Below are 112,656 nucleotides of genomic sequence, written 5' to 3' on the forward strand. Positions count from 1 at the left end.
ACCTCTGCGACCAGGCCACGATCGAGCTGGTCCGGCACTCGGTCGCCGAGGAGCAGTACCTCTACCCCGCGGTCCGCGAGCACGTCGCCGGCGGGGACGCCCTCGCCGACAAGGAGATCGAGGACCACTCCAAGGCCGAGCAGATCATGAAGGACCTGGAGGGCTGCCAGGCGGACGACCCGCGGTTCGACATCCTCATGACGCAGTTGATGAGCGAGATCCGGTCCCACGTGGCCGACGAGGAGCAGAACCTCTTCCCGCGGCTGGAGTCGGCCTGTTCCGCCGACGCCCTGATGGAGCTGGGTGACAAGGTCCGCAAGGCGAAGAAGACGGCGCCGACCCGTCCGCACCCGTCGGCTCCGGACACTCCCCCGGCCAACAAGATCATGGACATGGGGGCCGGACTCGTCGACCGGATGCGCGACGCGCTGACGGGGCGGGGCAAGGAGGGCTGACCTACAAGTAGGGCTGTCAGGAGATTCGCGAGGAGATCCGCGAGGAGTGTTCACCGACACGGCGGACGCCGCCCGGCTGTGCGGAGCGGGCGGCGTCCGCCGTGTCCGCCGTGTCTGCGTCCGAGCCGACGTGTCGGCCGGGCCCTGTGTGGCCGAACGCCGTGTGACCGGACCCTGTGTGGCCGGACCCTGGGTAGCCAGATGCTATGTGGCCGGACCCTGTATGGCCGAACGCCGTGTGGCCGGACCCTGTGTGGACGGACGCTGTGTCGGCGGGGCGCCGGGCGGAGGCCGGGGGCGCGGACGGGGTCGCGGGGCGCAGGTGGAGGGGCGGGGGTGCCGGACAGGCGGCGCGGGGCGTGGTCACACTTCGCCGCGCGCCGCCCGCGCCCGGTGCCGGTCGCCGGTCACAGCCAGGGGGCGACCTGGGCGCCGGGACGGGGCCGGGGGCGCGGCGCGCGGACCGCGCGGCACAGCAGCCGGAACGCCTGGAAGAGGGTGAGCGGCCACAGCGCCGCGAAGCACCAGAGCAGCGCCGGCTCCGAGGTACGGATGCCCATGACGGCGACGAACACCGACGCGACCGCCAGCAGCAGCACCGCCGCGGGCAGCCACACCCCGTGCCGTGAGTCGCCCATGTGGCGCGCGAACCGCCGGTCCTGGCGGAGGTTCGCCTCGATCTGCAGCAGCGCCAGCCGCTCCCGCGCCGACAGCCGTACCTCGTCGTGCATGTTCCACATCTCCCAGTCGTCCGCGACGGCGCCACCGCCACCGCCGGTACCCTCCCGGCTCCGGGCCACCGGGTTCCCCGGACGCCGCGGCCGATGCGACGCCGGACGCCGCGGAACGGCCGGTCCGGCCGAGGACGACGTACCGGGAAGTCCCCGCCCGCGGGCGGGCGAGGTGGGCGGGCCCGATGGCCGATGACCGATGGCCGATGACCGGGCAGCCGGTGGGCCGTGGGCCGGTGGGCGGGCAGCCGGTGACCCCGGACCGGTGGGCGGAGGGGCCCGGAGTCCGCCGGCGGCCCGGCCGGCAGGCGCGGGATCCGGCGGCGGTCCGTGGCGCCCGCGCCCTCTCCCCGGGGTGGCCGCGGTACGGATGACCTTCACTGCGGCAGGACTGATACTGAGGGGCAAGACTCCGTCCACGCGCCCCGCGGCGCGCCCAGGGGGAACCGATGACGCATCGGCCAAGTCGGCGTACGGTCGGCACCAGCACCGTCGCACCCCGTTGCGGGCCATCACGGACCGCTCCGGCGGACAACCGGCCGCCCATGGCCTGAACAGGAACGACACCGGTCAGGGACTCACCTGCTCATCCTGCTGGGAGATAGGCATGAAGATGCTGATCAACGTACCGGAGACGGTCGTGGCGGACGCGCTGCGCGGCATGGCGGCCGCGTATCCCGATCTGAACGTGGATGTGGAGAACCGGGTGATCGTCCGCCGGGACGCTCCCGTGGCCGGTCAGGTAGCGCTCGTGTCGGGCGGCGGCTCCGGGCACGAGCCGCTGCACGGCGGGTTCGTGGGGCCGGGCATGCTCGCCGCCGCCTGCCCCGGAGAGGTCTTCACCTCGCCGGTGCCGGACCAGATGGCGCGCGCCGCGGCGGCCGTGGACAGCGGCGCGGGCGTCCTGTTCGTCGTGAAGAACTACACCGGTGACGTGCTGAACTTCGACATGGCGGCCGAGCTGGCCGAGGACGAGGGCATCCAGGTCGCCAAGGTGCTCGTCGACGACGACGTGGCGGTCACCGACAGCCTCTACACGGCCGGCCGGCGGGGCACCGGCGCGACCCTCTTCGTGGAGAAGATCGCGGGCGCCGCCGCGGCCGAGGGGCGGCCCCTGGAGCAGGTGGAGGCGGTCGGCCGCCGGGTCAACGAGAACTCCCGCAGCTTCGGCGTGGCCCTCAGCCCCTGTACCACCCCGGCCAAGGGCAGCCCGACCTTCGACCTGCCCGAGGGAGAGCTGGAGTTGGGCGTCGGCATCCACGGCGAGCCGGGCCGCGAGCGGCGGCCGATGATGACCTCCGGGGAGATCGCGGACGTCGCGGTCGACGCCGTCCTGACGGACATGCCACCGCGCAGCCCCGTCCTGGTACTGGTCAACGGAATGGGCGCCACGCCGTTGCTGGAGTTGTTCGGGTTCAACGCGGAGGTGCAGCGAGTGCTGCGCGAACGCGGGGTCGCCGTGGCCCGCACGCTCGTCGGCAACTACGTCACCTCCCTGGACATGGCGGGCGCGTCCGTGACCCTGTGCCAGGCGGACGAGGAGCTGCTGCGGCTGTGGGACGCGCCGGTGAAGACCCCGGCCCTGCGCTGGGGCATGTGACCCCGGCCGGAGACGACCGATCCGGCCGCCAGGCCGACAGCCCTATCACGCGAGGAGATCCAGTGCTCGAAGCCGACTTCTTCCGCCGTTGGATGACGGCGACCGCCGCGTCCGTCGACCGCGAGGCGGACCGGCTCACCGCCCTCGACTCGGCCATCGGCGATGCCGACCACGGCAGCAATCTGCAGCGCGGGTTCCGGGCCGTGGCCGCCGCCCTCCAGGAGGAGGCGCCGGACACCCCGGGTGCCGTCCTGACACTGGCCGGACGGCAGTTGATCTCGAAGGTGGGGGGCGCGTCCGGGCCGTTGTACGGGACCCTGCTGCGCCAGGCCGGCAAGACGCTCGGCGACGCCGCCGAGGTCGACGAGAAGCAGCTCGCGGCGGCCCTGCGCGCGGGCGTGGACGGGGTGACGAGGCTCGGTGGGGCGGCCCCGGGCGACAAGACGATGATCGACGCCCTGGTGCCGGCCGTGGACGCGCTCGGGGCGGGGTTCGCCGCCGCGCGGACCGCGGCGGAGGAGGGCGCGCGGGCCACCACGCCGTTGCAGGCGCGCAAGGGCCGGGCGAGCTACCTGGGCGAGCGCAGCATCGGGCACCAGGACCCGGGGGCCACCTCGTCGGCGCTGCTGATCGCCGCGCTGGCCGACACTGCGGAGGCGGACGGTGCCTGAGGAGAAGCTGGTCGGAATCGTGCTGGTGTCGCACAGCGCCGAGGTGGCCGCCTCGGTCGCCGAGCTGGCGAAGGCCCTGGCGGGAGGGGCGGCCACGGTGCCGGTGGCCCCGGCGGGCGGCACCGAGGGCGGCGGGCTCGGCACCAGCGCCGAGCTGATCTCCGCGGCGGCGGCCTCGGTGGACCGGGGGGCCGGGGTGGCGGTCCTCACCGACCTGGGCAGCGCGGTGCTGACGGTGAAGGCGCTCCTCGCCGAGGGCGACGAACTGCCGGACGACACCCGCCTGGTGGACGCGCCCTTCCTCGAAGGGACGGTGGCGGCCGTGGTCACCGCCGCCGCCGGCGGGGACCTGGCCGCGGTTGAGGCCGCGGCGGCGGAGGCGTACGCCTACCGGAAGGTGTGACCCCGCGGACGGAGGCCCGGGGGGCGCCGGTGGCCCGCGAGCTGAGGCGTGCGAGGGCACAGACGTTCCGGGACCGGTGTTCCGGGACCGGTGTTCCGGGGGCGCGGACGGTGATGCGGTGCGATGCCCGGGGCGGCGGCGCGGACGGTGACGCGCCCTGGTGACCCGCGACGGCGGCGGCCGACGGTCCGTCGCGGGTCACCGGTCGTACGGCGCCGGCCACCGCTCCCTCGGCGCCGTACGGCTCGGGCGGTGAGCGGGTCCACGGGTAATGGTTCCGGGCGGCAGTCCGGGACGACACCGCGACCGCCCCCGGCGCAGCCGCTGATCCGGTCGGGGCCCCGGCGTTCGGGCGGCCGCCCGGCGCCGTCTCCGGGCCGTCACCGGTCCCGCCACGCGGACCGGGCCACCGGTCGCCTCCCGGCCGACCGCAGAACCCGTCGTACCGCCCCGCCGTACCGCTTTGGCGGGGTCACCTCTCCTGGAGGAACTTCCTGGCCAGCCGTTCGCCCTCGGCCACCGCCGCGTCGCGGTCCTGGATCCGGTGGAGGTGCGAGTCGCGGAAGACGATGTAGGTCACGCCGGAGGCCACCCCGCCGTCGCGCGGGTCGGGCCGGATGCCGAGGCGGCGGGCGGTGGCGTAGGACGCCTCGCCGATGATGTCGCGCGGTCCGGTGTCGCCGACGACCGCGTACTGCACCCGGCCGCGGTAGACGACGGCGGCCACGGAACCCCCGCGTACGCCGGACGCGCGGTAGTTCCAGCGGCGGCTCGGCGCCGGAACCACGATGTACGGGAGCTTCTCCGCGCTGAGGTGGCGTCCGTCGGACTGCTGGAACGCGGTGGCGGCGGCGAACACCGGGTCGGTGCGGTCGTTGCAGCGGGCGCTGGGCCGGCCGTCGCAGTCGACGTCCAGGTCGGCCTTCCAGAAGACGGCGCCGTGGGTCCCGCAGACGCGGACGGTCGCCGGGCTGTCGGCGTCGGTGCGGTACCGGCCCCGGGAGACCTGGGTGCAGTCGGCGGCCCGGGCCAGCAGGCCCGCGGCGACGACCGCGGCCTTCTCACGGGCCACGGGCCGCACGGGAGGCGGGACGAGCGCGGTGGCCGGTGCGGGCAGAGCCGCCGGAGCGACCAGGGCGGCGCCGGCCGCGGCCAGCGTCAGCGTGGGGACACGCACGATTGGCAAACCTCTCATAGGGGACAAGGAGAACAATCCAGGCCACTGTGCTGCCGGGTCGGGCACACGGGCACGGACCCGCCGCGAAGGGGCCGGATGGAGCACGCTCCTGACACCCCATGAGGGGAATTCGAGCGGGGGCCATCACCGGGGCGACAGGGGGCCGGTGATCCGGACCCGTCACGGATCGGATCCCCGGCCCCCGCGCCGGCGCGGGTTCGGCGACGACAGCGTGTCCGCGCCACCGGTCCGAACTCCCTTGCATACGTACGAAGTTCGACCGTAGGAAGGATCAGCATACGTAGCTGCGCGGCGGATCACCCAGGCGACCCCCTTGATGTGAGCACACCAGTCAGGCCATATTGGTCCGGACCTTTGCCGGATACCGAGGCCGTCCTGGAGGGCAGTGCCGTGCGACGCGTTCCGTTTGCGCTCGTGGTCGTGCTGGTCTGTGCGCCACTGCTGCTCGTCGCCTCCTGCGGCTGGGGCCGGACCGACGAAGACGAGGGCCGGATGCCGGGCGCGCCGGTCGGCGTCACCGCGGCGGCGGGCAGTGCCACCAGCGTGCACGTGATGTGGAACGCGGCGCCGGACGGTTCCGGTGTCCGCTCGTACGAGGTCTATCGCGGCACCACGAAGGTGGCCGATGTCCCGGGTGAGCAGCACATGGTGGACGTCACCAGGCTCAGGCCGTCCACTCCGTACTCCTTCACCGTGCGGGCCCGGGACACCGCGGGCCGGCTGAGTCCGCCGAGCCGGGTCGTGTCGGCGCGGACACCGGCCGTGGCACCGGCCGACCACTCGGCCCCGACCCGGCCGGCGGACGCCACCGGGCGGGCCGTGGGCAGCCGCGCCGTCCAGCTCTCCTGGGGAGCGTCCCGGGACGACCGGGGTGTGGTGTCGTACGACGTCTACCAGGCCGGAGTGAAGATCCACAGTGTCGGCGGGAACCAGACCGCCGCCGTCCTCACCGGTCTGCGCCCGGGCAGCCGGTACGTCTTCACGGTGCGGGCCCGGGACGCCGCCGACAACCTCTCCCCCGCCGGTACGCCGGTCCGCCTCACCACGCCGGGCAGCGACGACGGCCGGAACACGGCGCCCACCGGGTTCACCGCCGCCACCCACCGCACGGACGGCGCCTACTACGTCGACCTCGCCTGGGACCCGCCGAGCGTGGACGGCGTGGTCACCGAGTACCAGATCCGGCTGGACGGCTCCGCGGCCACCTCCCTCGTATGGGGCGACACACCACCGCGCGGCCGGACGCACCACTCCTTCTACGTGGGCACCACCGAGGGCGAACGGCACCGGGTGCGGCTGCGGCCCCGGCTGCCCGACGGCACCTGGGGCGGCTGGACGGCCGAGCGGACGGTGACCACGGGCGGCTGACCACCGGCCCGCCCGTGCCACGACTCCCCGGCGCCGGCCGGGGACCCGTCACCTGACCGGTCCCCTCCCGGGTGCGCGTCTGCCCCGCGCGGCGTTGGCTGCGGTTGAGGCAGCACGGACGCTTCCCGACCCCCGGCGGCGCATGGGACGTACCGCCAACCGTGCCGCCGGAGGGCCAAGTCCATGCAGAACTCGCGACTTCCGCTCCGCTCCGGTCTGACCCTGGCGGTCGCCGCCGCACTCCCTACCACGCTCGCCTGGCCGTCCGCCGCGGTCTCGGGCATCTCGGTCAGCACCATCGGCTCCACGGTCTCGGTGGTCACCAGCGCGTGCACCCGGATCAACGGCAGTTGGGGGACGGCGGCCCTGCTCACCAGCCGGCAGGCGAGCTTCACCCAGGGCAGGCAGACGGCCCTGGCCGGCACCACCGTCAGCCAGTCCGCGGCCTGGACCGGGGTGAGCCCCGGTACGTACACGGTGGTGGTGGTCTGCTCCAGCGGCGGCACCGCGGGCAGCCAGTCGGTGATCGTGTCCGCGTCGTCGGCCAGCAGCAGACCGACGATCTCGGCGACGTCCACCGCCGCGGCGGTGGCCCCGTCCCGGGGTGTGATGGGCGGCCTCGGCGGCGCCGCCCGCGACTACGGCCCGCTGACCCTGGGCGTCGGCGCGGCGCTGGTCGGCACCGGGGTCGTCGCCGCCGGCTGGGCCCTGTGCCGCCGGTCCCGGCCCTACCGGCTCTGACGACCGGCGCCCCGGACCGGCTCGACCGGCGTGACCGACCGGCTCGACCGGCGCCACGGACGGCTGGGAAGCCGGCCCCGAGCGGCCCGTCCGGGCGGCGGCCGCCGTGACGACAGCCGCCGCGACGACAGCTCTGGTGTCGGCGACCGTCGAGGCCACGGCCCTGACGACAGCCGGAGCATCGGCGGCCGCCGCAACAGCGGTCGTCACCTCGGCGGCCGGGCCGGACGGCGGCGCACGCGGTCAGTCCCCTTCCCGCCCCTCCCCCGGCAGCTCGCCGAACCCGGACAGGGCGTGGGTGAGCCACTCGGTCCAGAACGTCTCCAGGTCGATGCCCGCCCGCAGCACCAGGTGGCGCAGCCGGTCCTCGGGGGCGTCCCGGCCGGGCGGGAAGTCCCGTTCCTCGATCGCCCGGTACTCCGTCAACTGCCGCCGGTGCAGCTCCAGGTGGCGGCGCAGGTCGGCCTCCAGGCCCGCGGTGCCGACCACGGCCGCCGCGCGCAGCCGCAGCAGGAGCGGGTCCCGCTGCGGCTTGGGGTCCTGGGGTGCGGCGGTCCAGCGGGCCAGTTCGGCACGGCCCGCCGGCAGGACCTCGTAGCTCTTCTTCTGGCCGCGGGCCGGCTGCTCGGCGGGCAGCGTGCGGATGAGGCCCTCGGTCTCCAGCCGTCCCAGCTCGCGGTAGATCTGCTGGTGCGTCGCGGACCAGAAGTAGCCGATCGACTTGTCGAACCGCCGGGTCAGCTCCAGCCCCGAGGACGGCCTTTCCAGCAGGGCGGTGAGGATCGCGTGCGGGAGTGACATGGGCTCATCCTAGGGACGGACCCCGGCCGGGGTGCCGGGCGGTCCTACAGTGCCGCCGCCAGTTCGGTGCCCTGCTTGATCGCCCGCTTGGCGTCCAGTTCGGCCGCGACGTCCGCGCCGCCGATGAGGTGCGCCTGGTGCCCGGCGGCGAGCAGCGCCTCGTACAGGTCGCGGCGCGGTTCCTGGCCGGTGCAGAGCACCACCGTGTCCACCTCCAGCACCGTGCTCTCCTCGCCGACGGTGATGTGCAGGCCGGCGTCGTCGATGCGGTCGTAGCGCACGCCCGGCACCATGGTCACGCCCCGGTGCTTCAGCTCGGTGCGGTGGATCCAGCCGGTGGTCCTGCCGAGTCCGGCGCCGACCTTGGAGGTCTTGCGCTGGAGCAGGTGGACGGTGCGCGGCGGGGCCGGCCGCCGGGGCGCGGTGAGGCCGCCGGGCTCCTGGTAGTCCGTGTCGACGCCCCAGTGGCGGAAGTAGGTCCGCGGGTCCTCGTGCGCCTTGTCGCCGCTGTCGGTGAGGTATTCGGCGACGTCGAAGCCGATGCCCCCGGCGCCGAGGACGGCGACCCGGTCGCCGACGGGGGCGCCGTCACGCAGCACGTCGAGGTAGCCGAGGACGCTGGGGTGGTCGACGCCCGGGATGTCCGGGGTGCGCGGGGTGACGCCGGTGGCGACGACGACCTCGTCGTAGCCGGCCACGGTCTCGGGGGTGACCCGGGTGTCCAGGCGTACGTCGACGCCGTGCGCGTCGAGCTGGTGGCGGAAGTAGCGCAGGGTCTCGTCGAACTCCTGCTTGCCGGGGACCCTGCGGGCGACGTTGAGCTGGCCGCCGATCTCGCCCGCCGCGTCGAACAGGGTGACGCTGTGGCCGCGCTCGGCGGCGGACACGGCGCAGGCCAGGCCGGCCGGTCCGGCGCCGACGACGGCGACGCGCTTGGCGCGCCGGGTCGGGGACAGCACCAGCTCGGTCTCGTGGCAGGCGCGCGGGTTGACCAGGCAGGAGGTGATCCGGCCGCTGAAGGTGTGGTCGAGGCAGGCCTGGTTGCAGCCGATGCAGGTGTTGATGGCCTCCGGGGTGCCGGCGGCGGCCTTGGCGACGAAGTCGGGGTCGGCGAGCATCGGGCGGGCCAGGGAGACCATGTCCGCGCAGCCGTCGGCGAGCAGTTCCTCGGCGAGTTCGGGGGTGTTGATGCGGTTGGTCGTCACCAGGGGCACGGAGACCTCGCCCATGAGCTTCTTGGTGACCCAGGTGTAGGCGCCGCGCGGCACGGAGGTGGCGATGGTGGGGATGCGGGCCTCGTGCCAGCCGATGCCGGTGTTGATGATCGTGGCCCCGGCCGACTCGACGGCCTTGCCGAGGGCGATCACCTCCGCGAGCGAGGAGCCGCCCGGGACCAGGTCCAGCATGGACAGCCGGTAGACGATGATGAAGTCGTCGCCTACGGCTGCCCGGACCCGCTTGACGATCTCCACGGGGAACCGCGTCCGGTTCTCGTACGAGCCGCCCCAGCGGTCCGTGCGCCGGTTGGTCCGCTCGGCGGTGAACTCGTTGATCAGGTACCCCTCGGAGCCCATGATCTCGACCCCGTCGTAGCCGGCGGCGCGGGCGAGGCGGGCGGCGCGGGCGTAGTCGTCGATGGTCCGCTCGACGTCGGCGTCGGCCAGTTCGCGGGGTGTGAAGGGGCTGATCGGCGCCTGGAGCGGGCTCGGCGCGACCAGGTCCCGGTGGTAGGCGTAGCGGCCGAAGTGCAGGATCTGCATCGCGATCCGGCCGCCCTCGCGGTGTACGGCGTCGGTGACGACGCGGTGCCGTTCGGCCTCCGCCTCGGTGGTGAGCCTGGCCCCGCCCTCGTACGGCCGTCCCTCGTCGTTGGGGGCGATGCCGCCGGTGACGATGAGGCCCACTCCGCCGCGCGCGCGGGCCGCGTAGAACTGGGCCATCCGCTCGAAGCCGTGCTCGGCCTCCTCCAGGCCGACGTGCATCGAGCCCATGAGCACGCGGTTGGGCAGGGTGGTGAAGCCCAGGTCGAGCGGGGTCGTCAGGTGGGGGTAGCGGCTCATCGGGCCCTCCGTGCGCGGTGTCATCGCCTCTTGTTGTAGAGGAAGCCGAAGCCTTTATGCAACTAGTTGCACAACCGCCGGAGGGTGATGCCGGCCACTCGTCGCCCACTGGCACCTACTGGCGGGTACACCGCGGGCCGGGTCCGCGGACGGTGAGCACGCGGCCCGACGGACGGCGCCCCGGCCGGCTCACAGCCGGCCGGGGCGCCGTCCCGGTGACCCGCGGTCCTCAGCGGCTCTCCAGGCGCAGGTGCAGGTCCCGCTCCTGGTCGCCGGAGGCCGCGCAGGTCTCCTGCACGGTGAACATCGAGTCCAGGGTGGTGCGGAACCGGTTGACCGCCCAGTAGCCGCCCTGGACGTCCGCCTGGACGGAGGCGCCGAGCTGGACCGGCGGACAGTCCGTCCCCCGGCTCTCCGCGACGTCGTAGGTGCCGAGCCAGACCATCGGCCGGGTCTCGTCGAACTGCTGGGGATCCTCGTCCGCGCCACGGTCGGAGGCGAAACAGGACCTCAGCGCCTCGAAGACGAGGCGGGCGTCCTCCTGGGATCCGCTGATCTCCACCGTGACGGTCTCCGGATGCGACTGCTCCGTGTCTGCCATTGTCGCTCCTTTCGTGGCCGCGCTGCGATGGAACGGGGTACCCCGCCGAACCGCGTCCACCCCCAGCAAAGCACCGCCCGTCACCGCACACACCTCGATGGCCGCCGTGAACGGTGCCCCGCAGGCCGCCGCGGCCGCACGGGAGGCGCCGGCCCCGCCGGGGTGTCAGCCGCGCGCGAACCTGTACGTCCTGCTGTCCGTCAGCGCGCAGAAGCCGGGCGAGACCACGATGACGCGCAGCACGCCGGTGCGGCGGTCGTAGTCGATGCCCTCCGCCTCGAAGCCGCCCCGGCAGGAGCTGCGCAGCGGCAGCGGGCGCAGGGCGGTGACGTGGCCGGTGACGTCGGACGTACCGTTCGGGGCTGCGGACAGGTCGATCCGGAGCAGCGGCTTGGTCACGCCGAAGAGGCTGCCGTCGGGGTCGTCGGAGGAGCAGAGCAGGGTGGTGGGGGCGGAGAAGTCGCAGCCCTGGACGTCCCGGACGGCGTGGTCCAGGCGGACCGTCGAGACCTGCGGGAGGTCGGCCGAGGGGGAGGTGGACGGGTTGGCGCCCGGGGTGGGGAAGACCAGCAGCCGGTCCCTCGTGCCCCACTCGCCGGAGAGCATCCACCGGCCGTCGGGCGAGACGGCGTCCCAGGAGTTGTTCAGCGCCTCACCGGGGCCCAGCGTGTGGACGTACTCCGACCACGCGCCGCCGGGAGCCTGCACGCGGTACATCTTCGAGTTGCCGGAATCGCGCTGATAGGGCTCGATGTAGTAGCCGTCGTACGAGGCGTCGGGGTCGCCGACGTGGTTCCAGCCGCGCGCGGAGAGACCGATCGGGACGGTGCCGGTGCCGGTGTACCGGTGGGGACTGTTCGCCGGGACCTCCACGGACGCCAGCCCCTGGCTCTCGGTCAGCGGGTCGGCGCGGTCGGAACCGGTCTCCGTCCAGACCTCGTCGGCACCCGCCGGCGCGGCCGCGGCCGGGGACACGACGGCGGCGGTGGCGAGGATGACGAGTCCGGCGAGGACTGCGTGACAACGTTGCCGGGTGGACGCGGGCATGGCCGGCTCCTCGGAAGGGGGATGCGGACGCGGGACGCGCGGGCGGGACACCCGGTCGGCGGACAGTCTGGCGTGGCGCCATCGACATGTACAGACCAACGGGCACCATGGGCGTGAACTCTCACGGCCCGCGGAACACCGCCGTACGGTCTCGGCATGACCCCTCGGCGCGCGCACCGGTGCGGCGGCTCCGGCGGACACCCGCCGCCGTGTTGAGGGATGGTGGAGGTAGCGGCGAAGGCGTCGGAGAGTCGGTGTGAGCGCGGTGGGACACGCGGTGGGACAAGGGGAACCGGCACGGGGGACGACGTGCCGTGCGAACGGGCGAAGGCGGTGCATGGCATGAATGCAGCCGAGGCTCCGGTGTCGCAGAGCGGCGAGCCGGCGCGGGGCCCCGTGCGCCCGAGCGGTCTGCTCGACGTGCTGCGCGTGGCGTCCGTGGTACTGGACACCGACGGCCGGATCGTCCTGTGGAGCCCGCAGGCGGAGGAGCTGTTCGGGTACACCGCGCAGGAGGCGCTCGGCGAGTACGCCGCCCGGCTGATGGTGGACGAACGGCACGTGGAGCTGGTGGGCAGGCTCTTCGCCGACGTGATGCGCACCGGGCAGAGCTGGGCCGGCGGTTTCCCGGTCCGGCACAAGGACGGCGGCACCCGTCTGGTGGAGTTCCGCAACATGCGGCTGCTGGACGACCGGGGCGAGGTGTACGCGCTCGGGCTGGCCGCCGACCAGTCGACCGTGCGCCGGCTGGAGCAGGACGTGGCGCTGTCCGAGCGGATGGTGAAGCAGTCCCCGATCGGTTACGCCGTCCTCGACACGGAGCTGCGGTTCGCCTCCGTCAACCCGGCCCTGGAGGCGATCAACGGCGTGCCGGCCGGCGAGCACGTCGGCAGGAGGCTTCCCGAGGTGCTGCCGCTGCTGAACGCCGAGGCCCTGGAGGACGCCGCCCGGGAGGTGCTGGAGTCGGGTGTGCCGCTGATCGCCGACACGCTCGTCGGGCGCACCCCGGCCGACCCGGACGAGGACCACACCTGGTCGCACTCGATGTACCGGCTGGAGGACACCCTGGGCAACGTGCTCGGCGTGGCCGTCTCGCTCGTCGACATCACGGAGCAGCACCGGGCCTCCGTGGAGGCGGAGGCCGCGCGGCGCCGGCTCGCGATCGTCGCCGACGCCTCGGCGCGGATCGGTACGACGCTGGAGCTGGAGCGCACCGCGTGCGAGCTGGCCGAGGTCGCGGTGCCGGAGCTGGCGGACGTGGCGGCCGTGGACCTGCTGGACGCGGTGGTCGAGGGCCGGTCCAGCACGCTGGGCCCCTCGGAGTCCGCGGTGCTGCGGGCGCTGGCCCTGCGCCCGGAGGAGGGTTCGGAGGCCGTACGGGCCGCCGATCCGCCCGGCCTGATCGCCCGGTACGCCCCCGACCGGCTGGTCACCGAATGCGTGCGCACCGGCGAAGCGGTGCTGGTGCCGCAGGTCGAGGAGACGGACCTGCCGCGGATCGCCCGTTCGGCCGAGGCCGCCGCCCTGCTCGGGCAGGCGGGCCTGCACTCCTACCTCGCGGTGCCGCTGATCGCCCGCGGCCAGGTGCTGGGCGCGCTGGACCTCAAGCGCACCCGCAACCCGGCGCCCTTCGACGAGGACGACGTGCTGCTGGCGCGCGAGCTGGCGGCTCGCGCGGCGGTGCAGATCGACAACGCGCGCTGGTACCAGAACGCCCGCAACACCGCGCTCACCCTGCAGCGCAGCCTGCTGCCCGGGCATCCGCCGGTCACCACCGGCCTGGAGGTGGCCTCCCGCTACCAGCCGGCGGGCGCCACCACCGAGGTCGGCGGCGACTGGTTCGACGTCATCCCGCTGGAGGGGGACAAGACCGCGCTCGTGGTCGGTGACGTGATGGGCAGCGGGGTCAGCGCGGCCGCCACGATGGGCCGGCTGCGTACCGCGACGACCACCCTGGCCGCCCTCGACCTCGACCCGGCCCGGCTGCTGGAGCACCTGGACAAGACGACCTCGGCGCTGGACCACTCCATCGCGACCTGCGTGTACGCCGTCCACGACCCGCTCCTGCGCCAGTGCCGGATCGCCAACGCCGGGCACCTGCCGCCGGTCCGGGTACGGCCAGGCCGCCCCCCGGAACTGCTCGACCTGCCCACCGGTGTCCCCCTGGGGGTGGGCGGGGTCGAGTTCTCCACGGTCACGGTCGACTTCGAACCCGGTGACGAGCTGGTGTTCTACACCGACGGGCTGGTGGAGACGCGCAACCACTCGCTGGACGAGCGCCTGGCCTTCCTGCTCTCCCTGCTCGACGACCCCGCCCGCCCGCTGGAGGAGACCTGCGACCTCCTCCTGCGCACGCTGCACCAGCCGGACAACCACGACGACGTGGCCCTGCTCATCGCCCGGGCGCAGCCCCTGCCGCCGTCGCAGGGGCCGCGGCTCACGGCCCGCCCCCGCCGCGGCAGGCCGTCCGGCCGCGGCGCCCCGGCGCCCGGCCGGGGCGGCGGTGCCCCGCCCCCGCCCGACGGACCCTAGGGCGCCGTCCGGCTCAGGCCGGGCCGGCCATGCCGGTCGGCCCGGTCGGCCCGTGCGGCCGGACGCCGATCACCACGTGCGCGTACAGCTCGTCCGAGACGGCCAGCCGGGTCGTCAGGCCCGCCGCGGTGAACGCCGCCGCGGCGGCGCTTGCCTGGCGTTCACTGGTCTCGGTCAGCAGGCAGCCGCCGGGGGCGAGCCACCCGGACGCGCCGGCGGCCACCCGGCGCAGCACGTCGAGGCCGTCGGCCCCGCCGTCCAGCGCGGCCGCCGGCTCGTGGTCGCGGGCCTCCGCGGGGAGCAGTGCCACCTCGGCGGTGGGTACATAGGGCACGTTGGCCGTCAGCACCTCCACCCGGCCGCGCAGGGCCGGGGGCAGGGCGTCGTACAGGTCGCCCCGGTACGCCCGGCCGGCGACGGGGGCGAGGTTGCGGCCGGCGCAGCGCACCGCGACCGGGTCGATGTCGGCCGCGTGCACCTCGGCCCCGTCCAGGGCGTGGGCGAGGGCCGCGCCGAGGGCGCCGGAACCGCAGCACAGGTCCACGACGACGGTGGCGTCCGGCGCCGCGGCGAGGGCCTGGTCGACGAGGAACTCGGTACGGCGGCGGGGCACGAACACCCCGGGCTCCAGGGTGACGCGGAGGCCGTGGAACTCCGCCCAGCCGAGGACCTGTTCGAGCGGCAGACCGGCGGCGCGCCGGTCCACCATGGCGGCCGCCTCCTCGGGGGTGCGGGCGGCGGCGAGGATCAACTCGGCCTCGTCCTCGGCGAAGACGCACCCCGCGGCGCGCAGCGCGGACACGGCGGTGGAGGGAGAGAACGGTACGGGAGTGGGCATGGGAGCCGAAATGCCTTTCGGGAACGCGAAACCTGTGAGGGCGCTCCCGCGGTCACCGCTACCGGTGGACCGCGCCGTCATGGGGAGGGAGCACCCCGGCCGACACAGCGGTGATGGGTCCCACCTCCTCGCTCCTGGGCCGCGACCGTCCGCGACCGGACGGCCACCCTACCCCAAGGGGGCGGCGGGCGGCCGGGGTTGCCCGGATCGCCGGCCGGCGGGGAGGCGGTCCGGCCGGGGGCGGCGGGGGCGGTCCGGCGGGAGGGAGTGGCCGTCGGTGGCCGGTGCGCGCCGGGCGGGAAACAAGTTGTACTGTGCAACCAGAACGTCGGAGGAGGTGTGCCCCGTGAGCGCAGCACAGTCGGCCGTCGAGACGATCCAGCGCGAGATGACCGTCTTCGCCCGCCGGGCCCGGGCCTCGGCGGGCCGCATACACCCCGAGCTGTCCCTGGTGTCGTACACCCTGCTCGGTCACCTGGAGGAGCGCGGCGGCTGCCGGGCGACGGACCTGGCGGCGCACTACGCCCTGGACAAGTCCACGGTGAGCCGCCAGGTCGCGGCGCTGGAGCGGGCCGGCCTCGTCGAGCGCCGGCTGGACCCGGAGGACCACCGGGTCCAGGTCCTGCACCTGACCGCGGCCGGCCGCGAGATCCTCGCCCAGGTGACCCGCAGGCGCCGCGCCGCCTTCCGGGAGCGGCTGGCGGACTGGCCGGAGGCGGACCTGGTGCGGTTCGCCTCCTACCTGGAGCGGTACAACGCCGGCCCGGAGGGCGCCGACGCCGGCTGATGCGGCCGGGAGGCCGCCCGGGCTACGGCACCGCCACCGCGGCACGCTCCCCGGCCAGCCGCTCCGGCGCCCGGGCCTCCATGAACACCGTGTGCCGGCGCAGCCGGAACCCGAGGGACTCGTACAGCCGGATCGCACCGGTGTTGGCCGCGCTCGCGTGCAGGAACGGCGTCTCGCCGCGCTCCCGGATCCCGTGCGCGACCGCGAGGACCAGCCGGGTGGCCAGGCCCTCCCCGCGGAAGGCCGGGTCGGTGCAGACGGCGCTGATCTCGGTCCAGCCCGGCGGGTGCAGCCGCTCCCCCGCCATGGCGACCAGCGCCCCGCCGCGCCGGATGCCGAGGTAGGTGCCGAGCTCGACGGTGCGCGGCAGGAACGGCCCCGGCTGGGTACGCGCCACCAGGTCCAGCATCTCCGGCACGTCCGCCGGTCCCAGCCGGACCGCCTCCGGGTCCGGTGCCGCGGCGATGCCGGCGTCCACGAGCTGCACGCCCTCGATCCGGAAGGTGGCCTCCCAGCCCTCCGGCAGCCCGCCGCCGAAGCCGGCCAGCGGGACCGCGGCGCCGGGCCCGGCCAGGGCGGCGAGGTCCGCCCAGTCCTGGGCGTCCGGCTCCTCGGGCAGCGCCAGCCAGGGGGAGACGTCGAGGGGGTAGCGCAGCACCCGGCCGCGCCGCTCGGCGAGGTGCGCGTGCGGACCGGTCAGGGAGGCCAGGGCCGGGTTGTCGAGGACGTGCGGGACGCCGTCGGCGCCGCCCGGGGTGACGACGCTCATGCGGCCACCTCGCAACCGGTCCTGGGGACGTACGCCTGGGGCATCGGGCTTCCTCGCTTCCTCCGCGCCGTCACCGGCGCGTCTCTCGGCACATCACCACCACCGCCCCGGGCACCGGGGCCGGCACCGAACGGCAAGGAGCGGTGCCGCGCCGCTATTCCCGGCCCCGGCAGAGTTCACACGGCCGCAACGACCGGCGCGCCGACCAGGGCCGGAGCACCCGGAACGACAGCGTACGGTTGAAGCATGAACGTCACGCGAGGCTTCTCGGGCCGCCCGCGCGTCCACAATCCGGGACTGCCTCCCGGCCAGTACGACGCGCGCGGCGACTGGCCCGTCCTGTCCGCCGAGGTCACGCCGGACCTCGCGGCCACCGACTGGTCCTTCCGCATCGACGGTCTGGTCGAGCGCCCGACCACCTGGGACTGGGACGCCGCGCACGCGCTGCCGGCCTCGGAGTACGCCGGTGACATCCACTGCGTGACCGGCTGGTCGAAGTTCGGCGTACGGTTCGGCGGTGTCTCGCTGGACGCCTTCCTCAGTGTGGTCCGGCCACATGGTTCCGCCACACACGCCCTCGCCTACTCCCACACGGGGTACACCGCCGACCTGCCGCTCGCGGACCTCACCGGCGGGCGGGCCTGGATCGCCTGGGAGTACGACGGCGCGCCGCTGCCCCCCGAGCACGGCGGCCCCGCCCGGCTCCTCGTCCCCCACCTGTACTTCTGGAAGAGCGCCAAGTGGATCGCGGGCATCACGCTCCTGGACCACGACGAGCCGGGCTTCTGGGAGCGCAACGGCTACCACGCACGCGGGAATCCGTGGGAGGAGCAGCGGTACTCCGGTGACTGAGACGGTGAGCGGCACCCCGGTGACAGGGACCACGACCGGCACTCCGGTCACAGGGGCCACGCCCGGCACTTCAGTGGCAGGGGCGGCGACCGGTGCTCCGGCGGGGAGTGCGACCGGTGCTCCGGCAGGGGCGGCGCGCGGGTCGGCGGCGCCCGCGACGAGGTTCGCGGTGCCCGGGCGGATCGAGGTGAACGGGCCGGCGGCCACGGCGTGGCAGACCGCCACGCTGACGGAGGCCCGGCGCGAGACGCCGCACGCGGCCACCTTCCGGCTGGCGGTGCCCGCCTGGGGCGGTCACCTGCCGGGCCAGCACCTGATGCTGCGGCTGACCGCCGCGGACGGCTACGTGGCGCAGCGCCACTACTCGATCGCGTCCGCCCCGGACGACTCCGGGCACATCGAGCTGACGTTGGACCGGGTGCCGGACGGCGAGGTCTCGGGCTGGTTCCACACCGTGGCCCGGCCCGGGGACGCGGTCGAGGTGCGCGGCCCGCTGAGCGGCTTCTTCGCCTGGCCCGGCGACCGGCCCGCGCTGCTGCTCGGGGCCGGCTCCGGGGTCGTACCGCTGATGTCGATGGTGCGGCACCACCGGGCGCACGGGCTCGCCCTGCCGCTGCGGATGCTGGTGTCGGCGCGCAGCCCCGAGGAGCTGATCTACGCGGCCGAACTGGGTGCCGAGACGACGCCCGTGTTCACCCGCAGCGCCCCGCGCGGTGTGGCGGTGGGACGTATGACGGCCGCACATGTGGCGCCGCTCCTGGCCGAGCAGCCCGATGGTGGCTGGGAAGCCTATGTCTGCGGGTCCAACGGGTTCGCCGAGCACGCCTCCCGGCTGCTGGTCGCGGCCGGACAGCCCGTGGAGCGGATCCGGATCGAACGCTTCGGCTGATCCTCGTCGAGCGCTTCGGCTGAGCCGGGCTGATCCGGATCGAACGCCTCGGCCGAGGTCCCGGGTCGCGCGGCGGGGCAGGGCGCGCGATGGTGGGGCGCAGGGCGGGTGCCGTGCGCCCTGTGTCCCGGAACCAGCGGTTCACGGCATGCGCGAGGTGCTCCGAACGGGGTACGAGACGGACCGGGGGCACCCGTGTGCGTGAGCCGCGGGGTGGTGGACCGGTGATCCGGCCCCCGGGGCCCTCCGGCTCCGGCGGTGGCGAGGAGGTGGACATGCGGACCCGGGTGCGTGGCTGGCGCTGGCGGCGCAATCCGCTGCGGCGCCGGTCGGACGTCGTGGAGGCGTGGGCCGTGCTCATGGTCACCGTCCTGCTGACCGTGGTCGCGCCGCTGGTCGGGGCGGGCGCGGGACTGCACGCCCACGGCCGGGCCCGGGCGCTGGCCGTGGCGCAGCGCGCCGAGCGGCACGAGGTGCGGGCCGTGGTGGTCGGCGAACCCACGGGGCGGGGAACCGCGCCGGCCGGGGACCGCCGGCACCCCTACCGCGCCGAGGTGCGGTGGACCGAGCCGGGCGAGGGCGTACGCACGGCGTGGGCCCGGGTGCCGGCGGGCGCCCAGACCGGGGAGCCGGTCACGGTGTGGTTCGACTCCCGGGGCCGCGGTGTGGAACCGCCGCCGGACGACATGGTGGTGTGGCAGCACGCGGTCACCGTCGGGGTGTGCGCGGCGGCGGCCACGGCGACGGTGGTGCTCCTCGGCCGTGCGGCCGAGCGCCGGATCGCGCTGCGCCACCGGCTGGCCGAGTGGGAGCGGGCATGGGAGCGCACGGGGCCGCGCTGGACCCGGCACCGGATGTGACGCCCGGATCGCCCCGGTCCGCGAGGGCGTGCCGACAGGGAGTGCCCGGTACCGTGGGGCGCCACGGTCACCCTCGCAAAGGCGGTTGCCCATGCCCTTGTTCGATCTGCCTCTCGACGAACTTAGCACCTACCGGAGCGGGTCCACCGAGCCGGAGGACTTCGACGCCTTCTGGGACAAGACGCTGCGGCAGGCCCGCGAGCACGAACTGGACGCGCGCTTCGAACCGGTGGAGACCGGCCTGAGCACGGTCGAGGTCTACGACGTGACGTTCGCCGGGTTCGGCGGCCATCCCGTCAAGGGCTGGCTGCGGCTGCCCGCCGGAGCCGCGGAACCGCTGCCGCTGGTGGTGGAGTACGTCGGCTACGGCGGCGGTCGCGGCCTGCCGCACGAGAACCTGCTCTGGGCCTCCACGGGCCGGGCGCACTTCCAGATGGACACCCGGGGCCAGGGCAGCGCGTGGGGCGGCGGGGGCGCCACGGCGGATCCGGTCGGCGCGGCGCCCGCGTTCCCGGGGTACATGACCCGGGGCATCGACGCGCCCGAGAACTACTACTACCGCCGGGTGTTCACGGATGCCGTGCGCGCGGTCGAGGCGGCCCGCTCGCACCCGCTGGCCGACGCGGCGCGGACGGCCGTGATCGGCGGCAGCCAGGGCGGCGGCATCTCGATCGCGGTCGGCGCCCTGGTGCCCGACCTGGTGGCGGTCGCCCCGGACGTGCCGTTCCTGTGCGACTTCCCGCGCGCCATCACCCTGACGGAGCGACACCCTTACCGGGAGATCGCCCTGTTCCTGAAGACCCACCGCGATCTGGTCCGGGACGTCCGGCACACGCTGTCGTACTTCGACGGGGTGCACCTCGCCGCCCGGGGGCGGGCGCCGGCCCTGTTCTCGGCGGCGCTGGAGGACGAGACGTGCCCGCCGTCCACGGTGTTCGCGGCGTTCAACGCCTGGGCGCACGAGGACAAGGCCATCGAGGTGTACGACTTCAACGACCACGAGGGCGGCGGCCCCTTCCAGGAGGCGCGGAAGGTCCGCTGGCTGCGGTCGTACCTCTGAGGCCGCCGCGGCCGGTGCCCGGACGGGCGGACGGCCCCGGATCGCCGGACGCCCCCCGGGCCGGCTCGGAGAACGGACCACGGGGGCATCGCGGGCCCGGCTTCGCGGGCTTTCGGCCACCGCGGTCCCGGCGGCTCCCGCGGGCTCCCCGGGAACGCAGCGGCCGCGCCACCGGCCGCGCCGTACGCGGGGACGGTCCCGCACCGCCCATGATCCACGGGAGTCCGCCCGGGCGGAGGCTCCGCGGAGGGCTCCGTCCCCGGGCGGCGCGGCGCCCGCGGGCCCGGTGGGCGCCCGGGGTGTATTTCGGTCGAAACGACCGAGGACTCTTCCCCGGTGGTGTAGACCAATGCTAATCATGGTCGCACACCGAGCTTGTCCGACTACGTCTTGTCACCGACAGGAGGGCCCGGCATGGCCCGCACCACCCCGCACGACGCCCCGTCCGACGACCGGCCCCTGTACGGACGGATCGCGGCGCTGCTGCTCGACGAACTGCGCGCCGGCACCATTCCCCCTGGTGAACGGCTGCCGGGCGAGCGGCAGTTGGCCGGGCACTTCGGGGTCAGCCGGGAGACCGTCCGGCAGGCCCTGGAGGTGCTGCGCCGCAACGGTCTGGTCGCCACCGACCGGCGGGGCAGCCACGCCACGCTGCCCGGCGGGCCGGTCGAGGCACCGGACTCGCTCGCCTTCCCGGTGGGCGTCCGGTCGGCGGACCCGCGCGCGGTCGACCGGTCCACGGTGACCTGGGAGACGCCGCCGCCGGAACACGCGAAGGCCCTCGGCCTGGCCCCGCACCGGCCGACGCTGATGCACCGCTACCAGTCGGTGACGCCGGACGGCTGGTCACTGCGGACCGCGCTGACATCGTTTTCACCTGTGGTCTTGGCCGAGGTGGCCGAACTGGCCCGCTACCGGAACCGGGCCGACGGGGCCACGCCCGCGCAGTTACGGCGGGCCTACGACTGGATGCGCAGGGCCGGGCTGTCCCTGCACCACCGGGACGCCATCACCCAGGTCGGCGACGCCTCCTCGGTCCGGGTGACCCGCTGCGTGCACGACCAGTACGCGCGCCCGCTGGAGATCACGGACCTGGTGGTCAACGCCGAACGGGACGCTCTGGTCTATGAGTTCACCCTGCCCGCCGCGGGCTGACCGCCGCGGCCGGGGCGCCGGGCCGGCGGGCCGCCACCAGCCGGCCGCGCGGACTGCCGTCGGCCCGCACGCCGAACTCCGGCAGCGCGCGCAGTTCGACCGTGAACCCGGCCCGCTCCAGCTCGCCGAGCAGGGCACCGAACCGGAGGGCGCGGTAGTACATGACGAACGGCGGCCGCCACAACGCGTTGCGCACCCGCATCACCGCGTCGAAGCCGGCCAGCGCCCAGAAGGCGGGGTGCGTGGGGCGGGGCGGGGCGAACACCGGGAAAGCGAAGCGGCCACCGGGGCGCAGCACGGAGCGGACCTGGGCGCAGAGGCCGGGCAGTTCCCGGGGCAGGAAGTGCCCGAGCGCCCCGAAGGAGACGACGAGGTCGAAGGCGGCGGTGAACGGCAGGGCCCGGGCGTCGCCGCGGACCCAGGCGGTACGCGGCGCGTCGGCGGGCCGCACCCGGTGCCGGGCCACGTCGAGCATGCCGGCGCTGAAGTCGATCCCGGTGACACGGCCGGGGCACAGCTCGGTCAGCAGGCGCGTCCCGGCGCCGGTGCCGCAGCACAGGTCGAGTCCGTCCCGGAACGGGCCGAGCGGCGCGAGCGCCTTCGCGACGGCGTCCAGCACGGAGCCGGGCGTCCGGAAGGGGGTGCGGTCGAACTTCGGCGCGAGCAGGTCGTAGCCGCGCTCGACGGACGACAGGGCCTGCGCGGTGAGTTCGCGGAGCGTGGGACCGCCGGGACCGAACATGCGGTCAGCCTACGTCGGCGGCCCCGGGCGCCGTCAGCCGAACGCGCCGTGGCAGAGCCGGGCGATCTCCGGTGTGGTCACGCCGTCCGCCCGTCGGCACAGCTCGCGCATGCCGACGGGGGCGGACCGGTGGCCCGGCCCCGGACGGGGGACCCGGCGGGGCACGGCCGGCCGGTGCGCCGAGCGGCGCTCCGGACGGTGACGGTGTACCGGTGGGGCGCCCGGTGCCGCGGCCCGGGGCGGCGCCGAGCCCGCCCGGCGCCGGGCGGGCTCGGGGCTCCCGGCCGGCTCGGCCGTCCGGGCCTTGCGGCGGGGGGCCGTGCGGACCAGGGCCGTCCGTGCGGACGGCCGCCCCGGCGGGTCGTGGAGGACCTGCGGCCGCACGGCGGTGTCCGGTGCGCGGGTGGTGCCGGTGGCGGGGCGCGGGCTGACGGTGGTGCAGCCGGCGACGCTCATCAGCGCCGCCACCAGGAGCGGAAGAAGTCGGTGTGGCACCCTGCCACTGTGCCGCACCGCGTACGGTCGCAGCCCGTACCACGCGGCACCACCACTCCGACGAGCGATCCCCCGGGCCGGTCCGGACCCCGTCCCGGTCGGCGCGGTCCGGGTCGGCGCCGTACGGCGGGCGGCCGGGGCGGGCGGCGGGCGGGCGGCGCTCCGGGAGCGCGGAGCGTGCCGACGGCTTGGGGCCCGGTCGCGGGGCGGCCGGTCACGCGGGCGGGCCGAGCCGTACCGGCAGGGTCCGCACGCTGTTGCCCACGAACCCCGCGCGCGGCGCCAGTTCGCCGTCCGGTGCGGCCGGCCGCAGCGCGGGGAAGCGGGTGAACAGCCGTTCCAGGGCGACCGTCGCCTCCAGCCTGGCCAGCGGAGCGCCGAGGCAGTAGTGGGCGCCGTGGCCGAGGGACAGGTGGCGGGCGGCGCCGGGCCGGGTGGACCGCAGGACGTCGAAGCGGTCCGCGTCCGGGCCGTGCGCCGCCGGGTCGCGGCCGGCCGCGGAGTACCCGGCGAGCACGGGCGTGCCGGCGGGCACGAGCGTGCCGCCGACCGTCAGGTCCCGCACGGGGTAGCGGAACGGGAAGTAGCTGACCGGCGCGTCCCAGCGCAGCGTCTCCTCCACCACGTCCGCCCAGTCCGCCTCGCCCGCCCGCACCAGGGCGAGCTGTCCGGGGTGGGCGCACAGGGCGCGTACGGCGTTGGTGATGAGGTTGAGGGTCGTCTCGTGGCCGGCGATGACCATCAGCAGAAGGGTGCCGATCAGCTCCTGCTCGCTCAGCCGGTCGCCGTCCTCCTCCCGGGCGGCGATGAGGGCGCTGGTCAGGTCGTCGCCGGGGCGGGCGGCCTTCGCCGCGGCGATCTCGGCAAGGACGGCGACGAGTTCCCGGTTGGCGGCGACGGCGTCGGCGGGCGGGGTGTCGGTGGCCACGACCCGGCCGCCGAGGTGGTGCAGCCGGTCCCGGAACCCGGTGTCCACGCCGAGGAGTTCGCAGATCACCCCCAGTGGCAGGGGCAGCGCGAAGTGCCGGCGCAGATCGGCGACGCCGTCCCCCTCGGCGGCGGCGCGCGCCAGGCCGTCGAGCAGGGTCTCGGTCAACGCCGTCACGCGCGGCCGCAGTTCCGCCACGCGCCGGGGGGTGAAGGCGCGTGCGGCCAGGGCCCGCAGGCGCCGGTGGTCGTCGCCGTCGGCGGTGGTCATGCCCGATACGGTGGCGAACGTCAGGAGCGGCCACCCCTCGGCGATCCGCCCCTCGCGCAGAGCGGTGAAGTGGCGTGCGTCCTTGGCGACTTCGGGGTGCTGCAGGAACTCCCGGAGCGCCGCGTGCCCGAGCACGGCCATGCCCTCGACGCCGCCGGGCAGTTCGACCGGGGCGACGGCGCCCTCGGCCAGCAGCCGCGCGTTGACGGCGTGCGGGCAGCCACCGGCGGGATCGAGACGGTACGGGGGGCGGGCGGGCGAGGTCTCCACCGGTTTCTCCTGACGTTTCCCTGACAGGACGATCGATGGTAGGCCCGGCCGCGGGATTCCGAGAGGGTGCGGCGGCGCCCGGGAATACCCGGGGCGGGCCGTCCGTTGGTCACCGGCAGGAGCATGGGCACGGCCGCCCGTCGAGTGGTACCGTGCGGACAGCACTCGTGCACGCCCCTCGTGGCGCCGGTGCCGTTCTCCCTCTTCTCAGCCGATCCACCCGCCGATCTCGCGGACCTCTCCGGTCCCCGGCGCCCCGGCTTCCCGGCAGCACCTCGTGACAGGCGGACCCCGCCGTGTCCGCGGTGCCGTTCCCGCCGCCCGGAGGCGGTCGCAGACCCGCCTCCCGCTCGCGGCCCTCCCCCTCGCACGTCTTCCGTACGTCCGTGAAAGGACCTTCCATGACCACCACTCTCGAACATCCTTCCGAGACCCGGCGGGCCCCGGCCGCCGCACTCGTCTCCGGCGTCCTGGACGTCGACGCGCGCGGCACCGGGCACCTGCGGGACGCGGGCCTGCTCCCCTCCCCCACCGACCCGCGGGTCCCCCCGGCGCTGATCCGCGCCCACGGGCTGCGCGAGGGCGACCCGGTCGAGGGCGTGCGGGGCGCGCAGCGAACCCTGACCGAGGTCGCCCGCGTCGACGGCCGCGCCCCCGGCGGGCTCGGCGCCCGGCGGCACTTCCGCGACCTCACCCCGCTCCACCCGCACCGGCGGCTCCGCCTCGAACACCCGGGCTCCGGCCTGGCCGGGCGGGTCACCGACCTGCTCGCGCCGGTCGGCAAGGGCCAGCGCGGCCTCCTGGTGGCCCCGCCGAAGAGCGGCAAGACCGTGCTGCTGAGGCAGCTCGCCGCCGCCGTGGCCGGCAACCACCCCGAGTGCCGGCTGATGATCCTCCTGCTGGACGAGCGGCCCGAGGAGGTCACCGAGACGCGCCGCTCGGTGCGCGGCGAGGTGTACGCCTCCACCTTCGACCGCAGGCCCGCGGAGCACATCGCCCTCGCCGAACTCGTCGTCGAGCGGGCCAAGCGGCTGGTGGAGGCCGGCGAGGACGTCGTCCTGCTGCTGGACTCGCTGACCCGGCTGTGCCGTGCCCACAACAACACGGCCGCCGCCGGCGGCCGTACGCTCAGCGGCGGTGTGGACGCGGGCGCGCTGACCGGCCCCAAGCGGTTCTTCGGCGCCGCACGGCAGGCCGAGGAGGGCGGTTCGCTCACCATCCTGGCCACCGCGCTGGTGGACACCGGCTCGCGCGCCGACGGCTACTTCTTCGAGGAGCTGAAGAGCACGGGCAACATGGAGCTCCGCCTGGACCGGGAACCCGCCGCCCGCCGGCTCTTCCCCGCCGTCGACATCGACGCCACCGGCACCCGCCGCGAGGAACTCCTCCTCGACCCGGACGAGTTGGCGGCCGTCCGCGGGCTGCGCCGGGCCCTGCGCGCCCGGGAGTCCGGACCGGCCGCTCTGGAGACCCTGCTCGAACGGTTGCGCGCCACCCCGGACAACGCCGCGTTCCTGCGGCGGATCCGGCCCACCCTGCCGGCCGGCTGACCCCCGGCCCGGGCCGCCGGGTGCGGCATCCGGGTTGCCCGGCAACCCGAACGGCCCGGGTGGCCTGGTGCACACCGCCCCGGTTCGTAGGTTGATCGTATGGTGACCGGATTCTGTTATCGCGCGGCGGTGTCGGCCTGCTCGCTCTGTGCGGCGGGCCTGCTGGTGCTCGCCCCGGCCGCGGCCGCCGCCGGACCGCGGGGCGGGGAGCCCGCCCCGCCCCGTCCGCGGACGACGGTGCCCGGACCGTCCCTGCTCTACCGCTCCGGCACGCAGGTCCGGCCCCACCCGGGCGCGCCCGCGCTGCCCGAGGTGTCGGCGCTGTCCTGGCTGGTCGCCGACGCGGGCAGCGGCGAGGTGCTGGCCGCGGACGGGGCACACCGCGAGCTGCCGCCCGCGAGCACGCTGAAGACCCTGTTCGCGCTCACGGTGCTGCCGGTGCTGCCCAGCGGGCTCCAGCACACCGTGCGGTACGACGAACTGGCCGACGTCGGCGAGGGCAGCAGCCTGGTCGGCGTCGAGGAGGGGCACACCTACCAGGTGGCCGACCTGTGGCGCGGGGTCTTCCTCAGTTCCGGCAACGACGCCGTGCACGTGCTGGCCCGGCTCGGCGGCGGCTGGGAGGCCACGGCCGCCCACATGCAGGACAAGGCCCGCGCCCTCGGCGCCCTGGACACCCATGTGGTCTCCCCGGACGGCTACGACGCCCCCGGCCAGGTGTCCTCCGCCTACGACCTGGCGCTGTTCGGCCGGGCGGGCCTGCGCAACCCCGACTTCGCCCGGTACTGCTCCACCGCGGCGGCCAGCTTCCCCGGTGACGGCTCGTCGTACGCCATCGAGAACACCAACCGGCTGCTGACCGGCGAGGACGGCGTGGCGCCGTACCCCGGGCTCGTCGGCATCAAGAACGGCTACACCAGCAACGCCGGCAACACCCTGGTGGCCGCGGCGCGCCGGGGCGGGCGGACCCTCGTGGTGAGCGTGCTGAACCCTCAGGCCGAGGGCGGGCTGACCGTGTACGAGGAGGCCCGCGGGCTGCTCGACTGGGGCTTCGCGGCAGCCGGACAGGTGGACCCGGTCGGCTCGCTCGACGGGCTGCGCCCGCGCTCCCGGCCCGTGGCGTCCGCCGCGCCGGTCGTGGCGGCCGGGGCACCGGCGCCGGACGGCGGCTCGGGATGGTCCGGGACCGCCGTCGTCGCGGGGCTCTCCGGGCTCGGTGCGGGTGCCGTGGCGCTGGCACTGCGGGCCAAGGGCGCCCGCGCCGCCCGGGGCTGACCCACCGGCAGCCCGAGCAGCAGGCCCAGCGAGATCCAGGTGTAGGCGTTGGAGCCGAGGAACCCGCCGGGCCCGGACGGGTCGTCGAACCACAGCCACACCAGGCTGGTGCACAGCACCGCGTAGAGGACGGCCGCGGTCCGCTCCCGCCCGGCGCGCACCAGCACCGCGAAGGACGGCAGCAGCCAGACCAGGTGGTGCACCCAGGTGACCGGGCTGACCAGGCAGGCCGCCGTGCCGGTGAGCGCGAAGGCCGCCGTCCAGTCGCCGGCCGCCACCGCCCGGCGGCCGCGCCGGGCCCACACGCACAGGGTCAGCAGCACCGCCGCCGCCCACAGGGGGCGCCCCGGCTCGCCGAGGCGGGCCAGCACTCCTTGCAGCGACTGGTTCGAAACGTAGTCGAGACGGCCCACCCGGCCGGTGTCCCACAGCGCCGCGGTCCAGTAGAAGCGGGAGGCCGCCGGATCCACCCAGGCGGCCAGCGCGGTCGCGGCGGCGGCGACGGCCGTGGCGGTGGCCGCCGCCCGCCGGCGACCGGCGAGCAGCAGCAGGCCGATGAAGAGGGCGGGGGTGAGTTTCACGGCGGCGGCGAGCCCGATCCCGATGCCCGCCCGGCGGTCCCGGCCGGTGGCCAGCAGCAGGCAGTCGCCGAGGACGAGGGCGAGCAGCACCAGGTTCACCTGGCCGAAGCCGACCGTGTCCCGCAGCGGCTCGAACAGGGCCAGCAGGCACAGGCACAGCGCCCACCGGTACCAGCCGTGGCGCCGCGGGCGCGGCCCGGCCAGGACGAGCAGGACCACCGCGAGCGCGGCCAGGTTCACCAGCAGGGAGAGCGCGATCGCCGCGGTCCGGCCGAGCGGGGCCAGCGGCAGCATGGCGACGGCGGCGAACGGCGGGTACGTGAAGCCGTACGGGGTGCCGGGCACCCGGTAGTCGTAGATCCGGCCGCCGTGGTGGACCCAGGTGTGCACGGTGCCGTAGTAGACGCGCAGGTCGAAGAAGCCGCGCAGCAGCGGCACGGTCGCCGTGAACACGGTCACCGCGGCCGCCAGGAGCAGGACGACCAGCAGCCGGCCCCGGGCCGTGCGCGGCTCCGGCACCCGGAGCCGTCCGGGCCGTGCCGCCGGGCCCGTCACGCCGTCCGTCCCGGCAGGGGGGTCCGGGCCGCCTGGTGGGCCTGCCACAGGACGACCAGGGCGAGCATGCCGCCGGAGACCGCGAGTCCCAGTTGCCCGGGGTCCGCGGGGCCCCCGCCGGGCAGCACGGCGGGGGCCAGCACCGCCGCCAGGGCGGCCCCCCGGTGCCGTACCGCGGTGCTGGGCGCGGCGGCGGCGATGAGGAACAGGCCCCACAGCACGTACCAGGGCCGGATCGCCGGGCCGCAGAGCGCGACCGTGAGCAGGCTCAGCCCCAGCGCGTACACCGGCCGGGGCCGCAGCCGCAGCCAGATCAGCAGGACGGCCACGGCGGTGACCGCGAGGCCGAACAGGTGCCAGGCCGGGACGGCCAGCGGGGCCAGCGAGCTGCCGGACCGGGTCAGCAGGGCGCCGGTGGCCCGGCCGAGCAGGCTGGTCAGCGCCCAGTTCTGCGGGGAGACGGGGGTGTCCAGGGCCCGGATCCAGCCGTAGCCCGTGCCGGCCGCGGCCGTGGCGGCCACGGTGGTCGCGGCGGCGGCCGCCGCCGTGGTCAGGACGGCGGGCAGCGGTGGGCGGCCGGAGCGGACCCGCAGGGCGACGACGGCCAGCAGGCCGAGCGCGGCCGGTGCCTTGACCAGGGCGGCCAGCGTGACGAGGACGGCGCCGACGGCGGGCCGGCGGCCGGCCGCGGCCAGGCCGAGCCCCAGCAGGCCGAGCATGAGGGCGTCGTTGTGGGCGCCCGCGACCAGGTGCAGCAGCACCAGCGGGTTCAGCGCGCCGAGCCACAGCGCCGCGGCCGGGTCGGTGCCGTTGAGCCGGGCGAGCCGGGGCAGCGCCGCCGCCATCAGGGCCACGCCGAGCAGGGCGACGGCACGCATGCCGAGCAGGCCGGCCGGCACATCGCCGCGGGTCAGCGCGGACAGCCCGGCGGCCAGGGCGAGGAAGGCGGGGCCGTACGGGGCGCCGGTGTGCCGCCACATGGGGGCGACCTCCTCGGCGAGCGGGCCGCCGAGCCGGGCCGGGCCGTCGGCGTAGACGTCCAGGTGGGAGTCGACCATGGCGCCTTGCGCGAGGTAGCTGTACACGTCCCGGCTGAACAGCGGTGGGGCGAGCAGCAGCGGGGCCGCCCAGACGGCCAGTACGAGCAGCAGGGCGCGCGGGGTGGGCGGCTGGGGGCCGCGCAGCAGGCGGCCCAGGAGCGTCCAGGCCGCGGTCAGCAGGACGACGCCGAAGTACACACCGACCAGGCCGAGCGCCGCCCGTGCCGAGGCGGGCGCCAGGAGGTCCCGGACGGGCAGGGCGCCGGCGCTCTCGCCGCCGAGCGCGAGGAACGCGGTGCCCGCCAGGCCGAGGACCTGGCAGCTGCGGAGATCGACGGGGAATGCCGTGGCCAACACCGGCCCAGCGTGGCAATGCCGGGTGACCGCCGGGCGACGCGCCCCGCACCCGCGGGCGGCCCGGACGTGTCCGGCGTGTGAGCGGCGGCCCGGGCCGCGTCAGAACACCGACAGTCCGGTGAGTGTGGTGAACCGGTCCAGCGCCGCGACGCCGGCCACCGAGTTGCCGCGTTCGTCCAGGCCCGGGCTCCACACGCACAGCGTGCACCGGCCCGGTACGACCGCGATGATCCCGCCGCCGACCCCGCTCTTGCCGGGCAGGCCCACCCGGTAGGCGAAGTCGCCGGCCGCGTCGTAGGTGCCGCAGGTCAGCATGACCGCGTTGACCTGCTTGGCCTGGCTGCGGCTGAGCAGCCGGCCGCCGTCGGCGCGGATGCCGTGCCGGGCCAGGAAGCCGGTGGCCAGGGCCAGATCGGCGCAGGATGCGGCGATGGAGCACTGCCGGAAGTACTGGTCGAGCAGGGCCGGCACGTCGTTGTCGATGTTGCCGTAGGACGCCATGAAGTGGGCGAGGGCCGCGTTGCGGTCGCCGTGGGCGGTCTCGGAGGCGGCGACCTCGCGGTCGAAGTCGAGGCCGGGGTTGCCGCTCTCGGCGCGCAGGAAGGCCAGCAGCTCGCCGGCCGCGTCCCCGGTACGGGTCTGGAGCCGGTCGGTGACGACGAGGGCGCCCGCGTTGATGAAGGGGTTGCGCGGGATGCCGTTCTCGTACTCCAGCTGGACCAGGGAGTTGAACGGGTTGCCGGAGGGCTCGCGCCCCACGTGCTCCCAGAGTTCGTCGCCCTCGCGCGCCAGGTCCAGGGCCAGGGTGAACACCTTGGTGATCGACTGGGTGGAGAACGGCTGGCGCCACTCCCCCACCCCGTACACGGTGCCGTCCAGCTCGGCGACGGCCATGCCGAAGCTGCGCGGGTCGCAGGCGGCGAGGGCCGGTATGTAGTCGGCGGGGCGGCCGCGCCCGGGGGTGCGGCTGATCTCCTCGGCGATGCGCTCCAGGACCGGCAGGAAGGCGAGGGACGACGTCATTGCCATGATCGCCATTGTGCCCCCTGACCGGATCCCGAGCGCACTCGGGCGAGCGTCGCCGCAGGTCAGGAGGCCGTAACGACACCGCCCCGCGACCCGGCGGCCTCCGGGTGCGGGAAGTGGGCCGGGCGCGGGCGGGCGCGTACCGAGGCGTCCGCACCCGGCCGGTGCACCCGGGGCCGGACGGCACGCGGGAGCCGGCGAGAGCGCGAGGGCCGAACGGCCGGCGGGAGCCGGACAGCGCGCCGGACGCACGCGGGAGCCGACAGGCCCACGAGGCGCCGGACTGCACGCGGGAGCCGGACGGCAGGCGCCGGGCCGGGCCGTGTGGCGCTACGCGCAGGCCGGCAGCGGCGCGGGGGCCAGTGCCTGCACCGGCCGCACGCAGCCCACCGGCTCCCCGCCGCCGAGCAGCGGTTCGCCCGCGAACGCGGTCAGCAGCGCGGGGTCCACGCCCGCGCGCGCGAGCGCCGCCGCGGCGACCGGTACGCGGGCCCGGTTCGCCCCGTCGGCGATCTTGACGGCGATGGCGCGGCCGTCGGGCAGCGCGGCCACCTGGACGCCCTCGAAGCCGTCCTTGGCGAGCAGCCCGGGCACGGCCCGCATGAGCGCGGCGACGTCCCGGCGGGCGCCGGAGGCCATCTCGGCGTGCTCGCGCATCGCGTCGGCGACCCGGGCCTCGGGGGTGCCGGGCGGGGCCGAGACGATCCGGGAGAGGGCGCGGGCGAGGCCGTGCAGGGAGATCGCGAAGAGCGGGGCGCCGCAGCCGTCGACGCTGACCCGGGCGATGCGCCGGCCGGTCAGGTCCTCGACGATCTCGGCGACGGCCTGCTGGAGCGGGTGCGCCGGGTCGAGGTAGTCGTCCAGGGACCAGCCGTTCAGCCGTGCGGTCCACAGCATGGCGGCGTGCTTGCCGGAGCAGTTGTGGGCCAGGCGGGAGGCCGGCCGGCCCTCGCGGATCCAGGCGTCGCGGACGGCCGGGTCGAACGGCAGGTCGGGCACGTTGCGCAGGTCGTCCTCGGTGAGGCCGGCGAGTTCGAGGATGCGCCGGGTGCCGGCGAGGTGGCGCTCCTCGCCGGAGTGGCTCGCGGCGGCCAGCGACAGCAGTTCGCCGTCGAGGGGCAGCCCGGCCCGCAGCATGGCGACGGCCTGGAGGGGCTTGACGGCCGAGCGCGGGTAGAAGGCCGCGTCGATGTCGCCGAGCTGGAACCGCACGGTGCCGTCCGCACCGAGGACGACGACGGAGCCGTGGTGGACGCCCTCGACGACACCGCCGCGTACGAGGTGGGCGACGGGGGCGTGGCGGGGGTCGCGGACGACGGGGGCGTCGGCGGGGAAACTGCTGTGCATCATTGCCTGCATCATGGGGTCGGGGTCGGCCGGAACGCGGGTCGCGCGTCGGCGCCGGTGGGTGTGCGGGTCGTACGGGTTCGGGCGCCGTACGGGCTCGGGGCCGGTACGGCGACGGCGGGCGGCGGACTCGGCACGGTGGTGCGTCCGGCGCCGGCGTCGTGACCGAGGGGCGGCGGGGGCGTTCGGCCGTCAGGGCGCCGGTCCGGTCAGTCCCGGCCCGCCGGGTCTCCCGGCCGGCGGGCGGCCGCGGGCCCCGGTCACGCCCCGGCCCGGGAGGAGGCCCGCACGATGTCGGTGAGGGTCGTCTCGACCCGGTCCAGGTGGTGGTTCATGGCCTGGACCGCGTCGTGCTCGGAGCCGTCGGCCAGCGCCTCGACGATCGCCCGGTGCTCGCGGTTGGACTGCTCCCGGCGCCCGCCCAGCTCGTTGAGGAAGGCCGACTGGCGCGCCAGCGCGTCGCGGATCTCCTCGATGACCCGGCGGAAGACCGGGTTCTGGGCGGCCTCGGCCACCGCGAGGTGGAAGCGGGTGTCCATGGCGACCCAGGCGGTGGTGTCCGTCTCCCGTTCCATGCGGTCCAGGAGGTGGTTCAGGTGGTCCAGGTTCTCCGGGGTGCGGCGCAGGGCCGCGTAGCCGGCGACCGGGATCTCGATGTGGCGGCGCACCTCCAGCAGGTCGCTGGCCGCGTAGTCGCCGAAGGTGGGGTCCTCGACGGTGGCGGCCACCACGAAGGTGCCCTTGCCGGTCCGGGAGACCGTCAGGCCCATCGTCTGCAGCGCGCGCAGCGCCTCGCGGAGCACGGGTCGGGAGACTTCGAGGGTGCGGCACAGCTCGGCCTCGGAGGGCAGCTTGTCCCCGATGGCGTACCGGCCGCTCTCGATGGCGCCGCGGAGGTGGCCGAGCACCGCTTCCATGGCGCTGACGCGCCGGGGCGCCGGACCACCTGTCTGGCTGTCTGACAGGTTCACGGGAGCGATCCTGGGGGGTGCGGGGCGGGGCTGTCAAGGCGGGCGGCGCGCGAACGGCGACGGGGTGCGGCGCCCGGGGCCCGGGCGCCGCACCCCGTGGGTGGTCGGGTGAGGGCTCAGCTCGCGAGCGTGCCGGTGGCGAGCAGCCCGAACAGGAGCACGCCGACGACGATCCGGTAGATCACGAAGGCGTTGAAGGAGTGCTTGGCGACGAACTTGAGCAGCCAGGCGATGGAGGCGTAGGCGACCACGAACGACACGACGGTGCCGACGGCCAGCGGGGCGGCGCCCACGCCCGCGCCGAGCGCGTCCTTCAGCTCGTAGAGGCCGGCGCCGGTCAGGGCCGGGATGCCGAGGAAGAACGACAGCCGGGTGGCGGCGACGCGGTCCAGGTCCAGGATGAGCGCGGTGGACATGGTGGCACCGGAACGCGAGAAGCCGGGCAGGAGCAGGGCGAGGATCTGGGAGCAGCCGACCCACATCGCGTCCTTGAAGGACGTGTCGTCCTCGCCGCGCTTGTGCCGTCCCATCTGGTCCGCGGCCCACATCACGCCGGAGCCGGCGATCAGCGAGCCGGCGACCACCCACAGCGAGGCGAGCGGGCCGTCGATCAGCGGCTTGGCGGCCAGGCCCACCACCACGATGGGGACGGTCGCGGCGATGACCCACCAGGCGAACTTGTAGTCGTGGTGGTAGCGCTCCTCGCGGTCGCCCAGGCCGCGGAACCAGGCGGTGACGATCCGCCTGATGTCCTTGGAGAAGTACACGAGCACGGCGGCGATGGCGCCGACCTGGATGACGGCGGAGAAGCCGACGACGGACTTGTCGTCGACGGGGATGTCCATGAGCCCCTCGGCGATCTTGAGGTGACCGGTGGAGGACACGGGGAGGAACTCGGTCACACCCTCGACGACTCCGAGGACGACGGCCTGACCGACGGAGATGGCGCTCATGGGATCCAGTTCTGGGAGGGGTTGGTCGACATTGCTGTAGACAGTACTTGCTGTTCCCGTGGCCGGACGGCAAGAACGGCTAGCCCCAGAGCGCTCCGGCGAGGAAGACGCCGGTGAACGCCGCCGCGAGTCCCGCCACCAGGCTCCCCACGACGTTCGCGGCGGCGTAGAGGCCGGCGCCGGCCTCGGTCAGCCGCAGGGTCTCGTACGAGAAGGTCGAGTACGTGGTCAGCGCGCCGCACAGCCCGGTTCCCAGCAGCAGCCGCAGCTCGGGCCCGGCGGCCCCGGCCGCGACGGCGCCGGTCAGCAGGCCGAGGACCAGGCAGCCGACCACGTTCACCACGAAGGTGCCCCAGGGGAGGACGGAGTCGTGGCGGGCCTGCACGGCGCGGTCCGTGAGGTAGCGCAGGGGCGCGCCGACCACGGCTCCCGCGACGACCAGCAACCAGTTCACAACGACTTCTCACCTTTTGGGTCCGTCTCGTCCGGACCGGGGGCGTGTCCGCCGTACCGGACGATCTCGCAGTCCTCCAGGGTCACCAGCCCCTCGCCGATCACCTCGTCGAGCCGCGGCAGGAACGCCCGCACCCGCTCCTCGGTGTCCACGACGACCACCGCGACCGGCAGGTCCTCGCTCAGCGAGAGCAGGCGGGAGGTGTGGATGCGGGAGGAGGCGCCGAAGCCCTCGATGCCCCGGAAGACGCTGGCGCCGGCGAGTCCGGCGGCGTGCGCGCGGTGCACGATCTCGCAGTAGAGGGGCCTGTGGTGCCAGGTCTCGTTCTCGCGGACGTAGGCGGTCAGCCGCAGGCCGCGGCCGGTGGATGACGTCATCGCTGTCTCCCGGTGCAGACCCGGCGGGTGGCGGCCGAGGCCAGCCACACCGCCGCGAGGGCCGCGCACAGTGTCGCGGCCAGGTATACGGCTCCCAGGCCGGGGCGGCCGGCGCCGGTCAGGCCCCGGACGTCCACCGCGTAGGTGGAGAACGTGGTGAATCCGCCGAGGACGCCGGTGCCGAGGAACGGCCGCAGCAGCCGGTGGGCGGCCCACACCTCGGTGATCAGCACCATGAGGACGCCCATGGCCGCGCAGCCGGAGACGTTGGTCCAGAAAGTCGCCCAGGGGAAGCCGCCGGAGGGCGTGGGCAGCGCGAGCGTGAGCGCGTAGCGCGCGACGGCGCCGAGCGCGCCGCCGACGGCCACGACGGCGACCACCGGCGCCTGGGCGCGCCACTCGGTGCGGCGGCGGACCGCGGGACGGGCGCCGCGCGTCTCCGTTTCCGGGGCTGTCATGCCTGGTACGTCTCCTGTCGGGCGCTGCCCCTGCGGGTGATCACGGCCGGGACCAGGGTACCGCCGGGTCGGCGGACGGCGGGGGCGCGCAGACCGCCGTCCCCCGTCCCCGGATGCTGCCGAGCACCAGGTGGCCGCCGGTCACGCAGACGCCGGTGACCATCCGGAACCCGGACCGGCGGCGGGTGAGGTGGCGCACGGTGCGGCCCCGGTCGTCGACGGCGAGCACGCCGGTGGTGCCGCTCGGCCGGTATGGCGCGCACGGCGGCGCGGGTGGCACCGCGGCGGACGGAAGGCGGGGCGGCGGACGGTCGGCGGGGCGCGGTGCGGCAGGTCCAGCGCCGGCACCCGCGGACCGGCCAGGGCGACTCGGACGGGTCCGGCCGGCCCTTCCCGCCATATGCCGTCCGGCATGCCGGGCAGGACGGCGAAGGGTTCGGCGCGGCCGGCCCCGTCCGTCCGCGGCCGTCCGCGCACCGGCGGCCGTCGTCCGGCGGCGGACGGGCGTGCGCCGGGCGTGGGGCGCGACGGACGGGTGTGCGCCGCGCGTGGGGCGCGACCGGTCAGGATTCGAGAAGCCGTCGCGGGGCCCCCGGCCCTAGCGTGGGGGCACCGGCGGGAGCCGCCGGTCCACGCGTGGAGAAGGAGTGAGTGCCATGACCGCCGGCCTGCGGACGATCGTCTACCCGGTGAAGGACCTGGAGCGCGCCAAGGCCCTGTTCGGGGCCCTGCTGGACGTCGAGCCGTACGCGGACGAGCCGTACTACGTGGGCTACAAGGCCGCCGGCCAGGACGTCGGCCTGGACCCGAGCGGGCACGCGAAGGGCATGACCGGCCCGGTGCCGTACTGGCACGTCACGGATCTGCGGCAGCGTCTCGCGGCGCTGGTGGAGGCGGGCGCGGAACTGCTCCAGGACGCCCAGGACGTCGGCGGCGGCCGGCTGATCGCCTCCGTGAAGGACGCGGACGGGAACCTCGTCGGACTGCTCCAGGACACGGCCGTCTGACGGTCCCGGGGGCACCCGCACGACAAGTTAGTTGCACGCTCAACGAATGTCCGGATCGGTGCTACGGTGCGGGTATGGCAGTCACCACGGCCGACACCCGGCTCGAAGAACACTGGCGGGGGATCCTCGCGGTGCACGCGCGCACGATGTGCGAGATCGACCGTGTCCTGCATCCGCACGGGCTGGGTGCCAGCGACTTCGAGGTGCTGGACATCCTGGCGACGGAGCGGCCCGAGCACGGTGAGCAGTGCCGGGTGCAGAACCTCGTCGGCCGCGTCCACCTCAGCCAGAGCGCGCTGTCCCGGCTGATCGGCCGGCTGGAGAAGGACGGCCTGGTGGAGCGGTCGGTGTGCGCGGAGGACCGCCGCGGGGTGTGGGTCGCGCTCACCCCCAAGGGCCGCTCGCTGCACGCGGAGGTGCTGCCGATCCAACGCGCGGTGCTGCGCCGGATGCTGGCGGGAGAGTCCTAGAGCAGCAGTTCGGCGCCGTCCGGCAGGACTTCGGCGCCGTGCTCCGCCAGGCGTTCGCGCGCGGGTGAGGCCGGGTCGAGCAGCGGGTCGGTGTCGCCGAGGTGGGTGCAGACGCGGCGCGCGCCGGGACGGCGGGCCGGCCGGGCGGGGCCGCCGTGCCGGCCGGAGACCGCCAGGTGGCCCGCGGCGGCCGGAGGAGCACCGGACCGGACCGTGGGGCCTCTCTCGTCGGCGGCCTCGTCGGTGGTGAAGAGGGTGCTGTCCAGCAGCGCGCAGTCCGCCTCGGCGCACAGTTCGTCCAGCACAGGACTCCACGCGCCCACGCGGGGCGCGTACACCAGCACTCCCCCGCTGGCCAGGTCCTCGACGCGGTACGCCGTCGTCCAGGGGCCCGCGGTCAGGGGCGAGCGCACGGGCACGTACGCCGGGGCCTCGCCGCCCACCGGGTGGGCGGTGACGACCAGTCCGCCGGCCAGCACGAAGCCGCCGTCGGCCAGGCTGTCGGCCCACTCCCAGGGCGCGTAGCGGTCCAGCGCGGCGCGGGCGGAACCGAGCAGGGCGCGCACCGGTGGCGCGGCGTACACCTTCAGACCGGGCGCGCCGCGCAGTTCGGTCAGCCCGGACACATGGCCGGGCTCGGCGTCGGTGAGCAGCACCCCGCGCAGCGGGGTGTCCCGGGGGCCGGGCCCCGGCCACAGGGCGGGGGTGGCGGCGAGCTGCGTCCGCAGATCGGGAGAGGCGTTGAGCAGCCACCAGTCACGGCCGTTGCCCGTGAGCGCGGCGCATTCCCGGGTCCGGGCGGGCAGCTTGCCGTCGCGCGCCGCGCAGCACAGCGCGCACGCGCAGTTCCATCGCGGGAAGCCGCCCCCGGCGGCGGTGCCCAGCAGGACGACCTTCACGGCCATCGGCTCCTTCACCCTCACCCGGACGCGCCCTCCGCAGGGATCTTCCCTTGCCGACGGCCGGACTACCCGGAGCCGGGGGGCAGTTCCGGCCGTCCTTTGGCGCGCCCGCGATCACCGCGAGGCGCGCGGCGGGGAAGCCTCGGGGCCCGGGTGCGGGTCAGCGGGCCAGCAGGGTGCGCACCCCCTTGGAGGTGAGCGTGAGCGAGTGTGCGGAGCTGCCGTCGATGGCGAGGGAGATGTCGTCCTCGGGCCACTGGGCGGCGAGGGCGCCGAGCGGGATCAGGCGGTAGCGCGAGATGAAGGGCAGCAGTTCCGCCATCTCACCCTCCGTGGTGAACACCGGGACGACCGGGTCGCCTCCGGGCTGCTCCAGGAGGGGCAGGGCCACCGTCGTGGCGTCGGCGCCCTCCCCGTCCACCGCGTCGTCCGGCACCGGGACGAGTACGTCGCTGTGGGCGAGGGTGTCCAGGGCGCTCTGGTCCTCGGCGTTCACGGCCAGCGCGTCCAGCGCCTGCTGGGCCGGCGTGGGCAGGTCGTCGTGTGCGGGTGTCTCCATGGCTGGTCCCCAGGTAGCGGCTGTCTTACGGGCCCGCCCGGGCGGGCTGGTGCCCGGGCGGGCTCCCGGCACGCGTACCCGATGGGGTGGGGGGCATGCGTGGGGATCGGCGGGAGGTCCGGTGACGGTCACGGGAACGCCCCGGTCAGGACGGCCGGGGCGCCACGGGTGCCTGCGACGGGCCTGTCGGCCGCCGGGGCCGCCGTCGATCCGCGCCCGGTCGGCCCGACCCGGCCGGCCCGTTCTGCCTGTCCGGGCCCGGCCGGACCCGTCCGGTCGCCCTCATCGGTCGCACTCTTCGTGGATCGGGGTCCTCGGCTCCTCCCACAGGTGCTGGGACGGGCCGGACCTGCCGCCGGGCCGGACCATGTGGCCCGGTCGCGCGGTGCGGACCAGGTGGCCCGGTCGCGCGGTGCGGACCAGGTGGCCCGGTCGCGCGGTGCGGCGGCCGGGGTTCGCTTCCGGTTCCGGTTTGGGGCGGATTCCGGTTCCGGCTTGGCGGCGGATGCCGTCCGGCTTGGTGACGGATGCAGGTTCCGGTGCCGACTTCGGTGCCGATGCCGCCCGGACCGACCTGGTCACCTCCGCAGGGCCGCCGTACTCCGCGGCGGGCATGCGGCTCAGGGCCTCGACGACCTCGGCCGAGGCTCCCGCCCGCCGTGCGGCCGACACGAGCCGGTCCTTGGCGGCCGGATAGGTCACGCCCTCCAGCGCCTCCAGTACCTCGGAGACGCGGGCGTGTGCCGGACCCATGTCGCCTCCCTACATGTCTTACCCGTCCATGTGGTGCCCGTCCGTGCTTTCGTCCGTGGTCTCCTCGTCGAAGTCCTCGCCCTCCGCCTGGGAGGGAGTGGTGCGCGGGGGTTGTTCCGCCTCGGGGGCGTCGAACGGTTCGCCCTCGGCCTGGGATGGAGTGGTGTCGCTCATCGGGTTCCCTCTGTAGTGGTCCCGTGCCTGTTCCGAGGCTTCCGAGTACCCGTGCACCACGATGCCCACCGGCGGGCCGAAACCCTGAATCCGCACGCGCCCGCTGGGTACCTGACCAGTCCGGCGCAGCATGCGGCGCCGGCCGGAAAGCGTGACCATCTCACCGCCTGGAGGAGCCATGGCGGGTATCACCCCACCTGACCTGCAGAAAGCACTGTCCGGCGTCGAGTACCCGGCCGATTCCGAGCAGCTTCGGAAGGTAGCCGAGGGCAATCACGCGTCGAAGGAGATCACGGAGCGGATCTCCCACCTCGGGAAGAAGGAGTTCCAGAACCCCGCGGAGGTCAGCAAGGCCGTCTTCCAGAACGAGTGACGGCGACCGCCGCAGACGCGCGGCGGCCGGACGCCCCGGGCTCCGGCCGCCGTCGCATGCGTCCTCCGCTTCAACGACCGGCTCCGGCTCCGGCTCCGGTGAGGTGACATCCGTCACTGCCGACTTGGTACTAGGCGGGACGCTTAGTAGGTGGCGCATCCACGACATATGGGATTTGTCCGTCTTGCCGTCGGCGCGTCCGGTCGGTCGCGTACCGCCCGGACGACCGCACCGCGCCTTGCCGCATCGGTCGACAGAAGCGCCCTCCTGACGCGACGACAGCACATGGCAATCGTCGCGGTCGCGAAGTCGGCACGCGTCGACGAGTCTGGCAAGGCCCGGAAGCCCCTACGAAGGGAGATAGTGGGCGGGCCCTTTGCGCTCCGTGTGAGGGCGTCCTGAGAATGGGCGCTCCGCGATCACCGAGTGAGGTTGACGTATGGGCCAGCACCGCAAAACGAACCACTACCGGCGGGTTCTCATCACCGCCGTCGCCATCGGCACCGTAGGCGTGCCGTCCGTCGCCCTGGCCTGTTCCGACTGGCCGTACGGCACGCAGGACCCGGCGTCGGCCGCGGCACCGAGCGCGCCCGCGACGCAGTGGCAGGACACCCCAGGGCATCACCCCGGCAACGGGTACACCCCCGCCGCACCACAGAGCAGCGCCTCTCGCAGCGGCGATCCGCAGAGCAGCGTTCCGCAGAGCAGCGGCCCTCGGTCCGCCGTGCTCCGGACCGCCGCGCTCCGGAGCACCGCGCCGGCGCCCGCCGAACCGGCCGCTCCCCTGGTGACGGCCCACCCGGTCGCCAGGAAGAAGGCGACGGTCCAACGCGCCCGGCCGGCCATCGCGCCGGGCACCCCCGCGGCCGCCACCACGCCGACGGCGGCCACCGCACCGGCCACCACCCCGGCCGCCCCCGCCCCCACCGCGCCCTCCGCGACCCCTGCCGCGCCGAGCACCCAGGGATCCGCGACGACGGCGTCCGGGGTCACGGGGGAGATACTCCGGCTCGTCAACGCCGAGCGGGGTCAAGCCGGTTGCACGCCGCTGACACTGAACCCCACGCTGACCAAGGCGGCGCAGGACCACAGCGCGGACATGGCGGCCCATCAGAACATGTCCCACACCGGATCCGACGGATCGTCCCCGGGCGACCGCATCACGCGCGCCGGCTACACCTGGAGCAGTTACGGCGAGAACGTCGCCTACGGCTACAGCACGGCGCAGGAGGTCATGGCGGGCTGGATGGCCAGCCCGGGCCACCGGGCGAACATCCTCAACTGCGGTTTCAAGGAGATCGGCGTCGGGCTGGCGCAGCCCGGCGGCTACTGGACGCAGGACTTCGGCACGGCCCGGTGACCACCGGCGCCCGGGCGGGGCGCCGCGCTGCGCCCCGCGAACGACATGCTCAGAGCTTGGCGCCGAAGTCCTGGGTCCACCAGGGGCCGCCCGAGCCGTTGTGGACCCCCACGCCGAGGTTCTTGAACGAGCAGTTGAGGATGTTGGCCCGGTGGCCGGGGCTGTTCATCCAGGAGTCCATCACCGCCTGCGGGGTCTGCTGGCCCCGGGCGATGTTCTCGCCGTACGTGGACCAGCGGTAGCCCGCCGCGGTGATGCGCTCGCCCGGGCCGTGACCGTCCGGGTCCGTGTGGTCGAAGAAGCCCCGGGCGGCCATGTCGTCGGACAGGCCCTGCGCGGCCCGGTCCAGTTGCGCGTCCTCGCCGACGGGGCCGCACCCGGCCGCCGCCCGTTCCTTGTTCACCAGCGCGACCACCTGCGCCACCGTTCCCGTGGGTGCCGGTGCCGGCTGCACCCGCGGCGGGCGGGAGGCGCTCGGGGTGACGCGCACGGTCTGCCGGGCCTGCGGTGTGCCGCTCCTCTTCGCGGGACTCGGGCTCCGGGACGGGCTCGGCTTCTTCGAGTGCGACGGGGACGGCGAGGCGGACGCGGAGGCCGAAGGCGAGGACGAGGACGAGGGCGAAGGCGAGGAAGGGGTGGACGTCGCGACGGCGCCGGGCCGCGCGAGGTCCGCGACGGGTGCCCCCGCGGCCGGGGCGGCGGACGCCTCCCCGCCCTCCGCCCCGGAGCCGGGGCCGAGGTACCAGAGGCCGCCGCCCGCCAGGCAGGCCGCCACCACCGCGCCCCCGACGGCCCGGCGCCGGGTCCGCCGCCGTCGCCGGGCCTCGTCACGGGCGGTCGTACGACGGCGGGCGGCGCGCGGCCCGGCGTGCCGGGCCCCGGCACCCGCGCCGGGTGTGTCCGGTCCGGCGGCGTCCGCGGCCGTGCCGACGTGCCGGCCCGCGCCCGCGGCCGGGTGGGCGGTCGCGGTGTCCGGCGCGAGCGGGGCGGCCGAACCGGCCGCGGTCATGCCGGCCGCCGTGGAGCGGGTCGTCGCGAGCAGCGCCGAGGAGACCGCGACCAGCGCGAGCCCGGCCAGCAGCCCCTCCGCCGGCAGCAGACCGCTCCACAGACCGCCGCAGCGCACGCAGTCGCGGGCGTGCCGGGCTATCCGCTTGCGCCACAGGGCGGACGGCAGACCGTCCCAGGAGGCCAGCACCCCGCGCAGTTCCCCGCAGGCGGGCCGCGCGTCCAGCGCCCGCACCACCACGCGGGCCGCCTCCAGCCGCGCCTTCATCCGCTGCACCCGTACGGCGGTGTGCTGCGGCGACACCTCCAGCGCCGCGGCGACCTCGGCCCGGGACAGCTCACCGGCGCACTCCAGCCACCACAGCGACAGCACCTCCCGGTCCTCCGGCTCGAGCCAGCGCGTGGCGAGCGCGGTCTCCTGCCGCTGGCCGGACAACTGGAGCCGCACGATGGTGAGGTCGACGAAGTCGGCGCCCGGGTCCGCGACGTCGGCGGCCTCGTCCACGGCGTCCGTGACGAGCCGGCGGTCCTGCCGGTGCGCCCGCACCCGGTTCATCGCGATGGCCACGAGCCAGGAGCGGAAGCTCTCCGGGGTGCGCAGGTCACCGAGCGAGCCGAGGGCCCGGAGCATGGTGTCCTGCACGACGTCGTCGACGTCGACCGAACCGTTCAGGGCCCGCCCCACGATGTTGTACACCAGCGGGAGATAGGCGCCGACCAGGGCGTCCTGAGCCGCCGCGTCGCCCGCGCGGGCGGCGTCGACCAGTGCCGCCGTGTCCACCGAGTGCTGTGTCATCAGAGTGTCCCTGTCCTCGACTCCGAACGATCCTGTCCGTCACCTGGGAGACCGCCGCGCACGGCGCCGATAACGGTTATCGGGAAAATCGTTCGGAGGGAGGCTCACAGGAGCCGTCCGGCGGCCGCAAGGGGGAAGATCACACCCCGGCGGTCCCGGCGCCCCGGTGACCGCGCGCGGGCGGCTCGGACCGCGGCCGGGCGTTCCGGCGGCGTGGCGTGCGCCGGGCCCGTGCGGTCCGCGGCGAGGATGGCGCCACGGCGGGAGCGGACCGGAAGGCGGGTGTGCGGACATGACGGTGAACCGGGTCGGCCTGGTCGTGCACGGCGGACGTGCCGAGGCCCTGGCCGCCGCGCGGGCCGTGCGCGACTGGTGCGCCGAGCACGCGGTGGGCTGCGCGGACATCGACGTGTGGCAGGAGGGCGCCCGGCACAGCGCCCGCGACGAGGTCGACAGCGCGGGTGACCCGGACCTCATCGTCACCCTCGGCGGTGACGGCACGTTCCTGCGCGGTGCCCGGCTGGCGGCCGAGAACGACGCGCTCCTGCTCGGCGTCGACCTCGGCCGGGTCGGCTTCCTCACCGAGGTCCCCGCCACGGCGGTGCGCGAGGCGCTGGATGCCGTCCGGGAGGAGCGGATCGACGTCGAGAGCCGGATGCTGCTCACCCTGCGGGCGTCGTGCCGGCTGGAGGTGCCCGCACACATGGAGTCGCTGCTGCGGTACGGCCGCGGACCCATGCTGCCCCCGCCCCGGGTGCGCACCGAGTGTGTGGCGGGCGGCGACTGGGGGGTGGCGCTGAACGTCACCGCGCTCAACGACGTGGTCGTGGAGAAGCTGGCCAGGGACCGGCAGGTGTCCGTCGGGGTGTATCTGGCGGGCCGGCTGCTGGCCTGCTACTCGGCCGACGCGCTACTGGTGGCCACGCCGACCGGGTCCACGGCGTACAGCTTCGCCGCGGGCGGTCCGGTGGTCTCACCCCGTGCGGAGGGTCTGGTGTTCACGCCGGTGGCACCGCACATGGTGTTCAACCGTTCGGTGGTGGCCGCACCGGACGAACCCATCGCGCTGCGGGTGCTCCAGCGGTCCGGCCGGGCCGCCGTCAGCATCGACGGCCAGTTGCGCGGGGTGCTGAGCCCCGGGGACTGGATCGGGGTGTACGCCGCCCCGCGCCGGCTCAAGGCGGTCCGGCTCGGCCCGACGGACTTCTACGGGCGGCTGCGGGAACGCATGAACCTCACCGACGCACCGGCCGCGCTCGCCGACGGGGACGCCGCTCCGCTGTGGCCGGTGACCACACCGCCGCCGGACGATCTGGCCCACCTGGCGCTTCCCCCGGCACCGGACGACACCTCCCGGCCGTCGTGAGGTCCGCCCGGCGCCGTACGCGGGTCCGGCACCCCCGACGCCGGGGAATGCCCGCGACATGCGCGGACGGGTCACCCGGGCACCGCGCGATGCCCCGGATGGCCGTTCGAACCCCGGGGCGCCGCAGCGTCGGGTGTGTCCCCTGTGGTCGTATATTCCATGGTGCGTTTGAGCCGTCGGACCGGCGTGGTCCCCGATCGCACCGGAACGCGGCCGGCAGGCCCGTACCGTACCGTGGGCACGCCCCACAGGAATAAGGAGATAGCGATGTCGACAGTCGAGCTGAACACCAACTTCGGCCGGATCGTGCTGGAACTCAACGACGCCGAGGCGCCCAAGACCGTCGAGAACTTTCTGTCGTACGTACGCAGCGGCCACTACGACGGCACGATTTTCCACCGGGTGATCAACGGCTTTATGCTCCAGGGCGGCGGTTTCACCCCGGACATGGACCAGAAGCCCACCCAGGGGCCGATTCAGAATGAGGCCGACAACGGGCTGAAGAACAACAAGTACACCGTGGCCATGGCGCGGACGAGCGACCCGCACTCCGCCACGGCGCAGTTCTTCATCAACGTTTCGGACAACGCCTTCCTCAACTTCTCGGGGAAGAACCCGAACGGCTGGGGTTACGCCGTGTTCGGCCGGGTGACCGAGGGCACGGACGTCGTCGACTCCATCAAGGGTGTCAAGACGGGCAGCCGCCACGGCCACCAGGACGTCCCCACGGAGTCCGTGGTCATCGAGTCCGCCAAGGTTCTCGGCTGACGCACGCCTCGGGGGCGGCACCGGTCCACGGTGCCGCCCCCGTCGCATCGCCCGGCCGGCCCCTTCGCCGGCGCCGGGCGGCCCGCGGCCGGGCTCAGACGGCCGCCGCGGGTCCGCCCGCCCCGAGCCGCCGCAACGTGGTGCCGATCCGGTCCACCACGGCCTGCTGCCGCTCCACCAGGTAGAAGTGGGCGCCCGGGTACACGTGCAGTTCGAAGGGGCCGTCGGTCTCCTGCGACCAGGCCCGGGCCTCCTCGGGGGTCACCCGGGGGTCGGCGTCACCCGTCAGCGCGACGATGGGGCTGCGCAGCCGCGGGCCGGGCGTGCGCCGGTAGGTTCCCACCGCGTGGTAGTCGGCCCGCAGCGCGGGCAGGATCATCTCCAGCAGGTCCTCGTCCCGCAGCAGGGCGGCATCGGTGTTGCCGAGCCGCGTGACCTCCTCGATCAGTTGCGCGTCGCCCCGCTGGTGGACGTCCTCGGTGCGCATGACGGACGGGCCGCGGCGGCCGGAGAGGAAGAGGACCGCGGGCGGTCGTCCGGCGGTCTCCAGGAGCCGGGCCAGCTCGTAGCCGACCATGGCCCCCATGCTGTGCCCGAACAGGGCCAGGGGCGTGTCGTCGCACTCGTCCAGCGCATGGAACACCCCCTGGGCGAGTTCCTGGACGGAGCCCGCCGGTGTCTCGTCGAGACGGTCCTGTCGGCCGGGGTACTGCACCGCGCGCACGTCCACCGCGGGCGACAGCTCCTTGGAGAAGGGAAAGTAGAAGCTCGCGGCGCCACCCGCGTGCGGCAGGCAGAGCAGCCGCGGTGCGCCCGGCTCGGCCGCGTGGAAACCGCGCAGCCACAGCGAGCGCCCTGCGCCGGACCGGTCGGCCATGTGTCCCCCTCGTCGCTCTGCGAATCGTGCTCCCTCAGAACGTAGTTGATGACGGGCGCCCCGGCCGCACGACCCCGGTCCGCCGTCCGGCCGGGTCGGCGCTCCCTGGACAGCGGACCCGACCGCGAACTAGACTCCTGATCCAGAAATGGACAGATCGTCGACTCCGGACGCCGGTGGGTCAGCGGGGGGCGGGGAGCGTCATGGAACACGGCTCGGACGGCACGGCGAGCGGCTCGGGTGACCGGGACGGCTCGGACGGCTCGGACGAGCACCTCATCCGCGAGGCCGAGAAGATCGCCGTCGCGCTGGGCCGCATGTTCCCCGGCCTGTGCGAAGTGGTGCTGCACGACCTGCGCCACCCCGACCACGCGATCCGGGCCATCGAGAACAACCTGTCGGGCCGTCAGGTGGGCGACTCGGCGACGGAGTTGGGCCTCGCGCGGATCGCCGATCCGGAGTACCCGAGCGTCATCCAGAACTACCCCAACCGGTTCCCCGACGGCCGCCCGGCGAAGAGCACGTCCATCGGCATCAAGAACGCCGCCGGCGAGTACGTCGCGGCACTGTGCCTGAACCTCGACGTCTCCGTGCTGTCCCCGGTGACCCTCGCGCTGTCGAACCTCGTGGCCACGGACACCGAGCACCGCGGCCGGCCCCTGGAGTCCCTGCGCGACCGCACCGCGCGCGAGCTGCGGGAGACGGTCGAGGCCCGGGCCGCCGAGCGGGCCGCCACGCCCCGCTCACTGAGCCGGGAGGACAAGAAGTCCCTCGTACGGCAGTTGCAGCACGACGGCTACTTCGACTCGCGCGACGCCGCGCAGACCATCGCGGACCTGCTCGGCGTGTCCCGGGCGACGGTCTACAACTACGCCAAGTGAGGGCCGCCCGACCATGAGCACCACCGGTTCCACCGCTCCCCCGGCGCCGGCCGCCCCGGCACGACCCACACCCGAAGGACAGCCCATGGCCGCCGAACCGCCCGTGTCGTTCGCCGACGTCCGCGAAGCCGCCGCCCGTCTCCAGGGCATCGCCCACCGCACCCCCGTCCTCACCTCCCGCACCCTGAACTCCCTCGTGGGCGCCGAGGTGTTCGTCAAGGCAGAGAACTTCCAGCGGATCGGCGCCTTCAAGTTCCGCGGCGCCTACAACGCCATCGCCCAGCTCCCTCGGGAGCAACTGGCGAAGGGTGTCGCCGCCTACTCCTCCGGCAACCACGCCCAGGCCACCGCGCTGGCCGCCCGGGAACTGGGCACCAGCGCCGTGATCCTCATGCCCGAGGACGCTCCCCGCTCCAAGAGGGAGGCGACCGCCGGGTACGGCGCGGAGATCGTCACCTACGACCGGTACACCGAGGACCGCACCGCGCTCGGCGAGGCCCTGGCCGCGGACCGCGGCCTGGCCCTGATCCCGCCCTACGACCATCCGCACGTCATCGCCGGGCAGGGCACCGCCGCGCTGGAACTCCTGGAGGAGACGGGGCCGTTGGACGCGCTGCTGGTGCCCGTGGGCGGTGGCGGCCTCATCGCCGGAAGCGGCACCGCGGCCAGGGCACTGCACCCCGGCATCCGGGTCATCGGCGTCGAGCCCGAGGCGGGCGACGACACCAAGCGCTCCCTGGAGAGCGGCGCGCGCGTCAGCATCCCGGTCCCCCGCACCATCGCCGACGGGCAGGCCCTGGCGACCCCCGGCGAGATCACGTTCGGCCTCAACCAGCGCCTGGTCGACTCCATCGCGCTGGTCAGCGACGCCGAGATCGTCACCGCGATGCGGTTCGCCTTCGAACGGCTGAAGGTCGTCCTGGAACCCAGCGGCGCGACGCCCCTGGCCGCCCTGCTGGCCGGGCGGATCGGCGATCCGCCGCGGCGGATCGGCCTCATCGCCTCCGGCGGCAACATCGACGCGGACCGGTTCACCGCACTCGTCAACGGCTGATCCGGTCCGCCGCCGGCTGACGCGTCCCGCCCTCGCCCCGCCTCGCCCCGGTCCGCGCTGCGGGGCGGGCCGGACCCGCGCTCACGCCTCCCCCCAGTCCCAGGTGTCGAAGTAGCCCGCCGTGCCCGTGCGGCGGGCTTCCGTCACGGTGGTCAGCCGCGCGAAGTCCTGGGCCGGCATCAGCGGCCGCCAGGCGTCCAGCGGCAGTACGCGGGCCTCGTCGTGCTCCTCCGGGTCGAGGGTGATCCCGCGGATCTGCTCCTCGCTGAGCCGGCCCCCGTCGAAGACCACGCCCATGCTGCTGTACGGCCACTCGTCCCCGGGCAGTCCGTAGACCGCGGCCAGCAGCCGGGGCGGGCCGGAGAGGGTGATGCCGGTCTCCTCCCTGCACTCGCGCACCGCGGTCTGCCAGGGCCGCTCGCCGGGTTCCATCGTGCCGCCGGCCAGCTGCCACGGGTGCGAGGGGCTGTACGGCGCGTGCAGTTGGAGGGGCCGGTCGTGGGCGTCGGTGAAGTGGACGCAGGCGAATCCGGTCGCCTTCATCAGTTGCTCGGCGTACTGCTCGGGCGGCAGCCAGGTGCGGCTCACGGTGTCTCCTTCCGGGACGATACGGAGTCTGTCGGCGGCGGGGTCGTAGGCGATCCGCTCCCCCGGGTGCTGGAAGTGCACCGCGAGCCGGGCGCCCTTCGTGTACGCGTCGAGTCCCGCCTTGCAGTAGGCCACCGTGCCCGCCGGGAGGGCGTCGAGCCGGAACCAGTCCATCGCGTCGCACACCTCGGGCTCCGCGATCCGCGGCTCGCCCCGCCACCGGCGGACCTCGAAGAAGAAGCCGGTGCGGGAGCGCCCGCCGGGCCCCCGGTGGTGCACGGTGACGGCGGCCCGTACGTCGGCCGGCTCGACGGCGACGCCGGTCTCCTCCCGGGTCTCGCGGACCACTGCGGTGACCACGTCCTCGTGCGGTCCGTCCAGGTGGCCGGAGGGCAGGTGCCAGAGCCCGGACGCGTACACCCCGCCGGCGCGCCGGGACATCAGCACCTCGGGTCCGCGGGCGGTCTCCCTGCGCAGGATGAGGTGGACGTCCAGCGGCTCCCGGTGCCGTTCGCGGTGGGTGCGTCCGGCGGGCGGCCCGGCGGTGGTCAACTCGCGTCCCAGCCCAGCTCGGTGTAGAGCCGGCCGGCGCGGATCCCGTCGACGGCGGCCCGGGTGTAGGGAACGGTCGGTTCCGGCAGGTTCCCGGGGTGCCACCACCGCCAGGCGAGGCACTTGCCGGGCTCGCGCACCTCGGGGGCGCCCTGCCAGCGGCGCACCCGGAACACCAGTTGCATGCGCGGCGGTGCGCCGGGGCCGTCGACCACGTGCACGGCGTGCGCGTACTCGGCGTCGGCCGGGTCGATGACGAGGCCGGCCTCCTCGCGGGCCTCCCGGACGAGGCACCCGAGCGCCGGTTCCCGCTCGCAGTGCCCGGCGAGGAAGTGCCAGGTCCGCCCGGCGTACGCGGTGTCGGGGTGGCGCAGTCCGAGCAGGACCCGCCCCTCCTCGTCCTCCAGGTACAGGTGGACCCCGATGACCTGGGGCAGCGTGCCGCCGCCGGGCGGCCTCGGCGGACGGGCCGGTGCCGGACGGTGCGCTGCGGGGGTCACCTGGCCTCCTCCGGGCGCCGTGTGCCGCGCCGGCCCGGTGCGGGCGGGTCCGGTGCGGGCGGGTCCGGTGCGGGCGGGTCCGGTGCGGGCGGGTCCGGGAGGCTCACGCCACGGGCGGGCGGCGGATCACGGCGCGGGCGGGCGGCGGACGGCCCCGGCGCGGGGTCCGGGCCGGGTCCGGCACCCGGGGCGCGCGTCTTTCCGGGCTGCGGTCCGGTGCGGGTCAACGTGGTCTCCCCCTCGACGGTCGTCCGGTGCGTCGTCCGGCTCAACGAGCGGACCGCGATATCGAACACACGTGTTTCGGACGGAGTCCGACCCGCCGTGCGCAGCGGGTCCTGCGTGCCGGGGCCGCGGGAGCCCTTGCCCGGCAAGGGGACCACGCGGGCCGCGGGTGGCCGAAACGCCGCTGTCCGGCGGTCGGCGCCGGGCGAGGGGGCGCCCCGGGGCCACCAGGTGCCCACGTGACTCCGGGGACCTCGCGCGAGCGGTGGTGGGACCCGGGCGCACCCGCTGCTTCGTGGGGGTGGACGCGCCGGTCGCCGTCACCGTCCCCGCCCGGCCCGGCTCCGCGGCGCGGGCTTCTCCCGTCCGCCGGTCACCGGGAGACCCACCGTCGGCGCGGGACCGTTGCGCCGGTCCCACCCGTGGCCTACGGTGGCGCGCGTCAACCCCGTCCCGCCCCCGGGGAGTCGACCCGGCGTGCCCCCCCTCCGAGCCCCTCTCGCCACCCTTCCCGCACGTCGACGGCCGCGCCCGGGACCCCTCGGACGGCGCCGGCTCGTGGTGGCGGGCGGGCGGCGCGAGGCGACCGGCCGTACCGCTGCCGCACGCCGTGCCGCTCCCCCTTCCGATCCGGAGGGTTCAGTGGACCGCAAGACCCGACGGCGCGCCCGCCGCGCGCTGGTAACCGCCGTGCTCGCCGCCACGGCCGCGCTCGGCGCGGTGCCGCCGCACGCGACCGCCGCGGACCCGGCGGCCCGCTGCGGACCGGACCCCGCCTCGGCGCGGAGCCCGCGCGTACCGCTGCGGGTGGCCACCTACAACATCCACGCCGGCGCGGGCGAGGACAACGTGTTCGACCTGGACCGCACGGCGGCGGCGATCCGCGGGCTCGACGCCGACGTGATCGGCCTCCAGGAGGTCGACGTGCACTGGGGTGCCCGCAGCGGCTTCGCCGACGAGGCCCGGGAACTGGCCGGACGGCTGCGCATGCGGGTCTTCTTCGCCCCGATCTACGACCTCCCCGCGGACCCACCGGGCGCCGCGCGGCGGCGGTTCGGCGTCGCGGTGCTGAGCCGTTTCCCGGTGCGTGACGCGCGGAACCACGAGATCACCCGGCTGTCCACCCAGACGCCGGACCCGGTGCCCTCCCCGGCACCGGGCTTCGCGGAGGTGACGGTCAAGGTCAGGGGCACCGCCGTGCACGTGTACTCCACCCACCTGGACTACCGGGCGGACCCCTCCGTCCGGCGCGCGCAGGTCGACGACATGCTCGCGGTGCTCGCCGGGGACTGCGGCCCGAAGGTCCTCCTCGGCGACTTCAACACCGAGCCGGACGCCCCCGAACTCGCGCGGCTGTGGGGCCCGTTGCGGGACGCCGCGCCGGACGGCGGCAAGACCTACCCGGCGGCCGCGCCGGTCAGGCGGATCGACCTCGTGACCGTCTCACCGGACGTCGCCGTCACCGGCGCACACGAGTCCGCCACGACGGCCTCCGACCACCGCCCGGTGGTCGCCGACCTCCTGCTGCCCCGCGCGTGAGCGGCGGGCCGGTGCTCCCGTCCGCCGGCCCGCGCCGTGCCGGTAGGGTCGGCCGCATGGCGCTGCGTCTCTTCCAGGTGAACCTCAAGGCCCGGGACGACGCGGCGCTGGGCCGGTTCTGGGCCGAGGCGCTCGCTTGGCGCGTGCCCGGCGGCGAGCCCGGTGCGACCAGCGTCGAGCCCGTGGGACCGGCCTGGCCGGACCCCGCCGCGATCCGCCTCGATGTCGTGGCCGTCCCGGACACCGGTGCGGTGGCGGGTCGCGCGCACCTGGACCTCGCGACCGCCTCCGCGGCCCACCACGCGGAGCTGCTCGGGCGCCTGGAGCGGCTCGGCGCGACGCCGGCCGGCGCGGGGCGGGACGACTCCCGGCGGACGGCCCTTGCCGACCCGGAGGGCAACCTGTTCTGCGTCCTGGCGCCCGGGCGGGCCCACCGCGACACCGGGCCGGTCGCCGCGGTCGTCGTCGACTGCGCGGACCCGCGGGCCATGGCCCGGTTCTGGGGCGGGGCGATGGACTGGACCCCGCACGAGGTGAGCGACGACCACGCCCTGCTGCGCGCCGCCGAGGGCGCCGGCCCCTGTCTCGCCTTCGTGCGCACGCCCCACCTGCCGGGCACGCGGCACCGCGCCCATCTCGACCTGGCGCCCCTCCCGTTCACCGGTGCCGTCCAGGCGGCGGAGGCGGCCCGGGTCGAGGCGCTCGGCGCGACGCCCGCCGGCCCGGGCCGGGGCGACTTCCCGTGGCGGGTCCTGACCGACCCGGAGGGCAACGAGTTCTGCGTCCTCGGCCCGGCCTGACGCGGAGCCTGCCCCGCCGGTTCCGGCACGCCCGCCACCGCACGAGATGATCATGGTCCGCGGCAGCGGTTCCAGGACCGGCAGCCGGCTACCGGCCCGCCGTCAGGAGACGGGCGACAGCGGGCCGTTCGCCCCGCGGGCCGGCGCCCGGCGCGTCGTCGGGCGGACATGACATCCTGTGTCGCCAGGACGTCACGGAATGCCGGACGACGAGGGCGGGCGTCCGGAGGGTCGGGGTAGATCGATGAAACTCTGCTTTCTGGTGGAGGAGCAGTACCGCCACGACGGCATGCCGGTCGAGGTGATCCGTCAGCTCACGTCCTGGGGGCACCAGGTGGACGTGCTGCGGCCGGGGGGCTCGCTGCTGCGCATGACGGAGGCGTTGCAGGACGCCTCCCACGACGCCTGGGTGCTCAAGACGGTCTCCGGCGGCCCGGGGCTCACCCTGCTGGAGGCGGCCGCCGCGACCGGGACCACGACGGTCAACGACGCCCGCGCGATCCGTGGTGTACGGGACAAGGCGCTGGCCGCGGCGATCGGCCGCAGCCACGGGCTGCCGCTGCCGCCCACCTACGCGGCGGCCCGGCCCGAACTGCTGGCGGAGGTCCCGGAGTCGGAGTACCCGCTGGTGGTCAAGCCCGCCGACGGCAGTTCGGGCCGGGCCGTGCACCTGGTGACGTCACCGGACCGGCTCGCCGCGATGCTTCCCGAACTGGCGGCGGAGGGCATGCTCATCGCCCAGCCGTACGTCCCGAACTCGGGCGTCGACATCAAGGTGTACGGCGTCGGCGGCGAGCTGTACGCGACCGAGCGCCGCTCCCCGCTCCACCCCGACCAGGTGGTGCCCGAGCGGCCCGTGCCGCTGGCGGACGAGGTGGCCGCCGTCGCCGCCCGGGCCGGGGCCGTCTACGGCCTCGACCTGTTCGGCGTGGACGTGGTGCTGGGGCCGGACGGTCCCGTGGTCGTCGACGTGAACGACTTCCCCAGCTTCCGCCAGGTCCCCGACGCGGCCGCGCGGGTGGCGCGGGCCGTGCTCGGGCTGGCGGCCCGGGGGAGCCGGAGCGCCGAACCGGCCGAGCCCGCCCTGCTGGGCATGCCGGAGCAGCGGCAGTCGTCCGGGGCGGCCGTGCCACCGGCCGCGGCGGCCGGGGCAGCGCTGCGTCCCGGCCCGGCGCAGGTGCTGATCGCGGCGGGCAGGACCGTATGAGAATCGGCGTGATCACGTCCGACCCCGGTCATCCGCTGCTGGCCGCCGCCATCGCGCTGCTCGCCGACGGGCACACGGTGCGGACACTGGACCCGCGGACGGCGGAACCGCCCGGCCCCGCCGAGCCCCCGGCCGACGTGTACCTGCTCAAGGCGCGCACCCCGCGGGCGATCTCCCTCGCCCGCGCGCTGGAGCGGCGCGGCGCCCGGGTGCTGAACTCGGCCGCCGCGACCGAGCTGTGCCAGGACCGTGTGGCGATGGCGGAGTGCGCCCGGCGGGCCGGCCTGCCGTTCGCGGCCACCCGTGCCTGTCCCGCGCTCTCCCGGCTCGCCGACGGGCCGGGGCTGCGGAGTCCGGTGGTGGTCAAGAGCCGGCACAGCCGCAAGCACGATCTGGTGGCGCGCGTCGACGACGCCGGGAGACTGCGCGAACTGGCCGCCGCGCACCCGGAGGAACCCGTCGTGGTCCAGGAGTTCACCCCGAACAGCGGCTGGGACCACAAGCTGTGGGCGATCGGGGACCGGATCTTCGCGGCGCTGCGCCGGTCCGAGCTCTCGCCCGAGGGCCGCGGCCCCACACGGCCGCTGGCCCTCGACGGCCTGCCGTCCGGCTGGGCCGCGCTGGTCCGCCGGGTCGGCGAGGTCTTCGCGCTCGACGTGTACGGCGTGGACGTCATCGACCGGGGTGACGGCGTCCCGCTGATCGTGGACGTCAACGCCTTCCCCGGGGTCCGCGACCAGCCCGGCGCCCCGCAGGCCCTGGCGGCCCTCACGCTGTCGCACGCGGGCGCCTGAGACACGCACCGCACGCGCGTCCGGCGCTCCGGCGGCCTGAGGGGGGTGTGCCGACGGCACACCCCCCTGAGGTTCCGCTACCGGTCGGCGTCACGGGGTCGTCGTGCACCGGAGAAGCGCGTCGTCGTCCGTCACCCGCGGGCGGTCCCGGGGCCGGGACCGCCGAGGCCCAGTTCACGGTCGCCGAGGGGAGCGAAGAAGCGCTCCACGGCGGCGTCCGTGACCTCCGCGAGGGTCGCCGGGGACCAGCGCGGGGCGCGGTCCTTGTCGATGATCCGGGCGCGGATCCCCTCGACCAGGTCGGGGCTGCCCAGGGTCGCGCAGGAGACGCGGTACTCCTGGTCGAGGACGCGCTCCAGCGAGCCGAGGCGCCGGGCGCGGCGGATCGCCTCCAGGGTGACCTTGAGGGAGGTGGGCGACCGGCCGAGCAGGGTCTCGGCCGCCTCCTCGGCCTCGGGGTCCCCGTGGGCGAGCAGCCGCTGGACGATCTCCTCGACCGTCGCGGCGGTGTAGCAGGCGTCGATCCACGCGCGCCCCTCGGCCGGCCGGCCCGCGGGCGGCGGCTGTTCGTGGCGGGCGAGGGCGCCCCGTACCGGCATCCCGGCCAGGTCGTCGACGAGGGCACCGAGGGCCGCGGAGGGCACGTAGTGGTCGGCGAGGCCGCACAGCAGGGCGTCACCGGCGCCGATCTGCGCGCCGGTCAGCGCGAGGTGGGTGCCGAGTTCACCGGGGGCGAGGCCGAGCAGGTGGGTGCCGCCGACGTCGGGGACGAAGCCGATGCCGGTCTCGGGCATGGCGATCCGCGAGCGCTCGGTGACGATCCGGACGCCGCCGTGCGCGGAGACGCCGACCCCGCCGCCCATGACGATGCCGTCCATGACCGCGACGTACGGCTTGGGGTAGCGGGCGATCCGGGCGTTGAGGCGGTACTCGTCGCGCCAGAACGCGGCCGAGGCGGTGCCGTCGCCGTCCCGGGCGTCGTCGTGCACGGCCCGGATGTCGCCGCCCGCGCACAGGCCGCGCTCCCCCGCGCCGGTGAGGACGACGGTCTCCACGGCCGGGTCGTGCTCCCACGCGGTCAGGGCCGCGTCGATCCGGCGGACCATGTCGTGGTTCAGGGCGTTGAGCGCCCTGGGCCGGTTGAGCGTGATGCGGGCGGACCGGCCGGCGGTGTGCAGGAGGACGGGTTCCTCGGTGCCGGTCATCCGCGTGCCTCCGTGAGGGCGCGGGCCACGTTGACGCGCATGATCTCGTTGGTTCCTTCCGGGTTTCGGTGTTCCCGCGAGGGGCGGACGGTCGGTGATCGACGGTCTTCCCGGGGGCGGTGGGGAGGCGTCGGTGTGCTGCCGGGCCCGCCGGGTCAGGTCCCCGCACGGCGGTGCGGCGGGGTGAAGGCGTACAGGTCGAGGATGTCGGGCCGGGGAGCGACGCCGGGGCCGCCCGCGTGCACCCAGGTGATGACGTCCTCGGTCGCGTCCGGGTCGTTGACGAGCCCGAGCCACACCGGCCGCGCACCGGCGGCCCGGCCCGCGGCGGAGGGCTGTACGACGAGGACGTTGGCCTGGTCGCAGACGTCGAGGCACTCGGAGATCCGCACCGGCACCTCCGCCCGCAGGCGCGCGGTCTGTCCGGCGTGGTCGACCCCGGGCACCTTGGGGCTGCCGCAGCAGCAGTCCCGGCACACCACGACCCGGCACGGCGCCGGTCCGCCGCGCCGCCCGCCCCCGCCCGGTTCCTCGTCCGCGATCCGTTCGGCCATGTCGCGCCACTCCCCTCCCGGGGAGATCCGCCCCGGTGTTCCGTGAGGAGGCGACCGCGTGAGTCTCCTGGCTCCCGGGTCGCCGCCCGCCCCGCCTTCCCGCCCCGGCCGGGGGCGGTGGCCTGCCGGAACTCGCTCACCGGTCACAGTGGCGGGACCGCGCCGGATTCTCACCGGCTTCCTCGGACCGCCGTCGCCCTACGTCGCCGACCATCATGTCATCAGCGCCGGTGGGGGCCCGGGGCGCCCCCGGCCGGCCGGTGCCCTACCCCGTGCGCGGGCGCGGCGTGTTCGCCCCGCCCGCCGGCGTCCGGCGCGGTGCGCGGAGGCTCGCACGGGCGCGGATCCGGGCGATGGCCGACGCCCGCGGGGGCCGGCCGGGCGTCGGCTCCGGGGCCGAGGACCGCCTGTGTCCGGCGAGATCCGAAGAGACCCGGCGAAGCCACGGCCATCACTCGAACGGGTCAGCGGAACCCACGCGTCCGGGCCGGACCGGCCGAGTCCGGCCGCCGCTGTCACGGGCCGGGCCGTAACTCACCCGGAACGGCTAATCGCGGAGCGTGCACCCCTTGTGCGCACCGGCCCCTCCCCCATTCGGAGTTGCGGCCGTACGGGCGACATGAGTCCGTGGGAGTCGTGTCCCACCGGATCTCACCCAGGAGGAGACATGGGCACCAACCATCAGTCCGGGACGACGGAAAAGCTGAACGTCGTCTTCGCGGTCCGCGTGATCGAGGGCGGGGAGCAGGGCTTCCTGGAGCTGTACGAGCAACTGCGGAAGTCCGTCTCCGGCACCCCCGGCCACATCGTCGAGCGGCTCGGCGCACCCGCCGACGACTCCCGGCAGTGGGTGATCACCAGCGAATGGGAGTCGGCCGACGCCTTCTTCGCCTGGCAGCAGAGCGAGGAGCACCAGCAGATGGTGGCCCCGCTGCGCGAGTTCGTCGACCAGAGGCAGTCGTTGCGCTTCCGGGTCGTCAAGGAGACGAAGGGGGCGGCGTCGTGACGCGCGCCGACCTCGGTCCCGTCGCCGTGCTCGGCCTCGGTGCCATGGGCGCCGGGCTGGCCCGCCGCCTGCTCGAAGAGGGCATCGGGGTCAGGGTCTGGAACCGCACTCCGGACCGGGCCGCGCCGCTCGTCGAGGCGGGCGCCCACCTCGCCGCCCACCCCGCCGAAGCCGTCGCGGGCACGAAGGCCGTCATCTGCGCGGTGGCCGACGGCGAGGCCCTCGGCTCGGTGCTGCGCGGACCGGACGGAGTGCTGGCCGCGGGCCCGTACCCGGGTGTCCTGCTCTGCGCCAGCACCGTCGCCCCCGAGGAGGTCGTCCAGATGACCGGGGACGTCCCCCAGGTCCTGGACATGGGCATGCTCGGCAACCGCGACCACGCCCGTGACGGGGAGCTGCGCCTCTTCCTCGGCGGCGACGAGACGGCGTTCAAGGCCGCCCGCCCGCTGCTGGAGAACCTGGGCAAGGAAGTCGTCCATCTGGGCGCACTCGGCTCCGGCATGCGGATGAAGCTGCTCCTCAACCTGCTGATGGGCATCGAGGTGCAGGCGCTGGCCGAGGCGACCGAGCTGGCGGGCGCCTGCGGACTCGACCGGCAGCAGGTCCTCAAGACGATCGCGGGCACCGGATTCGCCTCGCCGGTCATGGCGTTCAAGTCCCGGCGCCTGGCCTCGGGCCGCTTCGACGAGCCGGACTTCCGGCTGCGGCTGATGGCGAAAGACCTCATGCTCGCTACCAAGCAGGCGGCGGCAGCCGGCCTGAGCCTGCCGCTGGCGACCGCCGCGGCGGAGACCCACGTCCGCGCCACCGAGCAAGGGCTGGGCGACCAGGACTGTGCCGCCGTCACCCGCGCACTGACACCGAGACCGGGAACCGATACGTGATCATCGACATCCACGGGCACCTGTCCCCGCCGGAAGCGGCCGAGCGCTTCCCCATGCCCCCGAGCCTCACCGACGTCGACGGCATGCTCGCCGCCCGCGCCGAGGCCGGCATCGACCTCACCCTCATCGGCAGTCCCGTCGGAGCGGGCGCGATGGCACGGGTACCGGGCGTCGACAACTACGCCCAGCCCCGCGACCGGCTGCGCCGCTTCCACGACTGGATGTCGGGCCTGATCCGCACGTTCCCCGACCAGTTGCGCGGCTACGTGTACGCCAACCCGTTCGGGGACGACGATCACCTGGAAGGGGTGCGCGAGACCCTGGCGGACCCCGCCTTCGTCGGCCTGATCACCACCTCCAGCGTCCACGGCGAGCTGCTCGGCTCGCCGCGCGCCGACTCCTTCTTCGCGCTGGCCGCGGAGGCGGGGGTGCCGGTCCTCGTGCACGCCCCGGCCGAACCCGTCGGCACGGAGCGGGTGGAGGGCATCGGCTTCGTCGAGCAGATCGGCCGCTTCGGCGACGTCACGATGGGCATGGCCATGATCGCGTTCGCGGGATGGCTGGACAAGTACCCCGGTCTGCGGCTGATCGGCGCGACGGGCGGCGGCGCGATGGCGCTGCTGCCCGAGCGCCTGCAGACCGCGGCGCGCCCCCGGCACTGGGCCGGGGGCGCGCCGCCTCCGGGCCGGCCCGGAGCGGCCTCCGCCGCACCCGGCCACGCTCCGCGCGCCGCCGGAGCGGAAGCGGGCAGCGCGCCGGAAGCGGGCGCGCGGGGGGCCCTGCGGCCGTCGGCCGACCCGGCCGCCGCTCTGCGGCGCATGTACGTCGACACCAGCCCGTTCAGCGCGGCGCACCTGAGCCTGAACGCGGAGGTGCTGGGGCCCGAGCGGATGCTGTTCGGCACCGACTCCCCGCCGATGGCCGCGCCGTTGGCGGACTTCGTCCGCATGATCGAGAAGCTGCCGCTCGACAAGGCGTCCCAGCAGCTCGTCCTCGGCGGCAACGCCGAAGCCCTCTTCGACCTGAGGAGCCGTCCGTGACCACCACGCAGGAGGCCGTGGCCGCGGCCGAACGGTGCACCCCGGAGTTCCGGCGCGATCCGCACGCCGTCTACGCCCGGCTCCGCGAGGAGGCACCGGTCTGCCCGATGCGGCCGCCGCACGGCAACGAGACGTACCTGATCACCCGGTACGAGGACGCGCGGGCCGCCCTGTCGGACCCGCGGTTGAGCAAGGACATGTACGGGGCCATGGACGCGTACCGGAGGATCTTCGGTGACTCGTCCGTCGCGCTGGACGACAACATGCTCAACTCCGACGCGCCCAAGCACACCCGGCTGCGCAGGCTGGTCAACTCCGCGTTCACACCGCGGCGGGTCCAGGCTCTGCGGCCGCGGATCGAGGAGGTCGTCCGGGAGCTGCTCGACGCGTGCCCGGTCCGGGAGCCCTTCGACCTGCTGCCGGCGTTCGCGTTCCCGCTGCCGATCACCGTGATCTGCGAGCTGCTCGGTGTGCCGCCGCGGGACCGGGAGCGGATGCAGCAGTTGTCCACGACCGTGGCGCAGACCGGTTTCGGCGAGGAGTTCAAGCGGGCCCAGCAGCGGGCGGAGGAGGGTCTGCACGCGTACTTCACGGAGCTGGTCGACGCCAAGCGCACACACCCGGGCGACGACCTGCTCAGCGCGCTCACCGCGGCACGGGACACCGAGGACGGCGGGCTCACGCAGAGCGAACTGGTCTCCACGGCCTTCCTGTTGATGTTCGCGGGCCACAAGACGACCGCCTACCTGATCGGCAACGCCGTCCACCATCTGCTGTCGCGGCCCGCGCAGTTGCGCGCCGTGCGGGAGGACCCGGAGCTTATCCGCGCGGCCGTCGAGGAACTGGTGCGCTACGACGGCTCGGTGGAGAGCGCGACGTTCCGCTACGCCACCGAGGACGTCGAGTACGGCGGGACCCGGATCCCCAAGGGCGCCCTGGTGCAGATCGCGCTCAGCTCGGCCAACCGCGATCCGCTGAAGTTCGACGCGCCGGACGAACTGGACGTGGCCCGGCCGGGGAACGCGCAGGACGCCCACCTGGGGTTCGGGCACGGCAGCCACTACTGCCTGGGGGCCCCGCTGGCCCGGCTGGAGACGCAGCTCGCCCTCCGGCTGCTGTTCGACCGGTTCCCGCGGATGGCCCTGGCCGGCGGCGCGGCCGCTGAACCGCGTTGGCTGGAGGTCCCGTTCCCCGCCTTCCGCGGCCTTGCGGAGCTGCCGGTCGTCCTCGACCCCGCCGGCTGAGACCGGGACGTCGGCGCGGCGCGCGTGCGGGGCGTCCGCGGGCGGCGGGCGCCCCGCACCGCACTGCCGTGCCCCGCCGCCGGGGGACGGCGGCCCGCAGGGGGCGGACGGGAAGCGAACCCGCCTGTCCTGCCGGCCGAACTCCGCGCGGCGAGGGCAACCTTGTGGGCGGGTTGTGAGTCTCCTGATCGATCACGTCGGTGATCGGAACACGAGGAGACCGTCATCAGCGCCATACACAAGACCCTGACCACCGTCGCCGTCACCGGTGCCGTCCTCGCGGGCTCCGCCGCCTGCGGGACGGTGGAGCAGCTCTCCGCCGGCCGGAAGCTCGACCGGGCCTTCGAGAAGCTCGGCGAGAAGAACACGCTCTCCTTCGAACTCGACCTGGACACCGACGCCGCGTCCCTGAAGGCACTGGACGCCGAGTCCGGGGCCGAGCCCGGGGACGCCATGCCGGACGAGGCCGCCGAGCTGCTCAGCGGGGCGAAGATCAAGGTCACCGTGGAGTCGAGGAAGCCGATCCGGGAGTCCGGCGAGAAGGACCTCGTCGGTACGGCCGTGAAGATCAGCGGGGCGGACGGCGACCTCGCCGAGTACCGGGTGATCGGCGACTACACCTACTTCCGGTCGGACCCCGACGCCCTCGACAGGATCAGCGGTGGTTCCGCGCCGGCCGTCGAGGACCTGCCGCCGCAGGCCGGGGCGCTCAAGGACGTGCTGGCGGGCAAGTGGGTGAAGTTCGGCACCAAGGAGATGGCGAAGGCCACCGGGGAGAAGCCCGCGCCGGCCCCGTCCCTCGACGCCCGGACGCAGAAGAAGCTCGTGGGGGCCCTCCGCGAGGTGATCGCCCGTGAGGTGCGCTTCAAGACGGCCGGCGGCTCGGACGGCACCGAGCACATCACCGCCACGGCACCCTTCCGCAAGCTGGTCACCGAACTGCTTGGCGAGATCCGCCCGCTGGCGAAGGACCTGCCGCCGGGCGTCGAGCTGCCGGCCGACAAGGACCTGAAGGACGCCCCGAACACCAAGGTGGCGGCGGACTTCACGCTCAGGAACGGCGAACTGTCCGCGGTGGACGTGGACCTCGCCGGGCTGGCCGGCAGCGCCGAGGTCAAGAAGCTGGGCCTGACGCTGCGGATGGGCACCGGCACCCGGCCCACCGCCCCGGCCGGCGCCACCGAACTGGACCTCGGGGACCTCGCGCAGGGCTTCTTCGGCGCCGAGCCGATGGACGGCGCCGAGTTCGGCGAGAGCGACCTCTCAGGCCTCGACGGCCCGGACGTCCCCCAGGACGAGTTCTGATCGCGCGCGGGTGAACCGGACGGCCCACCGCCCCGGCCCCGCGAGCGGGGCGGAGCCCGGGCGGGCCGCCGCGGGCCGGGCTCGGCGGCCGGCCCGGGTCAGGGCCCGGTGTCGTCCGGTGCCCCCGCCGGAGGCGGGGACGCGGCCGCGAGCGGTCGCGCACGGGCGATGAGGAGGGCCACGTCGTCACGGTCGGCGGGGTGCCTGAGCTGCCGCAGGAGCCGGTCGCAGGTCTCCTCCGTGGAGGCGTCGGGCTGGGTCAGCAGGCGGCAGAGGTCTTCCAGTCGCTCATCGATGGGATCGTTGCGGGTCTCGACCAGCCCGTCGGTGTAGAGGACGAGGCGGTCGCCGGGCCGCAGGTCGAAGGCGGTGGTCCGGAACGGGACGCCGCCGACGCCGAGCGGCGTGCCCGTGGGCAGGTCGAGGAGTCGCGGCCGGCCGCCGGCCGGCACCAGGACCGGGGGCAGGTGCCCGGCCGAGGCGACGAGCAGCCGGGCGCGGTGCGGGTCGTGGACCGCGTACACGCAGGTGGCGATGTACGGGTCCAGCCCCTGGGTGATCCGGTCGAGGTGGGTGAGGATGCGGGCCGGGTCGAGGTCGAGGTCGGCCAGGGTGGAGGTCGCGGTGCGCAGCCGGCCCATGGCGCTGGCGGCCGGGATGCCGCTGCCCATGACGTCGCCCACCGCGAGGGCGGTCCGCTCGCCGCCGAGCGGGATGACGTCGTACCAGTCGCCGCCGACCTCGTGGAACGCCTGGGCGGGCCGGTAGCGGGCGGCGATCTCCAGACCGGGCCGCCGGGGCGGGAGCTGCGGCAGCAGGCTGCGCTGGAGGGTCTCGGCGGCGCTGCGGATGCGCTGGTGCAGGATGGCGTTGTCGATGCTCAGCGCGGCGGAGGAGGCCAGTTCGCAGGCGAGGGTGAGGTCGTCCTCGTCGAACGGCAGCGGGTTGCGCGCGCGGGCCAGGCCCATGACGCCGATGACCTGTCCGCGGGCGATGAGCGGGACGGCCATGTCGGTGTGCACCCCGGCCCGGGCGAGCAGCCGGGCGGCCTCGGGTCCGGTGGCGACCCGGGAGACCTCCGCGCCGTCCAGGTGCCGGATCAGCACCGGGCGGCGGGTGCGGACGCAGTGCGACGCCGGGTGGTCGGCGTGGTAGGAGGTGAGGCGGCCCGGCGGCACGATCGCCTGGACGGCGTCGGTGGGGTAGGCCGTCTGCGCGGCCAGGGCGCGGAACAGCGCCGGTCCCTCGCCGGGGTCCGTACGGCCCGTGCGCAGGACCGAGTCCAGCAGGTCCACGGTGACCATGTCGGCCAGTTCGGGCACCACCACGTCGGCCAGTTCCCGCGCGGTGCGCTCCACCTCCAGCGTGGTGCCGATCCTGGCCGAGCCGTCGGCCACGAGGCGCAGCCGCCGCTGGGCCTGTTCGGCGCGCCGGGCGGCCCGGTAGCGGTCGGTGACGTCGACCACCACGGTGACGATGCCCAGGACCTGCCCGTTGTGGTCCTCCAGCCGGTAGGCGGACACCGCCCAGGCGTGTTCGTTGTCCGGGTCGGCGGCGGTACGGCCCACCACCTGGAGCTCCACCACGGGGTCGCCGGTCTCCAGGACCCGGCGCATCACGGCCTCCGCCTCGTCGAAGGGGCCGCCGGGCAGGACGTCGTGGAAGCCGCGGCCGGCGTGGTCGGCCTCCGGGACGCCGTGCATGGCCGCCATCGCCGGGTTGACCGTCAGGTAGCGCAGTCCGGTGTCCAGGACTGCCAGCCCGATCGGCGCCTGGGTGACCAGCCGGTTGGACAGGGCCAGCTTGCGCTCCATCTGGCGCAGCGTCTCCCGGTCCGTGGCCAGCCCCAGGGCGTAGTGGTCGCCGAGGTTGTCCGTCAGCCGCATGTTGCGGAACTCGATCATCCGGGTGCTGCCGTCCTTGTGCCGGATGGGGAACGCCCCGGCCCAGCCCCGCCCGGTCCCCATCACCTCCGCGAACAGCTCGATCACCGCCTCGTGGTGTTCCGGGTCGACCAGGAGCTGCGCCGCGTACTGCCCGACCGCCTCGCTGCGGGCGTAGCCGAACAGTTCCTCGGCCTGCGGGCTCCACATGTCGATCCGGCCGTCGGCCTCCAGCAGCACCGCGGCGACGCCCAGCAGGTCCATCAGGCCGCTGGGGCCCGCCGCGGCACCCGGCAGACGGTCCGCCCGTACCGGTCGCCGGCTCGCTCGCCCCATCGCACGCGCTCCTTCTCTCCGCCGGTCTCGTCCGCGGGGCCGCCGCGCCCGGTCGGGCCGGGCGGGACGGCCTCCCGGCAGATCAGCAGCCCATTCCACGATGGGCCACGGAGCCGGGTACGGCGAGGGCGCGGGCCCGGAAGGGCGCCACGTCCGGCGCCGGACGCCCCGCCGACGGGCCTCGGACGTGCCGCGCCGGACCGGGCGACGGGCGGCACGGCGGCCGGGAGACCCGCTCGGGGAGCCGGTGGCGCCACCCCGGGGATGCCGGGCGCCCTGCCGGGCGGCGGTACCGCCGCCCGGCGACCACTCGGGCAGCCCGCGCGGGGCACCGACAGGCCGGGCGCCGGGCCTCTCTCCACATGGACGCCCTCCCCGCCGCGGCCGAGGCGCCGGGCCGCCAGGCCGACCGCGCAGCGCGCCACGCGCCCGGCGGACGACCGCCCGGCGCGTGCCGTCAGGGGACCGTCGGCCGGTCGCCGTGCGGGGTGATGCGCGCGTGCTGTCCGCGGGCGCAGTGCACCAGCCGCTCCCCCAGCCCGAGCCCGCCGGCCGCGGTGAGGAAGTCCTGGAGCGGCGAGCGGAAGACGGTGTAGTCGTCGTAGTGCACGGGCAGGACGCGCGGGTAGTCCAGGCGGCGGGCCAGTTCGGCGCCCTGCGCGCCGTCCATGGTGACGACGAAGCCGCCCGGCAGGCGCGTCCCGCCGAGGTGCAGCACGGCCAAGTCGGCGGCGGGGAAGCGGCGGGCGATCTCGTCGAGCCCGTCGTACAGGAGGGTGTCGCCCGAGACGTACAGCCGCAGCGCCACCGCCCCGTCGCGGGCGCCGAACTCCAGCATGCTGCCCATCACCGGCGGCAGCAGCCGGCTCAGCACGGGCTGGAGGGAGTGCCGGCCGGGCAGCGCCGTGATCCGGACCTGGGAGCCGCCCTGCCGCAGGGTGCAGCTGTGCCAGGTGCGCAGGCCGCCGGCCCGGGGGAAGCCCTGCCAGGTCCGCAGGTGCCGGGCGGCGTGCGCGGTGGTCACGATCGGCACCGAGCGGTCCACGTGCCGCCGGGCCACGCGGTCCCAGTGGTCGCCGTGCAGGTGGGAGAGGACCACGCCGTCCAGCGGGGGCAGGTCGGTCACGTCCAGTCCGGGCTCGGTCAGACGGCGGCTCGTCAGCCCGTAGCCGAGGTGGGCGCGCTCCCCGCGGTGCAGGAAGTTGGGATCGGTGAGCAGGACCAGGTCGCCGTAGCGCAGGAGGACGGTCGCGGTGCCGATGAAGTGCAGGTCGAGTGTGTCGTCGGAGGGGGCCATGGCGGTCCTTGCCCGACGGGCGGGGGCCCGTCTGTCGACGGGGAACGGACCCGTCCGGAGTACCCGCCCGGCGCGGCGCGTACCCCTCCGGCCGGGCACCGCGGCGCACGGCACCGGCCGCGCGCCCCCGGCGGGCCGCCGGACGTGCCGCGCCTGGCCCGAGCGGGTGCCTTCCGGCGTGCCGGTACGGCGGGCTCCCGGCCCCGGCCGCGCGGGCCTCCTAGCCTCGGCGGCATGCTGGGGCTTCCTGCACACGTGCGTGCCTGCCTGTTCGATCTCGACGGGGTGCTCACCCGGACCGCGAAGGTGCACGCGGCCGCCTGGAAGGAGATGTTCGACGGCTACCTCCGGGAGCGCGCGGCCCGCGAGGCGGCGCGGTTCGTGCCCTTCGACGCGGTGGGCGACTACGACGAGTACGTGGACGGCCGCCCGCGCGAGGACGGGGTGCGCACGTTCCTCGCCGCCCGCGGGATCGAGCTGTCCGAGGGTTCGCCCGACGACCCGCCGGAGGCGGAGACGGTGCACGGGCTCGGCAACCGGAAGAACCTCCTGGTCCTGCGGCGGATCCGGGAGGAGGGGGTGGAGCCCTACGAGGGTTCCGTCCGGTTCGTGCACGCGGTGCGGCAGGCCGGGCTGAGCTGCGCGGTGGTGTCGTCCAGCGCGAACTGCCGGGACGTCCTGGTGGCGGCCGGCATCGAGGACCTGTTCGACGAGCGGATCGACGGCGTGGTGGCCCGCGAGCGCCGGCTGCGCGGCAAGCCCGCCCCGGACACCTTCCTGGCGGCGGCCCGCGCCCTGGGCAGGGAACCGGCCGAGGCCGCCGTCTTCGAGGACGCCCTGGCCGGCGTCGAGGCGGGCCGGGCGGGACGGTTCGGCGTGGTCGTGGGCGTCGACCGGGTGGGCCAGGCGGAGCAGTTGCGGGCGCACGGGGCGGACGTGGTGGTCGAGGACCTGGCCGAGCTGCTGGAGGACCGGTGATCACCCATCCGAGCTTCACGGTCGAGCCGTGGTGCCTGCGCGAGACCGAGCTGAACCTCGACGTCCTCGCGCAGAGCGAGTCCGTGTTCGCCCTGTCCAACGGGCACGTCGGGTGGCGCGGCAACCTGGACGAGGGCGAGCCGCACGGGCTGCCCGGCGCCTACCTCAACGGTGTCTTCGAGCGTCACCCGCTGCCGTACGCGGAGGCGGGCTACGGCTATCCCGAGTCCGGCCAGACCATGATCAACGTCACCGACGGCAAGGTCATCCGGCTGCTCGTCGACGACCACCCGTGCGATCTGCGGTACGGGCGGCTGCTGGCGCACGAGCGGGTCCTGGACTTCCGCTCCGGTGTGCTCAGCCGCACGGCGCGGTGGACCTCCCCGGGCGGCCGGACCGTCCGGATCAGCTCACGCCGGCTCGTGTCCTTCACCCAGCGCGCGGTGGCGGCGATCGTCTACGAGGTCGAGCCCGTCGACGGACCGGCCACCGTGGCCGTGCAGTCGGAGCTGATCGCCAACGAACAGCTCCCCCACTTCGAGGGCGACCCGCGGGTCGCCGCCGCGACCGAGTCCCCGCTGGTGCCCGAGGAGAACTTCGCACAGGAGACCCGGCTGCGGCTGGTGCACCGCACCGGCCGCAGCGGGCTGCGGGTGGGGGCGGCGGCCGACCACATCGTCGAGGGGCCCGAGGGCACGCGCTGGACGGCGCAGTGCGAACCCGACGTGAGCCGCCTGACGGTCACCGCGGACCTGGTGCCGGGACAGCCGCTGCGGCTCGTGAAGTTCGTGGCGTACGGCTGGTCCGGGGAACGTTCGCTGCCGGCCGTCCACGACCAGGTGGACGGGGCGGTCGCGGGCGCCGTGAGCACCGGCTGGGACGGTCTGGTCGCCGCGCAGCGGGAGTACCTGGACCGGTTCTGGGCCGGTGCGGACGTCGAGGTGGAGGGCAACGCGCAGATCCAGCAGGCCGTGCGGTTCGCCCTCTTCCACGTGCTCCAGGCGGCGGCCCGCGGCGAGAACCGGGCGATCCCGGCGAAGGGCCTGACCGGGACCGGGTACGACGGGCACTCGTTCTGGGACACCGAGTCCTACGTGCTGCCGGTGCTCACCTACACCGCGCCGGAGGCCGTCGCGTCCGCGCTGAGGTGGCGGCACCGGACGCTCCCGGCGGCCCGGGAGCGCGCGCGCCAGCTCGGGCTGTCGGGGGCGACGTTCCCCTGGCGGACCATCGACGGCGCCGAGTGCTCCGCCTACTGGCCCGCCGGGACGGCCGCCTTCCACGTCAACGCCGACATCGCCACGGCCGTCGCCCGGTACGTCGTGATGAGCGGGGACGAGGAGTTCGAGCGGCGCGAGGGGCTCGACCTGCTGGTGGAGACCGCCCGGCTGTGGCGCTCCCTCGGGCACCACGACGCGGAGGGCGTCTTCCACATCGACGGGGTCACCGGCCCGGACGAGTACAGCGCCTTCTCCCGGGACAACCTGTATACCAACCTGACGGCCCGGCGGAACCTGCTGGCCGCCGCGGACCTGGCGGTGCGCCACCCGGAACGGGCGGCGGAACTGGGGACCGACGAGGAGGAGGCCGCGGCGTGGCGGGACGCCGCGGCCAGGATGGCGGTGCCGTACAACGAGATGCTCGGCGTGCACGAGCAGTCGGCCGGATTCACCTCGCTCCAGCGCTGGGACTTCGAGGCGACCCCGCCGGAGAACTACCCGCTGCTGCTGCACTACCCGTACTTCGACCTGTACCGCAAGCAGGTGGTCAAGCAGGCCGACCTGGTGATGGCGATGCTGGAGTGCCCGGACGTCTTCACGGAGGAGCAGAAGGCCCGCAACTTCGCCTACTACGAGGCCCTCACCGTCCGCGACTCCTCCCTGTCGGCGTGCTGCCAGGCGGTGCTCGCCGCCGAGACCGGGCACCTGAGGCTGGCCTACGCCTATCTCGGCGAGGCCGCGCTGATGGACCTGGACGACCTGGAGCACAACACCCGCGACGGGCTGCACATCGCCTCCCTCGCCGGCACCTGGATCGCCCTGGTCATGGGGTTCGGGGGCCTGCGCCGGTACGTCGGCGAGGAGGGCCGGCAGGACCGGCTCTCGTTCGCGCCGCGCCTGCCGGAGGCGCTGGCCCGGGTGGCGTTCACCGTGCTGGTGCGCGGACACCGGCTGAAGGTGGACATCAGCCGGTCCCGTGCCCGCTACCGGCTCGTGGAGGGCGAACCGCTGGTGGTCCTGCACCACGGGGAGCCGGTGACGGTGACCGCCGGGGAAGCCGTGGAACGGCCCGTGCCGGCGACTCCCCCGCGCCCCGAGCCCCAGCAGCCGCCGAGCCGCCACCCGGAGGGCGTCCCCCTGGCGGACGAACCGCCGCCCGAACCCCGCGAGTAGGACGGCACCGCCGGTCCGGGGCCCCGGGGGGGGCGCGTACCGGCCGCGGGCACGGGCACTCGTGGCCCATGCCCAGGACACGGCGTTACTCGGTGGCGGCCTCCAGCGGGTGGTGGGACGAGGAGGACGGGCGTCGGCTGCCCGGCGGCGAGGTGCACGCCTGGGAGCCGGGGACGAACCAGACCGTCTGCGGCCTGTCCCTGCACCGTTCCCGGCTGGCCCGGTTCCCCGCGTTCACCTGGGCCGACATCCTGCCGGAGTCCGGTGGTGCCGCCGACGCCGTGCGCAGGGTGTGCCCCCGCTGCGACTCCGCGGCACGGCGCGGCGCCCCGGGTTCCCGGCGCCGGCAGCGGATCGACCCCCGGCCCTAGCGGATCGACCCCCGGCCCTGGGGTGCCGGACCGGCCGGCGCCCGCGCTGATCAGCACGGAGTGACCGTCTCCCGCCACCCGGGTCCGGCCGCCCGCGGGCCCGGGCGGCGGAGGTGGGAGGATGCGCCGACCGGGAGGGCCGGGGGCGGTCGGTGCACGGAAGGGGCGCGAGGGCGATGGGGACGGACTTCGGCGGGCAGTACGGCGACTACCAGCACGAGATCTATCTCAACGGGCTGTTCGGGGTGGTCCCGGACCTGCCGATGACGTACGCGGAGCTGGAGGCGCGGGCCGGGGCGGCGCTGCCGGCGTCCGTCCTGTCGTACGTGGCCGGCGGTGCGGGGGACGAGTTCACGCAGCGCGCGAACGTCTCGGCGTTCGCACGGTGGGGGCTGGTGCCGCGGATGATGGTGGGGGCCGCCCGGCGGGACATGGGTGTGGACCTGTTCGGGCTGCGGCTGCCGTCGCCGCTGTTCCTGGCGCCGGTCGGCGTGGTCGGCCTGTGCGCGCAGGACGGGCACGGCGATCTGGCGACGGCCCGCGCCGCCCGCCGGAGCGGGGTGCCGATGGTGGCCTCGACCCTGACGGTCGACCCGCTGGAGCGGGTCGCGGGCGAACTCGGGGACACACCGGGCTTCTTCCAGCTCTACACGCCCACGGACCGGGCGCTGGCCGAGAGCCTGGTGCACCGGGCGGAGAAGGCCGGTTTCCGGGGCATCGTGATCACCCTGGACACCTGGGTCACCGGATGGCGGCCCCGTGACCTCGCGACGAGCAACTTCCCCCAGCTCCGTGGCCACTGCCTGGCGAACTACACCTCCGACCCGGTCTTCCGGGCCCGGCTGGCGAAGTCCCCGGAGGAGGACCCGCGGGCCGCCGTCCTGGAGTGGGCCGGGATCTTCGGCAACCCGCTGACCTGGGACGACCTTCCCTGGCTGCGGTCGCTCACCGACCTGCCGATCATCCTGAAGGGCATCTGCCACCCGGAGGACGTCCGCCGGGCCGGGGACGGCGGCGTGGACGGGATCTACTGCTCCAACCACGGCGGGCGGCAGGCCAACGGCGGCCTCGCGGCGCTCGACGCGCTGCCCGGCGTGGTCGCGGCGGCGGACGGGCTGCCGGTGCTCTTCGATTCCGGCGTCCGCTCCGGCGCGGACGTCGTCAAGGCGCTCGCGCTGGGTGCCGCCGCCGTCGGGGTGGGCCGGCCCTACGTGTACGGGCTCGCGGTCGGCGGCGAGGACGGCGTCGTGCACGTTCTGCGGTCCCTCCTGGCCGAGGCGGACCTGATCATGGCCGTCGACGGCTACCCGGCGCTGGCCGACCTGCGTGCCGAGGGCGCGCTGCGCCGGAACTGACCCGCGGCGGCCCCGGCCGGTCCGCCGCCCTCGCTCCCTCCGCGCCGGGCTCGCGGACGGGAGCCTAGGCGGGGCTGCGGGGGTGGGCCGCCGTGGCGGAGCGGGGCGGCCAGGCGTGCGGGGAGAGGATGCCGAGCGCGTAGGCGCGGGCGACGAGGGCCGGGCGGGACGCGCCGCCCAGCAGGCGCCGCAGGCGGCTCAGGTGGTAGTCGACCGTCTGCCGCGCCAGGCCCAGTGCCTCGGCGATGTCGGCGTTGCTGTGCCCGGCGGCCAGCAGGGCGAGTATCCGCACCTGGGCGGCGGTCAGCGCGGGGTGGGGTTCGTGGCTCAGCCCGAGCCGGGTGACGACGGCCCACACGTCGGGGGACCGGTCCCGGGTGCGGCGTACGGCGCTCAGGTGGACCCACGCCCGGCGCTGGCACCGGTCGCCGTCGACGAGTACGGCGCTGGTCCCGGCGCTTCTGCGCCGGCCGGCCACGAGCTCCTCCCAGACGCGGTGGAGCGCGGTGCGTTCGGGCGTCCTGGCCAGCAGTCCGTCGGCCGGCGATCCGACGAGGTCGCGGAGCCGGACCCGCAGCACCTCGGCGGCCGCGCCGCTGGCCTCCCCGATCACCCCGTCCGCGGACAGGCGCAGGCAGGGCAGGCCGCTGTGGTCCCGCAGGGCGCGCAGGTCCTCCTCGGCCCGGCGGCGCTGGTCCAGCGCGTGGGTGTACTCGGTGATGTCGACGTAGATGCCGGCCACGCAGCGCAGCGCGCCCCAGCCGACGGGGAAGCGGTAGCCGGCCGCGTGCCCGGGGGACCCGTCCGGGCGCCGGTAGACGAGGGTGTGCCGCACGGAGCGCCCGCCGGCGAGCACCTCCTCGTCCAGCGCGAGGAACCGGTCCGCGTCCTCGGGGCCGTCGACCTCCGCCAGGTGCCGGCCGATCAGGTCGTCGCGGGTGGTTCCGTACAGGTGGGCGTAGGCGTGGTTCGCCCACACGTACCGGCCGTCGGCGTCGCGGACGAACACGGCGGCGGGGCTCAGGTCGGCGAACGAGGCGTACGCCCCCGCGCCGCCGACCTCGACGGCGACCCCGCTGCTGTGGCGGTGCCGGGCGCCGTCGTCGCGCACCGTCCAGTTGACTTCGAAGGCACGGCCCTCGAAGCGCGCCTGGTAGGGGCCGGCGCCGGGTGACGCCGACGGGCCGCCGCGGTCCGCCCGCAGGGCTTCCAGGAAGCGGCGCGCGGTGCGCTCGTCGGCGAAGGCGCCGCCGCCGCTCTCGACCACCCCCGCGCTGCCGTCGGTCTCCCACCAGGACACCGGGAGGGCGGCGAGCAGCGTCTTGAAATCGGCCTCGTCCACGGCTCAACTCCTCGAATCCGAAGCGGACATCACTTGGAGTGACTCTTCATGCGTGTCCCGTGGGCGGTCCCGGCATGCGGGGCCGTCCGGGCCGGGCCGGATGCCGTACCCCGGGCGGCGGCACACCGCCGGGACCGCGGCCGCCGGCAACGGCCCGGTCGAGTCAGGCATTTGCCTGAGACGCCGATGCTCGGCACGCCGAGGAGCGGGCAACCGGACTGCTTCGCTGGAAAGAGACCGCGCGATCGGCGGCCGGCCGGCGCACCCCGGACGCGGTCACGCGGCGCACCGTGCGAGCCGCTCGCGCGGCCCGCACGACGACCAGGACAGCCGAGAGCAGAAGGAGTTGGGTTTCCGTGGCGAAGGTGCTGTACGTGCATGCCAAGGGCGGGCCCCCGGTCGGGTACGCCCTGAGCCGGGTGGCCTCGAAGGCCGCCGTGCACCTGCTCGCACTCAGCGAACCGCCCGCGGACGTGGCGGCGCGGGCGGCGGGGCTGTGCGCCTCGGTCACCGCGCGCGGGGAGGCGGACGGGGACGATCTGGTCGAGCTGATCACGGCCCGTGCCCGCGAGGTCGGCGCGGACGCCGTCCTCACCTTCTCGGAGTACGCGGTGGTCGCGGTCGCCGAGGCCGCCCGGCGGCTCGGGCTGCGGGGCGCCGGTCCCGCCGCCGCGCTCGCCCGCGACAAACGCCTGATGCGGGCGGCCTGGCTCCGCCGGGACATTCCGCAGCCCCGGTTCCGCGCCGTCACGACGGTCGGGCAACTGGAGTCCGCGGTGGCCGAGTTGTCCTGCCCGGTGCTGCTGAAGGCGGCCTGGAGCGCCGGTTCGACCGCGCACCAGGTCATCGAGGGGCCCGCGGACGTGGCGGGGGCCTGGGCGCGGTCGCACGCGGTGATGACGGAGTCGGCGCTGCTCGGCTACGCGGAGCTCCATGTCGCGGACGCCGGTCAGGACTTCATCGTGGAGGAGATCGTCAGCGGCTGCGCCGAGGAGTGGTTCGAGGGGTCCGGCTGGGGTGACTACGTCAGCGTCGAGGGCGTGGTCGTGGACGGTGTCTTCCGGCCGGTCTGCCTGAGCGGCCGGATGCCGACGGTGGCGCCGTTCACGGAGCGCGCCGGGATCACGCCGGCCGCGGTGGGCGGCGGGGCGCAGGCCAGGATCGTGGAACTGGCCCGGCGGGCGGTGGACGCGCTCGGGCTGGAGGACTGCGGTACGCACACCGAGATCAAGCTCGGGCCGGACGGCCGCATGTGGGTGATCGAGACGGCGGCACGCTTCGGGGGCGCCATGACCGTGCCGCAGATCGAGGAGGTCTTCGGGCTGGATCTGATCGCCATGTTCACCGAGCAGTTGCTCGGTGGGTCGCCCGCCTGGCCGGCCGGGGCGCTGACGCCCGCGGACGCCGAGGGCGCGGCCGGGTCCCTGGTGGTCCTCGCCGTGGACGGCTCGGGCGCCCCGTGGCCGCGCCGGCACCTGTGGGACTCCGCCTCGGTGATCCGCTCCGCGCCGGTCGGCGCGGGCAGCACGCTGACCGTGGTCGGGGAGAGTTCGCTGCCGGACGGCACTCCGGTGCCGGTGTACGACCCGGCCGCGGGCGCCAACACCATGGCGGGACTGTGCCTGGTGGCCGCGGAGCGGCCGCAGGCGGTCGTCCGCGACTTCACCGCCCTCGTGGACGCCATGCCGCACATCCTGCCGGTGTACGCCTCCGAGGGGGTGCGGGCATGACGCTGACACTGGGCGAGACCGAGGTGCCAAGCGCGGGCGGGGACCGTACCGTCGTCGGCGCCAACCTGTCGCTGCCGCTGTTCCGCACCCTCTCCGGGGTGCTCGCCGGCCACCCGTACCTGAAGGTCGTGGTGGACCGGGCCGAGGACACCTGGCACCTGCTCGACACCCGGGTGCACCCCTTCCACGTGAACTACATCGCCACCCGCGTCCTCGGCATGACCCTGGACGAGCTCGACGCCGACCTGGACGCCTTCAACGCGTCCGTGTACACGGACCCCGGCCGGCGTTTCCTCCTCGGGGTGCTGTCGCTGCACACCGACGAGGCGGCGGACGGCTCCGAGAGCCCGTTCCTGGTGCTGGAGACCACCGAGGCGGACACCATGCACGGCGCGCTGCTGGAGGAGTTCTACCGGTACGTGCGCGGCCGGGTGGACGGCCGGCTGCAACTGCTGCTGAAACCCGCCAACCACGGCCAGGAGCACGAGCTGGCCTCGGTCGGCGAGGCGCGCGTCCCGCGCATCCTGAGCCATACGCTGCTCGGCAACCGGACCCGCACCTGCCTCAACCCCGGTGAGGCGGAGGGCCGGCTGCGGTACTTCCGCACCGCGGCCGAGTACGAGGCCGCCGCGTCCCGGCTCGGCTGGGCGGACATCGTCGCGATGCCCCGCCTGCCCGACGACGTGCCCCGGGTCGCCGGGTTCGTCAGCACCTCCCCCACCACACCGCTCTCCCACACCAACGTGCTGGCCTCGGGCTGGGGCATCCCGAACGCGATCGTCCGCGACCTGGACGCCCTGGTGGAGCGCGACGGCCTGGACGGCGCCTGGGTGCGCTACCGGGTGCGTGAGGACTCCATCACCCTGGAGCCGCTGGCGGCCGCGCCGGACCTGCGCAAACCCGCCTGGCACCAGCAGCGCATCCGCATCGGGGCCCCGCTGCTGGACCATGCGCCGGTGCTGGCCCTGCACCGGCTGCGGCGCACCGACCGGGACAGCTACGGCACCAAGGCGGCCAACCTCGGGGAGCTGCACCACGTCCTGGACAGCCGCACCGCCGACCTGACGGTCTACTACGCGCGCCCGCGCCCGCCGCGCCGGGACCTCCTCGGCCATCTCGCCGCCCGGCTCGGGGAGCGGGACGCCTCGCCGGAGCGGCTGCGGGACGCCGCGGCCCGGTGGGTGGCCCGGACCGTCCGCGCCCCGGAGGGCGTGGCGCTGCCGTTCCGCCTGCACCACCTGTTCCTGACCTCCTCGCCCGCCCTCCAGCAGGGCATCGGCAAGCTGAAGATGGCGCTGGAGCTGGAGGCGTTCGACGTCGTCGACCCGCTGTGCCTGAGCCTCCAGAACCTCGTGCGGAGCACGCCGGTGCCGGACGAGGTGGCCCGGGAGATCACGGCTGCGGTGCCGGGGCCGCCGTCGGGCGGGCGCCGCATGGTGGTGCGCTCGTCGTCCAACGCCGAGGACCTGCCCGGGTTCTCCGCCGCGGGCATCTACGACTCGGTGACCACCGTGCGCGGCACCGGGCAGCTCATGGACGCCGTGCGGCAGGTGTGGGCGTCGCTGCTGTCGCCGCGCAGCGTGCGCATGCGGCACCAGGTCGGCATCTCCCTGGACGACACCTACATGGGGGTGATCGTCCAGGAGTACGTGCCGGCGGACCTCGGGGGCGTGCTGGTGACCTGCAACCCGACCCGGCGGGACGACTTCCGCAACGTCTACCTCAACTGCACGCCGGGGTCGCCGGAGCGGGTGGTGGACGGCACGGTCCTGCCGCAGCAGTACCTGTACAACACCGTCGAGGGCGGCGGGCGCACCCTGGACGTCGGCAGCGCGGGCGAGGACCTCCCGTCCGGAGCCCGTGCGGCGCTCGCCCGGCTGGCCCTCACCGGACGCCTCCTCCAGTCGCACTTCAGCGCGGACGACGCCGACGACGCCCTGGACATCGAGTGGCTGATGACCGGCGACGGGGCGTTCCGCCTGGTCCAGATCCGCCCCTACGCCCGGTGAGGCGCCGCGTGCCCGTGCGCCGCCGCCGGGCCGAGCCGGCGCTCTCCCCGGTGGCCCGCCGCATCATCCGCCTCAACAACGGTTTCCAGCTCCTGTTCAACCTGCTGTGGTGGATGCCGGTCTTCTACGCCTACCAGCGTGACGCCGGCCTGTCCGACAACCAGATCTTCGGCATCCAGAGCATCTACTACATCGCGTTCTGCCTGTTCGAGATCCCGACCGGTGTCGTCGCCGACCGCATCGGCGCCCGCAACTGCCTGCGCGCGGGCGCGGTCGTCATGACGGCGGCGAACCTGGCACCGGTGCTGGCCCCCTCGTACACCGGCTTCCTCGTGCACTTCCTGGCCATCGCGGCCGGGCGCTCGCTGACGTCGGGCGCGGCGAGCGCCTACCTGTACGAGGGTCTGCGCGCGGAGGGCGCGCAGGCGCACTACCTGAGGGCCGAGGGCACCGCGCGGTCGCTCGGGCTGGCCGCCAAGGTCGTCTGCTGGCCGCTCGTCGGCCCGGCGATGGCGCTGGCCGCGCAGGCGCCGTACGTGCTGAGCGCGGCCAGTGCCGCCGGGTCGCTGGGCTGCGCGCTGGCGCTGCCGCGTCTCGCGCCGCGCGGCGCGGACTACGGGGCGGGAACGCGCGGCCGGCGCGGCGGCACCCTGCTGCGGAACACGGGGGCCGCGCTGCGGGCGCTGCGCGCCTCGCCCTGGCTGCCGCTGCTGATGGCGCAGGGCGTGGCGGTGTTCACGCTGTCGCGCATCTGCCAGGTCAACCTCTTCCAGCCGGTGCTCCTGGACCACGGGATCGGGGAGAGCACGCACGGCAGCGTGCTCGCGGCCATGACGGTGGCCGAGGCGGTGGCCTCGGCCCGTCCGCAGTGGCTGAGCCGCCGGCTGTCCCCGGCCCAGTGGGTCTCGCTGCTGAGCGTCGCCCTCGGCGCGGTGCTCGCGGGTACGGTCCTCGGCGGGCCGTGGGCCGTGGTGGCGCTGCTGTGCGCGTTCGCGGCGATCACCGGGTTCGTCTATCCGGTGCAGCGCAAGCTCGTCAACGACGCCATCCCGGCGGATGCGCCGCGCGCCACGCTGCTGTCCGTGGAGAGCATCGTGGACCGCGGCGTGTGCGCGCTGGCCGCGGTCGCCGCGGGCGCGTACCTGGCGGCCGGCCGGCTGGACGCGCTGCTGTGGCAGAGCGCGGCCGTCACCTGCGTCCTGGTGCCGGCACTGCACCTGGCGCTGCGCCGGACGGGCCGGGCGGCCGCGCCCCGGGAAGACCCGGCCGCCGCGCCGCCCGGGGTCCGGACCCCGGGGGCCGCGGCCGGGCCGGCGCCCGCCGGGGCGGCGGACGAGCCCGTCTCCCTGCCGGCCGACGAGGGCGCCGCACCGCACCCCGTGACCGGCCGGACCGCCTGACCGGTCCCCCGCCGCCGCCCCGCCCCGGCGGCGGGGCGCGTCCGTGCTCCGGGGGCCGGCGCCCGCGCCACCCACGCGCCCGGGGCCGGGGGGTGGAGAAGCCACCCGGGGGAAAACCCCCCGCCGGCGGTGGGGGCGGCGGCGGGTGCGTACGGTGGCTGGCAGGCTTCTGCGGACCGTACGGCCGTACCCAGAATTCTCGGCATGACGACCTCTCCCGATGTCTCCCTCGCTCCCCCCGGCCCGGCCGCCGACACGGGCGCGTCGCGTTCCGGTGCCGGCAGCGACTTCGCCGTACTGTCCCGGCGGATCGCGGAGGCCGGCCTGCTGGAGCGGCGTCCGGGCTACTACACCGTGCGGCTCGGCCTGGTGGTCTCGCTGTTCGCCGCGGGCTGGGGGGCCTTCCTCGCGCTCGGGGACACGTGGTGGCAACTGGCCGTGGCGGCCTTCCTGGCCCTGGTGTTCGGTCAGGTCGCCCTCATCGCGCACGACCTGGCGCACCGGCAGGTCTTCCGGCGCCGCCGGCACAGCGAGATCGGCGGACGGCTGTTCGGCAATCTCGGCATAGGCATGAGCTACGGCTGGTGGATGAACAAGCACACCCGCCACCACGCCCACCCCAACCACGAGGAACTCGACCCCGACGTCGCCCCGGACATCCTGGTGTGGTCCACCGAGCAGGCCCGCGCCAGCCGGGGTCTGGCCCGGCTGCTGGGCGGCCACCAGGCCCTGCTGTTCTTCCCGCTGCTGACGCTGGAGGGCTTCAACCTGCACGTGGCGAGCCTGCGCGCGCTGCGCTCACCCTCGATGAGGAAGCGGTGGCTGGAGGGCGGCCTGCTCCTGCTGCACATCGCCGCTCTCCTCTCGGCGGTGTTCCTGGTGCTCCCGCCGGGCAAGGCGGTGGCGTTCCTCGCCGTGAACCAGTGCCTGTTCGGGGTGTACCTGGGCTGCACCTTCGCGCCGAACCACAAGGGCATGCCGACGTTCACCGGCGACCAGCCGCTCGACTTCCTGCGCCGCCAGGTGCTGACGTCGCGCAACGTACGCGGCGGCCGGCTCACCGACGTGCTGCTGGGCGGGCTCAACTACCAGATCGAGCACCACCTCTTCCCGAGCATGCCCACGGTGCACCTGCCCCGGGCCCAGGTGATCGTCCGGCGGTACTGCGCCGAGATCGGGGTGCCGTACCACGAGACCGGGCTGATCGAGTCCTACCGCGAGGCCCTGACCCACATGCACCGCGTGGGAGAGCCGATCAGGCGGCGGCGAAGGGCGTGAACCGGGCCCGGAACCGGCGTCCCCCGCCACGCGCGCGGTGCCGTGGCGGGGGACCCTGTGTGCCGGGGGCGGTGGGCCGCCGCCTCAGTTCGCCGGGGCCGAGGACCGGCGCGGCAGCTTCCAGTCCGGCCGCGGGAAGTGGCAGGTGTAGCCGTTCGGGTAGCGCTCCAGGTAGTCCTGGTGCTCGGGCTCGGCCTCCCAGAAGTCGCCCACGGGCTCGACCTCGGTGACCACCTTGCCCGGCCACAGGCCGCTCGCCTCGACGTCCGCGATGGTGTCCACGGCGGTGCGGCGCTGTTCCTCGTCGGTGTAGAAGATCGCGGACCGGTAGCTGCGCCCGATGTCGTTGCCCTGGCGGTCGCGCGTGCTCGGGTCGTGGATCTGGAAGAAGAACTCCAGGATGTCGCGGTAGCTCGTGACCGCGGGGTCGAAGATGATCTCGATGGCCTCGGCGTGGTCGCCGTGGTTCCGGTAGGTGGCGTTCGGCGTGTCACCGCCGCTGTACCCGACTCGGGTGGCCAGCACCCCCGGCTGCTTGCGGATCAGGTCCTGCATGCCCCAGAAGCAGCCGCCCGCCAGCACGGCGCGCTCGTTCTGCGATGTCATCGGTTGCTCCTCAGGGTCGAGCCGCTGTCCGGCGTGGTCGTCTCACGAACGGTTCTCACGTTCACCCAGCTTATTACTACTCACGAGTAACCATTGGTGGACGGACGCGCGGAGCGGGCGGCCCGGCGCCCCCGGCGTCTTGACTCGTGGAGCGGCAGTGGCGGTCCTCGTGGGCGCCGATTGCATAGACATGACAATCCGGTGGGCGCGGGGCCGGCACGCGCGGGGGTCCTCGGCCCGGGCCGCCACGGGGCCGCCGGGTTCCGGCGGCCCCGTGGCGGCCCGGCGGGGGACGCGGTGATGCGGCCGCCGGTCGGGCGTTCCGCCCCGCCTGCCCGGGCCCCGCCGGGCCGCGGGCCGGGCGTTCCGGTGGGAGCCGTCGCGCCGCGTGCCCGGACAGCGGGGTCACCGACCGGTGCGCGGGGATGGACAGCCGCCGAACCGCATGCCGTCCATTCCGCTGCCACAGAATTTTCCACGTTGAACGAGCCGCTGACCGCTGCCCCGGCCCGGGGACGTGACGGTCACGAGGGCGGGGCGCGCCGTCAGGAGCGTTCCCGCTCGGCCGCGTGCCGGGCGTGCGGGCCGGGGAGCGGGCCGGTCGCGCGGGTGATGGCCGTCTCGACGGCGGAGATCCGGTCCGCGAGCAGGCCGAGTGCCGCCACGGCCCGGGTGAGGGGGTCGTTCTCCGGGCCGCCGAGGGTCTGGGTACGGACGTACGCCGCCTTCACCTCGGCCCAGCGGGCCGCCTGTGCGGCCGTCGTCGTGCCGCGCAGTTCGGCCAGTTTGAGCAAGTTGGCCTCGGCGCCCGTGGTCAGGGTCTGGGCCTCCGCCGCGTAGTGGTCGTCGACCAGGGCGGCCAGTTCGGCGTCGTTCATGACCGGCCGGACGCGCTGGGCGATCTTGTTCATGTTGCGGTAGGACCCCTGCAACCGGAAGGGCGGTTCGGTACGGGAGGCGTCCGCCTGGGCCGCCGAGGCGATGTAGGCCGCGTTGACCGCGAGGACCGTCTCGCGGGCGGTCAGCAGGTGGCGCAGCACGGCCAGGATCCGCTCCAGCTCGGCCGGCGGGCGCGGCTGGGACAGCCGGTCGGCACGGGCCGTCGGATCGCCTTGGGCGAGGCGGACCAGCAGGTCGAGGTCGGCGCGGTCGCGGCCGGCGAGCGGGGCGAGGACCGGGTTCGCGGTGAGCGCGTTCTCCAGGAAGCTGAGCGCGAAGGCGTCGGCCCTGCCGGTCAGGACCTCGCCCAGGTTCCACACGTCGGCACGGTTGGCGAGCATGTCCGGCACCCGGAAGCGGCTGCCGGACTCGGTGTAGGGGTTGCCGGCCATGCAGACCGCGAACCGCTTGCCGCGCAGGTCGTACGTGCACGGCTCGCCGTCCCGGACGCCGTCGATGCGGCGGGTGGCGTCGCACAGCGGGATGAACTTCTGCAGCAGTTCGGGTGAGGTGTGCTGGATGTCGTCCAGGTGGAGGAGGGTGTTGTTGCCCGCGGCCAGCGCGAAGTTGATCTTCTCGACCTCCTGGCGTGCGGTGAGGTTGGGGGCCTCGCCGGGGTCGAGCGAGGTGACCGCGTGGCCGAGGGCCGGGCCGCTGACCTTCACCAGCATCAGCCCGAGACGGTCGGCCACGTACTCCATGAGGGTCGTCTTGCCGTAGCCGGGCGGGGAGAGGAGCAGCAGCAGGCCGCCGGTGTCGGTGCGCTTGGACTCGCCCGTCGTGCCGAGCTGCTTGGCCAGGCTGTCGCCGATGAGCGGCAGGTAGACCTCGTCGACGAGCCGGTTGCGGACGAAGGACGACATGACGCGCGGCCGGTGGTCGTCCAGGCGCAGGTGGGCGCGTTCGGCGGTGACCAGGGCGGTGCGCTGTCGCCGCCAGGCGCGGTGGGCCGGTACGTCGTGCTCGGCGAAGCGCGCCGTGCGGGCGAGGAACTCGTCGAGGCGCAGGGGCAGGCGGCGTCCGGTGATCCGCGGGTGCGTGCCCAGCAGGCCCTCGACGGTCACCGTGAGAGGCGCGTCGGCGTCGTAGCGCGGCAGGCCGGGGCAGAGTTCGGCCGCCACGGCCTCGGCGAGGTCGCCCGCCGCGAGGTCCGTGCCGGCGGCGGCCGCGTACGAGGACAGCCACGCCTCGACGAGCTGCCGGCGGGCGGCCGGGTCGTCGAGGGCGGCCAGGTCGTCGTCGTAGGCGCTCGCGCCGGCCGTGCGGCGGAACTTGTCCAGCAGGGCGCGGGTGCCCGCGCCGAGGACGAACCCCTCGGGGGTGCCGGTCAGCTCCTCGACGAGGTAGGAGGCGGCGGCTGCCGCGTGGGGCCCGCCGATCTCCCGCGCCAGCTCCCGTTCCAGGTCGGCGATGGCGCCCGCCGCGCCGAACGTGTCCCGGACGCGGGCCAGCGAGAGGGCCCGCCGGGTCCACGCCTGGCGCGCGCCGGGGGTGGTGCCGTGGGCCCAGTGGAGCTGGGCGGCGGCGCGGGCGGCGGGCTCGTGGCGCAGGGTCCCGGCCCCTTCGTACAGGGGGAGGAGCGCGGTGAGGACGAGGGTCGCGTCGTGGTCGTGGACGCCGCTCTCGTAGCCCTCGTCGTACGCCTCCCGCGCCGCCGCGCGCACGAGGGCCGGCAGGTCCGCGGCCCCGGCCAGGGCGGCCGGGCCGGGTGCGCGCAGCAGGCGGGCGGCGAGGTGCTCGGCGCGGTAGACCTCCGGTGACTCCGAGGGCAGGGTGCGGTGCCAGTGCGCGCGCGTGTCCGCCGGGCCGGGGGCGGTGACCGGGGCGCGGTAGTCGGTGCCGGTGACGGCGAAGGCGAGGTCGTCGCCGTGCGGGACGAGGGTGAGGTCGAGGGGCTGGGTGTTGACGGCGAAGCGGTGGGTGCCGAGGCGGAGGGTGCGGCCGTCGTCGGCGTACAGGTCGGTGCGGTCGCGCAGGGCGCGGCGGGCTTCCTGGCCGGCGGTCCTCAGGCGGCCGTCGAGTTCCTCGGCCCGCACGCTGTCGCCGAGGTCGCGCAGTTCGCCGGCGGTACGGCGGACCTTGGCCACCATCGGGTCGGAGGCGAAGTAGGTGGCGATCGCGTCGGCGTCGGGGAGCGTGGCGCAGCGCCGGGCGACGGTCTCCAGGACCCGGGCGGCGGAGGCGGCGAGTTGTTCGGCGCGGCGGGCGCGGGCGTCGGAAAGGGACTGCTTGCGCGCGGTGAAGGCGTCGTGGATCCCGGTCCGCTTGTCGGCGAGGGCGCCGAGGAGGTCGTCGGACTCCGCGAAGCGGGACTCCAGGTCCTCCAGGCCGGTCAGGAGCCGGGCGAGCTGCTCGTCGCAGGCCTGCGGGGTGTCCGCGGCCGCGAGGGCGGCGGTGACGGCCTGGCCGAGCAGTGCCGTCTCGGCGGCGAACTCGGCGCGGCCCTCCCGGTCGGCCAGTGCGCGGCGGCGGGCGTCCAGGGTGGCGCGGGCCCGGTTGACGCCGGCCAGCACCCCGGCGATGCGTTCCAGGACGGACGTGCGCACGGTGGCGTCGCCCATGTCGAGGGCGGCGACGACCTCGCTGATCGTGCGGAGGGAGCCGCCGAGTTCGTCCAGGCGGGCGGCGACGGGGGCCGTCTCGGCGACGGTGGTGACGGCCTCGGCGTCGGCGACGAGCCGTTCCGCCTCCTCGTGGTGGCCGGCGAAGGCGTCCTCGCGGGCCAGGAAGGCCACGGCCCGCTGCCCGAGGGCGGCGAGTTCGGCCTCGGCCCGGGCGGCGAGGTCGTCGACGCGGGCACCGTCCGCGTACCGCATCTCCTTGAGGGTCAGCAGGTGGCCGTGGGCGTGTCGCAGGCCGGTGAGCCCGCTCACCCAGGCCGCGGCCTCCCGGGGGGCCTCACCGCGCAGGCGGCGGACGACGGACGCGATCCGTTCGGCGGCCTCGTCCACGGCATCGGCGGCCTGCCGGGTCAGCGCCCGTACGGTGTCGAACTCGGCCAGCGCCTGCTCGGCCGTCGCGCGCACCGCGTCCAGGGCGCCCAGCAGGTCGCCCAGGTCGGCGTCCGCGAGCCAGTGGTGGGCGTCGGCGGCGCGCACGCAGGCGTCGGCCAGCGCCCGGTAGCCCTCGCTCGTACAGACGCCCTCGCGTGCCGGACCGGCGACGGACAGGCAGGCGGAGATGCCGCGCACGAGGTCGGCGTTGCCCACGCGCCCCAGCGCGCCGCTCCCGGTGGGGGCGGTGGCGGCGTGGGCGTCGGAGACGTAGGGCGAACTCCACAGCTGCACCGGGTGGACCTGCGCCGGCTCCTCGCCCTCGGCGCGCAGCACGGCGAAGGTGCCGTCCTCGAACAGGGCCCAGCCGCGGCAGGACAGCGGGTTGGTGAACTCCTCGCGGATGGTGTTGTACGAGAGCAGCAGTCCGCGGCTCTCCCCGCGCGCGTGGAACGCGAACAGCACGTCCTCGCCGTTGGGTGAGCGCACCTCCCGCTCGAACTCCAGCCCGGCCGCGTCGAGTCCGTAGGCCTTGTGCGCGCCGGTGGCCAGGCAGTAGCCGTCGGGGAACACGATGCCCCGGTCCTCGGGCAGGCGGCGGCACGCGCGGCCGATGCCGTCCAGGCGGACGACCTCCTTGGTGAGCGTGTTGAACACCAGGTAGCGGTGCGCGTCCTCCTTGTACGGCCGTACGCGCAGCAGGATCAGGGCGCCCACGCGCGCGTGCGCGATGTCCGCGTCGGCGAGCGCCTGGAGCGGTTCGGCCACCGGCTCGCTGTGGATGCCCTCGCCCGTCTCGGTGTCGTTGTCCAGCTTGACGGTGAGCGCGCCGCCGATGGTGGTGACGTACAGCTCGCCCCGGACGGAGACGTGCGGGTGGCGGCCCAGGACGTGGTCCTCGCGGGTCGTCCCGGTCCAGGTGAGGTCGTGGGAGGGCGGGAAGGTGTCGTCGCGCTCGCCGCGCGCGTCCAGGAAGGTGGGCCGGCCGCTCTCGTCCACGGCCCAGCGCAGCACGCGGATGTCGTCCGCCTTCTCGCCGGTCCGCCAGACCGCCAGGAGTCTGCCGTCGAGCCGGCGGAGCCGGAGCAGGCGGGCCTGCCGGTAGTAGCGGTGCAGCTCCGCGAACTCGCGGACGAATGCGGGGTCGTCCAGCAGGCCCGGTACGGCCGTGTCGGGCAGCCGGTTCAGGTCGCGGTCGTACAGCGCGAGGACGTCGGCGACCGCCGTCCGCGGGCGCGGGCCGGGCCGGTCGGTGGCGCCGACGAGCAGGACGTCCCCGACGGCCACGGCGTCACGCGGCACGCACGCGTGCTCCGTGCGCAGCCGCAGGGTGCCGGCGAGCTCCAGCCGGGCCGAGCCGAACTCCTCGGTGCGGAGCGTGTTGAGGTGTTCGGCGCGCCGCGCCAGCTCGCCTGCCTGCGCGGCCAGGCGGTCGCGCAGCACCTCGTACGTGCCGGCGTCGGCGGCGTCGGCGGCGTCGGCCGCAGCGGTCCGCGGGGCGGTGGCCATGGACGGTTCATCCCTTCGAGGTGGGGCGGGCGGGCGGTGCCGGAGCTGCCGTCCCCCGTGCGGCGGCTCCGGTTCCGCCCGGTCCCGGTCAGACCCTGGCCGCGCCGTCGAGGCCGGTGAGCGGGGTGTCGGCGAGGCCGAGTTCGCCCGCCTTGTCGAGGAGCTGCCGGAGGTGCCCGGCGTTGCTGCCGTCCGTCTTCATCAGCCGCATCAGCAGGGCGGAGACGGTCAGGTTCTGCACGTCGGCCGTGGACACCGAGCCCAGGACGCGGGTGATGTCGTCGGTGAAGTCCGACGTGCCGTCCAGCCAGGGCTTCGCCAGCGCCTGGGCCGTCGTGGAGTGCTGCACGAAGGCGTCGACGCCCTTGCCGAGCGCGATGGAGCCGACCAGCTTGTCGAAGAAGAGCGACTCGCCGCCGACGATGTCGATGTCGGCGTTCTCCAGACCGGTGGCGAGCACGGTGGCCTGCGCCTCGGCGACCTTGCGCTGCACCTCCAGGCCGGCCAGCCGGACGTCCTTCTCGGCCTCCAGCCGCAGCCGGTACTCCTCGTGCCCGCGGGACGCCTCGTCCAGGGCGGCCATCGCGGCGGCCTTCTCGGTGAGGCCGGCGGCCTCCGCCTTGAGCTTCTCGCCGATCGCCGCGGCCTGGGCGAGGGCCATGGCCGGGCGCCCTCGGCCTCGGCCCGCAGCCGGGCCGCGGTCGCCTCCGCCTCGGCGCGGCCGGCCTTCTCGATGACGTCGGCCTCCACGTCACGGACCTGGACGGCGGCCAGTCCCTCGGCCGCGGCCTCGGCCCGCACGGCCTCGGCGAGCCGCAGCTTGGCCTGCGCGTCGAGGTCGGCGGACTTGAGCCGCGCCTCGGCGAGGGTCAGTTCCTCGGCGGCCCGGTGGGTGGCCGCCTGCTCGGCGGCCTCCGCGGCCTTGATGTTCTTGACCAGTTGCTCCTGCGCCTCGGCCTCCGCCGCGATGACCGCGGACTGGCGCAGGCGCTCCGCCTCCTCGACCACGCGCAGCTTCTTGATGGCCTCCTCCTGCTCGGCCACCGTACGGTCCACGGCGACGCGTTCGCGGATGACCTCGGCGATGTCCCGCCGGTCCGCCTCGACCTCCTTCTCGGCGGCGATCCTGGTCAGCTGGGTCTCCCGCTCCCGCGCGATGACCTCCAGCAGGCGGTCCTTCTCGATGCGCTCGTTCTCGACGGCGATGACCCGCTCGCGGTTCTTGGCGGCGACGGCGACCTCGCGGGCCTGGTTCTCGCGCTGCACGCCGAGCTGTTCCTCGGTCCGCAGGAAGGCGGACTGGGCGCGCAGCCGCTCCTCCTCCACCACCCGCGCGGTCTCGGCCTCCTCACGGGCCCGGGACGTCTCGATCTCCCGCCGCTGCTTGATCTCGGCATCCGCCTGCCGGCGCTCCAGCTCCAGCACCGCCTCGCGGGCGTCGACGTTCTGCCGGGTGATCTCCTTCTCCTCGTTGCGCTGTGCCTCGTTGGTGCGCACGTGCTCCACGGCCGTCAACTCGGTGATCTTGCGGATGCCCTGGGCGTCGAGGACGTTGGCCGGGTCGAGCTGGGTCAGCGGCGTCTGCTCCAGGTAGTCGATCGCCGCGTCCTCCAGGTGGTAGCCGCTCAGGTCGACGCCGATCACCTCGATGATCCGGTACCGCAGTTCCTCCCGCTTGGTGTACAGGTCGGTGAAGTCGAGCTGCTTGCCGACGGTCTTCAGCGCCTCGGAGAACTTCGCGTGGAACAGCTCCTGCAGGGTCCGCTGGTCGCTCGCCCGCTGGGTGCCGACGGCCTGGGCGACCTTGACGACGTCCTCGACGGTCTTGTTGACCTTGACGAAGAACGAGATCCGGATGTCGGCACGGATGTTGTCCCTGCAGATCAGCCCCTCCTTGCCGGCCCGGGTGATCTCGATCGCCTTCACCGAGATGTCCATCACCTCGGCCTTGTGCAGCACCGGCAGCACGATCTGCCCGGTGAAGGTCACGTCGACCTTGCGCATCTTGGAGACGATCAGCGCCTTGCCCTGCTCCACCTTGCGGAACAGCCGGGAGACGACGAGCAGCACGAGGGCGAGGAGGAGGATGAGGGCGATGGCGAGGACGCCGATGACAGACATGGCATACGTCCTTGGGGCATGGGGCGGTCGAAGAGGCAGGCGCGCGTCGGTGAAAGGCGCACTGCTCCCGTCCAGGGGATCCGGGTACCGGGGCACCTGCCGGTGTCCGGCACCCGGACCTTCCGCAGTGCTCCCCCGCACGTCATGATGGACGAGCGGCACACACCCGCGCATTGCCGTCATCCGGCAATGTTCACTAGGGTCTGCATGCCGGTGACCCGCCACGTACGCGTCCCGGCACGTCGGAACCTGGGGGCGCGGTGACGGAGCGGGACATTCCCGAGCGGTATCTGGACGGCTACGCCCGCATCCTGGCCGATGTCGCGGCCACGGGCCGCCGCCTGACCCGGGACGAGATCGGGTCCCGGCGGATCCTCGGCGAACAGGCTGCGGAGGCGGGCTACGGACTGCGGTCCCTCGTCGGCGCCCACCTGGCCGCCGCGCGCACCGTCCGGACGCACGGCCCCGGCGCGACCGACACCGTGCTGGCCGCCGTGCACCAGGCGGTGGACGCCTTCGCCGAGGGCTACGAGCGCGCCCAGCGCCTGGCCGTGCGCCAGGAGGAGGCGGCCCGGCGGGAGTTCATCGACGACCTGCTGTACGGCCGCAGCGACCTCGGCCGCCTCGCCGAACGCGCCGAACGCTTCGGCCTGCGCCTCTACCACGCCCACGCGGTCGCCGTCGCTCAGGGCCCGGTGGCCTACGAGGAGGGCGCCCCGGTCGCCCGGCAGGTGGAACAGGCGCTGCTGGGCCGCTTCGGCGACCGCGACGTCCTGCTCACCACGAAGGACGGCCGGCTGCTGTGCGTCGCCCCTGGCCACGAGGACGAGATCCTCCCGTACTTCGCCAAGCAGGCCCACGCCGCCACCGACGGCGGCACGGTGGCGATCGGCCGCCCGCAGCCCGGCCCCGGCGGAGTGGTCCAGTCCTACGAGGAGGCCCTGAACACCCTCGAACTGGCGGAGCGGCTGGGCCTGGACGAACCCGTGCTGCGCGCCGCCGACCTGCTGGTCTATCCGGTGCTGACCCGGGACCGGCAGGCCATGGCGGACCTCGTCCTCGGCACCCTCGGCCCGCTCACCGCCGCGCGCGGGGGCGCGGAGCCGCTCCTCTCCACGCTCAGCGCCTACTTCGACTCCGGCTGCGTGGCCGCCGAGGCCGCGCGCCGGCTCTCGCTCAGCGTGCGGGCCATGACCTACCGCCTGGAACGCATCCACAGACTGACCGGCGCCGACCCGGCCGACCCGGCACACCGCTACATGCTGCAGACGGCGGTCATCGGCGCCCGGCTGCTCGACTGGCCGGCCAAGGACCTCTGAGACGTCTCAGGGAAAAGCCGAGCAGGGCCGCGCGTCTTGCCCGCTGCCGAGGCCGTTGATTGGCTGGCCGACATGGATGATCTCGGAGCCGTAGCGTGGCCGCCCGCACCGATCAGGACCGAGAGGCTCGTGCTGCGTCAGCCCGAGGCCCGGGACCGTGCGGCGTTCGTCGAACTGTACGCCTCGGCCGAGGTGCACGCCCATCTCGGCGGCCCCCGCCCGCATGACGAGCTGGAGCGCGAGATGCCCGAGGTGCCCGGGCGGCGGCCCGGGAGTTTCGTCGTCGATCTCGACGGGGCGATGATCGGCCGGATCCTGCTCAGGAGGGCGACGGAGCACGTCTGTCCCGCCGCCGTGGGGAAGGTCGACCTCGGCTACCTGTTCCTGCCGCGGGCGTGGGGCTTCGGATGTGCCGCCGAGGCGTGCGCGGCGGCACTGGACTGGCTCGAAGGCGTCCTTCCGGGCGAGCCGGTGGTGCTCGCCACCCGGACCGCCAACACCCGCTCGCTGCGCCTCGCGGCAAGGCTGGGGTTCACCGAGGCGGAGAGGTTCCGGGCCTGGGACGCCGATCAGTGGCTCGGCCTGCGGGCCCCGGTCACGCGCACCGGCTGAGTTCGCCGGCCCGGGGTGCGGGCAGTCCGGTCCGGTCCCCGTCCCGCCGTCCCCCGTCCCGCCGTCCCCGTTCCCGTCGGCCCGGGCACGGGTCACCGGCCGTCCGGGGCGGGGTCCGGTCCGACCACGCGGAAGCGCTCCGCGACGACGAGGGTCTCGTCGTCGATGACCGGGGTGTGTCCCAGGTACGCGCTCACGCCGTCGCTCCGGAAGAACTCCTCGTGGGCCGCCCGCCAGGCGGCGGCGTCCGGGTAACCGCGCCCCTCGGCCCGCGCGAAGCCGTCGTCGATCTCCTTGATGGGCACGACGCGCACGTCGACGACTTCGATCGTGACGGCCGGACGGCCGCCGGAGTCGACCACCGAGAAGCGCTGACCGGTCACCGGCACCGCTTCCCCGGCGTGCTCGTAGATCTCCAGGAGACCGGTGAGCGCGGTCTTCCGGCCGTCGAGGATCGCCGCCACACCGCGGTCGCGTTCCGGGCCGGGGAAGGCGAGTTCGAGGACCGGGAGGTCGTCATGTCCCATCGGACGAGGTTATGGAGCGCGGCCGTGTCGATCAAGGGAGTATCCCGGGGGCCGGCGCGCCCGCGGCGCGCACCGGGGGACGGCGGCGCCCGCCGCCCGTTCCGGCGCCTCCGGTGCACGGGTCCGTCACGGCCTGCGGCTCCCCGGTGCCTCGTGCGCTGTCGTCGCGTCGGCCCGCTCCGGGGCGGGCCGTCCTGCGGGCCGGGTACCGGCACCACCGGTGCTCGGGTGTCACGCCCCCTCACCCCGGGCTCGCGGGGGCGTTGCACCTCACGGGCGCGGAGACGTGGTCTCTCCGTGGGCTGGGCCGGTGGCCGCCACCGGCCGCCCGCCAGGCCGGTCGCGCCACGCGCCGGCGGCGGCCGCGTCCGTCACGAACCGGGCGAAGGGCCGGGGCGGGCGGCCGAGCGCGGCCTGCACGCCGTCGGACAGGTGGCCGTCCATGTCCCGCCGGATCGGGCCGACCGCGTCGGCGTGGTCCTCGGCGTCGGCCTCGGACCAGCCCCCGGCGACCAGTTCGGCGATGAAGTCCTCGGGCGGGAGGGGCACGTAGCGCACCGTGCGGCCGGTGGCCCCGGAGATGAGGGCCACCGCCTCGCCGATGGTCAGCGCGCCGGGGCCGGACAACTCGTAGGTCCTGCCCACGTGCCCGTCCTCGGTCAGCGCCGCGACCACGACCGCGGCGATGTCCTCGGCGTCCACGAAGCTCGCCGCGCCGTCCCCGGCGGGCAGACGCAGTTCGCCGGCCAGTACGGCGTCACGGAAGAGGCCGTCGCTGAAGTTCTGCGCGAACCACGTAGGCCGTACGATCGTCCACTCCAGTCCGCAGGTGCGCACGGCGTCCTCGCCGTCGATGTGCGTCCGGCCCGCGCCGCTGTCCGCACCGGCGTATCCGGGGACGTCGACGCCGCGGCCGGACAGCAGCACGACGCGTTCGACCCCCAGTTCCCTCGCCCGCCGGACGAAGGGCCGGGTCAGCAGCTCGCCGTCGTGCGGTACGACGAAGGCCTTCCGCACGCCCGCCAGGGCGGCGTCCCAGGTGCTGCGGTCCGTCCAGTCGAAGCGGGGGTCGGCGGAACGCGACCCCACGCGCACCGCGGCGCCCTTCGCGCGCAGTCGGGACACGGCGCGTCCGCCGACCTTCCCGGTGCCGCCAGTGATCAGAATCGTGTGCTCGGTCATGCGCCCCATCAGATCCTCCCGTGCGCGGCGGAACCATGGCCGAGACGCTCATCCCCATGTCCGGGCCGCTACGTTGGCGGGGTGGACACGTTGGCGGAGCTGCTGGACGGGGTGCGGGCACGCGGAGCCGTGTTCACCCGGTCGGTCATGAGCCCGCGGTGGTCCCTGCGGTTCGCGAGCGGCGCCCGGCCGACCCTGGTCACCGTGCTCGACGGCACGGTGTGGATCGTGCCCGCGGGCGGCGAGCCGGTCGAGGTCGGCCCCGGGGACGTCGCCGTCCTGCGCGGCCCCCGCCCCGTACACCGTGACCGAGGACCCCGCGTCACCACCCCGGCAGGTCATCACCAGCACCGACGAACCGGGTTCGGCCCTGCTGGTCAGCGCCGCCTACACGGGCCGGACGGGGATCGGCGACCGCCTCCTGGACTCCCTGCCGGACCTCCTCGTCGTCCCGGAGGGCGACGGCGACCGTACGCTCCTGACCCTCCTCGCACGGGAGTTGCGGAGCGACAGGCCCGGCCAGCAGGCGGTTCTGGACCGGCTGCTGGACCTGCTGCTCGTCTCCACGCTGCGCGCCTGGTTCGACCGGCCCCGGAACCACGCCCCCCGCCTGGTACCGCACGACCGACGACTCCGTCGTCGCGGGCGCGCTGCGGCTCATGTACGACCGTCCCGCCCATTCGTGGACCGTGCCGTCCCTCGCCGCCGAGCTGGGCGTCTCCCGGTCCGGCCTGGCCCGCCGCTTTCACCCGGCTCGTCGGTTAGCCTCCCCTGACCCACCTGACCGCGTGGCGTGTCGCCCTGGCCGCCGATCTGCTGCGCGACACCGATGCCACGGTCGCCTCCATCGCCCGCGAGGTCGGCTACTCCGACGCCTTCGCCCTCAGCGTCGCCTTCAAGCGCTGCCGCGGCATCACGCCCACCCGGCACCGCGCGGCGGCGCGCGGGCGGGAACCGGGCACCTGACCGGGAGTGGGACCGTGCGCGTGTCCTGTCGCCCGCCTGTCGGCCGTGTTGGGGAACGCAGGCTTCCCACCTGGGCCCTTGAAGCGCCCTGTGCCGAGCGGACATGGTGGCCACACGCATAGACCAGCCTCGAACTATGTTGCCCCGCCACATGTGCGCTTGACGTGCGTGTTTCTACGGTGTGCCGACACGTACCCGTCCCCACCGCACCTGAGGAAGTGGCGCACATGGCCTCCGAGACCACCGCTCCCCCACCCCCCGCGAACCTCCCCCGCATCGTCGCCGCCAGCCTCATCGGCACCACCATCGAGTGGTACGACTTCTTCCTCTACGGCTCCGCCGCCGCCCTGGTGTTCAACAAGCTGTTCTTCCCCGACTCCGACCCGCTCGTCGGCACGCTGCTGTCGTTCCTGACGTACGCCGTCGGGTTCGCGGCCCGGCCGCTGGGGGCGCTCGTGTTCGGGCACTACGGTGACCGGCTCGGACGCAAGAAGCTGCTGGTGCTGAGCCTGGTGCTGATGGGCGGGGCCACGTTCGGCATCGGGCTGCTGCCCACCCACGCCACCGTCGGGTCCGCCGCTCCCGTCCTGCTGACCCTCCTGCGGCTGGTGCAGGGTTTCGCGCTCGGCGGCGAGTGGGGCGGCGCCGTCCTGCTGGTGTCGGAGCACGGGGACGCGCGGCGCCGCGGCTTCTGGGCGTCCTGGCCGCAGACCGGCGCGCCGGCCGGGCAGTTGCTGGCGACGGGTGTGCTCTCCCTGCTCACCGCCGTGCTGTCCGACGACGCCTTCACCTCCTGGGGCTGGCGCATTCCGTTCCTGCTCTCCGGTGTCCTCGTGCTCGTCGGCCTGTGGATCCGCCTGTCGGTGGACGAGTCGCCCGTCTTCAAGGAGGCGCTCCGGCGCGCCGAGACCCGGCGGGAGGGCGCCGAGGAGAAGACCCCGCTGGTCTCCGTGCTGCGCCACCACTGGAAGGACGTGCTCGTGGCGATGGGCGCCCGCATGGCGGAGAACATCAGCTACTACGTCATCACCGCGTTCATCCTCGTCTACGCCACCACCTCGGCCGACGTCTCCAAGCAGACCGCGCTGAACGCCGTGCTCATCGGCTCCGCCGTGCACTTCGCCGTCATCCCGGCGTGGGGCGCGCTGTCCGACCGGGTCGGGCGTCGGCCGGTGTACCTGCTGGGCGCGGCCGGGGTCGGACTGTGGATGTTCCCGTTCTTCGCGCTCGTGGACACCGGGTCGTTCGGGTACCTGATCCTGGCCGTGACCGTCGGGCTCGTGCTGCACGGCGCCATGTACGCGCCCCAGGCCGCGTTCTTCGCCGAGATGTTCGCGACCCGGATGCGGTACTCGGGCGCTTCCATCGGCGCCCAGTTCGCCTCCGTGGCGGCCGGTGCGCCCGCGCCGCTCATCGCCACCGCGCTGCTCTCCGACTACGACAGCTCGACCCCGATCGCGCTGTACGTGATCGCCGCCGCCGTCCTCACCCTGATCGCGGTGGCCGTCTCGCGCGAGACCCGGCACCGGGACCTCGCGCGGGTCGAGGACGAGGCCGGGGAGTCCTCGGGGAAGGCGCCGGCCACCGAGGCACACACCGTCTGACCCGGGCCGCGGCCCGCGTCCACACCGGCCGGCCCCCGCGCGGGGCCGGTCAGCGCCGTCCGGGCCCCGCCAGCCGGTGCAGCCGCAGGGCCAGCTGGATCTCCAGCGCCCGGGCGGGCGCCTGCCAGTCCGCGCCGAGGAGCCGGCCCACCCGCTCCAGCCGCTGCGCCACCGTGTTCACGTGGACGTGCAGCGCGTCCTTGGTGCGGACCGGACTCATCCCGCCCTCGAAGTACGCGTCGAGGGTGCGCAGCAGCTCCGTGCCGCGTCGCTCGTCGTACGACACCACCGGGCCGATGGTCCGCTCGACGAAGCCCGCGATGTCCCGGTCGCCCGCGAGGAGCAGGCCGAGGAAGCCGAAGTCCTCGGCCGCGGCGCCGTCCCCGGCCCGGCCCAGCAGGTGCAGCGCGTCCAGGCAGCGGCGGCCCTCGGCGTAGGCGGTGGCCACGGTCTCGGGGTGCGCGGCGAGGCCCGTGACCGGCGCCGACGCACCGACCGTGACGGGCTGGTGGACGGCCGTGCCCAGGTGCCGGGCGGTACGGCGGGCCACCTCCGTGGCGGTGTCGCCGGCGTCCAGCGGCAGCAGCAGGACGGTGCCGCCGTCCCGGGCGGCGGCCAGACCGTGCCGGGTGGCCGCGAGGTGGGACGCGGCGGACCACAGCCGGCGGCGGGCCGCGGCCTCCTCGTCGGCGTCGGCCGCCGGGCCGTCGAGGCGGGCGGCCAACACGACGTGGGTGGCGGTCAGATCGGCCTGGAGACGGCTGGCGCGCTCACGCAGCAGGCGCGGGTCCCGGTCGCGCGCGTCCAGCAGGTCGTCCAGCAGCTCGCCGCGCACCCGCTGTTCGGCCTCGGCGGCGGAGCGCCGGGCGAGCAGCAGCAGCGAGGTCACCATCGCCGCGCGCTCCAGGGTGCGCTGGTCGACCGGGTCCAGGCCGGGGTGGCCGCGCAGCACCAGCGCGCCCAGGAGCTCGCCGCCCGCGGCAACCGCCGCGATCCAGTCCCCGCCGTGCCGTACGGCGTGCCCCTCGGCGCGGGACGCCTCCAGCGCGGCGGCCGGCGCCGTCCCGGCCTCCGTGAACTCCACGGCTCCGTCGAGGACCTGGGAGACGGCGGCGGCCACGTCGTGGACACCGCCCCCGCGCAGGACGAGTTCGGCGAGCCGGTCGTGGACCTCGGACGCCCGCTCGATGACGGCGCTGCGGTCCCGGATGATCTCGTTGGCGCGCTCCAGGCCGGCCAGGGCGGCGCGGGTCTCGGTGAGCAGGTTCGCGGTGTCGATGGCCGCCGCGGCGAGCGCGGCGAAGGACCCGAGCAGCGCGATCTGCGCGCGTTCGAACACCCGGGCCCGCCGGTCCGCAGCGAAGAGGACGCCGATCACGTGCGGGCCGAGCATCAGGGGGACGCCGAGGATGGCGACCAGGCCCTCGTCGCGGACCCCGGAGTCGATGGAGTGCGTGTGCTGGAACCGGGCGTCCTTGAAGTAGTCGTCGGTGACGTACGGCCGCGCGGTCTGGGCGACGAGCCCGCCGAGCCCCTCCCCCATGCCGAGGCGCAACTGCTGGAAGCGGGCGGCGACGGAACCCTCCGTGACCCGCATGTAGGTGTCACCGCGGGCGGGGTCGTTGAGGCTGAGGTAGGCGACGTCCGTGCCGAGCAGGGAGCGGGCACGCTGGACGATGGCCTGCAGGACGGCGTCCAGGTCGCGGAGCCCGGCGAGGTCGTGCGCGGTCTCGAAGAGGGCCGACAGCTCCGCCTCGCGCCGCCGGCGTCCGTCCAGTTCCGCACGCACGCGCAGGGCGAGCAGCCTCGCCTCCTCCAGCGCGGCGATCCGGCCGGCCGGCTCACCCTCGGCGCGGGCGCGCAGGACCGGCTGCTCATAGGCTTCCACGGAGGCGTCGCGGGTCAGCAGGTCGAGGTACGCGGCCTCGGCGCTGCGGCTGGACGGCACCGGCTGAAGGTGATCGCGGGACATGGTCACAGGATTCCGTATCGGCCGCCCGGCCCGGCCTGCCTGTGGAAAACTCCCGGGCCCGGGCCCGGGACACCGAGCAGGACCGGAGCCGGGACAGAGGCCGGGACCGGGACAGAGGCCGGGGCCGGAGCGGGGGCTGGGGCCGGAAAAGGGACAGGCGCGCGGGCCGGGGCAGCGACCAGGACCGGAAGCAGGGCGGGGGCCGGTGCAGGCGCCGGGGCCGTCGGCGCGGTCAGTGGGCCGTCCACCCGCCGTCCAGGACGAGCGAGGTGCCGGTGACGAAGGACGCCTGCGGACTGCACAGGTAGGCCACCGCCTCGGCGACCTCCTCGGGTTCGATCAGCCGCCGCAGCGCGCTGTCCTTCAGCAGGACATCGGTGAGCACGCGCTCCGCCGGAATGCCGTGCGCCGCTGCCTGGTCGGCGATCTGCTTCTCGACCAGGGGCGTGCGCACATAGGCCGGGTTCACACAGTTCGAGGTGACGCCATGGGGGGCGCCTTCCAGCGCGGCCGTCTTGGACAGTCCTTCGAGGCCGTGTTTGGCGGCCACATAGGCGGACTTATAGGCCGAGGCGCGCAGACCATGGACAGAGGACACATTCACGATCCGGCCCCACCCCCGGGCGTACATGTGCGGAAGGGCGCCGCGGATGAGGCGGAAGGGCGCCTCCAGCATTACGGTCAGCACCGTGTGGAACACCTCGGGCGGGAACTCCTCGATGGACCGCACGAGTTGCAGGCCGGCGTTGTTGACCAGCACGTCGGCGCCCTCGGCGGCGCGCTCGGCGGCGTCCAGGTCGGTGAGGTCCACGACCCGCGGTACGACGGTGCCGGCCAGGTCGCCGGCCCGCTCCGCCCGCCGGGCCAGCTCGGCCAGGCCGGCGGCGTCCCGGTCGACTGCGCGCACCTCGGCCCCGGCGGCGGCCAGCCGCAGCGCGCAGGCGCGGCCGATGCCGCCGGCGGCACCGGTGACGAGCGCCGTACGGCCGGCGAGGTCCAGGGCGAGCGGCTGGGCGCAGGGGTCGGGGCCGGTCAGGGGGGTGGGCGAGGTCATGTACCGACCCTAAGCAGAACCCCATGGTCACCACATGTGGTGACCACCCATAGTTCAGCCGACAGTCATAGGGTCAAACCATGTGGGTGCATCGGACATGGCCTGTTTGATCCGGAGCAGCGCGAACTCGTCCAGTTCGGGCAGCGCGTCCACCCCGAACCAGCCGACCTCCAGCGACTCGTCGTCGTTGACCCGCGCCTCGCCGCCCACGGCCCGGCAGCGGAGGGTGATGTCCATGTACTGGCAGGTGTCCCCGTTGGGATACGTCACCGGTTCCAGTGCCTGGATCAGGACCACCCGCTCGGCCACACAGCGCACCGCCGTCTCCTCGAAGACCTCCCGCACCGCACAGGCCGCGGGCTGCTCGCCCGGCTCGGCGATGCCGCCGATCACCGACCACCTGCGGGTGTCGGTCCGCCGGCCGAGCAGCACCCTGCCCTCGTCGTCGAAAACGATCGCGGTGACTCCGGGCAGCCAGAGCAGCTGCCGGCCCGCGGAAACCCTGAGCGCGCGAATGAATTCGGGGATAGCCATGGCCCGACCCTAGCGGCCGCACCGCCGCACCCGGCCACTCCGGAACCCGTACGGCGGTCGTGCCGCGACCGTGCGCGGTGCTGCCGCAGCCGGGCGCTCAGTGCCGCCGCGACCGGACGCCGTGGTGCCGCGCTCGGGGGCAGTCGTACGCCGGTCAGGCACAGTGGTGCCACGCTCGGAGGCAGTCGTGCCGCGGTCAGGCACAGTGGTGCAGCGATCGGGCGCAGTCCGCCCCGGGCACGTCCGGGCCGTGTCCCGGTCGTGCCCGCGGTCGCGGGGTGGCCGCGCGGCTACGCGCCGCCCGCGCGCCTGGTGCGCAGGCCGGACCCCACCGCCCAGCCGATCCCGCCCGCGGCGACCAGCACCAGGGCGATCTCCGGGAGGACGCCCAGCCTGGTGGCCGGGGTCTCGGAGGTGCGCAGCGGCACCTTCTGGACGAGGTGGGCGGGCACGAACATGCCGGTCTTCTGGGTGATCCGCCCGTCCGGCATGATGACCGCGCTGACCCCGCTGGTCACCGGCACGGTCACGGTGCGGCTGTGCTCGACGGCGCGGACGCGGGACATGGCGAGCTGCTGGTAGGTCATCTCGCTGCGGTCGAAGGTGGCGTTGTTGCTCGGCACGGAGATCATCTCGGCGCCGTGCGTCACCGTGTCCCGCACGGCCCAGTCGAAGGCGGCCTCGTAGCAGGTGGCCAGGCCGACCTTCGTGCCCTTGATGTCGAACACACCCGGCTTGCCGCCCCGGCTGAAGTCCTGCCGGGCCATCTCGGTCCAGTCCTTGTTGATCGCGCCGACGAGCGAGCGCAGCGGGAGGTACTCGCCGAAGGGCTGTATCTGCCGCTTGTCGTACGTCTGCGTCGGTCCCCCGGCCGGGTCCCACAGGATCTGCTCGTTGTACAGATCGCCGTCCCGCCCGACCACGCTGCCGACCGAGACGGGCACGTCCACGTCCTTGGCGGCCTGCTCGATGACGGTCGCGGCGTCGGCGTACTCGAAGGGGTCGATGTCGGAGGAGTTCTCCGGCCACAGGACGAAGTCGGGCTTCGGCACCTTGCCCGCCCTGACGCCGGCGGCGAGCTTGTGCGTCTCGCGGGCGTGGTAGTCGAGCACGGCCCGGCGCTCGGCGTTGAACTCCAGCCCGGCGCGCGGCACGTTTCCCTGGATGAGGGCCACGGTCGCGGTGCCGGCCTCCGCCTTGTCGCTGACCAGGGCCCCGGCCGCGACCGCGCCCACGACCGGTACGGCGACGCTCAGCAGCGCGGCGGTCGCGGCGGCCCGCCGCACGGTGCGGGTCCGGCGCCGCTCGGCGATCAGCCGGCCGGCCTCGTACAGTCCGAAACCGCACAGGACGACCGCGAAGCCGAGCACGGGGGTGCCGCCCACCGCGGCGAGCGGCAGGAAGACGCCGTCGGCCTGACCGAACGCGATCTTTCCCCAGGGGAAGCCGCTGAAGGGGGCACGCGCGCGTACCGCCTCGCCCGCCGTCCACACCGCCGCGGCCCACACCGGCCACGCCGGCAGCTTGGAGACCGCCGCGACGCCCACGCCGACCAGGGCCGGGAAGAGCGCCTCGACGGCGACCAGGGCCACCCACGGGAGGGGCCCGACCTCCACGCTCGTCCACACCAGCAGCGGCAGCAGGAAGCCGAGCCCGAACAGGTAGCCGAGGCCGAGGGCCGCCTTCCAGCTCCGGCCGCGCAGCAGCCAGCCGAAGCCGGCGAAGGCGGGCAGGGCCAGCCACCACAGGGTCCGGGGCGGGAAGCTGACGTAGAGCAGCACTCCGCAGAGCGCGGAGGCGGCGGCCGGGACCAGGCGCAGCAATCGGCCACGGCGCGCGCCGGGGGCGGTGCGCGTCCGGAGCTGGTCCGGCTGGTCCACGGAAGGTGCGGTGACGGTCACCCGGGTGAGTGTACGGCGGCCCGCGCCACCGCCGACAGGATGCTCCGCCCCGGGCGCACGGCGGTCGTGGCTGGTGGGCGCGGGTCCCGGGGCCGTGGGAGCGGCGGCAGGACCACCCCGGACCGCCGGGCGGCCGCGCCTGGCGGATTCCCGCCGTACCCCGCGTCTCGCGTCCGGCCCGGTCATGCGCCGCGCCGGTCCGCCCGGTCCTCGGCCGCGCGGTCGTCCCTCGACGTCGCGGCCGGACCGGCATGCGGGTGTGGGCTGCTCATATGTGGGCTGCCCACACACCTAACCCGGTACAGGGTTGGGCGGAGTCCGCGGCACCCCGCCGAAGACCCGTTGCCGGACGACACCCTGAAGCCCGACTCCGGGTGACCCCGTCAGCCCGCCGTACCCGGCCTGATCGTGCGGAGCCGGTCCCTGATGACCCGCACGGCCGCCTCGGCGTCGTCGACGGTGACCGTGAAGGTGTGGCCGTCCCACAGGCGCAGCACGATGCCCTCGCCGCGGCGCACGACGACCGCGGTGCCCTTCTCGGGGCGCCAGCGGTAGCCCCAGCCGCCCCACTGCCGGGGGGTGACCACGGCGGTGAAGTCGGCGCCGGCCACGTGGGAGAGCGGGATGCGGCGGCGCGGCAGCCCCGCGTGCCCGCAGCGCACCTCGACGCACTCCTTGTCCAGCTTGAGGTCGACGTGCACGAAGGCGAGCGTGCCGAAGAGGACCAGCAGGCCCGCCGCGATGCAGCCCACGACGGACATCACCAGCGGGGCGACGCCGGAGGTCCAGGCCGAGTCGACGGCCAGTTCGATGCCCAGTGCCATGCAGGCGGCTCCGACCAGGGCGAGCAGCCACTGGACCCGGTTGGTGGCCCGTCCCGTCCAGACGTCCGGGTGGGGCCTGTCGTCGCCGTCGGGGTGGTCCCTCATGACTATGAGGTTACCCAGGTTTCGCCGCGCGGGTAGGGCAAGGCGCGGGACGGCCGGCCCGGGCGGAGCGCGGCGGGCCGGGCCGCCGGGGCCGTGTCCCGCGGGTCAGCGGACGGAGCTGACCGCCCGGAGGAAGCGGCCCTCGGCGTAGGACAGCGCGGTGTCCGGGAGCGTCGCCTCGCGACCGCTCAGCAGCACGGTGAGGCCGGTGCCGGCGACGGCGGCCGGGGCCGGCTCCACGCCGATCCGGCGCAGGGCCTGCGCGGCCACCGCTCCCGCCGTGCCGTGCAGGACGAGGGGCGGGCGGCCGGGCCGCTGGACGGCCGCCCGGATGCGTTCGGCGACGAGTTCGTAGTTGGTGCAGCCCAGGACGAGCGTGGTCACGTCGTCCGGGGTGCGGGCGGCGGCCGAGGCGATCGCGGCGTCGATGGCCGTCTCGTCCGCGTGGTGCACGGCGTCGGCGAGGCCCGGGCACGCCACCTCGGTCACGCTCACGCCGTCGGCGAAGCGCTCGATGAGCCCGCGCTGGTAGGCGCTGCCGGTCGTGGCCGGGGTGGCCCAGATCGCGACGGGTCCGCCGCCCGCGGCCGCGGGCTTGATCGCCGGGACGGTGCCGATGATCGGCAGGTCCGGCTCGAAGCGGGCGCGCATCGCCGGCAGGGAGTGCACCGAGGCGGTGTTGCAGGCGACGATCAGGACGTCGGGCCGGTGCGCGGCGGCGGCCCCGGCGACGGCGACGGCCCGCTCGGTGATGTCCTGCGGGGTGCGCGGTCCCCACGGCATGCCGTCCGGGTCCCACGAGAGCACGAGATCCGCGTCGGGCCGCAGCCGGCGTACCGCCGCAGCAGCGGGAAGCAGGCCGATTCCGGAGTCCATGAGCGCGATCTTCACCTGGCCACGATAGACGATGCGCCCCTGTGGGCCGCCGGGGTGGGGCAGACTGCGGCCGTGAGCGCCTTCCTGTGGATCACCGTCGTGTCACTGGCCGCCTGGTGCTGGCTGCTGCTCGCCCAGGGCTTCTTCTGGCGCACCGACGTCCGGCTGCCGCGGCGCCGGGATCCGGACGCGTGGCCGCCGGTCTGCGTGGTCGTGCCGGCCCGCGACGAGGCCGCCGTGCTGCCCGCGAGCCTGCCGTCGCTGCTGGCGCAGGACTATCCGGGGCGGGCCGAGGTCTTCCTCGTGGACGACGGGAGCACGGACGGCACCGGGGAGCTGGCCCGCGAGCTGTCCCGGCGGCACGGGGGGCTGCCGCTGACGGTGGGATCGCCCGGTGAGCCGCCGGCGGGCTGGACGGGCAAGCTGTGGGCGGTGCGGCACGGCATCGGGCTGGCACGCGCGCGGGACCCCGAGTACCTGCTGCTGACGGACGCGGACATCGCGCACGCGCCGGACAGCCTGCGCGCGCTGGTGGCGGCGGCCCGCACCGGGGGCTTCGACGTCGTGTCGCAGATGGCGCGGCTGCGGGTGGTGAGCCCGTGGGAGCGGCTCGTGGTCCCGGCGTTCGTGTACTTCTTCGCGCAGCTCTATCCCTTCCGGTGGATCGGCCGCAGGGGAGGGCGGACGGCCGCGGCGGCGGGCGGCTGCGTCCTGCTGCGCGCGGACATGGCGGAGAAGGCGCGCGTCCCGGACTCGATCCGGCACGCCGTCATCGACGACGTGGCGCTCGCGCGCGCCGTGAAGGGTGCGGGCGGCCACGTGTGGCTGGGGCTGGCCGACCGGGTGGACAGCGTGCGTCCCTACCCGCGCCTGGGCGACCTGTGGCGGATGGTCTCGCGCAGCGCGTACGCGCAGCTCCGGCACAACCCGCTGCTGCTCCTGGGGACGGTCGCCGGGCTCGCGCTGGTGTACCTGGTGCCGCCGGCCGCCGTGGCCGTGGGCGCGGCCGGCGGCGGTGCGGCGACCGCGCTCGCGGGGGCGTCGGCGTGGGCGGTGATGGCGGGCACGTACGTGCCGATGCTGCGCTACTACCGGCAGCCGCTGTGGCTCGCCCCGCTGCTGCCGTTCACCGCGGCGCTGTACCTGCTGATGACGGCCGACTCCGCGGTGCAGCACCACCGCGGGCGGGGGGCCGCCTGGAAGGGCCGCACCTACGCCCGCCCGGGCGCCGTGGCCGACGAGGCTTGAGGCCCGGTCACTTGCGGCCGGGGGTCCAGTTCATGCCCCAGCCGTAGGCGCGGTCCATGGCCCGTTGCGGGCTCGTGCCGCGCTCCGGCACCAGGTACCGCGCCTCGCGCCGGACGAGGAGGTCGCCGCCGGTGTTGGTGATCAGGGCGAGCGCGCACACCGGGGAGGCGACGGTGCACTCGTCGAGCGAGAAGTCGACGGGGGCGCCGTGCTGCGGCCGGAGGGTGACGGTGGCGTGCAGGTCGGCGAAGGAACTGGCGCCCTCGTAGATGGTGACGAAGACGAGGATGCGCCGGAACTCGCGCTGGTGGTCGAGGTTGACGGTGAGGTTCTCGCCGTCGGCCACGGCTCCGGTCCGGTCGTCGCCGTCGAGGTGGATGTACGGCGGCCGGTGCAGCGAGCCGAAGGCGTTGCCGAGGGCCTGCACGACTCCCTTGCGGCCGTCGGTGAGTTCGTACAGGGCGCACAGGTCGAGGTCGAGGTCGGCGCCCCGGCCGCCCCAGCGGCTGCCCCAGCCCGAAGGCTGCCTGCGCATCTGCCAGTTGAGGTTGACCCGCAGGACACCGGAGGTGCCGCCCTGCTTGGCCAGCGACACCGACGGCGCCGCCTTCGTGAGCGTGACCTTGGAGAGGCTGACCGGCGGGGCGGCGGGGGCGGGCGGCGGCGCCGGGGCGGTGGCCGGGCGGGGCGGCACGGCGGCCGGGGCCGCGGCGGGCGGTGGGGGCGCGGCGGCCGGGGGCGGGGCCGGTGCCGCGCGCGGGGGTTCGTCCACGCCGATGCCGAAGTCCGTTGCCAGTCCGGCGAGTCCGCTGCCGTAGCCCTGGCCGACGGCCCGGAACTTCCAGCCGCCCTGGCGGCGGTAGAGCTCGCCGAGCACGAAGGCCGTCTCGACGCTCGCGCCGGGGCTGTCGAAGCGGGCGACGACCTGCCCGGAGGCGGCGTCGGTCACCTCGATGTAGAGGTCCGGGACCTGTGCGAACGTGCCGCCGTCCGCGGAGGCCGCGAGGACGATCCGCTCGACGGCGCCCTCCACCTGGGGGAGGTCGGCCAGCAGGCTGTCGGTGACCCGGTCGCCGGCCGTCCGCTTGCCCTCGTGGCGCACGGCGCCGGAGGCGTGGGCGGGCTGGTTGTAGAAGACGAAGTCCCCGTCGGTGCGCACCTTTCCGGACACCAGCAGCAGTGCCGAGGCGTCGGCGTCCGGTACTCCCGGGCCGGACCGCCAGCCCAGTTCGACGCGCAGCGCCGTGCTCGGCACCGGGGTGTTCGAGCCTTTCGGCATGGCCATGTCCGCCCCCATCGTGTGTCGGCTTCCCGTCATCGTCCTCCGTCCGGACCGTCCCGGCCGGGGGCGTCGCTTCCCGGACAACCTATGCCCGGTGCCGCGTACCCGCGGGCGGCACCGCAAGATCGGCGGCCAACCGGCGGTAACCCGGGAGGAACGCGACCTTTATGCGATCCAAACGTCGACAGGCGTCCCATTTTGCCGAGTTCGCTCCCATTGGAGGTCCCGGGCCCCCGCCGACACGGAAAACAACCGTCTTATCGGTCTCCCCAACCAGCACATCGTGGGCTTAACTTATGTGCCATGACCTCCCCCCGCTCCACTTATGGTGGCGGCTACTACTCCGCCTCCTTCCCGGACACCCCGATCTACGACTCGCTCGTCGCCGAGCGTGGCACCCCGCAGATCGCCCCGATCCGGGTCCCCGCCGCCTACGACACGGGCAGCAGCCTGCCCGCCCTGCCGTCGGCCCTCCCCGCCCTCCCGGCGGCCCCCTCCGCGCAGCCCCCCGCCTACGGCTACCCGCAGCAGCCGCAGCCCGCTCCGCTGCACCAGGCGCCCACGGCGTACATCCCGCAGCAGGCGAGCGCCCCGCGCGGCTACCCCGGTCCGCAGGCCCCGCAGCAGCAGCGGCCGATGGCGGCCGGCAACGGGTACGAGGCCATGCGTCCGGCCGCGCCGCGGCCCGCGCCCGCTCCGTACCAGGACCCGTACAACAACCAGCAGTACCGCGGCTACTGATCGGCGCGCCCGGGGCCGTCCGTGCCGGCTGGCACGATGGGCGGCATGGGAAACGCCGAAGTGCAGTCGATCCACGTCCACCCGGTCAAGGCGTTCCGAGCCGTGTCGCTCCGGGAGGCCGTCGTGGAGCCCTGGGGCCTGGCCGGTGACCGGCGCTGGACGCTGATCGACGACGGGGGAAAGGTCGTCACACAGCGCGAGTACCCGAGCCTCGCGCAGGCCGCCGCCGAGCCTCTGGCCGGCGGCGGCGTCCTGCTGTCCGCGCCCGGCCGGACAGCGCTGCCGGTCGAGGTGCCCGGACCGGTGGGGACCGTGCCGGTGAGCGTGTTCGGCACGAAGGTGGAGGCCGTCCCGGCCGCACCGGCCGCGCACGCCTGGTGCAGCGCCTACCTCGGGGCCGAGGTCCGTCTGGTGCACATGGACGACCCGGCCGCCCGCCGCCCGGTCGACCCCGCGTACGCCCTGCCCGGCGAGACGGTGAGCTTCGCCGACGGCTACCCCCTGCTGGTCACCACGGCGGCCTCGCTGGACGCCCTGAACGCCCTCGTCGCAGGCGGCCGCGACGCCCATGAGGGCCCGCTGCCCATGGACCGGTTCCGGCCCAACGTCGTCGTCGCCGGCACGGAGCCCTGGGCCGAGGACCACTGGACGGAGATCTCCGTCGGCGAGGTGGTGTTCCGGGTCGCCAGGCCGAGCGGCCGGTGCGTCGTGACCACTACCGACCAGGAGACGGCGGTACGCGGCCGGGAACCGCTGCGGACCCTGGCCCGGCACCGCAGGATCGCCGGGAAGCTGGTGTTCGGGCAGAACGTCGTGCCCCTCTCCCGCGGCACGATCAGGGTCGGCGACCCGGTCCGGGTGCGCCGGCGCCCGGGCGACTGATCCAGGCTGAACCAGGCTGATCCGTACGACGGGAACCGGGGGCACCGTCTGCGCGTTGGGGAAGCGTGAGGGAACCGTGAGGGGCCCGCGTGCGGAGCCGGGCACCCCGCGGGGGCGACGGCGTGCCGTGCGGGCCGGGGCGGGCGCCTGGGACGTCGGCTTACCGGAAGGGGGTCGGGGGCGTGCGGGCACTCGGGGGGCTGTGGCGCTGGCGACGCAATCCGCTGTGCCGCACGACCGATCTGGCCGAGGCGTGGCTGGCGCTCGTGGCGCTGCTGCTGATCGCCGTGGTGGCGCCCCTGACGGGTTGTCTGGTCGGCGTGTCCGCCGGGGAGTCGCTCCAGCGGGACGCCCGGCGGCAGCAGCACGCGCGCCATCTCGTCACGGCCACGGTGCTGCGGGTGCTGCGCGGCGCCCTGCCGGAGGCAGACCCCGAGACGTCCCCCGGCCGCGAGCCGCGCAGCCGTGTCGTCGCGCGGTGGACCGGGCCGGACGGCACCCCGCGGTACGGCCCGGCCCTCGCCGATCTCGCGACCCCGCGCCCGGGCGACCGCTTCCGGCTCTGGACCGACCCGCGCGGCCGGCTGACGACCCGTCCGCCGGACGGCGCCACGGCGACGGCGCACGCCGTGTTCGCCGGGCTCGGCGCGGCCCTGCTGACCGCGGCCCTGGCCGAGGGCGGCCGCCGTCTGATCCTGCGGCGCCTGGTCCGGCGGCGGTACGCGCGCTGGGACCGGGAGTGGGACCGGGCGGGCCCGGACTGGGGCAAGGCGGGCACCGGCGGCTGACGGCCTTCCGGCTCTGGTCAACCGGGCGTCCCGGCACACGCTACGGTGGACCGGCCGGAACGCCGGCGGCGACGGCCCGCGGATCCGTGACCGGAGGCCGGTCACGGCGGCAGCGCCCCGACGGGCGGCGAGCCATCAGTACGACTAGGTGGGGGCACAGCAACGCCATGGCACAGGGCACGGTCCAGGTGACGCACACCGGTACGTCGCGGTGGCGGCGCCGCACGGGTGAGTACGCTTCGCTCACCGCCGCCCTGGAGGCCGCCGCGGACGGCGACGTCCTCACGATCGCCCCCGGCACCTACCGGGAGAACCTCGTCGTCGAACGGGCGGTGACGCTGCGCGGGCCCGAGGGTTCGTCCGGCTCCGTGCGGATCGCGCCGCCGGACGGCGTGCCGCTGACCGTGCGGGCCTCGGCCGTGGTGCAGGACCTGCACGTGGAGGGCCAGGACGCGGCGGCGCCCGCGCTGCTGGTCGAGGAGGGCACGCCCGAGCTGACGGACGTGCGGATCGTGACCCGGTCCGCCGCCGGGATCGAGGTGCGCGGCGGCGCCCGGCCGACCGTGCGCCGGTGCACCGTCGACAACCCGGCCGGCATCGGCATCGCCGTACTCGACGGCGGGGGCGGGGTGTTCGAGGAGTGCGAGGTCGTGGCGGCCGGGCAGGCGGGCGTGGCGGTCCGCGGCGGCGCCCACCCGCGGCTGGAGCGCTGCCGGGTGCACCACGCCTCGGGCACCGGGATCACCGCGACCGGTGAGAACTCCGGGCTGGAGGCGGTGGGGTGCGAGATCTACGAGGTGCGCGGCTCCGGCGTGCAGGTCACCCAGCGGGCCACCGCGCACCTGACCGACTGCGACGTGCACCGCACCACCGCCGACGGCATCACCCTGGACACCGACGCGGTGCTCACGCTCGCCGACTGCCGCATCCACGACATCCCGGAGAACGCGGTCGACCTGCGCTCCCGCTCGGTGCTCACGCTGACCCGGACGACGGTCCGCCGGTTCGGGCGCAACGGCCTGTCGGTGTGGGACCCGGGGACCCGGGTGGACGCCAACCAGTGCGAGATCTTCGACAGCACCGGTGACTACCCGGCCGTCTGGGTGAGCGACGGCGCCACCGCCGTGCTCGACTCCTGCCGCGTGCACGACGTGCCCGACGCGCTGTTCGTGCTGGACCGCGGCTCGCGCGCGGACGTCGTCGACAGCGATCTGTCCCAGGTGCGCAACACGGCCGTGTCGGTGAGCGACGGGGCGACCGCGCAGCTCGACGACTGCCGGATCAGGGACGCGGCGACCGGCGCCTGGTTCCGCGACCACGGCAGCGGGGGCACGCTCAACAACTGCACCCTGGACGGCACCCAGACCGGCGTGATCGTCACCAAGGGCGCCGACCCGACCATCGAGCGCTGCACGGTCGGCTCCCCCGCCGAGGCCGGTTTCTACGTCTCCGCGGGCGGCCGGGGCAGCTTCCTCGGCTGCCGGGTCACCGGCAGCGGCGGGTACGGCTTCCACGTGATCGACGGCTGCAGCACCACGCTGCGCAAGTGCCGGACGGAACGGTGCGCGCGCGGCGGCTACGAGTTCGCCGACGGGGGCCCGGACGCGGGCTCCGGGTCGGGACCGGACGTGGCGGACTGCACCAGCGACGAGAGCGGCGGCCCCCGTACGCCCGTGGCCCGGGAGACGGCCGTGCAGACGGTGACGCAGAGCGCCGGTCTCCTCGGCGCGCTGCCCGGGCAGCGGGCGGCGGAGCCGGAGCCGGCCGCCGCCGTCACGGAACCGGCGCGGCCGGACCGGACGTCGAAGGACGTGCTGGGGGAACTCGACGCGCTGGTGGGCCTGGAGAGCGTCAAGCACGAGGTGCGGGCGCTGATCGACATGATCGAGGTGGGCCGGCGCCGGCAGCGGGCGGGGCTGAAGGCGGCATCCGTGAAGCGGCACCTGGTCTTCACCGGCTCCCCCGGCACCGGCAAGACCACGGTCGCCCGGCTCTACGGCGAGATCCTCGCCGCGCTGGACGTGCTGGAGAAGGGCCACCTGGTGGAGGTGTCCCGGGTCGACCTGGTGGGCGAGCACATCGGCTCGACCGCGATCCGCACCCAGGAGGCGTTCGAGCGGGCGCGCGGCGGTGTGCTGTTCATCGACGAGGCGTACGCGCTCTCCCCCGAGGACGCCGGGCGGGACTTCGGCAAGGAGGCCATCGACACGCTCGTGAAGCTGATGGAGGACCACCGGGACTCGGTGGTGGTGATCGTCGCCGGGTACACCGCGGAGATGGAGCGCTTCCTCTCCGTCAACCCGGGTGTCGCCTCCCGGTTCTCCCGCACCATCACCTTCGGCGACTACGGCCCCGGGGAACTGCTGCGGATCGTGGAGCAGCAGGCCGACGAGCACGAGTACCGGCTCGCGCCGGGCGTCTCCGAGGAGCTGCTGAAATACTTCACTGCGATCCCGAAGGGCGCGGCGTTCGGCAACGGCCGGACCGCGCGGCAGACGTTCGAGGCGATGGTGGAGCGGCACGCGAGCCGCGTCGCCCAGTTCCCCGACCCGACCACCGACGACCTGACCCTGCTGTACGCGGAGGACCTGCCGGAGCTGCCCTGAGCCGCCGGGCGGCTGCGGCACCGCTCCCGCCGGCTACAGGTTGTCGCCCCAGCCGCCCTGGGCCATGGTCTGGAAGGCCCATGTCCCGTTGCGCCGGAGCAGGATGTCGGCGTAGCGCAGCCGCTGTGTGACGCCGTCGGCGGTCATGGCCGAGTCCGTGAAGACGACGGCCATCGCGGGCGACAGGAACACCGGTGTCCGGGTGGACTCGAAGGTGATGTCCTGGCCGCCGTCGCCCATCACCTCGGTCATGGTCGCGACGAACCGCTCCCGGTCCCACTGCGCGGAGCGGCCGTCGCCCGCGGAGTCGTCGCTCACCAGGTTGAGCGGGAAGACCGCCATGCCGGCCATGCGCTCGACGTCGCGCTTGCCGCTCGCCGCGTCGTACTCGGCGAACCAGGCGTCCAGGCTCGCGCGGTCTTCCGGGGTCGGGGTGTAGCCGGTGTCGGGCAGCGTGATCATGCGGGCTCCTTCGACGGAGGGCGGACCGGATCAACTCACTAGTCAAGATTGGCTACTTGATCGCCCGGGCAGCGTACACCCCCGTATGCCACTAGTAAAAGTTGATTAGACTCGCCTCGCCGACGTGAGCACGCCGGGGTCAGGTGTCCGTGCCGGGTCGCTGGCCCGGGACTTCGGGGCAGAGGCGGGTGAGGAGGGCCGCGCGTTCGCGGGTGAAGGCGGGGTCGGCCTGGTAGTCGGAGTGGCCGAGGATCGGCGCGGGCAGCGGATGCTCGGGCGTGCGGCCGTAGGCGAGGGGGTCGGACAGCGCGGCGTGGTCGACCTCCGGACCGGTGGAGCCGGGGACGCGGACCGGACCGCCGATGGGGTCGGTGCGGCGGTGCAGGTTGCGCCAGCAGGCGATGTCCTGGTGCAGGGCGGCCAGCGCCGGCGGGCCGAAGTGGGCGGGGAACCAGCGGCCGTACAGGCGCTCCAGCGGGGAGCCGTAGGTGAGCAGGGCGACGCGTCCGCGTACGGACGGGGGCAGTTGCCAGGCCGCCGCGGCGGCGAGGACGCTGCCCTGGGAGTGCCCGGACAGCACCAGCCGGCCGCCGGTGCGCCGGGTCCAGGTGGCCATGCGCCAGGTCAGGTCCGGCACCGCGCGTTCGGCGTAGCAGGGCGGTGCGAAGGGGTGGGCGGCGCGCGGCCAGAACGTGCCGACGTCCCAGAGGATGCCGATGGTGCGCCGGGCCGAGGCGTCCTTGTAGGCGCGTCTGCCCCAGGTCACGAAGAGCAGGAAGCCGAGCCCGACCAGCCAGGAGCCCAGCGCCTGGGAGGTCTCGGCCACGGCCTGGACGAGGTGGTGGGTGCGGCGGGCCGCCCCGTCCGGGGTCTTCCCCGTGGCGAGGGCGCCGGCCAGGGCGAGCGTGCCCAGCAGCAGGGTGGTGACGGCGAGCACGGTGACGACGAGGGGCGCCCGGTCGGTGAGCGTGGCCATGGCCCGGGCCTGCGCGATGGCCCGGGTCCGGGCGGCGTCCTCGGGTTCGCCGGGGTGCTCCCGGCGCACGCGGCGCCGCTCGGCGCGGGCGAGCCGGGCGGTGCGCGCCGCGAGCAGCGCGACGAGGACCAGCAGGACCGCGAGGGCCGGCGGGATCGCGGACGCCTGCCAGGTGAGCAGCACGGGCGGCCCGGCGAGGGAGGCGCGGGTGCCGTCGAGCCAGTCGGCGACGCGCTGGGCGACGCCGCCGGACATCACTCCGCCCAGCGCGCAGGCGAGCAGCGTGACGGCGGGGCCGCCGAGGCCGCGCATCCCGGCGCCCGGGTCGGGGCGACGCCGGTACAGGTATCCGGCCACGGCGGCGAGGGCGATGACGAGCAGGCCCTGGGACAGTATGAGGCCGCCGAAGGCCGGGTCGCCGGGCAGCCGCCCGGCGGACCGCCAGCCGGGACGGGCCCAGCCGGCGTACACCAGGGCGCACAGCAGCAGGGCGAGTGCGCCGAGCGGCAGGGAGCGCACGAGGTGCCGGTCGAGCCGCCGGTCGAGGCGGTTCTCGCTGCGGCCCCGGCGGCAGACGACCACGACGACCGCGACCGCCCAGCCGAGCAGCGCCGCGGTCAGCAGCAGTCCGAGGGCGTCCGGTGCCGCGGGGCCGCCCGGCCGGCGGTCGAAGCGGACCGCCGGGGTGGCGACGGCGGCGGCCACGGTGAGCAGCCCCGCCGCGGTGTGCGCCGCGCGCAGCCGGGCGACCAGGCGGCGGCCGTACCAGAAGCCGGGCCGCACCAGCGCGCTGCCGTGGTCGCCGGACTCGGACGCGCCGGTGCCGGGGCCCGCTTCGCCCTGACCGGGTCGACCGGTCCCGGGGCCGCCGGTGACCGGGTCCGCGGCGCCCGCGGCCGGCGGCCGGTGGGACTCGTACGTGCGCCAGGTGCGCTGCGAGAGGTACCAGAGCAGGCCGGTCAGCGCGGTCGGCAGCACCGCGGCGAGGGCCAGCCGGCGGCCGGGCGCGCTCCACCACCCGCCGGCCCCGGTGGGTGCTCCGGGGCCGGCCGGCGCGAGGAACCGCAGCCAGGTGTGGCGGCCGGCGCACGCCCGGGTGCCCGCGCACTGCCAGGCCGCCAGGTCGAGGGCCACCTCGCAGGCGGCGGCCACCAGCAGCACGGTCAGGGTGAGGGCGCAGAGCCGCACGAGGAGTCCGTAGAGCCGTACCACGCGCGGCCGGTCGGGGGCGGCGGGGCGCATCCAGTGCGCGAGGTTGACGACCATGAAGGGCAGCAGCAACAGCCACAGGGCGCGGCTGCCGTCGCCGGAGGTGAGGTTGCACCAGACGTACGCCTCCCGGACCGGCCCGCGCCCGTCCGGTTCCCCTGGTTCCCGCCCGGCGCGGGCCGCGCGCTCCCCCTCGGCGCCCGGTCCGTCCGGGATGGGATCGGCGTCCGCGGCGCGCCGGAAGACGGCGGCCGTGTCGTCGCCGGTGACCCGGACGGTGCGCGGGTCGCCGAGCATCTTCTCGGGCGTGGTGCCGCCGACCCCGTGCACCAGCAGTTCCAGATCGACCCACGGCTTCGCCGTCCGGTCCTTCGTCGGCCCGGCGCCCCGCTCCTCGTACGTGTCGGTGGTCCGGCCCTCGTGTTCCCCTGCGTCCACTGTCGTCGCACTTCCCCGTGGCGCCCTGACGTCTGTGCCGTGCGCGCTCCAGGATCTCCGGTCCGGCGCCCGCGTACACCCGTCGTCACGGAATCTCCCCGATCCGGGTGACGGCGGGCGGGACGCCCGCGCCCCCGGGGGCGGCGGTCCGGGGCGGGCAGGTGGTGGCGCGACCGGCGGCCGCCCGTGAAAGGATGGGGCGCCCGCGCGCTGGCGGACGGCTGGAACCTCCTGGTCGGAGCCGGTGCGCCGGACGGGTCGGACGGTTGGCGGCGAAGGGACCGGAGCGCACGTGAGCGAGAATCAGAACCTCCTCGCGGAGCAGCGCCGCGCCCTGATCCTGGACGAGGTCCGGCGCCGGGGCGGGGTCCGGGTCAACGAACTGACCCGCAAGCTCGGTGTCTCGGACATGACCGTGCGCCGCGATCTGGACGCGCTGGCCCGCCTGGGCGTGCTGGAGAAGGTGCACGGCGGTGCCGTGCCGGTGGTCGAGGCGAGCACGCACGAGCCGGGGTTCGAGGCGAAGTCGGGGCTGGAGCCGACCGCCAAGGAGGACATCGCGCGCGCCGCGGCCCGCCTGGTGGGCCCGGGTGCGGCGATCGCGCTGTCCGGGGGCACCACGACCTACGCGCTCGCCCAGCACCTGCTGGAGTTGCCCGACCTGACCGTGGTGACGAACTCGGTGCGGGTCGCGGACGTCTTCCACGCGGCACAGCGCGCCCCGGGTCCGCGCCAGGGGTCGGCGACGGTGGTGCTCACCGGCGGGGTGCGCACCCCGTCCGACTCGCTGGTGGGTCCGGTGGCCGACCAGGCGATCTCCTCGCTCCACTTCGACCTGCTCTTCCTCGGTGTGCACGGCATATCGCTGGAGGCCGGCCTGTCCACGCCGAACCTGGCGGAGGCCGAGACCAACCGGCGGCTGGTGCACTCCGCGCGCCGGGTGGTGGTGGTCGCCGACCACACCAAGTGGGGCACGGTGGGCCTGAGTTCGTTCGCCGCGCTGGACCAGGTGGACACGCTGGTGACCGACGCCGGTCTGCCCGCCGAGGCGCGTGCGGACATCTCCGAGCACCTGCGGGTGGTCGTGGCGGGGGATCCCGTGAAGGACGGCGCGGACGACGCGGACGGCGCGGACGGCTGAGGCGCCCTCGGCTATCGTGGGCCCGCCCGGCCTGCCGCCCGGCGGGAGGGGCGTGAGGGGGGGGTGTCCGTGACACGTCGGCTGCGCCAGGTGGATCTCGGCTTCGTGGGGACGGCACCCGTCCGCCTGGTCTTCGCGCGGGACGTCTCCGCGCCCCCCGAACGGGTCTTCCGCGCGCTCGCCGAGGACGTGCCCGGCTGGACGCGGTGGTTCTCCGCGGTGACGTCCGCCCGGGCCACCGGCGGCGGCGCGGGGCGGGAGATCCGGCTCCGGGGCGGGACGCGGTTCGAGGAGGCGGTGCTCGCGGCGACGGAGCCCGAGCTGTACGCGTACCGCATCGACGCCACCAACGCGCCGGGCGCGCGGGCCCTGGCCGAGGAGTGGCGGCTCGCTCCGCTCGGCGCCGGCACCCGGGTGCGGTGGACGCTCGCCGCCGACGGTACGGCGCCCTTCCGGTGCGTCCTCCGGCTGGCCCGGCCGGGCCTCGGGCGCGCGTTCCGGGACGCGGTGACGTCCCTGGACCGGCACCTGGCGGCGGGCTGACCGGGCCCGGTGGGGGCCCGGCGCGCAGGGCCGGCCGCCCGCCCCGGCGGGTGCGACGGCGGCCGGGCCCCCGCCGCACCAGCCGCCGCGCACCCGGGACGGCCGCACGCCGCGTCCGGGGCGGCGGCACGTCACACCCGGGGCGTCAGACGCGGAAGATGTCCAGGAACGTGCTCCAGAAGCCCTTCTTCCGGGCCTGCTCCTGACGCGTGCCGGCGGCCTGCGCGGTGCGCAGCGGCTGCTCCGCCGCCGCGGGAACGGCCCTGTTCTGCAGCGCGGCGGCCATGCGGGTCGCCGGTGTCGGGCTGAAGGCCACGGGCAGCGCCACCAGTGCCCGGTGGAACGGGCCCGGCCGCCACTCCAGTTCCTTCTCGTGGACGGCCAGCGTCAGGTCGGGCAGCGTGTTGAGGATCCGCTCGATCGCGGTGACCGCGATGACCTGCGCGGGGTCCTTGGCCGGGCAGGCGTGCGGGCCCGCTCCCCAGCCCAGGTGGGCGCCCTTGCTGTGGGTCCGGCGGGCCTCGGCCAGCGCCGGGTCGCTGTTGGCCGCGGCGAAGCTGATGACGACGGGCGTGTTGGCCTCGGCGACCACTCCGCCGAGGTCCACGTCCTGGACCGGGTAGTGGGTGGCGTAGTTGGCGATCGGCGTCTGGTTCCAGAGCACGTGGTCGATGGCCTCCTCGATCAGCATCCCGGAGTCCCGTCCGCCGGCGCTGGGCGACAGCAGCAGGAGCAGGGCGTTGCAGATCAGGTTGCGCTCGGGCTCCACGCCCGCGCCCATCAGGATGACGAGTTGGTCCCTGAGTTCCTCGTCGGTCAGTCCCGCGGGGTGCTGGATCAGCCACGAGGTGACGTCGTCGCCGGGCTGGCGCCGCTTGAGGGCGACCAGTTCCATGAGGCAGGCGTTGATCTCCTCGCTGGCGCGCTGGGCGTCCTGGCCGTCGAACATCGCCGACATGGCGCCGGTGAGGGTGTCGCCGATGTCCGCCGGGCAGCCGAACAGCTTGTTGAACAGCAGCAGCGGCAGCAGCCGGGCGTAGTCGTTGAGGAGGTCGGCCCGGCCCCGCTCGCTGAACTGGTCGATGAGGTAGTCGGCGATGGGCTCGACGTCGCGGCGGACCCGGGTGATGTTCAGCTTGGCCAGGCTGTCCGTCACGGCCTTGCGCAGCCGCAGGTGGACGGCGCCGTCCGTGAACAGGCAGTTGGGGCGGTACGCCATCATTGGCAGCACCGGGTTGTCCAGCGCGATCCGCCCCTCGTTCAGCGCCTTCCAGCGGCGGGAGTCGCGGGCGAAGAGCGTGGAGTTCTGGAGGACGCGCAGGGCCATCTCGTGGCCGACGACCAGCGTGGCGTCGACGCCGGGCGCGAGTTCGACGGGTCCGGCGGGCGCCTGGGCGCGCAGCCGGTCGTACACCTCGTGGGGATCGGCGGCGAACGCGGCGTCGTGCATGGGGCATCGGGCCCCG

The 112,656-nt window shown here is 75.0% G+C and carries 96 protein-coding genes, 4 pseudogenes and 1 riboswitch (1 of these 101 cut by a window edge); of the genes and pseudogenes, 51 read left to right on the forward strand and 49 right to left on the reverse strand.

The genetic code is table 11. The features are described from left to right. Positions 1-455: the 3' portion of a hemerythrin domain-containing protein gene (locus ACZ4K2_RS26340; RefSeq protein ID WP_467476351.1), read on the forward strand. Its footprint begins 109 nt before the window's first position; only the last 455 of its 564 coding nucleotides appear in the window; its start codon lies off the left edge, out of view; the stop codon is at positions 453-455. Positions 456-862: 407 nt separating this feature from the next. On the opposite strand, the gene ACZ4K2_RS26345 is transcribed toward ACZ4K2_RS26340, so the two are convergent. Further along, positions 863-1,255 (reverse strand): DUF3040 domain-containing protein, encoded by a 393-nt coding sequence (locus ACZ4K2_RS26345; RefSeq protein ID WP_467476349.1) that lies wholly within the window; start codon positions 1,253-1,255, stop codon positions 863-865. Between the two features lie 538 nt (positions 1,256-1,793). On the opposite strand from ACZ4K2_RS26345, the gene dhaK reads away from it, so the two are divergent. The 3 genes from dhaK (at position 1,794) to ACZ4K2_RS26360 (ending at position 3,860) form a co-directional block, all read left to right on the forward strand. Then, positions 1,794-2,786 carry a dihydroxyacetone kinase subunit DhaK gene (dhaK, locus tag ACZ4K2_RS26350; RefSeq protein WP_467476347.1) on the forward strand — a complete coding sequence of 331 codons (993 nt, stop codon included), beginning with the start codon at positions 1,794-1,796 and terminating at the stop codon, positions 2,784-2,786. A 62-nt stretch (positions 2,787-2,848) separates the two neighbouring features. Then, entirely contained in the window at positions 2,849-3,457 is a 609-nt protein-coding gene (gene dhaL / locus ACZ4K2_RS26355; protein WP_467476346.1) for a dihydroxyacetone kinase subunit DhaL, read from the forward strand. Further along, positions 3,450-3,860, forward strand: coding sequence for a PTS sugar transporter subunit IIA domain-containing protein (locus ACZ4K2_RS26360; RefSeq protein ID WP_467476344.1), 411 nt, complete (start codon positions 3,450-3,452; stop codon positions 3,858-3,860). The genes dhaL and ACZ4K2_RS26360 overlap by 8 nt, the downstream gene beginning before the upstream one ends. Before the next feature lie 472 nt (positions 3,861-4,332). On the opposite strand, the gene ACZ4K2_RS26365 is transcribed toward ACZ4K2_RS26360, so the two are convergent. Then, a complete protein-coding gene (locus ACZ4K2_RS26365; protein WP_467476342.1) occupies positions 4,333-5,037 on the reverse strand; it encodes a glycoside hydrolase family 75 protein in 705 nt (234 codons plus the stop codon). Between the two features lie 411 nt (positions 5,038-5,448). Here ACZ4K2_RS26365 and ACZ4K2_RS26370 point away from each other — a divergent pair, with 411 nt between their 5' ends. Together ACZ4K2_RS26370 and ACZ4K2_RS26375 are read left to right on the forward strand one after the other, a co-directional pair. Next, positions 5,449-6,426, forward strand: coding sequence for a fibronectin type III domain-containing protein (locus ACZ4K2_RS26370; protein ID WP_467476340.1), 978 nt, complete (start codon positions 5,449-5,451; stop codon positions 6,424-6,426). A 183-nt stretch (positions 6,427-6,609) separates the two neighbouring features. Beyond that, the gene (locus ACZ4K2_RS26375; RefSeq protein WP_467476338.1) at positions 6,610-7,167 is read left to right on the forward strand and encodes a hypothetical protein; all 558 of its coding nucleotides are present in this window, start codon (positions 6,610-6,612) and stop codon (positions 7,165-7,167) included. 243 nt (positions 7,168-7,410) lie between these two features. Here the strand turns inward: ACZ4K2_RS26375 and ACZ4K2_RS26380 are convergent, their stop codons facing one another. The 4 genes from ACZ4K2_RS26380 to ACZ4K2_RS26395 form a co-directional block, all read right to left on the reverse strand. Further along, entirely contained in the window at positions 7,411-7,968 is a 558-nt protein-coding gene (locus ACZ4K2_RS26380) for a PadR family transcriptional regulator (RefSeq protein WP_467476336.1), read from the reverse strand. Positions 7,969-8,012: 44 nt separating this feature from the next. Further along, on the reverse strand, positions 8,013-10,028 hold the full coding sequence (locus ACZ4K2_RS26385) for an oxidoreductase (RefSeq protein WP_467476334.1): 2,016 nt from the start codon (positions 10,026-10,028) through the stop codon (positions 8,013-8,015). Between the two features lie 229 nt (positions 10,029-10,257). After that, a complete protein-coding gene (locus tag ACZ4K2_RS26390; RefSeq protein ID WP_467476333.1) occupies positions 10,258-10,629 on the reverse strand; it encodes a hypothetical protein in 372 nt (123 codons plus the stop codon). A 165-nt stretch (positions 10,630-10,794) separates the two neighbouring features. Beyond that, on the reverse strand, positions 10,795-11,676 hold the full coding sequence (locus ACZ4K2_RS26395) for a hypothetical protein (protein ID WP_467476331.1): 882 nt from the start codon (positions 11,674-11,676) through the stop codon (positions 10,795-10,797). Between the two features lie 342 nt (positions 11,677-12,018). Here ACZ4K2_RS26395 and ACZ4K2_RS26400 point away from each other — a divergent pair, with 342 nt between their 5' ends. Further along, positions 12,019-14,208 carry a SpoIIE family protein phosphatase gene (locus tag ACZ4K2_RS26400; RefSeq protein WP_467476329.1) on the forward strand — a complete coding sequence of 730 codons (2,190 nt, stop codon included), beginning with the start codon at positions 12,019-12,021 and terminating at the stop codon, positions 14,206-14,208. Between the two features lie 13 nt (positions 14,209-14,221). On the opposite strand, the gene ACZ4K2_RS26405 is transcribed toward ACZ4K2_RS26400, so the two are convergent. Beyond that, positions 14,222-15,046, reverse strand: a complete 825-nt coding sequence (locus ACZ4K2_RS26405; RefSeq protein ID WP_467476325.1) for a putative protein N(5)-glutamine methyltransferase — start codon at positions 15,044-15,046, stop codon at positions 14,222-14,224. A gap of 388 nt (positions 15,047-15,434) precedes the next feature. Between ACZ4K2_RS26405 and ACZ4K2_RS26410 the strand changes: the two genes are divergently transcribed. Further along, positions 15,435-15,833: a MarR family winged helix-turn-helix transcriptional regulator gene (locus ACZ4K2_RS26410; RefSeq protein WP_467476592.1), complete on the forward strand. Its 399-nt coding sequence runs from the start codon at positions 15,435-15,437 to the stop codon at positions 15,831-15,833. A 22-nt stretch (positions 15,834-15,855) separates the two neighbouring features. Here ACZ4K2_RS26410 and ACZ4K2_RS26415 read toward each other — a convergent pair whose 3' ends face one another. Continuing rightward, positions 15,856-16,602, reverse strand: coding sequence for a GNAT family N-acetyltransferase (locus tag ACZ4K2_RS26415; RefSeq protein ID WP_467476323.1), 747 nt, complete (start codon positions 16,600-16,602; stop codon positions 15,856-15,858). A 246-nt stretch (positions 16,603-16,848) separates the two neighbouring features. Here ACZ4K2_RS26415 and ACZ4K2_RS26420 point away from each other — a divergent pair, with 246 nt between their 5' ends. The 5 genes from ACZ4K2_RS26420 (at position 16,849) to ACZ4K2_RS26440 (ending at position 21,418) form a co-directional block, all read left to right on the forward strand. After that, positions 16,849-17,454 (forward strand): sulfite oxidase-like oxidoreductase, encoded by a 606-nt coding sequence (locus tag ACZ4K2_RS26420; protein ID WP_467476321.1) that lies wholly within the window; start codon positions 16,849-16,851, stop codon positions 17,452-17,454. A gap of 169 nt (positions 17,455-17,623) precedes the next feature. Next, on the forward strand, positions 17,624-18,343 hold the full coding sequence (locus ACZ4K2_RS26425; protein WP_467476318.1) for a ferredoxin reductase: 720 nt from the start codon (positions 17,624-17,626) through the stop codon (positions 18,341-18,343). Between the two features lie 275 nt (positions 18,344-18,618). Next, positions 18,619-19,203, forward strand: coding sequence for an Rv1733c family protein (locus tag ACZ4K2_RS26430; RefSeq protein WP_467476315.1), 585 nt, complete (start codon positions 18,619-18,621; stop codon positions 19,201-19,203). A 91-nt stretch (positions 19,204-19,294) separates the two neighbouring features. Continuing rightward, complete coding sequence (locus tag ACZ4K2_RS26435; protein WP_467476314.1) at positions 19,295-20,263, forward strand: acetylxylan esterase; 969 nt, start codon at positions 19,295-19,297, stop codon at positions 20,261-20,263. Between the two features lie 414 nt (positions 20,264-20,677). After that, the gene (locus tag ACZ4K2_RS26440) at positions 20,678-21,418 is read left to right on the forward strand and encodes a GntR family transcriptional regulator (protein ID WP_467476312.1); all 741 of its coding nucleotides are present in this window, start codon (positions 20,678-20,680) and stop codon (positions 21,416-21,418) included. On the opposite strand, the gene ACZ4K2_RS26445 is transcribed toward ACZ4K2_RS26440, so the two are convergent. The 3 genes from ACZ4K2_RS26445 to ACZ4K2_RS26455 form a co-directional block, all read right to left on the reverse strand. Next, positions 21,396-22,160, reverse strand: a complete 765-nt coding sequence (locus tag ACZ4K2_RS26445; RefSeq protein WP_467476309.1) for a class I SAM-dependent methyltransferase — start codon at positions 22,158-22,160, stop codon at positions 21,396-21,398. The two genes, ACZ4K2_RS26440 and ACZ4K2_RS26445, sit on opposite strands and share 23 nt — an antisense overlap. A gap of 33 nt (positions 22,161-22,193) precedes the next feature. Further along, positions 22,194-22,655 (reverse strand): hypothetical protein, encoded by a 462-nt coding sequence (locus ACZ4K2_RS26450; protein ID WP_467476306.1) that lies wholly within the window; start codon positions 22,653-22,655, stop codon positions 22,194-22,196. A 214-nt stretch (positions 22,656-22,869) separates the two neighbouring features. After that, entirely contained in the window at positions 22,870-24,123 is a 1,254-nt protein-coding gene (locus ACZ4K2_RS26455) for a cytochrome P450 family protein (RefSeq protein ID WP_467476304.1), read from the reverse strand. 401 nt (positions 24,124-24,524) lie between these two features. Between ACZ4K2_RS26455 and rho the strand changes: the two genes are divergently transcribed. Beyond that, the gene (gene rho, locus ACZ4K2_RS26460; protein WP_467476302.1) at positions 24,525-25,673 is read left to right on the forward strand and encodes a transcription termination factor Rho; all 1,149 of its coding nucleotides are present in this window, start codon (positions 24,525-24,527) and stop codon (positions 25,671-25,673) included. A 99-nt stretch (positions 25,674-25,772) separates the two neighbouring features. Continuing rightward, a pseudogene (locus tag ACZ4K2_RS26465) lies at positions 25,773-26,606 on the forward strand (D-alanyl-D-alanine carboxypeptidase family protein); the annotation flags it as partial. Between the two features lie 59 nt (positions 26,607-26,665). Here ACZ4K2_RS26465 and ACZ4K2_RS26470 read toward each other — a convergent pair. The 10 genes and pseudogenes from ACZ4K2_RS26470 to ACZ4K2_RS26515 all read right to left on the reverse strand — a co-directional run. Next, on the reverse strand, positions 26,666-28,048 hold the full coding sequence (locus ACZ4K2_RS26470; protein ID WP_467476590.1) for a glycosyltransferase family 87 protein: 1,383 nt from the start codon (positions 28,046-28,048) through the stop codon (positions 26,666-26,668). A 32-nt stretch (positions 28,049-28,080) separates the two neighbouring features. After that, positions 28,081-29,481 (reverse strand): polyprenol phosphomannose-dependent alpha 1,6 mannosyltransferase MptB, encoded by a 1,401-nt coding sequence (gene mptB, locus ACZ4K2_RS26475; RefSeq protein ID WP_467476300.1) that lies wholly within the window; start codon positions 29,479-29,481, stop codon positions 28,081-28,083. A 99-nt stretch (positions 29,482-29,580) separates the two neighbouring features. Beyond that, positions 29,581-30,519, reverse strand: coding sequence for a glutaminase (locus ACZ4K2_RS26480; RefSeq protein ID WP_467476298.1), 939 nt, complete (start codon positions 30,517-30,519; stop codon positions 29,581-29,583). 318 nt (positions 30,520-30,837) lie between these two features. After that, positions 30,838-31,854 (reverse strand): asparaginase, encoded by a 1,017-nt coding sequence (locus ACZ4K2_RS26485; RefSeq protein ID WP_467476587.1) that lies wholly within the window; start codon positions 31,852-31,854, stop codon positions 30,838-30,840. A 260-nt stretch (positions 31,855-32,114) separates the two neighbouring features. Next, positions 32,115-32,825 carry a FadR/GntR family transcriptional regulator gene (locus tag ACZ4K2_RS26490; RefSeq protein WP_467476296.1) on the reverse strand — a complete coding sequence of 237 codons (711 nt, stop codon included), beginning with the start codon at positions 32,823-32,825 and terminating at the stop codon, positions 32,115-32,117. A 116-nt stretch (positions 32,826-32,941) separates the two neighbouring features. Continuing rightward, positions 32,942-33,778 (reverse strand): undecaprenyl-diphosphate phosphatase, encoded by an 837-nt coding sequence (locus tag ACZ4K2_RS26495; RefSeq protein ID WP_467476294.1) that lies wholly within the window; start codon positions 33,776-33,778, stop codon positions 32,942-32,944. A 79-nt stretch (positions 33,779-33,857) separates the two neighbouring features. Continuing rightward, the gene (crcB, locus tag ACZ4K2_RS26500; protein ID WP_467476292.1) at positions 33,858-34,232 is read right to left on the reverse strand and encodes a fluoride efflux transporter CrcB; all 375 of its coding nucleotides are present in this window, start codon (positions 34,230-34,232) and stop codon (positions 33,858-33,860) included. After that, on the reverse strand, positions 34,229-34,609 hold the full coding sequence (locus tag ACZ4K2_RS26505) for a DUF190 domain-containing protein (protein ID WP_467476289.1): 381 nt from the start codon (positions 34,607-34,609) through the stop codon (positions 34,229-34,231). Before ACZ4K2_RS26505 ends, crcB (ACZ4K2_RS26500) begins: the two co-directional genes overlap by 4 nt. Continuing rightward, positions 34,606-35,067: a fluoride efflux transporter CrcB gene (gene crcB / locus ACZ4K2_RS26510; protein WP_467476287.1), complete on the reverse strand. Its 462-nt coding sequence runs from the start codon at positions 35,065-35,067 to the stop codon at positions 34,606-34,608. The genes ACZ4K2_RS26505 and crcB (ACZ4K2_RS26510) overlap by 4 nt, the downstream gene beginning before the upstream one ends. A 40-nt stretch (positions 35,068-35,107) precedes the next feature. Then, positions 35,108-35,517, reverse strand: a pseudogene (locus ACZ4K2_RS26515) (hypothetical protein); the annotation flags it as partial. A gap of 206 nt (positions 35,518-35,723) precedes the next feature. On the opposite strand from ACZ4K2_RS26515, the gene ACZ4K2_RS26520 reads away from it, so the two are divergent. Next, positions 35,724-36,074, forward strand: a complete 351-nt coding sequence (locus ACZ4K2_RS26520) for a VOC family protein (protein WP_467476285.1) — start codon at positions 35,724-35,726, stop codon at positions 36,072-36,074. 74 nt (positions 36,075-36,148) lie between these two features. Beyond that, positions 36,149-36,544 carry a MarR family winged helix-turn-helix transcriptional regulator gene (locus tag ACZ4K2_RS26525; RefSeq protein ID WP_467476284.1) on the forward strand — a complete coding sequence of 132 codons (396 nt, stop codon included), beginning with the start codon at positions 36,149-36,151 and terminating at the stop codon, positions 36,542-36,544. On the opposite strand, the gene pqqB is transcribed toward ACZ4K2_RS26525, so the two are convergent. The 4 genes from pqqB to ACZ4K2_RS26545 form a co-directional block, all read right to left on the reverse strand. Next, positions 36,541-37,449 carry a pyrroloquinoline quinone biosynthesis protein PqqB gene (gene pqqB, locus ACZ4K2_RS26530; protein WP_467476282.1) on the reverse strand — a complete coding sequence of 303 codons (909 nt, stop codon included), beginning with the start codon at positions 37,447-37,449 and terminating at the stop codon, positions 36,541-36,543. The genes ACZ4K2_RS26525 and pqqB overlap by 4 nt on opposite strands. A 157-nt stretch (positions 37,450-37,606) precedes the next feature. Next, positions 37,607-38,005, reverse strand: a complete 399-nt coding sequence (locus ACZ4K2_RS26535) for an SseB family protein (protein WP_467476279.1) — start codon at positions 38,003-38,005, stop codon at positions 37,607-37,609. A gap of 282 nt (positions 38,006-38,287) precedes the next feature. Beyond that, positions 38,288-38,758, reverse strand: coding sequence for a DUF2795 domain-containing protein (locus tag ACZ4K2_RS26540; protein WP_467476277.1), 471 nt, complete (start codon positions 38,756-38,758; stop codon positions 38,288-38,290). 18 nt (positions 38,759-38,776) lie between these two features. Next, positions 38,777-38,932 carry a hypothetical protein gene (locus tag ACZ4K2_RS26545; RefSeq protein WP_467476275.1) on the reverse strand — a complete coding sequence of 52 codons (156 nt, stop codon included), beginning with the start codon at positions 38,930-38,932 and terminating at the stop codon, positions 38,777-38,779. Positions 38,933-39,110: 178 nt separating this feature from the next. On the opposite strand from ACZ4K2_RS26545, the gene ACZ4K2_RS26550 reads away from it, so the two are divergent. Beyond that, positions 39,111-39,305 carry a DUF2795 domain-containing protein gene (locus ACZ4K2_RS26550; RefSeq protein WP_467476272.1) on the forward strand — a complete coding sequence of 65 codons (195 nt, stop codon included), beginning with the start codon at positions 39,111-39,113 and terminating at the stop codon, positions 39,303-39,305. A 439-nt stretch (positions 39,306-39,744) separates the two neighbouring features. After that, entirely contained in the window at positions 39,745-40,665 is a 921-nt protein-coding gene (locus tag ACZ4K2_RS26555) for a CAP domain-containing protein (RefSeq protein ID WP_467476268.1), read from the forward strand. A gap of 49 nt (positions 40,666-40,714) precedes the next feature. On the opposite strand, the gene ACZ4K2_RS26560 is transcribed toward ACZ4K2_RS26555, so the two are convergent. Next, on the reverse strand, positions 40,715-42,472 hold the full coding sequence (locus ACZ4K2_RS26560; protein ID WP_467476584.1) for a sigma-70 family RNA polymerase sigma factor: 1,758 nt from the start codon (positions 42,470-42,472) through the stop codon (positions 40,715-40,717). A 289-nt stretch (positions 42,473-42,761) separates the two neighbouring features. Here ACZ4K2_RS26560 and ACZ4K2_RS26565 point away from each other — a divergent pair, with 289 nt between their 5' ends. Both ACZ4K2_RS26565 and ACZ4K2_RS26570 read left to right on the forward strand, forming a co-directional pair. Next, a complete protein-coding gene (locus ACZ4K2_RS26565; RefSeq protein WP_467476266.1) occupies positions 42,762-43,835 on the forward strand; it encodes an NAD(+)/NADH kinase in 1,074 nt (357 codons plus the stop codon). A 267-nt stretch (positions 43,836-44,102) separates the two neighbouring features. Further along, complete coding sequence (locus tag ACZ4K2_RS26570; RefSeq protein WP_467476262.1) at positions 44,103-44,603, forward strand: peptidylprolyl isomerase; 501 nt, start codon at positions 44,103-44,105, stop codon at positions 44,601-44,603. A gap of 94 nt (positions 44,604-44,697) precedes the next feature. Here the strand turns inward: ACZ4K2_RS26570 and ACZ4K2_RS26575 are convergent, their stop codons facing one another. Continuing rightward, positions 44,698-45,480, reverse strand: a complete 783-nt coding sequence (locus tag ACZ4K2_RS26575) for a thioesterase II family protein (RefSeq protein ID WP_467476260.1) — start codon at positions 45,478-45,480, stop codon at positions 44,698-44,700. 203 nt (positions 45,481-45,683) lie between these two features. Here ACZ4K2_RS26575 and ACZ4K2_RS26580 point away from each other — a divergent pair, with 203 nt between their 5' ends. Beyond that, positions 45,684-46,361: a helix-turn-helix transcriptional regulator gene (locus ACZ4K2_RS26580; RefSeq protein WP_467476256.1), complete on the forward strand. Its 678-nt coding sequence runs from the start codon at positions 45,684-45,686 to the stop codon at positions 46,359-46,361. 85 nt (positions 46,362-46,446) lie between these two features. Beyond that, complete coding sequence (locus ACZ4K2_RS26585) at positions 46,447-47,415, forward strand: threo-3-hydroxy-L-aspartate ammonia-lyase (protein WP_467476253.1); 969 nt, start codon at positions 46,447-46,449, stop codon at positions 47,413-47,415. A gap of 81 nt (positions 47,416-47,496) precedes the next feature. Here ACZ4K2_RS26585 and ACZ4K2_RS26590 read toward each other — a convergent pair whose 3' ends face one another. Both ACZ4K2_RS26590 and ACZ4K2_RS26595 read right to left on the reverse strand, forming a co-directional pair. Beyond that, entirely contained in the window at positions 47,497-48,555 is a 1,059-nt protein-coding gene (locus tag ACZ4K2_RS26590) for an NUDIX domain-containing protein (RefSeq protein ID WP_467476251.1), read from the reverse strand. Beyond that, complete coding sequence (locus ACZ4K2_RS26595) at positions 48,552-49,055, reverse strand: NUDIX hydrolase (protein WP_467476249.1); 504 nt, start codon at positions 49,053-49,055, stop codon at positions 48,552-48,554. Before ACZ4K2_RS26595 ends, ACZ4K2_RS26590 begins: the two co-directional genes overlap by 4 nt. 867 nt (positions 49,056-49,922) lie before the next feature. On the opposite strand from ACZ4K2_RS26595, the gene ACZ4K2_RS26600 reads away from it, so the two are divergent. The 4 genes from ACZ4K2_RS26600 (at position 49,923) to ACZ4K2_RS26615 (ending at position 53,620) form a co-directional block, all read left to right on the forward strand. Then, complete coding sequence (locus ACZ4K2_RS26600; protein WP_467476247.1) at positions 49,923-50,819, forward strand: endonuclease/exonuclease/phosphatase family protein; 897 nt, start codon at positions 49,923-49,925, stop codon at positions 50,817-50,819. A gap of 56 nt (positions 50,820-50,875) precedes the next feature. Continuing rightward, positions 50,876-51,619 carry a VOC family protein gene (locus ACZ4K2_RS26605; protein WP_467476246.1) on the forward strand — a complete coding sequence of 248 codons (744 nt, stop codon included), beginning with the start codon at positions 50,876-50,878 and terminating at the stop codon, positions 51,617-51,619. A 244-nt stretch (positions 51,620-51,863) separates the two neighbouring features. Then, positions 51,864-52,826, forward strand: coding sequence for an ATP-grasp domain-containing protein (locus tag ACZ4K2_RS26610; protein WP_467476242.1), 963 nt, complete (start codon positions 51,864-51,866; stop codon positions 52,824-52,826). Next, entirely contained in the window at positions 52,823-53,620 is a 798-nt protein-coding gene (locus tag ACZ4K2_RS26615) for an ATP-grasp domain-containing protein (protein ID WP_467476239.1), read from the forward strand. The genes ACZ4K2_RS26610 and ACZ4K2_RS26615 overlap by 4 nt, the downstream gene beginning before the upstream one ends. A gap of 131 nt (positions 53,621-53,751) precedes the next feature. Here ACZ4K2_RS26615 and ACZ4K2_RS26620 read toward each other — a convergent pair whose 3' ends face one another. Continuing rightward, complete coding sequence (locus tag ACZ4K2_RS26620; RefSeq protein WP_467476236.1) at positions 53,752-54,825, reverse strand: enoyl-CoA hydratase/isomerase family protein; 1,074 nt, start codon at positions 54,823-54,825, stop codon at positions 53,752-53,754. A 155-nt stretch (positions 54,826-54,980) separates the two neighbouring features. Then, positions 54,981-55,379 (reverse strand): (2Fe-2S) ferredoxin domain-containing protein, encoded by a 399-nt coding sequence (locus ACZ4K2_RS26625; protein ID WP_467476233.1) that lies wholly within the window; start codon positions 55,377-55,379, stop codon positions 54,981-54,983. A gap of 61 nt (positions 55,380-55,440) precedes the next feature. Continuing rightward, positions 55,441-55,562: riboswitch (cobalamin riboswitch) on the reverse strand. Positions 55,563-56,046: 484 nt separating this feature from the next. Here ACZ4K2_RS26625 and ACZ4K2_RS26630 point away from each other — a divergent pair. From ACZ4K2_RS26630 to ACZ4K2_RS26650, 5 genes are all read left to right on the forward strand, one after another. Then, positions 56,047-56,385 (forward strand): antibiotic biosynthesis monooxygenase family protein, encoded by a 339-nt coding sequence (locus tag ACZ4K2_RS26630; RefSeq protein WP_467476229.1) that lies wholly within the window; start codon positions 56,047-56,049, stop codon positions 56,383-56,385. Beyond that, positions 56,382-57,269, forward strand: coding sequence for an NAD(P)-dependent oxidoreductase (locus tag ACZ4K2_RS26635; protein ID WP_467476226.1), 888 nt, complete (start codon positions 56,382-56,384; stop codon positions 57,267-57,269). The genes ACZ4K2_RS26630 and ACZ4K2_RS26635 overlap by 4 nt, the downstream gene beginning before the upstream one ends. Beyond that, the gene (locus tag ACZ4K2_RS26640) at positions 57,266-58,309 is read left to right on the forward strand and encodes an amidohydrolase family protein (RefSeq protein ID WP_467476224.1); all 1,044 of its coding nucleotides are present in this window, start codon (positions 57,266-57,268) and stop codon (positions 58,307-58,309) included. Before ACZ4K2_RS26635 ends, ACZ4K2_RS26640 begins: the two co-directional genes overlap by 4 nt. Then, the gene (locus ACZ4K2_RS26645) at positions 58,306-59,553 is read left to right on the forward strand and encodes a cytochrome P450 family protein (RefSeq protein WP_467476223.1); all 1,248 of its coding nucleotides are present in this window, start codon (positions 58,306-58,308) and stop codon (positions 59,551-59,553) included. Before ACZ4K2_RS26640 ends, ACZ4K2_RS26645 begins: the two co-directional genes overlap by 4 nt. A gap of 303 nt (positions 59,554-59,856) precedes the next feature. Further along, a complete protein-coding gene (locus ACZ4K2_RS26650; protein ID WP_467476220.1) occupies positions 59,857-60,858 on the forward strand; it encodes a hypothetical protein in 1,002 nt (333 codons plus the stop codon). Positions 60,859-60,956: 98 nt separating this feature from the next. On the opposite strand, the gene ACZ4K2_RS26655 is transcribed toward ACZ4K2_RS26650, so the two are convergent. Then, on the reverse strand, positions 60,957-63,077 hold the full coding sequence (locus ACZ4K2_RS26655; protein WP_467476218.1) for a SpoIIE family protein phosphatase: 2,121 nt from the start codon (positions 63,075-63,077) through the stop codon (positions 60,957-60,959). 457 nt (positions 63,078-63,534) lie between these two features. Continuing rightward, positions 63,535-64,374: an MBL fold metallo-hydrolase gene (locus tag ACZ4K2_RS26660; protein ID WP_467476216.1), complete on the reverse strand. Its 840-nt coding sequence runs from the start codon at positions 64,372-64,374 to the stop codon at positions 63,535-63,537. Between the two features lie 234 nt (positions 64,375-64,608). On the opposite strand from ACZ4K2_RS26660, the gene ACZ4K2_RS26665 reads away from it, so the two are divergent. The 4 genes from ACZ4K2_RS26665 (at position 64,609) to ACZ4K2_RS26680 (ending at position 69,471) form a co-directional block, all read left to right on the forward strand. After that, positions 64,609-65,352 (forward strand): beta-phosphoglucomutase family hydrolase, encoded by a 744-nt coding sequence (locus tag ACZ4K2_RS26665; protein WP_467476214.1) that lies wholly within the window; start codon positions 64,609-64,611, stop codon positions 65,350-65,352. Next, on the forward strand, positions 65,349-67,745 hold the full coding sequence (locus ACZ4K2_RS26670; protein ID WP_467476211.1) for a glycoside hydrolase family 65 protein: 2,397 nt from the start codon (positions 65,349-65,351) through the stop codon (positions 67,743-67,745). Before ACZ4K2_RS26665 ends, ACZ4K2_RS26670 begins: the two co-directional genes overlap by 4 nt. A 68-nt stretch (positions 67,746-67,813) precedes the next feature. After that, positions 67,814-68,116, forward strand: coding sequence for a hypothetical protein (locus ACZ4K2_RS26675; protein WP_467476209.1), 303 nt, complete (start codon positions 67,814-67,816; stop codon positions 68,114-68,116). A 176-nt stretch (positions 68,117-68,292) separates the two neighbouring features. After that, on the forward strand, positions 68,293-69,471 hold the full coding sequence (locus ACZ4K2_RS26680; protein ID WP_467476205.1) for an alpha-hydroxy-acid oxidizing protein: 1,179 nt from the start codon (positions 68,293-68,295) through the stop codon (positions 69,469-69,471). Between the two features lie 64 nt (positions 69,472-69,535). On the opposite strand, the gene ACZ4K2_RS26685 is transcribed toward ACZ4K2_RS26680, so the two are convergent. Then, positions 69,536-70,813 carry a PAS domain-containing protein gene (locus ACZ4K2_RS26685; RefSeq protein WP_467476202.1) on the reverse strand — a complete coding sequence of 426 codons (1,278 nt, stop codon included), beginning with the start codon at positions 70,811-70,813 and terminating at the stop codon, positions 69,536-69,538. A 356-nt stretch (positions 70,814-71,169) separates the two neighbouring features. On the opposite strand from ACZ4K2_RS26685, the gene ACZ4K2_RS26690 reads away from it, so the two are divergent. From ACZ4K2_RS26690 to ACZ4K2_RS26705, 4 genes are all read left to right on the forward strand, one after another. Further along, positions 71,170-72,543, forward strand: coding sequence for an ATP-grasp domain-containing protein (locus ACZ4K2_RS26690; RefSeq protein ID WP_467476200.1), 1,374 nt, complete (start codon positions 71,170-71,172; stop codon positions 72,541-72,543). Continuing rightward, positions 72,540-74,552 carry a PEP/pyruvate-binding domain-containing protein gene (locus tag ACZ4K2_RS26695; protein ID WP_467476198.1) on the forward strand — a complete coding sequence of 671 codons (2,013 nt, stop codon included), beginning with the start codon at positions 72,540-72,542 and terminating at the stop codon, positions 74,550-74,552. Before ACZ4K2_RS26690 ends, ACZ4K2_RS26695 begins: the two co-directional genes overlap by 4 nt. Positions 74,553-74,560: 8 nt before the next feature. Beyond that, positions 74,561-75,952: an MFS transporter gene (locus tag ACZ4K2_RS26700; RefSeq protein WP_467476195.1), complete on the forward strand. Its 1,392-nt coding sequence runs from the start codon at positions 74,561-74,563 to the stop codon at positions 75,950-75,952. A gap of 204 nt (positions 75,953-76,156) precedes the next feature. Then, complete coding sequence (locus ACZ4K2_RS26705) at positions 76,157-77,230, forward strand: fatty acid desaturase family protein (RefSeq protein WP_467476193.1); 1,074 nt, start codon at positions 76,157-76,159, stop codon at positions 77,228-77,230. Between the two features lie 84 nt (positions 77,231-77,314). Here the strand turns inward: ACZ4K2_RS26705 and msrA are convergent, their stop codons facing one another. The 3 genes and pseudogenes from msrA to ACZ4K2_RS26720 all read right to left on the reverse strand — a co-directional run bounded on the left by msrA (position 77,315) and on the right by ACZ4K2_RS26720 (position 85,398). Continuing rightward, positions 77,315-77,836, reverse strand: a complete 522-nt coding sequence (gene msrA, locus ACZ4K2_RS26710) for a peptide-methionine (S)-S-oxide reductase MsrA (protein WP_467476191.1) — start codon at positions 77,834-77,836, stop codon at positions 77,315-77,317. A 545-nt stretch (positions 77,837-78,381) separates the two neighbouring features. Next, the gene (locus ACZ4K2_RS26715) at positions 78,382-83,277 is read right to left on the reverse strand and encodes a DNA repair ATPase (protein WP_467476190.1); all 4,896 of its coding nucleotides are present in this window, start codon (positions 83,275-83,277) and stop codon (positions 78,382-78,384) included. 88 nt (positions 83,278-83,365) lie between these two features. Beyond that, a pseudogene (locus ACZ4K2_RS26720) lies at positions 83,366-85,398 on the reverse strand (flotillin family protein). 260 nt (positions 85,399-85,658) lie between these two features. Here ACZ4K2_RS26720 and ACZ4K2_RS26725 point away from each other — a divergent pair. Beyond that, on the forward strand, positions 85,659-86,717 hold the full coding sequence (locus ACZ4K2_RS26725) for a PucR family transcriptional regulator (protein ID WP_467476188.1): 1,059 nt from the start codon (positions 85,659-85,661) through the stop codon (positions 86,715-86,717). 72 nt (positions 86,718-86,789) lie between these two features. Then, complete coding sequence (locus ACZ4K2_RS26730) at positions 86,790-87,329, forward strand: GNAT family N-acetyltransferase (RefSeq protein ID WP_467476186.1); 540 nt, start codon at positions 86,790-86,792, stop codon at positions 87,327-87,329. A gap of 92 nt (positions 87,330-87,421) precedes the next feature. Here ACZ4K2_RS26730 and ACZ4K2_RS26735 read toward each other — a convergent pair whose 3' ends face one another. Beyond that, entirely contained in the window at positions 87,422-87,856 is a 435-nt protein-coding gene (locus ACZ4K2_RS26735) for an ASCH domain-containing protein (RefSeq protein ID WP_467476185.1), read from the reverse strand. A gap of 270 nt (positions 87,857-88,126) precedes the next feature. Further along, positions 88,127-89,038, reverse strand: a complete 912-nt coding sequence (locus tag ACZ4K2_RS26740) for an NmrA family NAD(P)-binding protein (RefSeq protein WP_467476184.1) — start codon at positions 89,036-89,038, stop codon at positions 88,127-88,129. 81 nt (positions 89,039-89,119) lie between these two features. On the opposite strand from ACZ4K2_RS26740, the pseudogene ACZ4K2_RS26745 reads away from it, so the two are divergent. Together ACZ4K2_RS26745 and ACZ4K2_RS26750 are read left to right on the forward strand one after the other, a co-directional pair. Further along, positions 89,120-90,004, forward strand: a pseudogene (locus ACZ4K2_RS26745) (AraC family transcriptional regulator). A 227-nt stretch (positions 90,005-90,231) separates the two neighbouring features. Continuing rightward, positions 90,232-91,608 carry an MFS transporter gene (locus ACZ4K2_RS26750; RefSeq protein WP_467476181.1) on the forward strand — a complete coding sequence of 459 codons (1,377 nt, stop codon included), beginning with the start codon at positions 90,232-90,234 and terminating at the stop codon, positions 91,606-91,608. Between the two features lie 49 nt (positions 91,609-91,657). Here ACZ4K2_RS26750 and ACZ4K2_RS26755 read toward each other — a convergent pair whose 3' ends face one another. From ACZ4K2_RS26755 to ACZ4K2_RS26780, 6 genes are all read right to left on the reverse strand, one after another. Beyond that, entirely contained in the window at positions 91,658-93,580 is a 1,923-nt protein-coding gene (locus tag ACZ4K2_RS26755) for a helix-turn-helix domain-containing protein (protein ID WP_467476179.1), read from the reverse strand. Between the two features lie 232 nt (positions 93,581-93,812). After that, positions 93,813-94,634, reverse strand: coding sequence for a 3-hydroxybutyrate dehydrogenase (locus ACZ4K2_RS26760; protein WP_467476176.1), 822 nt, complete (start codon positions 94,632-94,634; stop codon positions 93,813-93,815). Positions 94,635-94,688: 54 nt separating this feature from the next. Next, a complete protein-coding gene (locus ACZ4K2_RS26765) occupies positions 94,689-95,168 on the reverse strand; it encodes an NUDIX hydrolase (protein WP_467476174.1) in 480 nt (159 codons plus the stop codon). A gap of 290 nt (positions 95,169-95,458) precedes the next feature. Beyond that, a complete protein-coding gene (lnt, locus tag ACZ4K2_RS26770) occupies positions 95,459-97,069 on the reverse strand; it encodes an apolipoprotein N-acyltransferase (protein WP_467476172.1) in 1,611 nt (536 codons plus the stop codon). Between the two features lie 383 nt (positions 97,070-97,452). Beyond that, entirely contained in the window at positions 97,453-97,998 is a 546-nt protein-coding gene (locus ACZ4K2_RS26775) for a hypothetical protein (RefSeq protein WP_467476169.1), read from the reverse strand. Positions 97,999-98,103: 105 nt separating this feature from the next. Further along, on the reverse strand, positions 98,104-98,889 hold the full coding sequence (locus ACZ4K2_RS26780) for a glutamate racemase (protein WP_467476166.1): 786 nt from the start codon (positions 98,887-98,889) through the stop codon (positions 98,104-98,106). A gap of 39 nt (positions 98,890-98,928) precedes the next feature. On the opposite strand from ACZ4K2_RS26780, the gene ACZ4K2_RS26785 reads away from it, so the two are divergent. Further along, positions 98,929-100,122, forward strand: coding sequence for a glycosyltransferase (locus ACZ4K2_RS26785; protein ID WP_467476164.1), 1,194 nt, complete (start codon positions 98,929-98,931; stop codon positions 100,120-100,122). A gap of 7 nt (positions 100,123-100,129) precedes the next feature. On the opposite strand, the gene ACZ4K2_RS26790 is transcribed toward ACZ4K2_RS26785, so the two are convergent. Next, positions 100,130-101,401: a TerD family protein gene (locus ACZ4K2_RS26790; RefSeq protein WP_467476583.1), complete on the reverse strand. Its 1,272-nt coding sequence runs from the start codon at positions 101,399-101,401 to the stop codon at positions 100,130-100,132. Positions 101,402-101,707: 306 nt separating this feature from the next. On the opposite strand from ACZ4K2_RS26790, the gene ACZ4K2_RS26795 reads away from it, so the two are divergent. The 4 genes from ACZ4K2_RS26795 to ACZ4K2_RS26810 all read left to right on the forward strand — a co-directional run bounded on the left by ACZ4K2_RS26795 (position 101,708) and on the right by ACZ4K2_RS26810 (position 106,421). Further along, on the forward strand, positions 101,708-102,145 hold the full coding sequence (locus ACZ4K2_RS26795) for a DUF6643 family protein (RefSeq protein ID WP_467476162.1): 438 nt from the start codon (positions 101,708-101,710) through the stop codon (positions 102,143-102,145). A 45-nt stretch (positions 102,146-102,190) separates the two neighbouring features. Further along, positions 102,191-103,027, forward strand: coding sequence for an MOSC domain-containing protein (locus tag ACZ4K2_RS26800; protein ID WP_467476159.1), 837 nt, complete (start codon positions 102,191-102,193; stop codon positions 103,025-103,027). A 182-nt stretch (positions 103,028-103,209) separates the two neighbouring features. Further along, positions 103,210-103,815 (forward strand): Rv1733c family protein, encoded by a 606-nt coding sequence (locus tag ACZ4K2_RS26805; RefSeq protein WP_467476157.1) that lies wholly within the window; start codon positions 103,210-103,212, stop codon positions 103,813-103,815. Positions 103,816-103,982: 167 nt separating this feature from the next. After that, positions 103,983-106,421, forward strand: a complete 2,439-nt coding sequence (locus ACZ4K2_RS26810; RefSeq protein WP_467476156.1) for a right-handed parallel beta-helix repeat-containing protein — start codon at positions 103,983-103,985, stop codon at positions 106,419-106,421. Between the two features lie 33 nt (positions 106,422-106,454). On the opposite strand, the gene ACZ4K2_RS26815 is transcribed toward ACZ4K2_RS26810, so the two are convergent. Next, positions 106,455-106,883 carry a nuclear transport factor 2 family protein gene (locus ACZ4K2_RS26815; protein ID WP_467476154.1) on the reverse strand — a complete coding sequence of 143 codons (429 nt, stop codon included), beginning with the start codon at positions 106,881-106,883 and terminating at the stop codon, positions 106,455-106,457. Positions 106,884-107,022: 139 nt separating this feature from the next. Then, positions 107,023-109,365, reverse strand: a complete 2,343-nt coding sequence (locus ACZ4K2_RS26820) for a hypothetical protein (RefSeq protein WP_467476580.1) — start codon at positions 109,363-109,365, stop codon at positions 107,023-107,025. Positions 109,366-109,798: 433 nt separating this feature from the next. Here ACZ4K2_RS26820 and ACZ4K2_RS26825 point away from each other — a divergent pair, with 433 nt between their 5' ends. Together ACZ4K2_RS26825 and ACZ4K2_RS26830 are read left to right on the forward strand one after the other, a co-directional pair. After that, positions 109,799-110,647 carry a DeoR/GlpR family DNA-binding transcription regulator gene (locus ACZ4K2_RS26825; protein WP_467476151.1) on the forward strand — a complete coding sequence of 283 codons (849 nt, stop codon included), beginning with the start codon at positions 109,799-109,801 and terminating at the stop codon, positions 110,645-110,647. Between the two features lie 69 nt (positions 110,648-110,716). Next, positions 110,717-111,190 (forward strand): SRPBCC family protein, encoded by a 474-nt coding sequence (locus ACZ4K2_RS26830; RefSeq protein WP_467476578.1) that lies wholly within the window; start codon positions 110,717-110,719, stop codon positions 111,188-111,190. Between the two features lie 145 nt (positions 111,191-111,335). On the opposite strand, the gene ACZ4K2_RS26835 is transcribed toward ACZ4K2_RS26830, so the two are convergent. Next, positions 111,336-112,640, reverse strand: coding sequence for a cytochrome P450 family protein (locus ACZ4K2_RS26835; protein WP_467476576.1), 1,305 nt, complete (start codon positions 112,638-112,640; stop codon positions 111,336-111,338). Positions 112,641-112,656: the final 16 nt, after the last annotated feature.

This window comes from Streptomyces sp. NPDC025833, assembly GCF_055558055.1.

Coding starts and splice junctions, on each gene's coding strand:
- dhaK (WP_467476347.1), top strand. CDS start 1,794: ATGAAGATGCTGATCAACGTACCGGAGACGGTCGTGGCGGACGCGCTG.
- ACZ4K2_RS26375 (WP_467476338.1), top strand. CDS start 6,610: ATGCAGAACTCGCGACTTCCGCTCCGCTCCGGTCTGACCCTGGCGGTC.
- ACZ4K2_RS26380 (WP_467476336.1), bottom strand. CDS start 7,968: ATGTCACTCCCGCACGCGATCCTCACCGCCCTGCTGGAAAGGCCGTCC.
- ACZ4K2_RS26385 (WP_467476334.1), bottom strand. CDS start 10,028: ATGAGCCGCTACCCCCACCTGACGACCCCGCTCGACCTGGGCTTCACC.
- ACZ4K2_RS26390 (WP_467476333.1), bottom strand. CDS start 10,629: ATGGCAGACACGGAGCAGTCGCATCCGGAGACCGTCACGGTGGAGATC.
- ACZ4K2_RS26395 (WP_467476331.1), bottom strand. CDS start 11,676: ATGCCCGCGTCCACCCGGCAACGTTGTCACGCAGTCCTCGCCGGACTC.
- ACZ4K2_RS26400 (WP_467476329.1), top strand. CDS start 12,019: ATGAATGCAGCCGAGGCTCCGGTGTCGCAGAGCGGCGAGCCGGCGCGG.
- ACZ4K2_RS26405 (WP_467476325.1), bottom strand. CDS start 15,046: ATGCCCACTCCCGTACCGTTCTCTCCCTCCACCGCCGTGTCCGCGCTG.
- ACZ4K2_RS26410 (WP_467476592.1), top strand. CDS start 15,435: ATGACCGTCTTCGCCCGCCGGGCCCGGGCCTCGGCGGGCCGCATACAC.
- ACZ4K2_RS26415 (WP_467476323.1), bottom strand. CDS start 16,602: ATGAGCGTCGTCACCCCGGGCGGCGCCGACGGCGTCCCGCACGTCCTC.
- ACZ4K2_RS26420 (WP_467476321.1), top strand. CDS start 16,849: ATGAACGTCACGCGAGGCTTCTCGGGCCGCCCGCGCGTCCACAATCCG.
- ACZ4K2_RS26430 (WP_467476315.1), top strand. CDS start 18,619: ATGCGGACCCGGGTGCGTGGCTGGCGCTGGCGGCGCAATCCGCTGCGG.
- ACZ4K2_RS26435 (WP_467476314.1), top strand. CDS start 19,295: ATGCCCTTGTTCGATCTGCCTCTCGACGAACTTAGCACCTACCGGAGC.
- ACZ4K2_RS26440 (WP_467476312.1), top strand. CDS start 20,678: ATGGCCCGCACCACCCCGCACGACGCCCCGTCCGACGACCGGCCCCTG.
- ACZ4K2_RS26445 (WP_467476309.1), bottom strand. CDS start 22,160: ATGTTCGGTCCCGGCGGTCCCACGCTCCGCGAACTCACCGCGCAGGCC.
- rho (WP_467476302.1), top strand. CDS start 24,525: ATGACCACCACTCTCGAACATCCTTCCGAGACCCGGCGGGCCCCGGCC.
- ACZ4K2_RS26480 (WP_467476298.1), bottom strand. CDS start 30,519: ATGGCGATCATGGCAATGACGTCGTCCCTCGCCTTCCTGCCGGTCCTG.
- ACZ4K2_RS26485 (WP_467476587.1), bottom strand. CDS start 31,854: ATGCACAGCAGTTTCCCCGCCGACGCCCCCGTCGTCCGCGACCCCCGC.
- ACZ4K2_RS26495 (WP_467476294.1), bottom strand. CDS start 33,778: ATGAGCGCCATCTCCGTCGGTCAGGCCGTCGTCCTCGGAGTCGTCGAG.
- ACZ4K2_RS26505 (WP_467476289.1), bottom strand. CDS start 34,609: ATGACGTCATCCACCGGCCGCGGCCTGCGGCTGACCGCCTACGTCCGC.
- crcB (WP_467476287.1), bottom strand. CDS start 35,067: ATGACAGCCCCGGAAACGGAGACGCGCGGCGCCCGTCCCGCGGTCCGC.
- ACZ4K2_RS26520 (WP_467476285.1), top strand. CDS start 35,724: ATGACCGCCGGCCTGCGGACGATCGTCTACCCGGTGAAGGACCTGGAG.
- ACZ4K2_RS26525 (WP_467476284.1), top strand. CDS start 36,149: ATGGCAGTCACCACGGCCGACACCCGGCTCGAAGAACACTGGCGGGGG.
- pqqB (WP_467476282.1), bottom strand. CDS start 37,449: ATGGCCGTGAAGGTCGTCCTGCTGGGCACCGCCGCCGGGGGCGGCTTC.
- ACZ4K2_RS26535 (WP_467476279.1), bottom strand. CDS start 38,005: ATGGAGACACCCGCACACGACGACCTGCCCACGCCGGCCCAGCAGGCG.
- ACZ4K2_RS26540 (WP_467476277.1), bottom strand. CDS start 38,758: ATGGGTCCGGCACACGCCCGCGTCTCCGAGGTACTGGAGGCGCTGGAG.
- ACZ4K2_RS26545 (WP_467476275.1), bottom strand. CDS start 38,932: ATGAGCGACACCACTCCATCCCAGGCCGAGGGCGAACCGTTCGACGCC.
- ACZ4K2_RS26550 (WP_467476272.1), top strand. CDS start 39,111: ATGGCGGGTATCACCCCACCTGACCTGCAGAAAGCACTGTCCGGCGTC.
- ACZ4K2_RS26555 (WP_467476268.1), top strand. CDS start 39,745: ATGGGCCAGCACCGCAAAACGAACCACTACCGGCGGGTTCTCATCACC.
- ACZ4K2_RS26565 (WP_467476266.1), top strand. CDS start 42,762: ATGACGGTGAACCGGGTCGGCCTGGTCGTGCACGGCGGACGTGCCGAG.
- ACZ4K2_RS26570 (WP_467476262.1), top strand. CDS start 44,103: ATGTCGACAGTCGAGCTGAACACCAACTTCGGCCGGATCGTGCTGGAA.
- ACZ4K2_RS26575 (WP_467476260.1), bottom strand. CDS start 45,480: ATGGCCGACCGGTCCGGCGCAGGGCGCTCGCTGTGGCTGCGCGGTTTC.
- ACZ4K2_RS26580 (WP_467476256.1), top strand. CDS start 45,684: ATGGAACACGGCTCGGACGGCACGGCGAGCGGCTCGGGTGACCGGGAC.
- ACZ4K2_RS26585 (WP_467476253.1), top strand. CDS start 46,447: ATGGCCGCCGAACCGCCCGTGTCGTTCGCCGACGTCCGCGAAGCCGCC.
- ACZ4K2_RS26605 (WP_467476246.1), top strand. CDS start 50,876: ATGGCGCTGCGTCTCTTCCAGGTGAACCTCAAGGCCCGGGACGACGCG.
- ACZ4K2_RS26610 (WP_467476242.1), top strand. CDS start 51,864: ATGAAACTCTGCTTTCTGGTGGAGGAGCAGTACCGCCACGACGGCATG.
- ACZ4K2_RS26615 (WP_467476239.1), top strand. CDS start 52,823: ATGAGAATCGGCGTGATCACGTCCGACCCCGGTCATCCGCTGCTGGCC.
- ACZ4K2_RS26620 (WP_467476236.1), bottom strand. CDS start 54,825: ATGACCGGCACCGAGGAACCCGTCCTCCTGCACACCGCCGGCCGGTCC.
- ACZ4K2_RS26625 (WP_467476233.1), bottom strand. CDS start 55,379: ATGGCCGAACGGATCGCGGACGAGGAACCGGGCGGGGGCGGGCGGCGC.
- ACZ4K2_RS26630 (WP_467476229.1), top strand. CDS start 56,047: ATGGGCACCAACCATCAGTCCGGGACGACGGAAAAGCTGAACGTCGTC.
- ACZ4K2_RS26655 (WP_467476218.1), bottom strand. CDS start 63,077: ATGGGGCGAGCGAGCCGGCGACCGGTACGGGCGGACCGTCTGCCGGGT.
- ACZ4K2_RS26660 (WP_467476216.1), bottom strand. CDS start 64,374: ATGGCCCCCTCCGACGACACACTCGACCTGCACTTCATCGGCACCGCG.
- ACZ4K2_RS26665 (WP_467476214.1), top strand. CDS start 64,609: ATGCTGGGGCTTCCTGCACACGTGCGTGCCTGCCTGTTCGATCTCGAC.
- ACZ4K2_RS26675 (WP_467476209.1), top strand. CDS start 67,814: ATGCCCAGGACACGGCGTTACTCGGTGGCGGCCTCCAGCGGGTGGTGG.
- ACZ4K2_RS26680 (WP_467476205.1), top strand. CDS start 68,293: ATGGGGACGGACTTCGGCGGGCAGTACGGCGACTACCAGCACGAGATC.
- ACZ4K2_RS26695 (WP_467476198.1), top strand. CDS start 72,540: ATGACGCTGACACTGGGCGAGACCGAGGTGCCAAGCGCGGGCGGGGAC.
- ACZ4K2_RS26705 (WP_467476193.1), top strand. CDS start 76,157: ATGACGACCTCTCCCGATGTCTCCCTCGCTCCCCCCGGCCCGGCCGCC.
- msrA (WP_467476191.1), bottom strand. CDS start 77,836: ATGACATCGCAGAACGAGCGCGCCGTGCTGGCGGGCGGCTGCTTCTGG.
- ACZ4K2_RS26715 (WP_467476190.1), bottom strand. CDS start 83,277: ATGGCCACCGCCCCGCGGACCGCTGCGGCCGACGCCGCCGACGCCGCC.
- ACZ4K2_RS26730 (WP_467476186.1), top strand. CDS start 86,790: ATGGATGATCTCGGAGCCGTAGCGTGGCCGCCCGCACCGATCAGGACC.
- ACZ4K2_RS26735 (WP_467476185.1), bottom strand. CDS start 87,856: ATGGGACATGACGACCTCCCGGTCCTCGAACTCGCCTTCCCCGGCCCG.
- ACZ4K2_RS26740 (WP_467476184.1), bottom strand. CDS start 89,038: ATGACCGAGCACACGATTCTGATCACTGGCGGCACCGGGAAGGTCGGC.
- ACZ4K2_RS26750 (WP_467476181.1), top strand. CDS start 90,232: ATGGCCTCCGAGACCACCGCTCCCCCACCCCCCGCGAACCTCCCCCGC.
- ACZ4K2_RS26755 (WP_467476179.1), bottom strand. CDS start 93,580: ATGTCCCGCGATCACCTTCAGCCGGTGCCGTCCAGCCGCAGCGCCGAG.
- ACZ4K2_RS26760 (WP_467476176.1), bottom strand. CDS start 94,634: ATGACCTCGCCCACCCCCCTGACCGGCCCCGACCCCTGCGCCCAGCCG.
- ACZ4K2_RS26765 (WP_467476174.1), bottom strand. CDS start 95,168: ATGGCTATCCCCGAATTCATTCGCGCGCTCAGGGTTTCCGCGGGCCGG.
- ACZ4K2_RS26775 (WP_467476169.1), bottom strand. CDS start 97,998: ATGAGGGACCACCCCGACGGCGACGACAGGCCCCACCCGGACGTCTGG.
- ACZ4K2_RS26790 (WP_467476583.1), bottom strand. CDS start 101,401: ATGCCGAAAGGCTCGAACACCCCGGTGCCGAGCACGGCGCTGCGCGTC.
- ACZ4K2_RS26795 (WP_467476162.1), top strand. CDS start 101,708: ATGACCTCCCCCCGCTCCACTTATGGTGGCGGCTACTACTCCGCCTCC.
- ACZ4K2_RS26800 (WP_467476159.1), top strand. CDS start 102,191: ATGGGAAACGCCGAAGTGCAGTCGATCCACGTCCACCCGGTCAAGGCG.
- ACZ4K2_RS26810 (WP_467476156.1), top strand. CDS start 103,983: ATGGCACAGGGCACGGTCCAGGTGACGCACACCGGTACGTCGCGGTGG.
- ACZ4K2_RS26815 (WP_467476154.1), bottom strand. CDS start 106,883: ATGATCACGCTGCCCGACACCGGCTACACCCCGACCCCGGAAGACCGC.
- ACZ4K2_RS26820 (WP_467476580.1), bottom strand. CDS start 109,365: ATGCTCGGCGACCCGCGCACCGTCCGGGTCACCGGCGACGACACGGCC.
- ACZ4K2_RS26835 (WP_467476576.1), bottom strand. CDS start 112,640: ATGCACGACGCCGCGTTCGCCGCCGATCCCCACGAGGTGTACGACCGG.